Genomic DNA, 112,305 nt, shown 5'->3' on the forward strand with positions numbered 1-112,305 from the left:
CCGAAACCTCCTTGAGGTACCGGCCTGTGCCGGTGATGGTGCCGCCCGTGCCGGCGCCGATGACGCAGTGGGTGACCTTGCCGTCGGTGTCCCGCCAGATCTCCGGACCGGTGGTCTTGTAGTGGCTGCCGGGCGCGGCAGGGTTGGAGAACTGGTCCGGCTTGAAGGCGCCCGGGGTCTCGCGGGTAATCCGGTCCGAGACGCCGTAGTAGCTCTGCGGGCTGTCCGGCGGCACGGAGGTGGGCGTGACCACCACTTCCGCACCGTAGGCCTGGAGCACGGCACGCTTGTCCTCGCCCACCTTGTCCGGGACCACGAAGACGCACTTGTAGCCCTTCTGCTGCGCCACCAGGGCAAGGCCCACCCCGGTGTTGCCTGAGGTCGGCTCCACGATGGTGCCGCCGGGCTTCAGTTTGCCCTCGCGTTCGGCGTCCTCGATCATCTGCGCCGCGATCCGGTCCTTGATGGACCCCCCGGGGTTCAGGTACTCCAGTTTGACCAGGACGGTGGCCTTGATGCCCTCAGTCACGTGGTTGAGTTTGATGAGCGGGGTGTTGCCGATGAGGTCCAGGATGGACTGGGCGTACTTCATAGGTACAAAGCTACCGCTTCCTGCGCTGCCTCCCCCGCCCGGGGTGCGAGGATAGCCCGGTGAAGCAGTTCGCATGGCTGAGAGCCGCCCGAAGTTACCTGCTGCCCGGCGCAACCCTGGCAGCGGGCGTGGCCACCCTGGCATCCGGGGTGCTGCCCTTTCCCGCCTTCGGGGAGCTGGCGTCCCGGACCATTCCCATCCTGGCCTTCGTGCTGGCCATGTCCCTGGTCACCGAACTGGTGGACGAGGCAGGGCTGTTCCGGGTGGTGACGGACCGCCTGGCCGCCCTGGGCCGGGGCCGCGTCTTCCTGCTGTGGCTCCTGGTGGTGGCAGTGGCTGCGGTGTCCACGGTGTTCCTGTCCCTGGACACGACGGCGGTGCTGGTCACACCCGTGGTGGTCCTGCTGGCCGTCCACGCCCGGATTCCGCCGCTGCCGTTCGCGTTGACCAGCATCTGGCTGGCCAATACCGCCTCCCTGCTGCTGCCGGTGTCCAACCTGACCAACCTCCTGGCGCAGGACCGGCTGGGCCTGAGCCCTTGGCGCTTCGCCGGGCTGGTGTGGGCCCCGGCCCTGGTTGGCCTGCTGGTCCCCCTTGCCCTGCTGTGGCTGGCGTTCCGGCGGGACCTGCGCGGAACGTACAGACCGCAACCTGCGCATCCTGTCCGCGACCGGACCCTGCTGAAAGCCGCGGGGATCACGCTGGTGGTCCTGCTGCCCGCGCTGGTATCCGGACTGCCGGTCCAGTACCCGGCACTGGCCGCCGCCGCCGTCCTGGTGGCGGTCTTCCTCCGGCGCCGGCCCTCTGCTCTGCGGTGGTCCATGGTGCCCTGGCGGCCGCTGATGCTGACGGTGGGGCTGTTCATGCTGATGGAGGCCCTGCACGCGCACGGCCTCACCACCCTGCTGGCGGGTGTGGCCGGGACCGGGGACAGCCTGCCTGCCCTCCTGCAGCTGGCCGGCCTCGGCGCCGGCGCGGCCAATGCTGCCAACAACCTCCCCGCCTACCTGGCGCTGGAGCCGGTGGCCGGTTCCCCGGCACGGCTCGCAGCACTCCTCATCGGGGTGAACCTCGGCCCGCTGGTGACCCCGTGGGCCTCGCTGGCCACGCTGCTGTGGCACGAACGGCTCCGGGTGCTGAACGTGCCCATCAGGTGGGGCGGGTTCGCAGCGGCGGGGCTGGTGGCGGCGGCCCTGACCGTGCCGCTGGCCGTCCTGGCTCTGTGGGCCGTGTCCGGAATGCCCTGAGCAACGGCACGCCTTACCCCACGAACATCAGCCAAAGGATTACGGCAGGGAGGAACGCCTGGCCAATGCCGCTGATCCACAGCCGGGGTTCACTGATGATCAGCACGACGCCGAGGATGGCGTGGGCAATGGACATCATGGCCACGATGGTCCGGCCCACCGTGACCTGGCCGGCATTGGCGAGGACCACCCCGGATATCCCGAACAAACCCCAGACGATGTTGTAGAACCCCACGTTGATGGTCCAAAGGCGCACCGCGGAAGTATCTTCCGGCCTGATCAGGAAGATGGGATGGAGGCGCTGGTCCGTGTACCGGAAAGCTTCCAGCAGGCCCACAGTGATAAGGGTTATCCCGGTGATGACTGCAAGCACCTGGATGACCGTACTCATGGGCGCGTCCTGCTGCCCCGGTGCAGGCGCATGCTATGCGCCGGCGGTCCCGGCGGGGAGGTTCTCCCAGAGGCCCATGACGTTGCCTTCGGAGTCCTTGAAGTAGGCCGTGTACCCCATGCCGGGAACTTCGTTTTTGGGTATGAGCACGGAACCGCCGGATTCCTCTACGGACTTCAGGGTTGAGTTGATATCCGGCACATCGATGGTGATGACCGGGCTGGTGATCTGTCCTTCGCGGGCCATCATCCCGCCGTTGATGGCCCCTGGAGTTGTTGATTGCCCGGCGTCGTCCATGTCCGTGGTGATGACCATGTTGTAGTCCATGCCGGGCACCGGTTCGATCCGCCAGCCCAGGGCGTTCCGGTAGAATTTCCTGGCCCGTTCCTGGTCGTCCGCCGGGATCTCGAAATGCACTACGCCGCCCATGGTTGCCCTCCGTGTTCCTGTGCTTGTCTGCTGGTTGGGTGCCTTGCCGCGCAGGCGCCCGGGTGCCACACGCGGCGATCCTAATCCGGGGCCGCAGTGCGCGTAAGGGCCGATGGTCCCGCCGCTGTCAGTGGTCCGTGGGACGATTGAAGGCATGACGATCGCAGAGGCACCTCCCCGGCTGGCAGCCGCGGCGGACGTGTCCCTGCGGTGGTATCCGGAGGCCCCCTACAGTCTTTCCCGGACCATTGGTCCGCTCCTGCGCGGCAACAGCGATCCCTCCTTCTGCGTGCAGGGGGACGTCGTCTGGAATGCCTTTACGACGCCGGACGGTGCGGCCACCATGCGGCTCGCCCCCTCGGGTGGCGGCGATGTGGGCGCGCCGTTGGTGGATATCCAGGCGTGGGGCCCCGGCGCCGCAGCTGCCGTGCAGTCGGCGCCCCGCCTGTTGGGAGCCGACGACGACTGGCAGGGTTTCGATGAACCGGCCTTCCATGCCACGCTGCCGCGCATGGTGCGGGAGGCCCGGCGCCGCAGCGTGGCGGTCCGGCTGCCTTCAAGCGGCCGCATGGTGGACCAGCTGGTGCCGATCATCCTGGAGCAGAAGGTGACGGTGATCGAGGCGCGGCGTGCCTACCGCTACCTGGTGCACCGCTACGGAACTCCGGCGCCCCTGGCAGGGACGTCCACGCCGGGCGGTTTGCTCGTGGCACCGACGGCCTCCCAGTGGCTGCAGGTTCCCAGCTGGGAGTGGCACAAGGCCGGAGTGGGACCCCAGCGCTCCGCCACCGTCATGCGCGCCCTGCGCTCCGCCGCCGCGCTTGAACGCCTCGCGGCGCTCCCCGCGCTGGAGGCAGCGGAGAAGATGCAGGCCATCCCGGGGATTGGGGTGTGGACCGCGGCCGAGGTGGTGCAGCGCACCCACGGCTGCCCGGACTCGATCTCGGTGGGCGACTACCACCTCGCGGCCTACGTGGGGGCCGCACTGACCGGACGCCGGACCGACGACGCCGGGATGCTCCGCCTGCTGGAGCCCTGGCGGGGGCACCGCCAGCGCGTGGTCAGGATGATCCAGGCCACCGGCTTCCGCAAACCCACCTTTGGCCCGCGGATGACCATCCAGGACCACCGGGGGCACTGACCTGCACGGCACTTCCGGCCGCCTGGAAACGCTTGATCTCCGTGCCAGAGGGTACGGAGCCGGTATGGGGTGCCCCGCGGGGTGCCACACCCGTCCGGCTGGACGGCACCAGGCTGGCAGGCAACCTCGACCGAAAGGATCCCATGAGCTCCGAAACAGGCAGCACCAACCCAAACGCCGAGGCTGTGCCCGGGACGTCCCAGGATCCCGCGGTCCTGGATCCGGACGCCCAAGACCCGGACGCGGAGCAGAAGCTCAAGCTGCAGCTGGCCATCTTCGACGTGTCGCGCGACGCCGGAGGCAGGAGCCTCGAGGAAATCCGGGACATGCTGCATACAGCCTTTGCCGCGCGCGGCGTCGCCCCGCCTCCCGGCACCTGGGTGGAGTCCGTGGCGTCGTCGGCGTTTCACGGTGAGCCCTACATCATCGACTACCCCACGGCCATCGCCGCGGACAACCTGGAACCGGCCCCGAACCCGGAGGTCCGCGAGCGGCTCGCCGCCCGGCGGGAACTGCGCGAGGTGCAGCTCCCACCCGGAATCTTCCCCTCCCAGGAGGAGTGGAATATCCCGGCCAACGAAGTCACCAGCGCGGACCGGGGACGCGGCGGGCGAGGTGCCCTCCGAGCCCTGACGGCACCTGAAGGCCCCTCCCGGCAACTCTTGGCAGCGGTAGGGCTGGCAGGAGTCGTGCTGGCTGCCCTTGCGGTTATCCAGGTATCACGCCGCACCTCCAGGGGCTCCTTGGAGGGCTAGGGCAGTTCTCCCCATCCCGCCTTTGTCCGCCGTCCCATAGGCTGTGTTGGAGGCTGGGACTGATTTGGGGGAAAGACGTGGCAGTAATTCATAGGACCCGCGAGGCCTGCACTGCGGTGGTGCGGTGATGGCCGCTCCTGCCATCGCGACAAGTTCACGCCGACTGTGGGGCTGGCTGGCACGAAGGCCGCTGCCTCCCCTGCAACTGCCGACTTGTCCATGGCGGCAGATGCTCCTGATCCCACTCCGGCCTACTTCAATGGCCTGCAGCCCGGCTCCGAAGCTTCCCATAACGGCTACACCATCAAGATCACCTCGATCTGCGACGGCGAAGTCCGCTTCGATCTGGTGCAGCAGCCCGATGGACAATCCTGAGGCCGGTCGGCTCATGGCGCGAAATTCGGAGGCGTGGGGCTGGCTCCTTGTCCTGGCAGCCCTGTCCTCGGCCCTGACCCTCGCCGGCTGTGCCCAGACCGAAACAACGGTTGATTCGAAGCCGCAGGCAGTAGCCACGAAAGGCCAAGGGCGCGCTTCCAGTCCAAGCTGCACCAGCACTGGAAACTACAAGGTGGTCCCATCAGCCAACGGCTCATTCCCGCTGCTTCCAGCAACCTCCACAGCGGAGCCACCCCTGGTCCGGCTTTCCAGTACGCACCTGAAGAATGACCCGGTGACCGCGGACTTGTCGGTTGCCCTCCTTTCCGGTGGCAGCCCCGCGTCAAGAGAGTTCCGCGGGCTCGCTCTCGGCCAGCAGGCATCCTTCGACGGCTACACGGTCCGGATCACCTCCATCTGCGAGGGCGAAGTCCGCTTCGACCTGGTGCAGCAGCCCGGGTAGTCAGAGGCCCAGCCGGGCCACGGCCTCCTCGCGCATCTGGACTTTGCGGATCTTGCCCGAGACCGTCATGGGGAAGCTCTCCCGAACTTCCACATAGCGGGGAATCTTGTAGTGGGCCAGCCGCCCGCGGCAGAACTCTGCGAGGGCCCCGGCGTCGAGGGGCCCGGCCCCCGGCTTGAGGATAATGCAGGCCATGAGTTCCTCGCCATACCGCTGATCCGGGACCCCGATGACCTGGACGTCCTGGATGTCCGGGTGGGTGTAGAGGAATTCCTCGATTTCGCGGGGGTAGATGTTTTCGCCGCCGCGGATCACCATGTCCTTGATGCGGCCCTCCACCACCACATAGCCGTCATCGTCCATGCGGGCCAGGTCCCCGGTGTGCATCCAGCCCTCTGCGTCGATGGCCTCGGCGGTCTTGTCCGGCTGGTTCCAGTATCCGGCCATGACGGCGTAGCCGCGGGTGCAGAGTTCGCCGATCTGCCCGCGTTCCAGGTCCTCCCCGGTGGCAGGATCCACGATCTTGCTTTCCAGCTGCGGCATGGTGCGGCCCACGGTCTCGGTGCGCTGCTGCAGGGTGTCGCCCTTGCGGGTCATGGTGGACACCGGCGAGGTCTCGGTCATGCCGTAGCAGATGGCCACGTCCACCATGTTCATTTCCGAGATGACCCGGTTCATCACCTCGATGGGACACAGCGAACCCGCCATGACCCCTGTGCGGAGCGTGGACAGATCGTAGGAACCGAAGTCGGGCAGTGCGAGCTCGGCGATGAACATGGTGGGCACGCCGTACAGGGAGGTGCCGTGGAAGTCCTGGACGGCCTCGAGCGCGGCGGCGGGTGAGAAGCCCCGGCCCGGGATGATGGTGGCGGCGCCGTGGCTGAGGGCGTTGAGGTTGCCGATCACCATGCCGAAGCAGTGGTAGAACGGCACGGGGATCACCACGCGGTCATGCTCGGTGTAGCCCAGCAGCTCGCCGATCGCAAAACCGTTGTTCAGGATGTTGTGGTGCGTCAGCGTGGCCCCCTTGGGGAAGCCGGTGGTTCCGGAGGTGTACTGCAGGTTGATGGGATCGTGCGGGCTGAGTTCGGCCATACGGGCCACCAGGTGCGAATGCGCGACGGCGTCAGCGCGCTTGAGCAGCTCGGCGTACGTGAGTTCGGCGTCGCTTTGGGGGCTGCCGGCTTTCAGCGCGTCCAGGCCATGGTCCGGCAGGAAGACGAGTTCGCGCAGGTCCGGGCAGGTAAGGAGGGCCTGGCGGCCCATGGCCACGTAGTCGCTGTTGGCGTCCGACGGCGCCGTGACCAGCATGCGCATGCCGTTCTGCTTGACCACGAACTCCAGTTCGTGGCTGCGGTACGCGGGGTTGACGTTGACCAGGATGGCACCCATCTTGGCGGTGGCGTACTGCAGCAGCGTCCACTCGGCGCAGTTGGGGCTCCAGATGCCCACCCTCTCCCCCTTGGCGACGCCCAGGGCGAGGAGCGCGCGGGCCAGCCGGTCGACGTCGTCGTTCATCTTGGTGTAGCTCCAGCGGCGGGCGTCAGCGCCCGGCACGGGTGCGGCCTCGATGAGGGCGTCGTGGAGGGGAAACTGCGCGGCGACGCGCTCGAAGTTCGCGCCGATGGTTTCCTCCAGGAGCGGGACGTCAGTGTCCCCGGCTGTGTAAGCACGCATGATGGCACGCTACCAACAGGATCCCGGCAGGAGAAGCATGCCGGCACCGCAACACTGCCGGTTCGTTCCCGGACGCCCGGTATTGTGAAATCCATGAGTGCACCCATTGACCTGATAGCAACGTTCATCCCCAACGACGGCGAGTTCCACCGCGTCAAGCTGGCCCTGGAAATCGCCATCGACGAGGTGGTGAAGGAGCCAGGCTGCATCCAGTACGAACTGACCGAAGCCACTGAAGAGAAGCTGGTCCTGACCGAGCAGTGGGCCTCCGAAGAGGACCTGGACAGGCACTCCAAGGGCATCGCCGTGCAGGACCTGAACGAATCGCTGAGCGCGCTGCTGGCCGAACCGGTCAAGGTGGAACGCGTCTAGCGCAGCCGTTAAACGCAGAATGCGGGACCTCCGGTGGGAGGTCCCGCATTCTGCGTTTATTGGGTTTTAGAAGTCGGGGATCTGCGTGCCGTCCTGGGGACCGTTCTGGCCGGCAGGCTTGCCGGCGGCGGCTGCTGCTTCCTCGCGCTGCTTGGCCACATGGGCGTGAACCTCGTCCATGTCCAGCGCCTTCACGGCGTCCACCACCTGTTCCAGCTGCTGGGCATTGAGGGCGCCGGGCTGGGAGAACACCAGCACCTTTTCACGGAAGGCCATCAGCGTGGGAATGGAGGTTATGCCTGCCTCCGCGGCGAGCTGCTGCTCCGCTTCGGTGTCCACCTTGGTGAAGAGGACGTCCGGGTGCTTCTCGGAGACTGACGAGTAAGTGGGGCCGAACTGCTTGCAGGGGCCGCACCATTCTGCCCAGAAATCGACCAGGACAATGTCGTTTCCTTCAATCGTCGATGCGAACTGTTCACCTGTGATGTCAAGGGTAGCCATGTGTCCACGGTACGCGTCCGGCCGGGGACTGTCGCGGTTGTTCGCTCCCCGCGTCATTGGGAATACCGGGAAGGACGACGGCGGCCGCCGGGTTCAGGCGGTGGCATGCCAGAGATGCGGGGCCGGGGTGCGGCTGCCGGGCAGGGCACTTGAGGCCCGCCATTCGTGGATCCATTCGGGAAGGACCAGGTCCGCCGGCGGGGCGCCGAACTCCTCAAGGATGTCTTCCTGGCTGACCGGGCCCGTCCTGGTGACCAGCCGGGTGGCGATATAGGCACGCGCGTAGATTTCGCCGTCGGACACCATGCGCTGCTCGAAGAAGATCGCCTTGGTGTCCAGCCCGATGATGCGGGTCTCGATGGCGTACTCCTGCCACAGCTGCAGGGATTTGCGGAAGGAAATGGTCTCCGCGGACACCACCGGGCTCCAGCCGCGGCGGCGCATCCGCTTCCAGACGCCGCTGCGCACCATCAGGTCGAACCGGCCCAGGTCCATCAGGGACAGGTACATGCCGTTGTTGACGTGCATGGCGATGTCGATGTCCGTGGGCAGGACGCGCAGGGGCAGGGACGACGGGTCCCACACCGCCAACGGCGGACGGCGGCCGGAGCGGAAGAGCATAAGGAGGGTTCTCAGGAGCAGGTGCATGCCTCAATGTTACCCGCCGGTAACATTTTGCGGGAGGGCGGGCCGTACCCCCGCCCCGTAGGATTTCCTGCATGACGCAGCAACGCTACCGGGCCCTGGCGGAGTGGCCTTTGATGGCTACCGCCCTGGTGTTCCTGGCCGCGTACGCCTGGCAGGTGATCGGCCGGATCGAAGGCACAGGAGCGGACTGGCTCGAGGGCGCCATGTGGGTCACCTGGTGCGTCTTTGTCCTGGACTACGCGGCAAACCTGTGGCTGGCGGAAAACCGCAGGCAGTGGTTCGTCCGGAACCTGCACGAGCTGGTGATCGTGGCCCTGCCGTTCTTCCGCCCCCTGCGGCTGCTGCGCCTGGTGACGCTGTTGTCCGTGCTGCACCGGACCGTGGGCGAAACGCTGCGCGGCCGGGTGGTCACCTACGTGGCGGCGTCCGCGGCATTGCTGGTTTTCGTGGGGGCCCTGGCCGTGCTGGACGTGGAACAGTGGGCACCCGACGCCAAGATCACCACATTCGGTGACGCCCTGTGGTGGGCCACCGCCACCATCACCACCGTGGGCTACGGGGACATGTACCCCGTGACGCCCATCGGCCGCCTGGTGGCCACAGCTCTCATGATGAGCGGGATCGCGGTCCTCGGTGTGGTGACGGCGTCCATCGCCTCCTGGCTGGTCCAAAGGGTGGAAGACACAGCCGAAACGGTGGCCGAGGCCGTGGAGGAACCGGTGCGGGCCGAGGTGGCCGAGCTGGTCAGCGAGATCGCCCTGCTGCGGCGGGAGATCGCGGAACTGCGGGAACGCCGGCCCCTTTAACGGCAAGTATCCAACGTTCCAGCGTCGAGTAGCGACCCCGTTCCGGGCGAGTAGCGGGCCAGCAAAATCGGGTAACCCCTACTGGTGCCCCTGCGTTGCCCCATTCCTAGACTCGGGATTCCTAGGACCAACACGCACTGGCAGGTCCCCCGGGTGGCTTCCGGGAGCTCCTGCCGTCACGCGGAGCCCCGCATTTTCTGGGTATGCGGATGCCTCCAACCTGCGCCGCTTCCGACTCCGGCCCCCGCCGGAGCCGGCGGCGCAATAACATCTCGCTTCGTCCAGCGTCCTGGTGTGCACGCAGCGCCCCGGCGGGACCGAACACTGATGGGCAACCCATGAACCAGCCTTCCCTCCCCTCCCCCGACGGCACCAGCAGAAGCTTCGCCACCGACGAACCCCGCACCGACCTCACCACCGGCCGGCCGGTCATCAGCAACAAACTATGGGCCGGCATGGCCACGGCAGCGGTGGTGGCGGCTGTGGGCGTCGGCGCCATGGCGGCGCCCCCCGCGTCCCTCAACGGGAGCACGACGGCGGCGGCGCAGGTAGCAGAGGCACCCGCGCCGCCGTCGGCAAGCAGCGCCGACCCAACACCTCCTGCAGCCGCTCCCGGCGCGGCGGAAGCAGTGGCAGCGCAGGCGGCCGCTCCGGCCGCCGAAGCGCCGGCCCCACCGGCCGACCCGGCTCCGGCTCCGCCACCCGCAGCACCTGAGCCTGCGCCCGCACCGGTCCCCGAACCTGCCGGCGACCCCAACCTGTACACGGTGGTCCCGGGCGACACCGTCGGGGCGATCGCGGCCAGCCATGGCGTGGACATGAATGCCATGCTCGCGGCCAACGGATTGAGTGCCTACAGCTTCATCTACCCGGGCGAAACGCTCCTGTTGACGGGCCCGCCGATCGCAGTTGCCGAGCCTGCTCCTGCTCCGGCTGCCGCGCCCGCCCCCGCAGCGGCACCGGTTGCTGCGCAGGCATCCGCTCCGGCCGCCGTTGCGCCGGCGGCTCCTGCCGTCCGGACCATCTACGTGGCCGGTTCGGGTGGCCAGTCCATGGTGGACGCCTGCATCGGGCCCATCCACTACACCCCCAATGACGGCTACTCCCTGTTCATCACCGAACACGATTTCTGCGGTGGCTGGGCCCGGTTCTCAGGAATCGGCGTGGGTGAGACCGTGAGCATCCCGGGTTACGGAACGTACACGGTGACCGGGCGCGGCACAGTGCCAAATCCCGGAACCACCAATGACGTCATCTCGGTGTTCGGCGGCTTTCCCCGGGCGATCCTGCAGACCTGCATTCCGGGGACCAGCACCATGCTCCTGGTCGCGCTGAACTGAAATTCCGGGATTCATAAGCTTGTCCGCGGATCCGGGCCTTCAAGGGCCGGATCCGCGGACAAGCCAATGATGCGCCAGTGGCACGCTACACGCCGTGGCGTTCTGAAATGTGTTCCACCAGTTCGCCCACGCGCTGTTCGGAGTAGTTGCGGGCAATATCGCCCTGGCTGATGATGCCTACCAGTTTGTGGTCCGAGATCACCGGAAGCCTGCGGACCTGGTGCTGCTCCATCATGTCGATGGCTGCATCAACGTTGGCGTCGGCGTCGATGCAGAACGGCTTGCCGGCAGCGAGCTCGCGGGCCATCATCTGGCTGGGGTCGCGGCCGGCGGCAACGCACTTGAGCACGATGTCACGGTCAGTGATCATGCCCTTCAGCTTGCCGTCGTCACCGCAAATGGGAAGCGCTCCGCAGTCGAGGTCCATCATCATGCGGGCCGCGTCCGTCAGTGACTCTGTTTCCCTGACGCACCGCGCGTCAGTGGTCATGAATTCACGTACAGCACTCATTGAATCCTCCTTCATCGATGGATTATCGACGCAGGGCATCGGAGCACATGCGCCGATGCTGCCAGATTACGCCCGCACCAACATGGTGTCGACGGCGGATGGAGCGTTGCCGCCACTTCCCTTCCAACGCCCCATCACCTCCCGCCGCTTCCCTTCCAACGCCCCATCACTTCCCGGCGCTTCCGCGCCGATGCCCCAGCAGATTTGGTGAAGCGCGCCGACATACTGCCGCGGCCACGTGCCCTGCGGACTGCGGGATACGCGGGAAGTGATGGCGCGTCCCCGGATCCGGGACCGGACGTGATCGCGCGTCCCCTGGGATTGGGACGGGAAGTGATCGCGGGTCCCCGGATCCGGGACGGGAAGTGATCGCGCGTCCCCGGATCCGGGACGGGACGTGATCGCGCGCCCCCGGGATTGGGACGGGACGTGATCGCGCGTCCCCGGGATTGGGACGGGACGTGATCGCGCGTCCCCGGATCCGGGACCGGACGTGATGGCGCGTTCGGGGCGGGAACGAAAAAGCCTCCGGAACCTGATGGTTCCGGAGGCTTCTCCTTGGGTGGCAGATGAGGGATTCGAACCCCCGTAGGCGTTGCCAGCTGATTTACAGTCAGCCCCCTTTGGCCGCTCGGGTAATCTGCCGAACTTCAAAAGAAGTACCCGCCGATGCAGTGGGCGGAAGGGTCCGTTTCCGGTCCTTCCCGCTTCAGTAACCGCGGGCAAGACAACTTTACAGAACTTCCGGCGAAGAATCGAATCGGGCCCTCCATGGCCGCAAAACCAGCAAAACGGCGGGGTATTTCGGCCCTTAGGCCTCCCCCAGGATCCGTCCAGCCAGCTTGGCTTCGAAGCTGAGCGCCTGCTCCTCGGTGATCTGGTTGAGCTGCACAGCCCGCTGGAGGTCGGCACGGACCCCGTCCATCCGGGCAGAGGCATCCGCCACGGGACTGAAGACAATTGAGGCCGCCACTGCAGCCGCCGCCACCGAGGACGCTGCGGCAGCCACCGCCCCTGCTGCCGTACTGGTGCTCCGGGTAACGTAACGGGCGGCTTTGCGGTGCATGGTGTTCCCTTCAACTGCGGTCCAACTGCTCCAACTCTCGCCAGCCCTCCTTCGTTCCCCCGGTGCGTCCGCTGAGAGGGAACTGTGAATGGGCCGCCCCCACCGGCCCGGCCATCCGTATTAGGCTGGATGCCAGTGATCCAGGCCCTGTATCCGCACGGGGCTCCCATCAACAAAGGAGAGTCATGGCAGGCGAGTCAACGTTCGACGTCGTAAGCAAAGTGGACAAGCAGGAAGTGGCCAACGCGCTCAACCAGTCCCAGAAGGAAATCGCCCAGCGCTATGACTTCAAGGGCGTGGGCGCCGAGATCGACTTCAGCGGCGAGAAGATCCTCATGAAGGCCAACTCGGAAGAGCGCGTCAAAGCCGTCCTGGACGTTTTCCAGTCCAAGCTGATCAAGCGCGGCATCTCGCTGAAGTCCCTGGACGAGGGGGAACCCTACGCCTCGGGCAAGGAGTACCGCCTGGAGGCCTCCATCAAGGAAGGCATTGCCCAGGACCTGGCCAAGAAGATCAACAAGCTCATCCGCGATGAAGCACCCAAGTCGGTCAAGTCGCAGATCCAGGGCGACGAACTGCGCGTTTCCTCCAAGTCGCGTGACGACCTGCAGGCCACCATGGCGCTGCTGAAGGACTTCGAGGAAGCAGACCTGCAGTTTGTGAACTTCCGCAGCTAGTGACCCGCCGCCGTCGTTTTCGACACGGAGAAAGTTACACGCCACGCCTAGAGGCCGGTGCACCCCGCATTCCGGGTGCGCCGGCCTTTTGCATGTCGCCCCCGCTTTACGCGGCGCGGAGCTGCCAGGGCGCTTGGGGCCCGGAGTTTGGGGCCCGGGGGGGTAACCTGGGGACAATTACGGCACGTTTAGTTTGCGTAATCGACGGCGCCGGGTAATCTCTTCCTTAGGCCTGCCTAAGTAAGGGCAGCCTGAGCGAAAGAACACTCCATGACTGCCAACTTCCTGATCGGCCTGCGCGAAGGACTCGAAGCCACCCTGGTGGTGGTCCTCCTCATGGCCTACCTGGCCAAAACGGACCGCCGCCATCTCATTCCCCGGTTGTGGGTGGGCGTGGCAGCGGCCGTTGCAGTGTCCGTTGCCTTCGGCGCCCTGCTGACCTTCGGCCCCAAAGGCCTCACCTTCGAAGCGCAGGAGGCCATCGGCGGCACCCTGTCCATCGCCGCCGTCGGCCTGGTGACGTGGATGGTCTTCTGGATGGCACGCACCGCACGAACCCTGGGCAGCGACCTGAAATCCCGCGTGGACAGGTCCGCGGGCGGAGCAGGTTGGGGGCTGGCCGTCGTGGCCGCCATCGCGGTGGGACGCGAGGGCCTGGAAACAGCCCTCTTCCTCTGGGCAGCAGCCAAGGCCACGGGCGAATCCACCCAGCCGCTCATCGGCGCCCTCCTGGGCCTGGCCGCCGCGGCCGGCTTCGGCTACCTGCTGCACCGGGGCGTCCTGAAAGTGAACCTCTCGCGTTTCTTCACCTGGACCGGCGCGGCCCTGATCATCATCGCCGGCGGCGTGCTGTCCTACGGGATCCATGACCTCCAGGAAGCCGGACTGCTCCCGGGCCTGCACTCCCTGGCCTTTGACATCAGCGGCGCCGTCCCGCCGTCGTCCTGGTACGGCACCCTGCTCAAGGGCACCCTCAACTTCTCCCCCGCCACCACCTGGCTGGAGGCCGGAGCCTGGCTGCTCTACGTGCTGCCCGTGCTGTTCCTGTACCTCCGGATCAACCGCAAAGCACCGCCCGGCCCTGCCGGCTCCCACAACACTGCCGTCAAGGCCGTAGCCGCCGCCTAAATCCCCCTCACCCGCACCAAAGGAATCCCCATGCCTGGCTTCACCCTGCCCAAAAACGCCCGCGTCCCCGGGACGAAGATCGCTTCCCTGGCCGCCGCCGTCGTCGCCGTGCCGTTGATCCTCACGGGCTGCACGGACAACACCAAGGCCCCGGACACTGCCGGGGGCGCCATTGACGTCGTCAGCTCGAACAGCGAATGCAAGGTCTCCGCCACCAGCGTGCCCAGCGGCAACCTCACGTTCTCGGTCAAGAATGAGGGTACCGAAGTCACGGAGTTCTACCTGCTGGCCGCGGACGGGCTGCGCATCCTTGGCGAGGTGGAGAACATCGGCCCGGGCCTGAGCCGCAACCTGGTGGTGACCGCACCCGCCGGCACCTACACCACCGCGTGCAAGCCCGGCATGGAAGGCGACGGGATCAGGGCTGCGCTGGAGGTCACCCCGTCCGGCAACCAGCGGCCGGCGGACGCGGATTTCCAGCACCTCCTCGACACCGCCACCACGCAGTACGCGTCCTACGTCAAGGACCAGGGCGAACAGCTGCTCACCGGGACCGAGCAGTTCGCCGCGGCCTTCGCTGCCGGTGACGCGGCGACGGCGCGCGGGCTGTACGCCGCAACGCGCCAGCACTGGGAGCGGATTGAGCCCGTCGCCGAGTCCTTCGGGGACCTGGACCCGCAGCTTGACGCCCGCGAGGCCGATCTCGAGCCGGGCCAGGAGTGGACCGGGTGGCACCGCGCCGAGAAGGACCTGTTCCCGCCCGCCGGCTACACGGCGTTGACCGCCGCCGAGCGCTCAGCCATCGCCGACCGCATGGTGGCCGACACCAAGGACCTCGTTGAGCGCACCCGCACGCTGGAGATCTCCGCGGACATGCTGGGCAACGGCGCCAAGGAGCTCCTGGATGAAGTTGCCACCGGAAAAGTGACAGGTGAAGAGGAAATCTGGTCGCACACGGACCTTTGGGACTTCCAGGCGAACGTGGACGGTGCCCGCATCGCGTTCGAAAACCTCAAGCCGGCCCTGCAGCAGAAGGACGCCGCCCTGGCCGCGTCGCTGGATGAGAAGTTCGCCGCGCTGCAGGCCGAACTCGCCACCCATGCCCAGGGTGCCGCCTTCACCTCCTACGACAAGCTGACGCCGGAACAGGTCCAGCGGCTGGCCTCCCTGGTGGACGCCCTTGGGGAGCCCCTGTCCCGGCTGACGGCGGCGGTGGTCCTGTGACCGGCTGCCCGTTCAGCGGCCGGGCGCCGGAGGCATCGGAGCCAACCACCGGGCCCGCTTCCGCCCAGGCACCGTTGGACCCCGCCGTAGGGGAACGGCCGACGGCGGGCGCACGTCTGAGCAGGCGCGGACTGTTTGGCATCGCCGGACTGGGCGGGGCTGCGGCAGGACTGGCGGCCGGCTTCCTTGGCCACGACGCGGTGGCGGCCTCCGCGGCACCTCCCGCCGCCGACAGTCCGGTGGTCCCCTTCCACGGGGACCACCAGGCCGGCATCACCACCCCCGCCCAGGACCGCCTGCACATGGCCGCGTTCGACGTCACCACCACCAAACGCGACGAGCTCATCCAGCTGCTCAAGGACTGGACACGCGCGGCCGAAGCCCTGACCGAAGGCCGCCCTGCCGGCGCAACCGGCGCGGTGGATGGCCCCTACGGCGCTCCGCCCGAGGACACCGGCGAGGCCCTGGACCTCAACGCGGGCAAGCTGACCCTGACCTTCGGCTTCGGCGCCGGCCTGTTCGAGAAGGACGGCGTGCCCCGGTTTGGCCTGGACGGCCGGCGGCCCGAGGCCCTGATCGACCTGCCGCACTTCCCCGGCGACGACCTGGACCCCGCCCGCAGCGGCGGCGACCTGGTGGTCCAGGCCTGCGCCGACGACCCCCAGGTTGCCGTCCACGCCATCCGGAACCTGGCCAGGATCGGGTTCGGAAAGGTCCGGGTGCGGTGGTCCCAGCTGGGATTCGGCCGGACCTCATCCACCACCCGTGCCCAGCAGACCCCTCGGAACCTCTTCGGCTTCAAGGACGGCACCAACAACCTCAAGGTCGAGGACGACCAACTGCTGGACCAGCACGTGTGGGCCACGGCCGGCCGGCCTGAAGATGCCTGGCTGGCGGGCGGCAGCTACCTGGTGGCGCGGCGGATCCGGATGCACATCGAGACCTGGGACCGGACGTCGCTGGGCGAGCAGGAGGGCCTGATCGGCAGGACCAAGGGCACGGGCGCACCCCTGTCCGGCGGCGAGGAATTCACCGAGCCCGACTTCACCCGGCAAGGCAAAGGCGGCAAACCCCTGATTCCGCTCGATTCCCACATGCGGATGGCCCACCCCAGCCAGAACAGCGGCGTCCGGATGCTGCGCCGGGGCTATAACTACACGGACGGTTCCGACGGCGTAGGCCACCTCGATGCCGGCCTGTTCTTCATCGCCTTCGTCACCGATCCCCGGAGCCACTACGTCCCCATGCAGATGGCAATGGCCAAGGGCGACACCCTGGCCGTGGAGTACCTGAAGCACACGGGGTCGGGGCTGTTCGCCGTTCCCGGCGGGGTGAAGCCCGGCGGATTCATCGGGGACGGGCTGTTCGCATAGCCGCTCGGGTGTCCGACGGCGGGGTCCCGGCTACTGCTGCCGGCCCGCCATCCGCTCCAGCCGGGCGATCCGGTCCCGCATGGGCGGGTGGGTGGCGAACAGCTTGTTCATGCCGCCGCCGCGGAACGGGTTGGCGATCATCAGGTGCGAGGCGTTGACCAGCCGCTGGTCCTGCGGCAAGGGCGCAAGGCTGACGCCGCGCTCAATCTTGGCCAGGGCTGAGGCGAGCGCCAGCGGATCGCCGGTGAGCTGCGAACCGTCCTCGTCGGCGTCGTACTCCCTGGTGCGGGAGATGGCCATCTGGATCAGCGACGCCGCGAAAGGCGCCAGCAGTGCCATGGCGATCATGGCCAGCGGGTTGGCGTTGCGCCGGTCTCCGCCCCCGAAGAACAGCAGCATCTGCCCCACCGAGGTGATCACGCCGGCGACCGCTGCGGCCACGGACGAGGTGAGGATGTCGCGGTTGTAGACGTGCATGAGCTCGTGGCCCAGGACTCCGCGGAGTTCGCGCGGGTCCAGCAGCTGCAGGATGCCCTCGGTGCAGCAGACGGCGGCGTTTTGCGGGTTGCGGCCGGTGGCGAAGGCGTTGGGGTTCATGGTGGGCGAGACGTAGATCCGCGGCATGGGCTGGTTGGCGCGCATGGAGAGCTCGCGGACAATCTGGTACAGCTGCGGCGCCTGGGCTTCGGTCACCGGGAAGGCCTGCATGGAGCGGATGGCGATCTTATCGCTGTTCCAGTACCCGTAGAACGTGGTGCCGACGCCGATCAGGGCCATGATCCAGATGGGCGCCGAACTGCGGGTGCCGACGCCGATGATCGCACCGAGGCCCAGCAGGACTGCCCACAGCACCCCGAAAAGCGCCGCGGTCTTCAGACCGTTGTGATGGTTGTGCACGTTTCCTCCTTGCTTAAGGAACGGCTTGCTAGGGCACCGGGTTCCGGGCGTCGTACTTCCGGAAACCGGGCTGCAGTTTCGCCGCCAGCCACGCCCCCGCGATGCACAGCGCACCGCCAACCAGCAGGACCCAGCCCTCATTCAAAAGCTTAGTCGCGCCGCCGGCCAGCAGGTCCCCGATCCGGGGGCCGCCGGCCACCACCACGATGAACACCCCCTGCAGGCGTCCACGCAGGTGGTCCGGGGCCGCGGCCTGAAGGATGGTGTTGCGGAAGACGCTGCTGATGGAGTCGGCGATCCCGGCCAGCGCGCAGCAGGCGGCGGCAGGCAGCAGCCACAGGGTGACGGCACCGTCCGGCGCGGGCCCGGCGAGCAGCACCACCAGGCCGAAGGCGCCAATGGACGCACCCCAGCCCATGACGGAAACCACGACGGCGGTCCCCTGGCGGCGCACGCTGCCCAGCGGACCGGAGAACAGCCCGGCCAGGAAGGCCCCGACGGCGGTGCAGGCCAGCAGGATGCCCACGGTCGCCTCGCCGCCGCCGATCATGAGGGCAGCGACGGCGGGGAGCAGCGCCCGCGGCTGGGCAAGGACCATGGCCACGAGGTCGATGATGAAGGTCATCCGGAGGTTGGGGCGCGTTCCCAGGAAGCGGAAACCCTCAACCACGGAACGAAGTCCCACTTTGCTGCGGGTTCCGGCTGGTGGCATGGGCGGAAGCCGGTAGACGGCCCAGAGGACGAACGCGAAGCTGGCGAAGTCGATGGTGTATGTCCAGCCGAACCCCAGCCACGCCACCAGGACGCCGGCCAGCAGCGGCCCGGCGGTCATGGCCAGGCCCAGGGACAGCATGCTCAGGGCGTTGGCCGCCGGCAGGAGTTCCTTGCGGATGAGCATCGGGATGATGGCACTGCGGGCCGGCTGGTTGATGGCCTGGGCCCCGCTTTGCAGCGCCACCAGCAGGTACAGCACCCACACGTTGCCCAGCTGCAGCCAGGCCTGCAGCGCGATCAGGCCGGTGGTCAGCCAGAGGACCGTGGAGGCCAGCAGGGCGATGCGCCGGCGGTCGTGCGCGTCCGCGATGGAGCCGCCCATCAGGCCGCCCACCACCAGGGGAACCAGCGCGAAGATGCCCAGCAGGCCAACGTAGAAGCTGTCCTGGGTCAGCCGGTACACCTCAAGGCTCACCGCCACCAGGGTGAGTTGGCTGCCGACGGCGGACACTGCCGATCCCAGCCACAGCCGGCGGAATGCGGGGCTTTCCTTGAGCGGCGTGACATCGGCAAGTATTTTCCCCACCCCGCAACACTAGCGGGCGACACGGAAAGGTAAGCCGAGCCTTATTGTGAGTTATTAATAATAAGTGTTTCAATGGAGCCATGACGGAGCACTTTGATGGCCAGGAAGCATGGGCTGCAGCCCTGCGCGCCCATGGCCGCAGGGTGACCAAGCAGCGGCTCGCTGTACTCGCCGCCGTCGAACGCCACCCCCACTCCCCTGCCGAAAGCATCCTCGCCGCCGCCCGGACGGAACTGCCGGAACTCACGGCGCAGTCCGTCTACGTGGTCCTCGGCGACCTGACGGACCTGCACATGCTGCGCCGGTTCGAGCCGCCGCACTCCCCCGCACTGTATGAAACGCGGGTGGGCGACAACCACCACCACGCCATCTGCATCAGTTGCGGCCGCGTGGAAGACGTGGACTGCGCCGTCGGCCACGCCCCCTGCCTTACACCGCACTGGAACCCGGACGCCAAGCCGATGACCATCCAGATTGCGGACGTCATGTACCAGGGCATCTGCCAGGAATGCCAGCAGGCCCAACAGCTACCTCCCCCCAGTCCCTCGCAAGAAAAAGAGAAATAGGAGAACAATGACTGCCGTTTCCACAACCCAGTCAGGTGCACCGGTTACGTCCGACGCACACTCGAAGTCAGTTGGTGCCGATGGTGCTATCATCCTGACTGACCACTACCTGGTGGAGAAGCTCGCCCAGTTCAACCGTGAGCGGGTTCCGGAGCGCGTAGTGCACGCCAAGGGCGGCGGCGCATTCGGTACGTTCAAGGCCACCGAGGACATCTCCAAGTACACCAAGGCAGCGTTCCTGCAGCCTGGCGTCGAGACCGAGATGCTGATCCGCTTCTCCTCCGTGGCCGGCGAGAACGGCTCCCCGGACACCTGGCGCGACCCCCGCGGTTTCGCCGTGAAGTTCTACACCACCGAGGGCAACTACGACCTCGTGGGCAACAACACCCCCGTCTTCTTCATCCGCGACGGCATCAAGTTCCCGGACTTCATCCACTCCCAGAAGCGCCTGCCCGGCACGCACCTGCGCGACGCCGACATGCAGTGGGACTTCTGGACCCTGTCCCCCGAGTCCGCCCACCAGGTCACCTGGCTGATGGGCGACCGCGGCCTGCCCGCCTCCTGGCGCGAGATGCAGGGCTACGGCTCGCACACCTACCAGTGGATCAACGCCGAGGGCGAGCGTTTCTGGGTCAAGTACCACTTCAAGTCCAACCAGGGCGTGAACTCCATGACCTCCGAGCAGGCCGAACAGCTTGCCGGCTCCGACGCGGACTTCTACATCCGCGACCTGTCCGAGAACATCGAAGCCGGCAACTTCCCGTCCTGGGACCTGCACGTGCAGGTCATGCCGTACGAGGATGCCAAGACCTACCGCTTCAACCCGTTCGACCTCACCAAGGTGTGGCCGCACGCGGACTACCCGCTGATCAAGGTGGGCACCATGGAGCTGAACAAGAACCCGGAGAACTACTTCGCGCAGATCGAGCAGGCCACCTTCGCGCCGTCGAACTTCGTGCCCGGCATCGCCGCTTCCCCGGACAAGATGCTGCAGGCCCGCATCTTCTCCTACGCGGACGCACACCGCTACCGCGTGGGCACCAACCACGCCCAGATCCCGGTGAACCAGCCCAAGAACCAGGTCAACAACTACAGCCAGGACGGCCAGGGACGTTTCCTCTTCAACGCCCCCTCCGTTCCGGTCTATGCGCCGAATACCTTTGGCGGCCCGGCTGCCGTTGAGCCGCAGAACCCGGCCGGCGGCTGGGAGAACGACGGCGAGCTGACCCTCGCCGCGCACTCCCTCCACGCCGAGGATGGCGACTTCGTTCAGGCCGGCGCGCTGTACCGCGAGGTCTACAACGAAGGTGAAAAGGCCCGTTTCCTGGAGACCATCACCGGTGCTGTGGGCGGCGTGAAGCGCTCCGACATCAAGGAACGTGCCATCCAGTACTGGACCAACGTCGACGCCGAGCTGGGCGCCAAGCTCCGCGCCAACCTCGGCGCCGGTGCCGCCCCGTCGGCTCCGGCTTCGGACGCTGAGTCCGCCAACAAGATCGGCTAGTCAGGCCTCCTGCCGGCTGAATTAAAGAACACCCCGTCACGGTCTTCCGTGGCGGGGTGTTCTGCTGTCCGGCTCCGGTTGTGCACATACGGCGCCGGGGATCTGGCCGGTTGGGGACGGCGGCCCTAGGCTCCGTAGATGAACACTTTCGCAGGCATTCCCCCGGAAGCCTTCCGCTTCTACGCGCAGCTGGAGGACAACAACAACCGCGACTGGTGGCTGGAACACAAAGCCACGTACGACGAATCAGTCAAGGAGCCCCTCACCCTCCTGCTCTCCGAGCTGGAGCCCGAGTTCGGACCTGCCAAGCTCTTCCGCCCCAACCGGGACATCCGATTCTCGCTGGACAAATCACCGTACAAGACCGCCCAGGGAGCCTTCGCCGCACGCCAGGAAGGCGTGGGTTTCTACCTTCAAATCAACGCAGACGGGCTGTTGATCGGCGGCGGCTACCACTCCCACACTCCCGCGCAGCTGGCCCGGTTCCGCGCGGCCGCTGACGCTTCCGCCAGCGGCGCAGCCCTGCAGGACATTGTGGATGCCGTGGCCGGGGCCGGTTTTGCCATCGAGGGTGAGAAGCTGAAAACCGTCCCGCGGGGTTTCGACAAGGACCATCCCCGCGCCGAACTGCTCAAGCACAAATCGCTGTCCGCGGGTGTCGAGGTGGGCCAGCCGGAGTGGGTGTCCACACCGGCCGCGAAGGAGCAGATCGCGGAACGCTGGCGGCAGCTGCGGCCGCTCGTGGAATGGGTGGGACGGTACGCGGCGCCGTGACCGGCCGGGAGCGCTGAACCGGGCTGTGCGGCAGCCGGAAATGCGGACCGCCCGGAAACGCGGCTGCCCGCCCGGCGCAGGCCGGGCGGGCAGGTCAACAGCGGGGGTTGCGGGCCGTCAGGTCCGGCTCAGTTCGTCCTCGTCTTCAGGCTCCGCGGCTTTCCGGGGAGCCGCGCCGGACGCGCCATTGACGCTCGCGTTGGCCTCGGCGAAACGCTCATTGAGCCGCGAGTGGCGCTGGCCGTAGGCGAAGTAGATGGCCAGGCCCAGCACCAGCCAGAAGGCGAAGAAGATCCAGGTCTCCACAGCGAGGTTGGTCATCAGGTAGAGGCACAGCACCGCAGAGACGATGGGCAGCACCTTGCCGAACGGAACCCGGAAGGCCGGCTTCAGGTCCGGGCGCTTCTTGCGGAGCACCAGGATGCCCAGGCTGACCACCACGAACGCGGACAGCGTACCGATGTTGATCATTTCCTCGAGCAGATCCACGTTGGTGAGGCCTGCAACCAGCGCCACCGCGGCACCGCAGATGACCTGGAGGCGCACGGGAGTGGACCGCTTGTCGCTGGTCTTGGACAGCGCCCGGGGCAGCAGGCCGTCGCGGCTCATGGCCAGCACCACGCGGGACAGGCCCATGAGGAGCACCATGATCACGGTGGTCAGGCCCACCAGGGAACCGAAGGCGATGACCTTGGCCGCGGAGGTGTCTCCCACTGCCTCGAAGGCCGTGGTGAGGGTGGGGCTCTTGGCTTCGGCAAGCTGGGTGTAGGACACCATGCCGGTCAGGGCCAGGGACACGAGGATGTAGAGCAGCGTGACCAGGGCCAGGCCGCCGAAGATGCCGCGGGGCAGCGTCTTCTGCGGGTTCTTCACTTCCTCTGCGGAGGTGGCCACCACGTCGAAGCCGATGAAGGCGAAGAACACCAGGGCGGCACCGGCGAAGATGCCCATGGTGCCGTACTGGGCAGGCGCAGCTCCGGTCAGGAAGCCAAAGAAGGACTGCTTCAGGACGTCCGCAGCGCCGGTGCCGCCCGTGGGCTCAGCTGCCGGAACGAAGGGGGTGTAGTTCTCGAACTTCACGTAGGTGAAGCCCACCACGATCACGAACAGCACCACCGCGATCTTGATCAGGGTGAAGACGTTGCCTACACGGGCGGAGAGCTTGGTGCCCAGCACCAGCAGCACGGTAAAGATGGCCACGATCAGGAATGCGCCCCAGTAGAGGTCCACGCCCCCCAGCGGGATGGCCGGCGGGATGTCCAGGCCGGTGAGGGCGAACACCTTGCTGAGGTAGATGCCCCAGTACTTGGCGATCACGGCGGCGGCGGTGAACAGTTCCAGGATCAGGTTCCAGCCGATGATCCAGGCAAGGAGCTCACCCATGGTGGCGTACGTGAAGACGTAAGCGGATCCCGCTACGGGAATGGCCGTGGCGAACTCGGCGTAGCACATGATGGCCAGCGCGCACGTGACGGCCGCAATCGCGAAGGACAGCGTAACGGCGGGACCTGCAAAGTTGGCGGCGGCCTTTGCGCCGACCGAGAAGATGCCGGCGCCGACAGCAACGGCGACGCCCATAATCATGAGGTCCCAGGTGCTGAGGGAACGCTTGAGCTTGCGTCCGGGCTCATCGGCGTCGGCAATCGACTGCTCGATGGATTTTGTCCGCAGAAGGTTCATTGGGGGTCACAATCCTGGTTTGTGAGGGAAACAGACCTATCAACGATACTGTCCATCCACTGGACGGTCCCAATCGTCCCGAATAGTGAGACGGTCCCGATGCCGAATATTCTTCCGCCAATGCACTCGGGGCCCTCCGAATGGAGAGCCCCGAGTGGCATTTGGTCGAACTTCCTAGGACGGCCAGTCCATCAGCGTTGACCGGATCAGGAAGCGTTTACCTTCAGGCGCTTCAACGGAAAAGCCGCTCCCTCTTCCCGGTACGACGTCGATGGTCAGATGGGTGTGGCTCCAGTAGTTGAACTGCTCCCGGGACATCCAAAACTCCAGCGGCAGGGGCTGCAGACCGTCCGAAAGGTCGAACAGCCCCAGCAGGACATCCGCGTCCCCCGTGATGAAGTCCCCGGCCGGATAGCACATGGGCGAGGACCCGTCGCAGCAGCCGCCGGACTGGTGGAACATGAGCGGGCCATGCTTGTCCCAAAGCATCCGGAGCAGATCCACGGCAGCCGGCGTGAGCGCGACCCGGGAGAAATCTTCCCCGGGCAGCGTCACGGCGGCAGCGAGCCCTTCAGCCGGCATCAGAACCTCAGCACCACGCGGCCGTCGATCTTGGCGTGCTTCATCTCATCGAGCACGGCATTGACCTCCGACAGCTCCCGCACGGACACCGTGGGGTGGATCTTCCCGCGGGCATAGAAGTCAAGGGCTTCCTCCATGTCCTGCCGGGTGCCGACGATCGAGCCGCGCACAGTCAGTCCCTTGAGCACAATCTCGAAGATCGGCGCCGGGAAATCCCCCGGCGGCAGTCCGTTGAACACGATGGTGCCGCCGCGGCGGGCCATCCCAATGGCCTGTCCGAACGCTGACGGGTGCACCGCAGTGACCAGGACTCCATGGCAGCCTCCTGTCTCCCGCTGGATTACTTCCACCGGGTCCTCATGCAGGGCGTTGACCGTGAGTTCAGCGCCGTGGGCCTTGGCCAGGGCCAGCTTGTCGTCGGCGATGTCCACGGCCGCAACCCGGAGTCCCATGGCCACGGCGTACTGGACCGCGATGTGCCCCAGGCCGCCGATGCCGGAAATGGTGACCCACTGGCCCGGCCGGGTCTCGGTCATCTTCAGCCCCTTGTAGACGGTGACGCCGGCGCAAAGCACCGGCGCCACCTCGACGGGGTCGGATCCCGCCGGTATGCGCGCCGCGAACCGGGAGTCCACCAGCATGTACTCCCCGAAGGAGCCGTCCACGCTGTACCCGCCATTCTGCTGCGCCTCGCACAGTGTTTCCCACCCCGTACGGCAGTACTGGCAGTCGCCGCAGGCTGACCACAGCCATGCGTTGCCCACCAGGTCACCGACGGCGAGGTCGGAAACTCCGTCGCCGAGGGCAACCACCTCGCCCACGCCTTCATGGCCGGGAACGAACGGAGGCGAGGGCTTGACCGGCCAGTCGCCTTCCGCTGCATGGAGGTCGGTGTGGCAGACGCCCGTGGTCAGGACCTTGACCAAGGCCTGTCCCGGCCCCGGCGTGGGAACGGCGATGTCCTTGACCGACAGGTCGGCGCCGAATTCGGTTACTACTGCTGCTTGCATTGTCGTCGTCATTGGCGAAATCCTTGCGTCGTTGTAGTGGTGCGGGCCTAGGCTTAGAAGAAGCCCAGCTTGTTTTCGTCGTAGCTGACCAGGAGGTTCTTGGTCTGCTGGTAGTGGTCCAGCATCATGGCGTGGTTCTCGCGCCCGATGCCTGAGGACTTGTAGCCGCCGAAGGCGGCGCCTGCCGGGTAGGCGTGGTAGTTGTTCACCCAGACGCGTCCGGCCTGGATCTCGCGGCCGGCGCGGTAGGCCACATTGCCGTTGCGGGACCAGACGCCGGCGCCCAGGCCGTACAGGGTGTCGTTGGCGATGCCCATGGCGTCGTTGTAGTCACTGAACCGGGTCACCGCCACCACGGGGCCGAAGATCTCCTCCTGGAAGATCCGCATCCGGTTGTGGCCCTCGAACACGGTTGGCTGGACGTAGAAGCCGCCGGCGAGGTCGCCCGGGAGTTCGGCACGGGCTCCGCCGGTGAGCACCTTGGCGCCTTCCTGCTTTCCGATGTCGATGTAGGACAGGATCTTCTCCAGCTGGTCGTTGGAGGCCTGCGCACCAACCTGAGTTTCGGTATCCAGCGGGTTGCCCTGGATCATCTTCTCCACCCGGGCCACGGCGTCGGCCATGAAGGACTCGTAGATGTCCTCCTGCACGAGGGCACGCGAGGGGCAGGTGCAGACTTCGCCCTGGTTGAAGGCGAACAGGGCAAAGCCCTCCTGGGCCTTGTCGTAGAAGGCGTCGTTTTCCTGGGCAACGTCGTTGAAGAAGATGTTGGGGCTCTTGCCGCCCAGTTCCAGGGTGACGGGGATGAGGTTCTGGCTGGCGTACTGGCTGATGAGCCGGCCCGTCGTGGTTTCACCGGTGAAGGCGACCTTCCGGATCCGGGAGCTGGAGGCCAGCGGCTTGCCGGCCTCGACGCCGAAGCCGTTGACCACGTTGATCACGCCGGCGGGCAGCAGGTCCCCGATGAGTTCCATCAGCACCAGGATGGATGACGGCGTCTGCTCGGCGGGCTTGAGCACCACGGTGTTGCCGGCAGCGAGCGCGGGGGCAAGCTTCCAGACGGCCATCAGGATGGGGAAGTTCCAGGGAATGATCTGGCCCACCACGCCGAGCGGTTCGTGAAAGTGGTAGGCGGTGGTGTTGTCATCGAGCTGGGACAGGCTGCCCTCCTGGGCGCGGACCGCGGAGGCGAAGTAGCGGAAGTGGTCCGAGGCCAGCGGCAGGTCGGCGTTGAGGGTTTCCCGCACGGGCTTGCCGTTGTCCCAGGTTTCGGCCACGGCGAGCATCTCGAGGTTCTCATCGATGCGGTCGGCGATCTTGTTCAGGATGGCGGCGCGTTCCGCCACGGAGGTCTTGCCCCAGGAGGGTGCGGCCTTGTGTGCCGCGTCCAGGGCGAGCTCGATGTCCTCGGCGGTGCCTCGGGCCACCTGGCAGAACGCCTTGCCCGTCACCGGGGTGATGTTCTCGAAGTACTGGCCCTTCACCGGGGCCACCCATTCGCCGCCAATCCAGTTCTCGTAGCGGTCCTTGAAGGTGACCTTCGAACCTTCGGTTCCCGGCTGCGCGTAAACGGTCATGTGCTTGGCTCCTTTGCTGTGCAGAAGGCTGGCCCATAGGGGCGCTCGCCGATGAAGCCAGCGTAGGAGCGGGGAGGTTGCAGCAAGGTTGCAACGATGCGACGCAGGTCACAACGGGCGCCGGCGGGGCCGGGTTTCAGGCGCGGAGTTCGGCTTCCAGCCGTTCCAGGTCGGCGACGACGGCGGCCCGCTTGGGTGAGCGCGGCGGCAGGAGGCGGAGCGCGGCGCGGCGGATGACGACGTCGTCCCTTGCCTCCGGGAGCGCAGCGTACTTGAGCAGGGACTCGGCGCTGCCGTCCGTGAGGACCGCTTCCCGGAGCAGGGAGGACACCCTGCTCCTGAGGTCGAGAATGCCTGGCGCTTCCGAGCGCGGAAGCACCTCACCCCGGTAGATCTCGAGGGCGATGCGGTGCGCACCGCGCTGCAGGCAGCTGAGCACCTGGCCGGTATCCGGCACCAGATCCAGCGGGAGCCGGTACGGGCGGGAGCCGGGGACAGCGTCGGGACTCAGCTGCTGAATGACCTTGCGCAGCCGGACCATCTCGGCCCGGAGCGTGATGGTGGAGCCCTCCCCCGGGTACAACAGCAAGCCCAGTTCCTCGGCGCTGAGCCCTTCCGGATGCGCGCTCAGCAGGGCCAGGATCTCGCTGTGCCGCGCGGACAGGGAAACGGTCCTGCCGCCCAGGCTCAGCAAGGCCTGGTCGCGGCCCAGCAACTGCAGGCTGTTCCGGTAGAGGCTGCCTTCGACGCCGCCCTGCCCTTGCCTGGCGGCTGCGGCCGGGGACCGTCGTCGTACAGGTTTCCTGGCGAGCTCCGCCGCAAGCTGCAGGCGCTCCACCCGCAGCTGCGCCTGGGCGGCAGCAACGGTGGCCTCCACCAGCGACAGCGTGTGAGGCGCCACCGCGGTGGCCGTCCCGGTGATGTCCACGACGCCGAGCACGGCAGCTGAGTCGGGGTCATGGAAGGGGACGGCGGTGCAGCTCCAGGGGTGGACTGCCCGCTGGTAGTGCTCGGCGCCGGCGATCTGGATGCCCCTGCCCAGGGCAAGGGCGGTGCCCGGAGCGCTGGTGCCGACGCTGGCCTCGGACCAGTCGGCGCCGGGGACGAACATCATGCCTTCGGCCCGGCGTTGGAGGGTAGGGTCGCCATCCACCCACAGCAGCCTGCCCACCTCGTCACCCACCGCAACCAGGAGCCCGCTGTCATGGCTGGGCTGGACCAGGAGTTTGTTGATGACCGGCATGATCGCGGCCAGGGGATGCTGCCGCCGGTAGTCCTCCAGCTGCTCCCAGTCGAAAGCCAGCGGCGCGGCCGCGTTGTCCGGGTTGGCCTTGAAGCTTGCCGACCGCTGCCAGGACTCCTTGATGAGGTTGCGCAGCCCGGGGATCTCGGGGGTGAGGTTGCCGGGGTCCGAGCCCAGGCGCTCGTGGCCGGCCAGCGCGGCACGCTGGCGCGGTTCAGGGTGGAGCAGGTTCGTCATCGAACTCCCGTTCCGGAGTCTTGTCCGGCTGTGCAGGGCTGGAGGGTGGCCAAGTCAGCATAGCTGGACAACAACCCTCTGTCACCGGCCTGCCCGGACCAGCTCTTCCAGGGCGTCCGCGCCCGCCGCTGCTCCCCCGGCGGCCGCGTAGCCCTCCGCCACCCGTCGCGCCCCCGGCGCCTTGCCCAGGGCCTGGTGGACGGCTTCCCGGAGCCGCTCCGGAGTGAGGCGCTTCCGGCTGAGCCGCACGCCGGCGTCGGCCGCCACTACCCTTGCGGCTACCTCGTGCTGGTCGCGGCCGAACGGGACCACCACCACGGGCACTCCCTTTGAGAGGGCCTTCTGCGTTGCCCCCATGCCGCCATGGGTGATGGCAACGGCGGCGCGGTCGAGGACAGGGCCGTGCGGCACGAAATGTTCCAGCCGGGCATTGGACGGAACGGGCTGGAAGCGGTCCAGGCCGGACGCCCTGGCGGCACCCGCAGAGCCGGCCTGGGCAGCAGGCAACGTGGCGACGACGGTATAGGGCTCCCCGGCCAGGGCTGCCAGGGCGGTCCGGACAATGGCGTCATCGGCCTGGTACTCGGAGGACGTGGTCACCAGGACGACCGGGGCGGTGGCCTCCCCGAGCCAGGTAGGATTTTCGGCCGGCGGCTCCCAGTCCAGGGCGCCGATCATGCGCACATCCGGAGCCCAGTCCGGGTGCGGATATTCGAACGGCCCGGCGGTGGCCACCAGCATCAGCGGGGCGGTGCGGAACATGGAGTCGGCGCCGGTGACCGGGGGAAGCATGCCGCCGGAGATGTCGTCCCGCAGGGCGTTGATCCGGGGCAGCATCAGCTTTTCGACGGCGCCAATCACCAGGCGCCGCACCACCGCATCCCGGGCCATGCCGAGCGGCCCCGGCAAAGGAGCCAGTCCCGGCCCGAACGGGGGCGTACCCCTTGACGGCAGCGGCGGGGTGTAGGGGCTGAAGGTTGCCCACGGCAGCCCCGAGTGTTCTGCAAATATTCGGGCACCCCAGGCGTTGATGTCGATCAGCAGCAGGTCCGGCCTGATCCCGGCAATGGCCCGTTGCAGGTCCGGGGCATCGAACCGGGCACGGGCCGCGAAGGTCTCAACACTGGAGGCCAGGGCAGCCTTGGCGTTTGTGGCGCGGTAGTCCGTGGCCTCGATCGCAAGAATTCTGCCGTCCACCGGCCCGGCGTGGAACCCTGACTCCGTGAGCTGGGGAACCTGCCGTGGCAGGGTGCGGATGTGGACATCATGGCCTCGGGCCTTGAGTTCCTCGAGCAGCGGAACCATGGGGAAGAGGTGTCCGATGGCGGGCGAGGTGTAGGCAAGGACGGTGGACATCAGGGCCTCCGCGTGAAGGTTTCCAGCATTTCGAGCAGGGAGCGGGCCACCTGGCCGCGGCTGAGCCCGGCGTCCAGGCGCAGGAGCTTCCAGGTGTAGACGTCGCAGAGGGCGACGAACTGGGCCAGCCGGCGGTCGTGGTCGGGGCTGCCCTTCAGGGGGTCGAGGAAGGGGGCGAAAACGCGGCGGCACCATTCGCGGTGCAGGCGGCGCGCTCCCCCGGTGATTTCCGCCAGGACGGGGGAGGTTTGTTCCTCGGCGAGCAGCTTCAGGGCCAGCGCGCCGGTGGTTTCGTAGTGTTCCAGGAGGTTGTCGACGGCGGCGGGCACGTCGCCGGGAGGAACGGCGCTGCGCTGGTTGTCCACCCGGGCCGTGGCCGCCTTGGCGCTGGCGTCGATGAGGCCGGCGCGGTCCCCGAACCTGCGGATGATGGTCTGGACGGTGACGCCGGCGCGGGCAGCCACCGCGCCCAGGGTGACGTCGGCGAGCGGCCCCTCCATGAACAGGTCTTCGGTGGCCTGCAGGATCCGCCGCCCGGTTTCCTGCGCGGAGGTGGCCCGTTTTGGGGAGCTGTAGGGACGGGTTCCGGCCCCGGCCATATTCATGTTAATGAGACTAACTCGAATACTCCGCCAGGGGTAGGGGTCAGCCGCGGGAAATGCGGATCATCTCCTCGCGCGGCACCACCTTGATGCGCTCGCGGACCACGTGGTCCAGGCCCTCAGGTCCGGTCCAGGCGGCACCCAGTCCCGCCTCGTGGGCGTCGAGCTTGTTCCACCCTTCCCAGGTGGTGTATTCGATGCCGCGCTCTTCCAGCAGGTCGATGATGGCCTGGGGATCCGGGTTCCTGGCCGCCGGGAGGGTGAGCCGGTCCTCCAGCAGGAAGCCGATGGTCTCCAGCGCATCGCCCTTGGTGTGGCCGATCAGGCCCACAGGTCCGCGCTTGATCCAGCCCGTGGTGTAGATGCCCGGAACGGGGTTGCCGTCGGCGTCGAGGACCCGGCCGCCTTCGTTCGGGATGACGCCCCGCTTGGCGTCGTACTCCAGTTCGTCCAGCGCGGAGCCGTGGTAGCCGATGGCCCGGTAGACAGCCTGGACAGGGTATTCAACGTACTCCCCGGTGCCCTTGGCGTTGCCGGTCCCGTCCAGCTGCATGCGCTCGAACTTGATGCCGCCCACCTTGCCCGTGCCGTCGTCGAGCACTTCAACGGGGCTGTGCAGGAAGTGCAGGTGCAGCCTGCGGGACGAGGGGTTCTCCGACTCCGCATGCTCCTCCACCAGCCAGTTGGTGAGGGTGTTCACCATGGTCTTGACCTGGTTGTTGGTGCGGATTGCCTCGTCCGAGGCGTCGTCGAATTCAAAATCCTCGGGGTAGAGGACGATGTCGACGTCGTCCATGTGGCTCAGTTCCCGCAGTTCCAGCGGGGTGAACTTGACCTGGGCGGGGCCGCGGCGGCCGAAGACGTGGACATCCGTCACCGGGGACGCCTTCAGGCCGGCGTAGACGTTGTCCGGGATCTCGGTGGTGAGCAGTTCCTCGGGGTGCTTGACCAGCATGCGGGCCACGTCCAGGGCCACGTTGCCGTTGCCGATGACCGCGATTTCCTTTGCCTCCAGCGGCCACTCGCGGGGCACGTCCGGGTGGCCGTCATACCAGGACACAAAGTCGGCACCGCCGAAGGAGCCGCGCAGATTGATGCCCGGAATGTCCAGGTCAGCGTCCTTGATGGCGCCCGTGGAGAAGATCACGGCGTCGTAGAAGGCCCGGAAATCGTGCAGCGTGAGGTCCCGGCCGTAGGTGACGTTGCCCAGGAACCGGATGTCGCCCCGGTCCAGGACCTTGTGCAGGGCGTTGACGATGCCCTTGATCCGGGGATGGTCCGGGGCCACGCCGTACCTGATCAGGCCGTAGGGTGCCGGGTAGGCCTCGAAGAGGTCGATGCTGACCTGGAAGTCGCCGTCCTTGACCCCGCTGGACTTGGTGAGGATGTCCGCAGCATAGACTCCTGCCGGTCCCGCGCCGATAATGGCGACGCGGAGGGGACGGTTGGCGGCGGTTTCGCTGTGATTGGACACCGGGAACCCTTCTGAACTGGTCCTGCTCATGTTTCATGAGGGTGCGCCGCATGGTGCAGCGCACAGTCCCCCATTCTAGTTGGCGGCCAGGGCCACTACCTTGCCCTCGCGGTACAACAGCGCCCTGAGCTCAGCTTCCGCCGAGTCCAGCCGTTTCGGATCGATGGTTTCGCCGTCATGGTAGTGGTCCACCACCCGCGGGTCCACGTAGCTCTTGCGCGCAATGGAGGGCGTGTTTCCCAGCGTCTCCGCCGCGTCGTACATGGCGCGGCTGATGGCCCGCTTCCGCTTGGCCGCCGTCCGCTGGACTCCGGTCCGCGCCAGGCTTTCCGCAGCTGCCACGGTCCCGCGCAGGGTCCGGAAGTCCTTGGCGGTGAAGTCTGAGCCGGTCCGCTCCTTCACGTAGGCGTTGATATCCGCACTGGTGACCGGACGCCAGGACCTGCCCTCCTTGTACGCCAACAGCCGGGCGTTCGGCCCCCTCCGCTTGAGCAGGCGCAGGAGGGCGGCGAGGTCGGCGTCGCGGATTTCCGATTCCCAGTCCTTGCCGCTCTTCGCCGGGAAGCGCAGGGAGATCCGGTCCTTGCGCACCTGGACGTGGGCGCACAGCAGCGTGGCCAGCCCACGGCTTCCGTTCTCGTTGGTGTACCTCTCCGAGCCCACCCGCAGGGATCCGCTGTCCAGCATCCGGAACGCCCCCGCCAGGACGCGGTCGCGGGTGAAGCCCTCGCTGCGCAGGTCCATGGTGACCAGCCGCCGGGCTGCGGGCAGCGATTCGGCAAGCTGGAGGGACCGGTCAAACTTCACCCGGTCCTTCCGCTCGCGCCACTCCGGATGGTAGATGTACTGGCGGCGGCCCACGGCATCCACGCCGGTGGCCTGGATGTGGCCGTTATCGAACGGGGCGATCCAGACGTCGGTCCAGGCCGGCGGGATGCCGATGCTTTCCAGGCGGTTTCGGATGGGGCCAGGCGGCAGGGTGGAGCCGTCCAGGTCCCGGTAACTGAAGCCCTTGCCGGCGGCCACCCTGCGGTAGCCGCGGCCCGAGGCGTTGCTGCGCCGGAGCCTCATGGGGTGGGTTCCGGGAAAGGCGTACATGTCATGAAAGCAAGCCTACTGATTATTTTCCGGAATACCGCCTGCCTGCTGGAATACCTGCCCACCGGATGCTGTTATGGACTTCGTGCCCACGCCAGAAGGAACCTCCCCAGCCACGCCCGCTGTTGCCACCACCGCAGCACCCGCGCCGCCTGCGCCGGAGGGCCCCCGGCCCGTCGCCAAGGACTCGACGGCAGGCATGCTGTTCGGCATCGGCGCGTACGTTTTGTGGGGGCTGCTCCCCCTGTACTTCTTCATCCTGATGCCGGCGGGCGCCGTCGAAATCGTGGCCAACCGGGTGGTGTGGTCACTGCTGTTCTGTGCTCTCCTGATCACGGTGACCAGGGCGTGGGGCGTGCTCGCGGTGGCGCTGAAGGACCGCCGGGTCTTTGGTTCCCTGGCGCTGGCGGCGTTCCTGATCGCCATCAACTGGCTGACCTACACGTACGGCGTCACCACGGGGCAGGCCGTGGAAACGTCCCTGGGCTACTTCATCAACCCGCTCGTCTCTGTGCTGCTGGGTGTGCTGGTCCTGAAGGAAAGGCTGCGGCCGCTCCAGTGGGCCGCCGTCGGCGTCGGCTTCGTGGCGGTGGGCGTGCTCACCTACTCCTACGGGAAGCTGCCATGGATTGCCCTGACCCTGGCGTTCAGCTTCGGCCTGTACGGCTTCGTCAAGAACCGGGTGGGATCGAGGGTGGACGCCATCACCAGCCTCAGCGTGGAGACCATGGTGCTGGCCCCGTTGGCCGCCGTGGCCATGGTGGTCCTGGCCGCAGGCGGCAGCTCCACGTTGACCTCCCAGGGAGCGGGACACTTCTGGCTGCTGCTGGCATCGGGCGTGATCACCGCCGTCCCGCTGCTTTTCTTCGGTGCGTCCGCACGGCGGCTGCCCATGACCACCATCGGACTGCTCCAGTACTTCGCCCCCGTCCTGCAGTTCCTGGTGGCGCTGCTGGTTTTCCGGGAGGCCATGACCGTTGAGCGCTGGATCGGTTTCGGGGTGGTGTGGCTGGCCCTGCTGCTGCTGACCCTGGACATGCTCCGGACGGCGCGCAGGAACTCGCTCGCCCGCAGGGCAGCGGTCCGCCAAGGCGCCTGAGCCCGGGCCTTCGCGCCCAGGGTCAACCGCCCAGAGCGCGCTTCACGGCATCGTACGCCGGTGTGGGTTTCCCGTCGTTGAACAGGTGGTCGTGGCCCTGCCGCAGGCTCCCGCCGTCGTCGATCCACCAGTCGTAGCGGTCATCCACTCCCCACGTGGTGTAGGAGACGCAGGTGCGCGAGCGCAGGCAGGTGGCCAGTACCGTGGCGTACTGCTTCGCCTGGGCGTCCGTCCCCTGGCCGTCCGTGACGTCGTTTTCGGAAATGCGGACGTGGAGCCCGGCGTCCCCAAAACGCTTGAGCGTCCGGGTGAGGTCGTCAGCGGAGATGGCGTCGGTCTTGAGGTCGTAGACGTGGGCCTGGAGGCCTGCCCCGTAGATATGGCCGCCCTGCGCGTTCGTGTCCAGGATGAGCTTGAGCAGTGCGTCCTGGCGGCGGCCCGGCACGTCGGCGCCGTTCTCGTTGATGTACTGCTTGACGTCCGGATCGGCCGCATAGACGGCCTTGGAGACCACGGCCGGATAGCCCGGCCCGAAGACGCGGTACCAGATGTTCTGCTGCATGCCGGTCCCCTGGTCCACGTCGAACGGCTCGTTGACCACGTCAAGGGAAGCCAGCTGTCCTTTGAAGTGCCCCACCACTGCGGAGATGTAGTCGAGCAGTGCTGCGCCGCTGGTCCGGCGCTCCGCGTCCGAGCCTGCGGGGAGTTCCTGCATCCAGCGGGGCATGGCCTCCGTGAAAGCGATGGTGTGGCCGTGCACCGCCATGCCCTTGCTCCGGGCAATCGCCAGGATCGCATCAGCCTCTTCGAAGGTGTACACGCCCCGCTGCGGGGAGAGGAACTGCGGCTTCATCGCGTTTTCCGGCGTGAGCGCGCCGAAGTTTTCGACGAACTCCCGGGCATAGTCCGTGTCCCCGGTGAGGGGCCCCAGTGCCACGGCCGCGCCCACCAGGAAGTCCGGACGGGTCCTCGCAGCGAGTGCCTGCAGGCCGTCCTTTGACGGCTGGACGCCGGCTGCCGCGGCCCCTGAGGTGCGCAGGCCGGCGCTTCCCGGCGCTACCGCCGTGAGCGAGGTGATCTCGAAGTCGCCGGAATCGCTGGAAAACCCCAGCCACAGTTCCCCGGACGAGAACACCTTGCCCAGGGGGAGGGAAGAAAGGGTGTCGTTGCCGCTGGCGACGGCCAACGTATCGCCGGAGCGGCGCACGGTGAAGGGCGCCCCCGGGTCCTTTACCGTGACGTGTTCATCATGCACCGGCACCGGCTGGGTCACGTCTTTCTTCTGCGTCCCGTCGAAGACGGCGATCTTCAGGTCGTTTCCCTGAAGGGTAAGCCGCAGGCCCGCCGGCTCCACACGGAACTCATCGGCGATGACGGGCGGCCGGTCGTACAGCGCCCAGGACGCGTCCGCGGTAACGTCCGCGAATGTTGCGCTGAGCGAAAAGTCTCCGCCGACCACCAGGTGCGTGCCGGCGAGGTTGAGCGGGGGGTTCGGCTGGCCTCCCTCCCCGCTCTGCTCCACGATGCGCCTGGCGGTGGGCGTCACCTGGAGTGCGCCGTTCCCGGCCCGGACGCCCGGAACGTCCTGCCAGTCCCCGTGCAGGAGGTCCAGCGTCACGTCGGGCTTGGGCGGGGAGCATGAGGCGAGGACGGCGAGGAGGGCGGACACCAGCACCACCGTCAGTGCGTGCGGGCGCCCGGCCATCCTTCGTCCTCTCCCCTGCTGCCAGGACCTGGTACAGCTAGGACTTGGTCCAGCGGACGTCGTCGAAGTACGCCTGCAGTCCGGAATTGCCCTGGACAATCACCTGAAGGCTCGCCTTCGCTACCGCGGTGCTGCTCGGCGAGTACGTCAGATCCACATTGGTCACGCCGCCGGCCGAGATCCCGAGCTTCCACTGCCCGGAGATCCACTGCCCGGCGGAGTTGTATTCGTCAATGTAGAAGCCCATCTCGCCGCTGGTCCGCGCCGTGATGTTGAGGTAGCTGGCGATCTTGTAGCTGCCGGCTGCCACCGCCACCTGCGGGGAGAACAGGTGTTTGTTGGCCGTGGTGGCCGTCATCTTGACCGAGTTCACCGGGTTGGCCGGGCTCCCGTGGTTGGCTGCGTCAGCCAGGATGGTTGATGCGGAGTCTGTCCGCCATCCCGAGCCGATGCCGGCATCAAACGTGCCGTTCGCCACGAGGTTGGGCGACGGCGTGGTGGAACCGCTCCCGAGCGTCATCATCTGCATGTTGTCCAGGTACGCAGTGATGCCGGTGCCGGTCACATAGACCTGCAGGCTGGCGGATGCCACGCTGGTGGAGCTCGGAGTGTAGGTGAAGTTCATCGACTCCACCCAGCGGCTGTTTTCCCGTTTGCGGAACTGCCCGGAAATCCACTGGCCGGCCGCGTTGTACTCGTCCACATAGAAGCCCACTTCTCCAGTGGAGATTGCCGCCACGTTGAGGAAGGCCTTGTACAGGTAGCTGTTGGCCGCCGACACCGGAACCTTCGGCGAGAACAGGTGGCCCGCAGCGGAACCCGACACCAGCTTCACGGACTTGGCAGGATCAGGGTAGCTCCCGTTGGTCCCGGCGTCCGCGGTGATCGTGGCCGGGGCGTCCGTGCGCCAACCGTCGGCGATGCCGTTATTGAACGTCGCGTTCGGCAGGAGGTTGGGGCTGCCGGTTACCAGGCCCTTGCTGACATTGACGTTCCGGATCTGCCCGGCCGCCACTTTGGTCTGCACATACGCTGCCAGCTGGTCCAGCTCAGCCGTACCGTACTGGTAGTCATCCGGGTTCTGGCTCGGCGATGTCCTGACGTCGTGGAACGTGAAGATGGCCCACGTCCTGTTGGCGATGGCCTCGTCAACTTTAGCCTTCAGCGTGGAGACCGGAGTGGTGGCTTCCTGCACCGGCGTGTTGTGGAGCAGCAGGTCGCCGAGCGGCCAGATGTTGTTGCCCACGTCCGCAAAACCGCGCATCGAGGTGTAGTACTTTGCGATCCGGGCGAGCGCCGACATGTCGTAGTCGCCGTAGGGCGTGGCCAGGGCAGTGGCATTGAACCCGTGGGCCGACAAAGCGGCCCTGCTGTTGGCCAGTTCGGCGTCCACCTGGGCGGCCGTCAGCTTGGTGGCCTGGCAGTCGTTGCCCACGCTGACAAGGCACTGGTGGTCAACGGTGTGTGAGCCGATCTCCCAGCCGTAGGTGTTCTGCAACTGGGTGACCTGGTCCCACGTCATATAGGGAACGTCGGTGTTGGCGCGGCAGGTGTTCGGCACGGATGTCATCCCCACGCAGTTGGTGATGACGTAACTGGTGCCGGTGAGCCCGTACTTCTTGAGGGTGGGGGCAGCCTGCGTTAAGGCACTTTGCATGCCGTCGTCGAAGGTGAAGGACACGAGCGGAGTTGGGGCAGGGTTGTCCACGGCGGCGTTCGCGGCCGCAGGGGTCAGCAGCGCGGCGGCCATGGCCCACACGGCTACCCCAAGGGTCAGGAGCCCGGCGCGGCCTCGCGCCAGGCTGGATCTGGATTTGATCATGACTTTCTCCTTCTTTCGGGTGTCGAAGGCGCCGCGTTTCACCGCCTGGTGGTGGTCACGGGCCCTGCAACTGCTCGAACGCCTGGGCGACCGGTTTCACTTGGATGCCGCTTTCGTCGATGAGCTGCAGCTGGGTTGCGAGGACGTCGCTGGTGATAGTGCTCTTGTCCGCCGCAATAGTGTTCTTCTGGGTCCCCGACGCGTCGGGGGCAGCGATCTGGTGATAGACCAGGATGAGCCAGCCGTTGGACCGGGAGGTCTCGGCGAGCGCTTCCTTCAGGGTTTCCGGCGTGGTTGCGTCGGTCACGTACAGGACCTTCAGGTCATGCGGGTTGAGGTTTTGCCTCGTGTTGATGCCGTCATCCGTCCCCCGCATGATCTTGAAGTACTTGGCCGCATACCAGTCCACTTGCGGGTCGGAGCGTCCGTACGGCGGTGCCAGGTCATCGGTGGGAAGGCCGGCCGCGGCCAGCGCTTCCTCGCTCTTGCGCAGCTCCTCATCCAGGCGCTCCGCCCCCACGGAGGTGAGGTCGACGTGCTGGTAGGCATGGGCTGCAATTTCATGTCCCGCCTGGTGCAACTGCTGGACCTCGGCGCCCGTGATGAAGTTCGGCGTCTCAATCGAGCTGGCGTTGACGTACTGGGTGGACTTGAACCCATGCTTGTCCAGCAGGGGCAGCGCGCGGTCGTACACGGACTGCCACCCGTCGTCGAACGTGATCGAGACCAGGGACTGGTTCCACCGCAGCGGCCCGGGCCTGGTGATGTCCGTCAGCGAATAGTCGCGGACCGCGGTGGTCCCGTTCCCATGCGCAACCAGGGTGACCATTGCGTTGGCCGCGCCATCGGGGACCTGGAATGCCTCGCTGATGGTGGTCCACTCCCCTGCCGGCGGCACGGACTCCAGGTTCTTGAAGGTGCGTCCGCCGCCCGCAAGCTCGAACTCGGCCACCACATCCACCTCGCGGTCCGCCTTGTAGGCCGCGCCGAACCTGAAGTAGCGGTCCGGGGTCACCGCGATGGGCTGGTACTGCCACTTCGCCTCCCCGTTCACGTAGTTTCCGATGCGGGTCCAGAGGAAGCTTCCGCGCCCGTCCTCGCCGCGCCCGGACTCCACTGTTGACGTCCCGGAGGAATAGGGGGACCAGAAGGCCGGCTGGTTCGGCTGGGTACCGGCGAATCCCGGGTTGGGGATCACGTTCGGGCCCACCGCTGCGGGTGCCGGAGGCTGGACGTCGTCCGCTGCCTCGAGGTAGGCGCCTTCCACGCGCGCGGTACCCACTGAGGCGAAGCGGAAGACGTACTCCACTGCCGCGACGGTGTCGCCGCTGTTGAACGCGTCACTCACCGTGAACGCGGTGGTCCCCGGCCGCTCCACCGGGTTCCTCAGCTGCTCCAGGCTGGTGCTGCCATCCCTGTGGTATTTCCGCACCAGCAGCCGGAAATCCGCTTCCGTGGTGGCGAACACCTTGAAGAAGTAGGTCTTGCCGGGAACCACGTCCACGCGCGGGCTGGTGAGGGTGACATCGCCCGAGGCGTACTGCGGGATGTTGAGCTTCAGCGCCTGGGCGCCCATCTGCCCGGGCACCAGTTCCAGGGAGGTCTTCGCATCCCCACTGTGGGCCGCGGTCCAGCCGCCTTCCGGAGCCACCGAAGTACCGGCCGACGGCGACGGGCCCGGTGCCGCCGTCGGTCCGGCAACGCCGGGAAAGAGCGCCGGGAGCAGGTTGGCTCCGGGCCGCGCCTGGGCGAAGGTTCCGATCCTGCCCGTATACATGAACCACCCGGCGGTGATCAGGAGAACCAGGACCGCGATGACCACGAGCGGATTCAGCAGGACCTGGCGGACCCGCCGGCGCCTAGGCGGCACGGCTTATCACCGCCACGCTGCCGGCCCGCTGCGGAGATTTCCACGTGTTGATCTCGGGGCGCCGCACCAGCCCTGGCGAACGGACGATGCACCGGACCGCTGCCGCGAGCTGGACCAGGTCCATGATGTAGAACAGGAAATAGGCGGTGGGCGCGTACATGCACAGCCTGGTGCGTTCCCGCGGTGAGAGGTTTTCATCCATCAGGACCGTCAGCAGCGTGTAGGCGGTGATGGTGGCGTAGGACCCGATGATCAGCGCCGGAGTGTAGGTGGCCAGCGACCAATAGACCGCGTACGTCCAGGCCAGGGGTGAGACGAGCAGCGTGAACTCGCTCAGCACGGCCGTGGGCATCCGGTAGTACGCCAGGGTGCGGCTGTACCGGCGGCTGGGGTTCAGGGTCATGCTGCGGTACTTGATGAGGTTCTGGATGCTTCCGTACTTCCAGCGGTAGCGCTGCTTGGCCAGGGCACGGAAGGTGAGCACCCCCTCGGTCTTTGCCACCACGTCCGCACCGTAAACCATGCGGAAACGCCGGTTGCCCAGGTGGGTGATTTTCGCACTTAGGCCGATGTCCTCGGTCACGGTGTCCGTATCGTAGAAGTCCACCTTGCGCAGCACGCGCATCCGGTAGGTGGAGGCCACACCACCCACCACGAACTCGCAGTTCAACAGCGAGTAGAGCTTCTTGGAGCGGTAGCCGATCATGTGCTCAAACCGTTGCAGGATACCGAGCGCCGTGGTCTCCTCCATGATCTGGACGTTCGCCGCCACGCCGGCCACGTACGGGTCGTCGAAGTAGGACAGCGCCCGGGTGATGGCGTCCGGCTGGATGACCGAGTCGGCGTCGAGCGTCATGACGAACTGGCCGCGCGCGAACCTGCGGAGCACCGAGTTGAGCGCCGCGCCCTTGCCCACGTTCCGGTGCATCCGCACGATCCGCAGGCCCATCGCGGGGTGCCGCAACTGGTAATCGCGGACCAGCCGGCCGGTGAGGTCACCGGAGGCGTCATCTGCGACGAAGACCTCAAAGAACGGGTAGGTGCTGCGCCGGATGGAGTCCAGGGTCCGGACGATCACGGCTTCCTCGTTGTGGGCCGCAATGACAATGGAGACCAGCCCGGGTACCTCGGGGACCGCCCGCCGGGTCCAGGTAGCCGTCGCCGCGCACTCGGGCTGGTAGGGGGTGGGAAGCCGGATCCCGCTGAGTCCCTTGCGCCGCTGTTGCCATATGTCGTAGAAGTTGGCACCCGCCAGGTAGAGGCCGAAGTGCACAACGTACAGGATGCTGACGCCCGCGAAGAGCCAAAAGACCAAGAGCGCGATATCCATCGCTCATCTGTCCACGGAGTTGGTTGCCAGCACGTTCGTGAAGGCTTCTGGAAGCGGGACGTTGGCCGGCTGGAGCAGGTCGATGCCGGCCGCGATGGCTGGAACAACGGCGATGGCCGGCTTGACCGCGGCAACGGCGGCCTGCGCGGCGGCGGCCCCGGCCGCCCGGGCAGTCCTGGCGGCGTCAGGAAGGGCCGTACCCGTAGTAGCGGCGGCGGGGGCGTCGATGCTCGCCACTGCGATGGCTGGAACGGCGGTGCCGGCTGCCGCCACCTTGGCCATGGCCCGGCGCGCGGCACGGCGGTAGAACCGGATGCCGATGAAGCGGATGACCACTGTGAGCGTGACCAAGCCCCACAGAACCAGGCTCATCTGGGCCACGAAAGCGAGCAGGCTCTCGAACATGGCCCCGTCCCGGCCGAAGGTGGTCGCTGCAGGCACGGCGAAGGTTCCCAGGTTCGTCACCACAGGCCCTCCCCCGTTCCCCTTGAAGCTTGCGTCATTGCTGAAGGCTGCGTCATTGCCTTCCCCCTGTCTTGAGCAAGATGTCCGTCTTTGGGCTGTGGGGTGTCGCCGCCTGGGGTGCCCATGCACCAGGCGTTGGTGGAAGTTCCTGTCGTCAGCGTCATGGGAGGGCAGCGTCATTACCCTGCGGCTGACTTAATCGGGAGCGCATATGCGCTCCGCATTTTGGGGGTGGCAGGTGGCGCCTCAGGCAATCGGCGTCGCGCACAGCCCGCCCGTTTATAGGTCAAAATTACGTATTCCTGCGCAGGCCCGACACGAGTAACGGGTACTCTATAAAGATTTTTGGGGCTACTTACCGAAAGGGTTTTGGGGGGACCGCCGCCTGCCCGCCGGTCCGGGCGGAATATTAGGTAGTTTGCGCAGTCCGGTGCGGGGGCCTAGGTATCCCCCCATGGCGGGATTTCCCGGGCAACGGAAAAGGCAGCACCCCGGCGGGGTGCTGCCTTTTCCGTGGACCGGCTTTGCGGCTCTTAGGCGTTGGCCTTGATGGCTGCGGCGAGGACTCCCAGGCCGTCTGCGAGCAGTTCATCGGTGATGACCAGCGGGGGCAGCAGGCGGATGACGTTGCCGTAGGTGCCGCAGGTGAGGATGATGACGCCTTCCTTCAGGCAGGCGGCGGCCACAGCCTTGGTCAGCTCCGGGTTGGGTTCCTTGGTTCCGGCCTGGACGAGCTCGATGGCGAGCATCGCACCACGGCCGCGGACGTCGCCGATGACCGCGGTCCCGGCGTTGGCCAGATCGGACTGCAGTTCACGCAGGCGCGCCGTGGCGATGGACTCGATGTGGCGGGCACGGCCGTTCAGGTCGTACTCCTCCATGGATCCGATCGAGGCCAGGGCTGCTGCACAGGCCACGGGGTTGCCGCCGTAGGTGCCGCCCAGGCCGCCGGGGTGCACGGCGTCCAGGAGGTCGGCGCGGCCGGTAATGGCGGACAGCGGCATGCCGCCGGCGATGCCCTTGGCCATGGTGATGATGTCCGGGACGACGCCTTCGTGGTTGACGGCGAACCATTCGCCCGTGCGGCAGAAGCCGGACTGGACCTCGTCGGCGATGAAGACGATGCCCTTCTCCTTGGCCCAGTCAGCCAGCGCGGGCAGGAAGCCCTCGGCCGGGACGATGAAGCCGCCCTCACCCTGGATGGGCTCGATGATGATCGCGGCAACCTGGTCGCCGCCGATCTGCTTCTCGATCATGGTGATGGCGCGCTTTGCTGCCTCGGCGCCGGTGATCGAGGGGTTTTCCTCGCGGTACGGGTAGCTCATGGGCATGCGGTAGACCTCGGGCGCGAACGGGCCGAAGTTGGTCTTGTACGGCATGGCCTTGGCGGTGAGCGCCATGGTGAGGTTGGTCCGGCCGTGGTAGGCGTGGTCGAAAGCCACGACGGCGTCCCGGCCGGTTGCCAGGCGGGCCACCTTGACGGCGTTCTCCACTGCCTCGGCACCGGAGTTGAAGAGTACGGTGCGCTTCTCGTGGTCGCCCGGGGTGAGGCGGTTCAGCTGCTCGGCGACGGCCACGTAGCCCTCGTAGGGGGTGACCATGAAGCATGTGTGGGTGAAATGCTCCACGGCTTCCTTGACGGCGCCCACGACGGCGGGGTCGGAGGCACCCACGCTGGTCACGGCGATGCCTGAGCCCAGGTCAATGAAGGAGTTGCCGTCGACGTCGTGGATGATGCCGCCGTCGGCGTCTGCAACGTAGACCGGGACACTGGAGGCGACGCCGGCAGCCACCACGGACTTACGGCGTTCGGTCAGTGCCACGGACTTGGGGCCCGGGAAGTCGGCCTGGACGTTGCGCTTCTGCTCCAGGCGGTAGGTGATGTCTGCTGCGGTGGTGGTCATGGTTCTTTTCTTTCTACGATTCCGGGTTTCGGCAAGCTCAACCAGCGGGGAATGGTCAGGCGTCGAGGGCGGACATCACGTGCTTGATGCGCGTGTAGTCCTCCACGCCGTACATGGAGAGGTCCTTGCCGTAGCCGGACTGCTTGAAGCCGCCATGCGGCATTTCGGCGGTAAGGAGGATGTGGGTGTTGATCCAGACGGCGCCGAAGTCCAGGTCCCGGCTCAACCGCATGGCCGTGCCGTGGTTGGTGGTCCAGACGCTGGAGGCCAGCGCGTAGTCCACGTCGTTGGCCAGGGCAACGGCTTCTTCCTCGGTGCTGAACTTCTGGACGGTGATGACGGGGCCGAACGTTTCCTTCTGCACCACGTCGTCGGTCTGCTTGGCGCCGGTGATGATGGTGGGTTCGAAGAAGTAGCCCTTCTCCCCTGCCCGGTGTCCGCCGGTTTCGATCCGGCAGTTGGCCGGCAGGTTCTCCACCACGGAGGTCACGGCGTTGAAGTGGTTCACGTTGTTCAGCGGGCCGAAGTAGTTGTCTTCGTCGTTCTGCGAGCCGGTGTGCAGGGTCCGGGTGTGTTCCACCATGGCTGCAACGACGTCGTCGTGCACGGAATCCTGCACCAGCACCCTGGTGATGGCCGTGCAGTCCTGGCCGGCGTTGAAGAACGCGAATTCGGCGATCGCCGCCGCGCTCTTCTTGATGTCCGCGTCCGCGAAGACGATGGCCGGGGCCTTTCCGCCGAGCTCCAGGTGGGCGCGCTTGAGACCCTTGGCGGCGCCGGAAGCCACCGCGATTCCCGCGCGGACAGATCCCGTGATGGACACCAGGCCGGGGACCTTGTGCTCCACCATCATGGCACCGGTTTCGCCGGTGCCCAGGACCACGTTCAGGACGCCCGCGGGCAGGATGTCGCCGGCCAGGCGGGCCAGGACCAGCGTGGACTCGGGGGTGGTGTCGGAGGGCTTCAGGACCACGGTGTTGCCGGCAGCGAGCGCGGGACCGATCTTCCAGATGGCCATCAGGAAGGGGTAGTTCCAGGGGGCCACCTGGGCCACCACGCCGATGGGTTCGCGGCGGACGTAGGAGGTGTGGCCCTCGAAGTACTCGCCGGCGGACTTGCCCTCCAGGATGCGGGCGGCACCGGCGAAGAAGCGCAGCTGGTCGGCGCCGGCAGCCACTTCCTCGGAGGCGATGAGGGAGCGGACCTGGCCGGTGTTGCGGTGCTGGGCTTCGACGAGTTCGTCGCTGTTGGCCTCGATGGCGTCGGCAAGCTTGAGCAGCATCAGCTGGCGCTGGCCCGGGGTGACGTGCTTCCAGGTCCTGAAGGCGTCCTTGGCTGCCGTCATGGCCGCATCCACATCCGCCTGCACGGAAACGGGGGCCTGCGCCACCACTTCCCCGTTGGTGGGGTTGACCACGTCCAGCAGGGTGGTGCCGGCGGGGGTGACGAACTTCCCGTTGATGAAGTTCTGCAAGGTTTGGACCACGGTGTGCAACCTCTTTCGTAAGGGCCATCGGCGGCCGGGCGGAGACCAGGACGGATGGATGGAACTGCCTTGAGCCTATGCCAGCGCCCAAGCGGGGTGAATAGCCACCTGCACACCCTTGCCAAAGGGGTTTAGTGCGGTTGCCCAGCTCACGTTTATCCTTGCTTCATGGCCATTTCCCTTGCTGCCCTGGTGGGCGTGACCTCCTTGAAGCTGTCCAAGGCGGGCGTGGCGGAGACCACCTGGAACCAGGACATCAACTGGGTGGCTGTGACGGAACTGGAGGATCCGCAGCGGTTCCTCAACGGCGGGGAACTGGTGCTCACCACGGGCCTGCGGCTGCGGTCCGCGCCGGAGCAGCGGCGCTTCGTGCGGCAGGTGCAGCGTGCCGGTGCGGTGGGCATCGGATTCGGCGTGGGGTTGTCCCATGAGGCGGTGCCCCCGGCCCTCCTGGCGGAGGCCAACCGGTGGGGCCTGCCGGTGGTGGAAGTGCCCTACGAGACCCCGTTCATCGCCATCACCAAGCTGGTGGCGGACGCCCAGTCGGCCGACCACTACGCCAAACTGGAACGGCTCATCGCCGGGCACCAGGTGCTGGCCCGGGCGCTGCTGACCGGCGGCGGGCTGGCAGAGCTGCTGAAGAACCTGGGCGGCATGCTGCGCACCGACGTGGCGCTGACCCAGTTCACGGCGCAGCTGTACAACAGCGGCAGCACCCACCCGTCGGCCGATACGTGGTCCAGCTACCCGGTGCCCACGGGCCGGCGGGACGCCTGCACGCTGTGGGTCCGCCAGCCGTTCGAGGACACCGGCATCATCGGTTACGCGCAGAACCTGATCAGCGTGGAGCTGAACAACATGGTCAAGCAGCGGCAGGCCCAGCGCGCCCTGTGCGGCCAAGTATTGGAGGACGTGATCCACGGGGCGCTGGAGACCAGCGAGGCCCAGCGCCGCCTGGCCGGCGTGGGCGTGAACAGCACCCGCAAGAACGTGGTGCTGCTGGCCGTGTCGGCCGCCCACGGGAAGGCGTTGGGGAGCACCTCGGTGCCGCAGGAACTGGAGAAGGCGGTCGCTGCCGTCGTGGGCAAGGACCTGGTGCTGGTGGTCAATGACGACGGCGGGACGGCGCCGGCGCTGGCACGGAAGCTGAGCGACCACCTCGCCGAAGCCGGGATCCATGCCACGATCGGCATCGGCGGGGCGTACACCAAGCCCAACGGCCTGCGCTGGAGCTATTTCGAAGCCCGGGACGCCGCCAGCCATGGGCTGCCGGTCAACGAACCGGAACGGCTCAGCCTGACATCGCTGCTGCTGGCCAGCGAGGACGTCCCGCTGGCGGACATGGCGCACGAGTCCTTGAACCCGCTGCGGGCGTTCGATGCCGCGCACGGCTCGGAGCTGATGTCCACGCTGGAGAGCTACCTGAACAACAACGGCTCGGTGGCTGCGGTGGCGGAAGAGCTCACGCTGCACCGGAACACGGTCCGGTACCGGCTGGCGCAGATCACCGAGCTCACCGGGTATGACCCCTCCGTCACTGCGGACCGGGTGCAGCTGTGGCTGGCCCTGGCCGTGGCCCGGTTGTCCGCCCGGCAGGGCAAGTAGGCCGGAAACTGCCCGGCAGGCCTCAGAGGACGCCGCGGCCCAACAGGTCGCGCGACTTCTTCCTGGCCTTCCGGTACCCGGCACGGGCCTCCAGCATCCGCTCTTCCTGCTGGTTGAGCAGCTCCGCGTAGATGCCTGCCGTGGCGGGCTCGCTGTGTTCCGCGGCGATGGCTGCCAGCAGGTCGCGGGCCACCACGGCGTCCTGGAACTGGCCCAGGATCTTCTGCTGCCGGCGGGCGGCCTTGGCTACCTTGCCCGCACGCTTGCCGTGCACCAGGGCCGCTGATTCAGCCACGTGGCGCAGCCGCTTGGCGTCTTTGCGGACCCGGTGGAGGGCAAGTTCCTGGTCCCTGCCGCGCCGCGCGCGCTTGGCCGCTTTGCGGGAGCGCTCCAGCCGCCTGGCGGCCTTGTCCACGGCTTTCGCGGCCGCCCGACGTCCCGGCGCTACCGCGTCGGCGCGCACCGGCGGGTTGTCACGGAAATCCTCAAGCTTGTCCAGGAGCCTGAAGTAGCGGCCCGACCCCAGGGCTTCCAGCAGGAGCCGGTACGCGGCGTCATAATCCCCGCCCGTGCGCTGCTCCACCCTTGCCGTGGCCCCGGCTGTGCCATCCCCGGGCTGCAGCGCGCCCAACTGGTCACGGAGCCGGGCCCGCAGGACCTCGGCGTCGCGCGGCTGGCCGAGCAGCTGGCCCAGCCACTTCAGCTCGCTCCGCAGTTTGCGCACCGGTGACGCCCGGTAGAGCTTGGCGTACGCGGCCAGGACCGAGCGGATCCGGCGCGTGGCGGACCGCATGGTGTGGATGGCCTCGGGTTCCTCCTCCCGGACGGCGGCGTCGCTGGCGAGGATCTGGTCGATCTGCGCGGCCACATAAACGGTGACGACGGCGGCAGCCGGCGCACGCTTCCCGGCCAGCAGGGCAGGGGCGCCTTCGGTTCCGGAAGCACCGGTGGGCGCCTCGCCGGCGGCGGCACGCTTGCCCGCTTTGGTGTCAGCGCCCAGGGCCCGGACCAGCTTCGAGGCATGGCCGGCGGGCCGGGCGCCGGCGGCTGCGAGCAGCTCCTCCACCGGGCCAAAGAGGTCCGGCCCCCCGTGGACCAGCTCCAGTTCCCATTCGCGCCACTCCTGCCTTGTGGCGTTGTCCCCGTCCCCCAGGCGTTCGGCAGTGACCTGGTCGTCCGCGAGGTCGGCGAGATGGGCGCCGTCGGCCCCGTACAGGGGGTAGGTGGTGCGGCGGGTGTCCAGGCGCACCACCGGCACGGGGACAGCACCCCTGAGGTAGGCGTAAAGGTGGGTAAGCAGGGCGTCCGGTACGACGTCGGGACGGCCCAGGGGTGCATGCAGTTCCGTCCGCTCCTGCGGGCCTTCGCTGCCGGCCGCCGCCTGGGGCGGCAGCTTCAGATGCCACCCCGCGTCCTTCCCGCCGGTGCGGCGGCGGAGGGTGATGCGGCGGCCGGCCAGGGCATGGGTGGGGGTGTCGAAGTACACCGCCTCCAGCAGGTCGGTGTGCGGATTGCCTGTGCGGGCCACCCCTGCGGCCTGTTCCAGGGGCGGCACCACGGCGCCGGCATCGACGTCGTACTTCTTCTCAATCTCGATTCCCCTGGAAGCCTCCACAGCCGTCCTTCCGCACCGCCTGGTCCGCGCCAGGTCCTCCGACAGTCCGTTGGCAGTCTATTGCAGGCACCGAACACGTGGAGAGGTTGGCCACAAAAGCACAAACATCAAACGTCTAACCTTTAGGCTGGTTCGTATGCCCGCCACTCCCCCCGCTTCCGTTCCCACAGCCACCCAGGCGCCCGCTGCGGCTCCCGGCACCCCGGCCGGCGGCGCCACCACTCCGGCAAAGCCGCGCTCCGCCGTCGTCTTCGGCGTCATTGCGCTGGTGCTGATCGGGCTGAACCTGCGCGCGGGCATCACCGGGGCGTCCGCGCTGCTGCACGATCTGCAGGCGGTGCTGGGCTACGGGGTGCTGGTGGCGGCAATCATCCCCTCCATCCCCACCCTCTGCTTCGCCCTTGCCGGGGCCGCCACGTCCTGGCTCACCGGCAGGCTTGGCGTGGAGAAGGCCATCCTCCTGTCCCTGGCGCTGCTGGCCGGCGGGCTGCTGCTGCGCGGCGTCCCCGCCACGGGCATGCTGGTGGCCGGGAGCGTGGTGGGTATGTCCGGACTGGCCATCTGCAACGTGGCCATGCCGTCCTTCATCCGGGAGCACTTCGCGTCCCGGACGTCGCTCATGACCGCCGTCTACACCGTGACCATGACCACCGGCGGCACCCTGACCTCGGTCGCGGTGGTCCCGCTGGCACACGCGCTCGGTTCCCCGTCCGCCGCCGTCGGCGCCGTGGGCATCGCGGCCGTGGCCGCCTTCCTGGGCTTCCTGCCGGTGGCCCTGCACGCCCACCGCCATACGGTGCGGACCACGGCCGGGCATGTGTCGCCCTGGCCGCTGCTGCGGACCCGCAAGGGGCAACTCCTCACCGCGATCTTCACCCTGCAGGCCCTGCTGGCTTACGCCCTGTTGAGCTGGTTCCCCTACATGCTCACCACCATGGGCATGAGCGCCTCGGACAGCGGACTGATGTTCGGCCTCATGCAGCTGGTCTCCGTCCCCGCGGGCATGGTGCTGATTGCCATCGGCGCCAGGCCCCGGATGCTGCGTCCGGCGTTCTACCTGGTGAGTATCACCATGGCCGTGGGAATTGCGGCGCTGCTGGTCCTCCCCGTCGCCCTGGCGGCCGTCCCCGCCGTCCTGCTGGGCTTCGGCCTGGGCATCTTCCCGCTGGTGATGGTGATGATCAGCCGCAGCGGCACCAGCACCGCCGAGACCACCGCACTGTCCACCCTGGCCCAGTCCTCCGGCTACCTGCTGGCCACCGCGGGCCCGTTCGGCATGGGCCTGCTGCACAGCGCCACCGGAGGCTGGTCCCTGCCGCTGGGGCTGCTGCTGGCACTGGCCCTGGTCCAGATCGTGGTGTCGCACATGATCACCGGCCCTGCGATGTCCGGCAAGCCCGCGGAGAGGAAGTAGCCCCATGTCCCTGAGCCCTTCCGTCCGCCCGCCGCTCGCCGCCGAGGTCACCGCCAAGCTGCGGGGCATGGTCCACTCCGGCGAGTGGCCGCTGAACCAGCGCATCCCGTCCGAACCTGAGCTCATGGCCAGGCTGGGGGTTTCCCGCGGCACCCTCCGCGAAGCGGTCAAGGCCCTTGCCCACGGCGGAATGCTGGAGGTGCGGCGGGGGGACGGCACCTACGTGCGCGCCACGAGCGAAATGTCCGGCGCCGCGCGCCGCATGTACCAGGACCACACCGAGCAGCACATCCTGGAGGTCCGGCTGGGCCTGGACACCCAGGCTGCCCGGCTGGCCGCGCGCAACGCAACGGACGACGACGTCGCCGCCCTGGGCGCCCTCCTCGCCACCCGGGACCAGGCCTGGAACAACGGCGACTTCGAAGCTTGGGCGGATGCGGACTGGAGCTTCCACGAGGGCATCGCCCGGGCGTCCGGCAACCCGCTGCTGCACGAGCTGTACGCCAGCTTCGGAACCGTGTTCCACCAGGACCTGCTCACGCAGCAGCGCCGGCCGGGGTTCGACGGACTCCCCCGCGACGGCCACGAAACACTGCTCGACGCCATCGCCCAGCGGGACGAAGACGCTGCCGTGGCCAGCGTGAACCGGAACCTGAACTCATGTGCGGAGTGGCTGGCGGAGTAACGCCGCCCTGTTGGCCCCGCCCTGTTCAGCCCTTAGGCATGCCGGCGGCCCGGCACTGTGGTGCCGGGCCGTCGTCGTCCGCTCTAAGTCTGGCTGGTCGCGTTAGTCGCGGCGCAGGCCCGAAAGGACGTTCTTGGGGCGCTGCATCTCGCCGTGCTTGGCGCCGAGGATGATCACCAGGGCAGCGAAGCCGGGGATGGCCCACTGCAGTGCCTTGAGCTGCTGCTGGGCCGACTTCAGCTCATCCGAGGCTGCAGCGTGCGGCTCGGTGGCGCCCTCGGCACCCTCACCGGCCAGCTTCTCCACCTTCTTGCCCAGGATGCCCGAGTACAGGGTCACCGCAGCGCCCACCACGGTCACGGCCGTCTTGATGACGGTGTCGCGGGCCACGCCCTCCTGCTTGGCAATACGGCCCTTGTTCTCCCAGGCAATGGCCAGGTCCGCCACCAGGTGGGAGGCGAAGGCCGCGGTCTGGAACGGCGCCCACTTCATCCAGCCGGCACTGGAAAGCCGGGTGCGCTCTGCGGGGTCCTTGGCCTGGGCCGCTGCCCCGTTGAGCCCGATGGCACCCATCAGGGATCCACCGAACCATGCTGCTGCCGTCAGGTCGTGAACTGAACGGGCAATGAGATTTCCTGCCATGATGTGCATTCCTAACGTTGTGGACTGGTTCCGGGTTGCCGCTGTGCCGCGGACTTCACCTGCCGTATTCCTTCGAGGTATGGTCCGCCTATGGTAAGCACACTTACTAATATTACGAAACCCCGTCCCGGAGAGGGGCAACCGCGTAATATCGTCGCCATGGGAAACACAGGGACATTGTTCGGCTGGGCCTTCGGGGACCCCGCCCGTGGAAGTGACGGCGGCTATGTGGACGGACTCCAGCGCGAGGCGCTGGGGAACGCGCGGGAAACGGCAAAGGCCAAGGGCGTTGGCGTTGTAGCCGGCTCGGAGGTGTTCACCGTCCTCAGCGCGGACGATTCCCTGGTGGAACTGGACAACGCCCCCGGCCAGCTGGTGGTCCGCTGCACCGTGCACGTGGAGGGACCCGGCGCAGAGAAGCTGCGGGCCGAAGGCCCCATGAACGGCTAAGAGATGTCCGACGGCGAATCCACCCTCAGCCAGGCAGCGGACGCTGTCGAGGAGGCGTCCAATGCCAAAGCGCTGGACGTCCTGGCCCGTTCCGGATTCGCCGTCATGGCACTGCTCCACATCATCGTGGGGGCCATCGCCATCGCCATCGCGTTCGGCCACCCCGGTGATGCCGAGGCCACCGGCGCCATCGCCCGGCTGGCGGACAACCCGTGGGGTCCCCTCGTCATGTGGGGATGCGTGGCCGCTTGCCTGGGCCTTGCACTGTGGCAGGCCAGCGAAGCGACGCTGCGGGCCAGGAGCCTTACCCGCAAGGAACGGCTGGCCAAGCTGGTGTCCTCGGGATTCCTGGCCATCGCGTACGGCAGCGTGGGGCTGACTTTCGCGGGCTTCGCGTTGGGGCAGCGCAGCGACTCGGGCGACAATACCCGGGACTTCAGCGCCAGCCTGATGGCCAACCCCGTGGGACCGTGGGTCCTCGTCGCGCTCGGCCTGACCATCCTCGGCATCGGCATCTACTTCGTGGTCAAAGGACTCCGGCGCGGATTCAAGGAAGAGCTGTTCCACTTCGAGGGCACCCGCCGCGGCAGGCTCATCGACAGCCTGGGCGTCACCGGCCATGTGGCCAAAGGTGTTGCGCTGGACCTCACCGGGCTGCTGTTCATCATCGCCGCCGCCCGGCACCGGCCGGACGAATCCACCGGGCTGGACGGCAGCCTCAAGGCCCTGCAGGGCCACCCGTTCGGGCCCACCCTGCTCGTAGCCATCGGTGCAGGGTTCATCGCCTACGGGATCTTCGCGCTGATCCGGGCCCGCTTTGGCCGCATGTAGTTCCGGAGTTTGTGGGTAGGGAGAAAGTATGACCCAGCAGCTGCGCGCTAGTTCCGCCGTCGCCTCCAGTGCCGGCCAGGCCTTCGCCGGCCTCTTCCGGCTCCTGAAACTCGCCCGGCCGGACCGGCCTATCCATCCGCAGGGGCTGGGCCTGCACGGAACGTTGACCAGGACCGGCAACCCGTCCGGCCCCAGCGGCATTGACTGGCTGGACGCGCCCGGGACGGACCAGGTGGTGGCCCGCTTCTCCCGGTCAGTAGGGCTGCCGCAGGCGCTGCCGGACGTCCTTGGCCTGGCCCTGCGGGTTTCCCCGCCCGGCGCCGGCGGACCCGCGGACGTGCTGTTTGCCTCCACCGGCTGGGGGTTGCCGGGCCGGTTCCTGCTGGTGCCGCGGCTGGATGTTGCAGGTGCCGCCATGACCACGCTGATGCCCTACCGCGGAAGCAGGGGCCCGGTGCTGCTGGGACTGCGGACGCGGAGCCTCCCGCCCGGTCCGCTGGCGTCCGGGGCATGGGTGCTGGGACTGCACTGGGCCACACCGGGCGGACGCTGGCGGGAATGCGGCGAAGTGCGGCTGCACGCCGGTGCCAGTCCCACCGACATCCCGCTGCGTTTCGATCCCCTGGAGCACCAGCCGCCCGGGGCGCAGGCCTACAGCTGGACCCGGCGGCTGCGGAAGCCGTCCTACCGGGCCGCACGGCGGCCCGCACCTCCCGCCGTCGGACGTCCGCCTGAGTCCCCCGCGCCGCGCGGGAAAAGCACCACCGCAACCGGAAGGAACCCCATGTCCACCGTCTCGCAGCTATTCAAAACCCCCTCGGCCGACGTGTGGCGGGTCATCGCCGACGGCTGGCTGTACTCCGGCTGGGTAGTGGGCGCGTCCAGGATCAGGGACGTGGACGCCGAATGGCCAAGGGTGGGTGCCCAACTCCACCACTCGGTGGGAGCCTGGCCCCTGGTGATCGACGACAGCAGCCGCGTGACCGCCGTCGAGCCCGGCCGCTCGCTGGAGCTGGTGGCGCGCGGCTGGCCCATGGGCGAGGCCAAGGTGGAGATGACACTGGAGGACCGCGGCAACCAGTGCCTGGTGACCATCGCGGAGGACGCCATCCGCGGGCCCGGCAAGATGATGCCCAAGTTCCTGCGCGATCCCTTGATTTCCGCCCGGAACCGGGAAACCCTGCGCCGCCTTGAGCTCATGGCCATCGGGGGCGCCGGGAAATAGCGCATCAGGGTTAAAGGGTTGTTAAACGCCGGAACCGCGGGACGATTGCGTCCCGCGGTTCCCGCTTTCAGCTCCTGGAGCCGGGCGTTCTCCTAGACCTGCGCGGAGACGCCGTCGCGGGAGATGTCCACCATGTCCTCGCGCGGCACCACCTTGATGCGCTCACGCTTGACCTCCACGCCGTGCGAGCCGCCGGCTTCGGTGGCCGCTGCGCCGAGGGCCAACTCGTGGGCGTCCAGCGCCAGCCAGCCTTCCCAGCTGGTGAACTTCACGCCGCGGGCGTCCAGGAGTTCGGTGACGGCGTCCTCCTGCGGCACCGAAGCCACCGGCAGGTTTTCGCGGTCTTCGAGGAGGTAGGTGACGGTCTCCAGGGCGTCGCCCTTGGTGTGGCCGATCAGGCCCACCGGTCCGCGCTTGATCCAGCCCGTGGCGTAGAGGCCCGGCACATGTTGGCCGGACGCATCCAGGACGCGGCCGCCGTCGTTGGTGACCACGCCCTTCTTGTGGTCGAACTCCACGTCAGGCAGGGCGGACCCGAAGTAGCCGATGGCGCGGTACACGGCCTGCACCGGGTAGTCCACGTACTCGCCGGTGCCCCGGGCGTTGCCGGTGCCGTCCAGCTCGGTGCGCTCGAACTTGATGCCCGCCACCTTGCCGGGGGTCTCGGCGTCGTCGTAGATCTCCACCGGGCTGTGCAGGAAGTGCAGGTGCAGGCGGCGGGAGGCCTTGAGCTCGGAGACGTCCTCGGGCTGCTCGGCGATCCAGTTGGTGAGCGTGCCCACCATGGTCTTGGTCTGGTTGTTCGTCTGGATCTGGCGGTCAGATTCCTCGTCGAACTCGAAGTCCTCCGGGTACAGGATGATGTCCACGTCCTTGGAGTGGGACAGCTCGCGCAGCTCCAGCGGGGTGAACTTGACCTGGGCGGGGCCGCGGCGGCCGAAGACGTGCACGTCGGTGACGGGCGAGGCCTTCAGGCCGGCGTAGACGTTGTCCGGGATTTCGGTGACCAGCAGGTCATCGGCGTGCTTGGACAGGACGCGGGCCACGTCCAGGGCCACGTTGCCGTTGCCGATGACGGCGATTTCCTTGGCCTCCAGCGGCCATTCGCGCGGCACGTCCGGGTGGCCGTCGTACCAGGAGACGAAGTCCGCGCCGCCGAAGGAGCCCTCCAGCTCGACGCCGGGGATGTTCAGGTCCGCGTCCTTGATGGCGCCGGTGGCGAAGATGACGGCGTCGTAGTGCTTGCGGAGGTCCTCGATGGTGAGGTCCGTGCCGTAGTCCACGTTGCCGAAGAAGCGGATGTCGCCGCGGTCCAGCACCTTGTGCAGGGCGTTGACGATGCCCTTGATGCGTGGGTGGTCCGGGGCCACGCCGTAGCGGATCAGGCCGTAGGGTGCCGGGTAGCGGTCAAAAAGGTCGATGCTGACGGTCAGCTCGCCGCTCTTGACGGCTTCGCTCTTGGTGAGGATGTCAGCGGCGTAGACGCCGGCCGGGCCGGAGCCCACGACGGCGACGCGCAGGGGACGCGCAGCAGATCCTACGGTAGTGCTGGATGACACGGCTGTGTTCCTTTTCTTCTGCATCGATTGCTGAGTACTTGTCGTTTTCAACGTTCATAACGACAAGTACGGAGCAATCGATGGGTTTCAGGTGGTGAGGACGGTCTTGCGGGGGCTGTTCGGGGTGGTGGTGCTGTAGTCAGCGGTTTTGAAGTGCGACGGCGCGAACGGGCTCACGCGCACCACGTCACCGATGACAATCACGGCAGGATTTGCGACGCCGGCCGCCTGGGCCTGGTCGGCGATGGAACCGAGCGTGCCGATGGTGACGCGCTGGTCCGGCAAATAGCCGTTTTCCACGATACCAACAGGGGTGCCTGCGGGCAGCCCGGCTTCGCCCAGCGCGGACGCGGATTCGCGGAGCTGGCCTACGCCCATGAGCAGGATGATGGTGTGGTCTGCGCGGGCAGGAACCTCGGAGAGTTCTTCGTGGCCGGTGACCACGCTGAAGCCCTTGGCCAGGCCGCGGTGGGTGACGGGAATGCCTGCGGCTGCCGGGACGGAGATGGCGGACGTAACGCCGGAGACCACCTCAACCTCGACTCCGTGCTGGCGGCAGTATTCGGCTTCCTCGCCGCCGCGTCCCAGGACGTACGGGTCGCCGCCCTTGAGCCGGACCACGCGGTGGCCCTTGAGGGCTTCCTCCACCAGGATGCGGTTGATGTCCGCCTGCGGCACCGGGTGGTGGCCCGGTGTCTTGCCCACTTCGATGACGCGGACATCCGGCGCGAGTTCGTTCAGCAGTTCGCGGGGTCCCAGGCGGTCAGCGACCACGACGTCGGCCTGGCCCAGGAGGCGGCGGCCGCGGACGGTGATGAGGCCGGTATCGCCGGGGCCGCCACCAACGAGGGCAACGCTTCCCTGGTGGGCACGGCGGCGGCGCAGCGGAAGATCGCCGGTTTCGAGGGCGGTGGCGACGGCGTCGCGGACGGCCATGGCACGGCGCGGGTCTCCCCCGGCGTTGATGGCAATCTTGACGTCGTCCACCTCAGCGACCGCGGGGGTCCAGGCGGCGGACGCTTCATGGTTGGAGGCGTTGACGCACCACACCCGCTGCGCCTCGGCGTCGGCAGATACCTGGGCGTCCACCTCCGGGGCGCCCGTTGCGGTCTGGACGAACCAGACGCCGTCGATGTCGCTGGAAAGGTAAGGCCGCGTTTCCCAGGTGAGCAGGCCGGCGTCGGCCATCTCCTGCAGCGCGGGAGAGGCAACGGGGGCCACGACGGTGACCAGGGCACCGGCGTCGAGCAGTCCCTTGGCGCGGCGGGCCGCAACGGGGCCGCCGCCCACCACCAGCACGGGGCGGCCGAGCAGCCGCAGCGCCGTGGGGTATATGTCCTGAATTGCCATGAATCAACGGTAGGGCGGCGTCACATTGGCCCACAAAGGGTCAGCAACACCAGTTCACGTAAGGTAACGCTGCGTCACAAAGAATCTGCCGCGCTGCCGGCGAGGAAGGTGCCGCGGTCCCGGATCAGCCGCTCCAGGTACCCGGCCAGGAAGAGGCGCTCGACGGCGCGGCCCAGGACTCCCAGCGGGGCGCTGAACTCAACTCTGTCCATCATGATGCTGCCCGTGGCGGTTGGTGAGAACTCGTGGACGTGCCGGAATGACGTGAACGGCCCCTTGACCTGTTCGTCGGTGAAGCTGCGGGGGAAGTCCAGGGAGGTGATCCGGCTGGTCATGGTGAGTGGAACGCCGAAGTGTTTTGCCCGCCAGGTCACCTCCTGGCCTTCTCCGATCAGGCCCCTGGTGACGCCGCCGATCGCCCGCTCCCGTGCTTTCTGCTGGGAGTCCAGATGCAGGTCGATGCTGCGGGCCCGGTCGAAGAGCTGCTCCGCGGGCAGCGGCGACTTGGTGCGGCACTCGAAGCTGACGGTCATGGCGCCAGTCTGCCATGGAGCGATGTGGGGCACCCCCGTCGTGGGGCAACTGAGCAGTCACTCACACTTCGCAACGATGGCACCAGAATGCGTATCTTTTGGCGCCGGCAGAGACTGGCGGCCGCGCAGTTACAGGGTGGACTTCTTGTGGCGGGGCCAAAAGTGACGCAGATGCGTCAGGGAACAGCAGAGCCCGACGGCGGGAGGTCGCCGTCGGGCCCTAAAGGTGCGTTGGGGAGGGGCTGGGTCAGCGGGTGCTGCCGGCCAGGAGGCCCCGGCGCCGCAGGAGGCGCTTCTCGATGGGCCCGAAGACCAGCAGCTCGATGAGGATACCGACGCCGAGGATCAGCAGGATGGCAGCCATCACGATGGTCATGTCGGACAGGTCGCGGCCCTGGTCCAGCAGGGATCCCAGGCCGAAGCCGATGGTGCCGCCCACAGCGATGATCTCCGCCGCCATGAGGGAGCGCCAGGAGAAGGCCCACCCCTGCTTGAGGCCGCTGAGGTAGCCGGGCAGGGCAGCGGGAAGGATGACCTGCAGCGCCATCTGCAGCCGGGACGCACCCAGCACGGTCCCCACGCGCCGGTACTGCGGCGGGATCTGGTCCACGCCGGAGATGAGGCCGTTGATGATGGACGGGATCGCGCCCATGAACACCACGAAATACACGGTGGCGTCGGTGAGTCCGAACCAGATAATGGCCGCGGGAACCCACGCCACGGACGGCAGCACCTGCAGGCCGGAGATCAGCGGGCCGAAAGCGCGTCGAAGCGGGGCAACCTGGGCCAGCAGCAAACCGACGGGAGTGGCAATGGCCACCGAAATCAGGAAACCCACCACACCGCGCTGCAGCGAGGTCCAGATCGCCTCCTGGAACTTGCCGTCGCCCCACAGGACACCCATTTGCGCCACCACATCCAGCGGCCCCGGGACCAGGTCGCGCCGCTTCACGCCGAGCGAGACGTAAAACTGCCAAATGAGCACCAGGACCACCAGCGCGGCCACCGGCAGGAGGATGCGGCTCCAGTCGACGCGGTGCTTGCGGTCGGCGTCGGACTGCAGCGAGTCCAGGCCGGATTCGAGCTCCCGCAGGTCCTCGTGGCCACTCGAAGTCCGGGTCAAAGCGGCATGCACGTGCTCGCGGGTCTCGGTTACCTCGGCGAGCGGTGTCGGGTTACTTGGCATGGCGGCGAATCTCCTCACGCAGCCGGGCGGTGATGACCCCGGTCAGCTGGCCGGCGAGCCCGGCGTCGGTTCGGTGTTCCTCGGTGACGTCCCATTCCTGGACCACGCGGCCGGGGCGGGAGGAGAGCAGCAGGACGCGCTGGCCCAGCCGGACGGCCTCCCGGACGTTGTGGGTGACGAAGACGATGGTCCGCCCGGTTTCTTTCCAGATGCGTTCCAGCTCATCGTGAAGCAGGTCGCGGGTGATGGCATCCAGCGCGGCGAACGGCTCATCCATGAGCAGCAGCTGCCGGTCCTGGGCCAGGGAGCGGGCCAGGGACACGCGCTGCCGCATGCCGCCGGACAGTTCGTGCGGTCGCTTGTCCCCCGCGGATCCCAGGTGCACTAGTTCGAGGAGTTCCTGGGCCTTGGTGCGGCGTTCGGCCTTGCCCAGGCCACGCAGTTTCAGGGCCAGCTCGATGTTCTCCCTGGCAGTCAGCCAGGGGAACAGTGCGGCGTCCTGGAACATGAAGGCGGCGCCGTCGCTGGGCACTTCCAGGGCGCCCGACGTCGGTGCTTCCAGTCCCGCGATGATGTTCAGGAGGGTGGATTTGCCGCAGCCGGAGGCACCAAGGAGGGCGACGAACTCGCCCTGCTTGATGTTGGCGTTGACGTCGTCCAGTACCGGGGCGCCGTCGCCGAAGCGCTTGCCCAGGTGTTCCAGTACGACTGGCATGGTGGCGTCCTTAGGTAGTGGTGGGGGTCAGTCCTGGCCGAGGCCGGCTGCGGAGATTTTGCCGGCGGCGGTGACCTGGTTGAGCGCGGTGAGGTCGAAGAGGCCGTTGATGTTGGCCTTCTTGGTGGTTCCGGCGTCCACCCCGTCCTGCAGCAGTTTGGGGTAGCTGCCGGCCAGCGGGTCGAGGGTGAAGGTGATGTTGGCGAGGGAACGGTTCAGCACGTCGGCCGGAAGAGCGGCCCCGGCGGATTCCTGCAGGGCCTCGTTGACCAGTGCCGCCTTCTCGTCGGCGGGTGCCGAGTTGAGCCATGCCACCGACTTGGCGTGCCCGGCCAGCAGCGCCTTGACGGTGTCCGGGTGGTCGGCGGCGAATTTCTGGTTCACGATCAGGATGGTGGTGGGGAACTCCCCAGGTTTGCCGGTGGCTGAGCCGTCCCACAGGTCCTTTTCGTCCACGAGGACCTTGGCTCCGGCCTGGAGCACCAGGCGTGACGCCCAGGGCTCAGGCAGCCACGCGCCGTCGAGCTTTCCGTCCTGGAACAGCTTGAGGGTCTGGGCGTTGTCTGTGGGGTTGATGGCCACGTCACCGCTGCCATCCACCCCGGTCTTGTACCCCTGGGAGGAGAGCCAGGCGCGCAGGGCGACGTCCTGGGTCCCGCCCAGCTGCGGCGTTGCCAGGGTCTTGCCCCGCAGATCCGCCGCGGAGGTGATGCCGGGCCTGACCACCAGCTGGGCGCCGCCCGCCGCGGCTCCGGCGAGCACGCGCACGGACTGGCCCTGGCTCTTGGCGAAGGAATTGATGGCCGGGTTCGGGCCGATGTAGGCCGCGTCGATGGCGCCGGCGTTCAGGGCTTCGATGGCTGCCGGTCCCGCGTTGAAGGTCTCTGTGCTGAGCTTGGTGCCGCCCAAGGCCTCCGCGAGGAACCCTTTTTTGACCCCGACCAGGGCGGGTGCGTGCGTGACGTTGCCGAAGTAGCCCAGTTTCAGCTCTGCGGCCGGAGTGGGCTCGGCGGCCTGCGCCCCGGTGTTGCGTGAGATGTTGGAGGCAACGATGGCCCCGACCGCGATCAGCAGGACCAGCCCTATGGCCAGGGCAGCCTCGACGGCGCGCCTGCGCGTTGGGACCGCGCTTTCGCCTGCCACGATGCGGGTCATCCCGGGCTTGGAACTAGTCATTGTTTCACCATAGGGAGTGGCCCAGACCCGTTCAACGAAGCGGAAACGGAGGGTCACGCACGTTCATCCAGCGTCATATTCCGCCGCACTGCTGCCCGGTTTCGCATAATCAGTTGCCTTTGACGTTGACCAACTGCCGCAGCTTGTGCCGCACCGTCACCAGGTCCGCGGCGTCCTGCATGACCTGGTCGATCGGCTTGTACGCAGCCGGGATCTCGTCGATGAAGGCCTCCGACGCCCGGAACTCAATGCCCTTCATGGCACGCTTCAGTTCCTCCAGGGTGAAGGCCTTCCGGGCTGCGTTCCGGGAGTATTCGCGTCCGGCCCCGTGCGGGGAGGAGTTCAATGACGCCGGGTTGCCACGGCCTTCGACGACATACGACGCCGTTCCCATGGATCCGGGGATGAGTCCGGGATCGCCGTGCGCGGCTTTGATGGCACCCTTGCGGGAGACCCAGACGGGCTTGCCGTAGTGCGTTTCCTGCTGCGTGAAGTTGTGGTGGCAGTTGATCCGTTCGCGTTCCCGGACCGGCCCGCCCACCCAGCGGCTGAACTGGGCAGCCACCCGGTCCATCATTTCCTCCCGGTTCAGCAGTGCGAAGTGCTGGGCCCACCGAAGCTCGGCGATGTACCGCTCGAACTGGGGCGTGCCCTCGTCCAGGTACGCGAGGTCCGGGTCGGGCAGGTATATCTGGTTCTTCCGGCTCACCTGCCGGGCCACTCCGATGTGGTGCTGGGCGATCCTGTTGCCGATCCCGCGCGAGCCCGAATGCAGGAAGAGCCACACGCCGTCGTCCTCATCCGCGGAGATTTCGATGAAGTGGTTCCCGGAGCCCAGGGACCCCAGCTGCAGCTCCCACTTGGGAACATACTGGGCCGGGTTGAACCCGGCGTTGGCGGCCCGCCGCGTCAGCTCCGCAATCCGGGGCTCAGCTGTGGGCAGCACCTGCCTGTTGTTGTGCCCGGCCGAGAGCGGGATGGCCCGCTCGATGTCCTCGCGCAGACGCTTCCTGTCCTTCGGCAGGTCCTTCACGGAGTACTGGGTGCGCACCGCGATCATGCCGCAGCCGATGTCCACGCCCACGGCCGCCGGGATGATGGCACGCAGGGTGGGGATGACGGAGCCCACGGTGGCTCCCTTGCCCAGGTGCGCGTCGGGCATCAGCGCCAGGTGGGGGTAGATGAACGGCAGGGCCGCCGTCATCACGGCTTGCGCGCGGGTCTTGTCATCCAGGATGGACGCCCAGTTGAGAAGCTTCGGGCTGATGGTTTCCATGTCCGCCTCCCGCCGCGGTGACCAGGACTAGGGTAAGTCCTAGGCTAAACCCGCGCTTCGAATGGAGATGCAGCAATGGTCAGTGTCCAGACGGATATCCACATCGACAGGCCGCGTGAGGAAGTCGCGGGCTTTGCGGCGAACCCGGAAAATGCGCCCCGGTGGTACGTCAACATCCACAAATCGCAGCGGCTGGACAGCCGTCCCCTCGGCCCCGGCTCGAAGGTGGCGTTCACTGCGAAGTTCCTGGGCCGGGAGCTCAACTACACCTACGAGTTCGTGGAGTACGTCCCCGGCCAGAGATTGGTGATGCGCACCGCCCAGGGCCCCTTCCCCATGCAGACCACCTACACATGGACGGACGACGACGGCGGGACGCGCATGACGCTCGGCAACAGCGGGAGCCCCTCGGGTTTCTCCCGCCTGGCCGGCCTGGTTATGGAACCAATGATCCGCCGGGAGACCCGGAAGGACCTGCAGAAACTCAAGGCAATCCTTGAAGGTGACAGCCGGCGCCGGCCACGCGCGTGCGAACCCCGATAGGGAACCTAGGCGGGGGCGGTGAGGCGGTGCCGCGGCGCGCGGGCGGCGGCCCGGGCAACCACCAGGCGGCGCAGGTTGAACCAGCAGAACAGCGCGAGCCCAAGGTACAGGGAAAGTTCCATCACTTCGCCATACTCGGAGATGCCGTAGTCAGGTGAGGGCCACACCAGCAGGCGGAAGAGGCGGTAGGCCGCCGCCAGCCCGAAGGCCGGCACCACGCACAGCGGCGGAACCAGCAGGTGTGCAGACTCCAGGTGCTTCCAGCGGCCGCGGACGGTGTTCCACACCAAGGGAGCACACGCGCCGTAAAGGCTTGCCAGCAGCATGGCTGCGGGTACCAGTTCCTGCACCCCGCCGATGTTGTGCACGGTGGTCTCGCCTTGGCGGTTGATCGCTTCCATTTCTTCCGGTGTCTGCCAGCCGAAGATGCGTTGTCCCCAGGAGATCTCCTCCCCGGCCAGGAACCAGACGCCGGCGGCGACCACGCCGTAAAGCAATGCCATGATCTTGTGCCCGGTTCTGGAGAGGCGGAAGGCCAGGAGGGGCAGGAAGATGCCTGCAGCCACCAGTGAGAAGAACTGGAGCCACTCGACCAGGGAGTCCTCATCAAGGAGCCAGATGAACAGTGGCGGGTGCAGGACGGTGGCCGCGGTTGCGAGGGCGATGCCCAACGGCAGCAAAGCGATGATCAGCGCTCGGCGCGGGCGAATTCCCCACTCGCGGGCGTCGCGTGCGAAGCGGATGGCGGCTTTGGTGTTCCACCGGTGGATGGCAGGCATCGTGTCCCCCTCAACGAACAGGCCGGAACCTGGAATCGCGGCACCGGCGAAGCGATCCCTGATCTTCCCATGCCACCCGCGGCCACGAAAGGTTCGGGGGGAACCTCTGCGGGTTATTGTGCGGATTACCGCAGGCCCTCGAAATCGCCGGAAACACCGCGGGGCCGCCGTAAAAATACGGCGGCCCCGCAGGGTTTCAGCGATCTGGGCGGAACTAGATGCTGTAACGCTCGTCCTCGTGGTCGCCCGGGTGGTCCTTGACCAGCCCCGCGGCGAGGGTGTTGCCATCGAGCGGGTCGATCACCAGGAACGCGCCCGTGCGGCGGTGGTGCAGGTAGTTCTCCAGCGGCAGCGGGGCGGCCAGGCGGAGCTGCGCGTGCCCGATGTCGTTGAGCTCCAGGCTGGAGGCACCCTCAAGCTTGAAGGTAGCCAGGTCCAGCTTGCCGGAGACGCTGCGGACCATCGCCTGGACGGTGCGGGTGCCGTGCTTGACCAGGACCTTCTGGCCCTCGCGGAGCGGCTTCGGGGACAGCCAGCACAGGGCGGCGTAGAGGTCGGCGGAGGCTTCGCGGACCGTTCCGGCGGCGGCGATCGTGTCACCGCGGGCGACGTCGAACTCGTCCGCCAGGCGGATGGCCACGGACTGCGGGGCGGCGGCTTCCTGCAGGGAGGAGCCGGCGAAGTCGATACCCACCACGGCGGTGGTCCGCGGCGACTGGCCCGGCGTCAGCACGGACACCTGGTCCCCCACCTTCACCGAACCTTCGGTGATCTGGCCGGCGTACGCGCGGTAGTCGCGGTACGCTTCCACGTCCAGGCCGGCGGCCACGGCATCCGGAGCCAGGGCACCCTGCGGCCGGATGACCAGCTGCACGGGGAAGCGGAAGCTTTCCAGGTGGCTTTCCAGCTCATCGGCGGCCGGGAGGGTTTCGAGGACCTCGAGCAGGGCCGGCCCGGTGTACCAGGGGGTGCGCTCCGAGCGGTCCACCACATTGTCGCCATCGAGCGCGGACACCGGGATGACCAGCAGGTCGCTGATGCCGTCCGAGCCCAGGCCCAGTTCGCGGCCCACCTGCTGCACGTCGGCTTCGATGTCGCGAAACACGGACTCGCTGAAGTCCACCAGGTCGATCTTGTTCACGGCCACGATCACGTGCGCCACGCGCAGCAGCTGCAGCACGGACAGGTGGCGGCGGGTCTGCTCCAGCACACCCTTGCGGGCGTCAATGAGGACGACGACGGCATCCGCAGTGGACGCGCCCGTCACCGTGTTCTTGGTGTACTGCACGTGCCCGGGGCAGTCGGCCAGGATGAAGCTGCGCTGGTCGGTGGCGAAGTAGCGGTAGGCCACGTCGATGGTGATGCCCTGTTCGCGCTCGGCGCGGAGACCGTCGGTCAGCAGGGCCAGGTCGATGCCGCCCTTGTCCCCGCCGAACCCGCGGTCCGCGGAGGTGCGGGCCACGGCGTCGAGCTGGTCAGCCAGGATGGCCTTCGAATCGTGGAGGAGGCGGCCCACCAACGTGGACTTGCCGTCGTCGACCGATCCTGCCGTGGCAAAGCGGAAGAGGGTGGTGGGCAGGGCTGTTTCCAGGTCCGCCGGGAGAACTGCTTCGGTGGTCATTAGAAGTACCCGTCCTTCTTGCGGTCTTCCATGGCGGCCTCGGAGATGCGGTCATCTGCGCGGGTGGCGCCACGTTCGGTCAGGGTGGAGGCGGCAACTTCGACCACGACGTCTGCCACGGTGAAGGCGTTGGACTCCACGGCACCGGTGCAGGACATGTCCCCCACGGTGCGGTAGCGGACGGTCTTGGTGATGACTTCCTCATCGGGGCGCGGCTGGGACACTTCGCCCACTGCGCGCCACATGCCGTCACGGGCGAAGACTTCGCGTTCGTGGGCGTAGTACAGGCCGGGCAGCTCGATGTTCTCGCGCTCGATGTACCGCCAGATGTCCAGCTCGGTCCAGTTGCTGATGGGGAACGCACGGACATGCTGGCCCACGGTGTGGCGGCCGTTGTAGAGGTTCCACAGCTCGGGGCGCTGGTTGCGCGGGTCCCACTGGCCGAACTCGTCGCGGAGGCTCAGGATGCGCTCCTTGGCGCGGGCCTTGTCTTCATCGCGGCGGCCGCCGCCGAACACGGCGTCGAACTTGTTCTGCTGGATGGCGTCCAGCAGCGGGACGGTCTGCAGTGGGTTGCGGGTGCCGTCGGCGCGCTCGGCGAGTTCGCCGCGGTCGATGAACTCCTGCACGGAGCCCACCACCAGCTTCAGGCCCAACCGCTCCACGGTCCGGTCACGGAAGTCGATGACCTCGGGGAAGTTGTGGCCGGTGTCCACGTGCAGCACGGGGAAGGGGACCTTACCCGGCCAGAAGGCCTTGGTTGCCAAGTGCAGCATCACCACGGAGTCCTTGCCGCCGGAGAACAGCAGCGCGGGCTTCTCGAATTCGGCAACAACCTCGCGGATGATGTGGATCGCTTCGGATTCGAGGGTGTCCAGGCTGGACAGGCGCGTGGATACGGCGGCGTCGGTCACCTGGGTCTCCTCGGTAAGTGAAGTGCTCATACGTGTAGTCCGCATTCTGTCTTGTCGGATCCTGCCCAGCGGCCGGCGCGGGGGTCTTCGCCGGGCGCCACCTTGCGGGTGCAGGGCTGGCAGCCAATGGAGGGGTACCCCTGGGAAAGCAGCGGGTTGACGGGCAAAAGGTTGTCGTCCGAGTACTGGACCAACTGGTCGAACGTCCACGCTGCCATGGGGTTGACCTTGACCAGGCCGTTCTTCTCATCCCAAGTGACCAGCGGCGTGTTGGTGCGGGTGGGGGCTTCGTCGCGGCGGACGCCGGTGAACCACAGTTCGTAGCCGGCGAGGGTCCGCTGCAGCGGGGCCACCTTGCGGAGGGCGCAGCACTGGGCGGCGTCACGGGCGAAGAGGTCCTTGCCCAGCAGCCGGTCCTGCTGCTCCACGGTGGTCTCCGGGAGGACGTCCACCACGTTGACGCGGAGGTTCGCGGCTACCTCGTCACGGGTGGCGTAGGTTTCCGGGAAGTGGTAGCCGGTCTCCAGGAACAGGACGTCGACGCCGGGCATCTGGTCAGCGACCAGGGCGGGCAGGACGGCGTCGGCCATGGAGCAGGCCACCGCCACGGCGGGCAGGTCGAAGTTGCGCTCCACCCAGGCGATGACGTCGCGGGCGGGGGCGTCCCAGCCGAGCTCGGCGGCGCCGGCCTCGGCCAGGGCCTTCAGCTCTTCCTGGGGCCGCTTGGCCGGTGCGGGTGCGAGATGCTTTGCCATTACTGGAGTGCCTCCTCATCTGCTGCGTGGGCCCATTCGGCGAAGGTCTGGCCTTCGGCGCGGTCGGCCACGAACCGGCGGACCACGCGCTCCACGTAGTCGGGCAGGTCGTTGACGTAAACCTTCAGGCCGCGGACGGTGCGTCCCAGCCCGGCTTCCTCGCGGTCATTGTTGGCCAGCCCGCCGCCCAGGTGGACCTGGAAACCCGGGGAGGGGTCGCCGTCGGGCGTTGGCAGCATCATGCCCTTGAGGCCGATGTCCGCGGTCTGGATGCGGGCGCAGGAGTTGGGGCAGCCGTTGATGTGCAGCGACAATGCCTGCGGCAGCTGGCCCGAGCCGGAGAGGTCCGCCAGGCGTCGCTCGAGTTCGGCGACGGCGGTGGCGGCCGTGTACTTGGTCTCGACGATGGCCAGCTTGCAGTATTCGATGCCGGTGCAGGCAATGGTGCCGCGTCGGAAGACCGACGGGCGGGCGGACAGGCCCAGGCCGTCCAGTTCGGCGATGAGCGGCTCCACCTGGTCCTTCTCGACGTCCAGCACCACGATCTTCTGGTGCGGGGTGGTGCGCAGCCGGTAGGAGCCGCGGGCCTCCAGGGTGTCCGCGAGCTTGACCAGGCCGGAACCGGAAAGGCGGCCTGCGATCGGGGTGGCGCCGATGAAGAACTTGCCGTCCTTCTGCTCGTGCACGCCCACGTGGTCGCCGGGGGTGGCGGGCTTGGGCGCGGCGGGGCCGTCGGCCAGCTTGTAGCCCAAGTATTCGTCCTCGAGGATCTGGCGGAACTTCTCCGGACCCCAGTCGGCCAGCAGGAACTTCAGGCGGGCCTTGGTGCGCATGCGGCGGTAGCCGTAGTCGCGGAAGATGCTGGTCACGCCCAGCCACACGTCCGCGGCCTGGTCCGGCTTCACGAACGCACCCAGGCGCTTGCCGAGCATCGGGTTGGTGGACAGCGCGCCGCCCACCCAGAGGTCGTAGCCGGCGCCGAGCTCGGGGTGTTCAATGCCCACGAACGCGCAGTCGTTGATCTCATGGACCACGTCCTGGCTGGGGTGGCCGGTGATCGCGGTCTTGTACTTGCGGGGCAGGTTGGACAGCAGCGGGTTGCCGATGAACCGCTCCCCCAGCTCGGCGATGAGCGGGGTGGGGTCGATGATCTCGTCCTTGGCGATGCCGGCCACGGGCGAACCCAGGATGACGCGGGGCACGTCGCCGCAGGCTTCAGTGGTGGACAAGCCCACGGACTCCAAGCGGTTCCAGATCTCCGGGATGTCTTCGACCCGGATCCAGTGCAGCTGGATGTTCTGGCGGTCGGTCAGGTCGGCTGAGTCCCGTGCGAAGTCCACGGAGATCTGGCCGATGACGCGCAACTGCTCGGTGGTGAGGGCACCGCCGTCAATGCGCACGCGCAGCATGAAGTACTTGTCTTCGAGCTCGTGCGGCTCCAGGGTGGCGGTCTTGCCGCCGTCGATCCCCTGCTTGCGCTGGGTATACAGGCCCCACCAGCGGAAACGGCCGTGCAGGTCCTGGCCGGGGATGGCGTCGAAGCCTTCCTTGGCGTAGATGGTCTCGATACGCTCGCGGACGTTTAGGCCGTCGTCTTCCTGCTTCCAGGTTTCGTTGGCATTCAGCGGCGTCTTGCCGTCCACTTTCCACTGGCCATGCGGCTTCGCAGCGGGGCGGGACGGGCGGGCGGGGCGCTTGGGGGCAGCGGAGTCCGCCGACGCTCCGGCTAGAGCTGTATCAGTCATGCATCGACTGTAGGGCGGCGCCGAATACCGTCACAAAGGCCCGGAAACGCTAAGTCACCTAGGGAAATATTTCGTCACGAAACGCTGAAGGGCCTTGAAGAACCCACCCTGCTGTGCATCGGCGGGAGCCTTGTCCGGGGCTTCGGCGGGGCCCGGTACGGGTGCTTCCGTGGGCGTTTCGTTCATGGCGGCTACGGCGGCGTCGTACCTGTCGAGCGCGATCTCCGCGAGTGTCGGGGATGGCAGCAGGGGCTGGGTCACGACGTCGGCACCCGCCTTCGCCAGCTGGTCGTGGAAGAAGCCCGGCGCCAGGAGATACGAGGCAATCACCACCCGGCCTCCGACGTCGACCGCTCCGGCGGACTCCCCCGCCCCGGCACCCCCGGCGAGCTCTTCGCGGAGCATGGCGACGGCGTCGGGCACCGACGGCTGGGCGGAGGCACCGTAGGCGGCCACCATCCGGTTGGACCGCAATGCCCGCAGCTGGCCCAGCAGCTCCTCGACGCTCACTGCGGCGTTTGGGTTGGATGAACCCGCCGCCGCCAGGACAATGACGTCATTGTCGGTAGTGCCGGCCTCCCGCAGCCGCTGGTCCAGCAGGGCCGCGAGGCGCGGGTCCGGTCCAAGCGGCGCTGCGGCGGCACTGCCCGGCCGGCTCTTCACGGCCCGGGCGATGTCAACCTTCACGTGGTAGCCAACGCTCAGCAGAAGCGGCACCACCACGGCAGCCTCCCCGTCCGGCAGGCCGGCCACCACATCCACCAGATCCGGCTGCTGGACATCCACATAGGCTTCCCGGACATCAAGGCCCGGCCGCAGTTCCGCGATGGCGGCGCGCAGGGCGTTGACCTCCGCGGCCCCCTGTGTGTTGGACGTCCCATGGGCACAGGCGATCATGATGGGGCTGTTCATAGGGGCTAGCGTAACGTTGGAGCCGCCCTGTCCGCCCTCTTTGAAATACCGGGACGCCCCATGACATTCGCCTTTGACAACTCCCCGGTCTGGCTGGACCTGCTGGGCGTGTTCTTCTTCGCGGTATCGGGCTCGCTGCTGGCGGCGCGGAAGCAGATCGACATTGTGGGATCCCTGCTTCTGGCCTCCCTGGTGGGCCTGGGCGGCGGTGTGATCCGCGATGTCATCCTTGTCATCGTTCCGGCGGCGTTCACCAACCCGGCGTATCTGGCGCCGCCGCTGCTGGCCACGGTGCTGGTGTTCTTCCTGTTCTCCAGCGTCCAGCGCTACACGTCGCTGCTGGTCCTGTTCGACGCCGCCGGCCTGGCCCTCTTCTGCATGACCGGCACGCTCAAGGCGCTGGCCACCGGCCTGAACCCGGTGGCATCGGTGCTGCTGGGGGTGACGACGGCGGTGGGCGGCGGCCTGCTCCGGGACATCACGGCCAACGAGGTACCCGAACTGTTCAACCCCAAGGACATCTACGCACTGCCGGCCTTCGTGGGATCCTCGCTGACGGCGGTGCTGTGGGTTCTTGGCGTGTTCAACGTGCTGACCGCGGCCGGCATTGCCGCCCTGGTTTTCACGTTCCGCGTCCTCGCCTGGCGCCGCTCCTGGCAGGCGCCGCTTGCCGTCCGCGGCTGGCAGCGCAGGGCAAGCGATTCAGGGCTGTGACGTTCGCTTCCATGTCATTTTGGGAGCGTCGCGATTAGCTAGGATATGAGCATGACTGACATGTTCCTCGAGAAGTTCCGCGCGCTTGTTCCAAAGTATCTCGAGGACGAATGGCAGGAAGCGGATGGCCTGACGCCCGAGGAGCTGGACAAGGCCCTCGCAGAGCACCAATTCGAGATTCCCCTGGTCCTGCGCGAGTTCTACCTTGCACTGGGCGGCTGCGAGGACCTCATGGAGGCCTACCACTACTTCTGGGACCCCGAAGAGCTCGAGGTCGACGATGAAGGCTTCCTCATGTTCCTCGAAGACGAAGAGGAAGCGTTCACCTGGGGCTTCCGGGTGGGCGACCTCAGCGTCCCGGACCCCATCGTCTACCGCCGCAACAATGCCCGCGGGCAGTGGAAGTCCGAGGAAGGCACCTTCTCCGAGTTCGTCTTCGACATGTTCGAGTGGGCGTTCGAGGACGAAGAGGAAGAGTAAGCCTCCCCGTCCGCCGTTGACGTAAATGCGTCACTTATGGACCGGACCTTCAGCTGTGCCCCTGCGTTTGCAGGGGCACTCGCCGGTTAACAGCCCATAAATCACGCAAACAGGTCGCCAAGCCCGCTGTTCGTCGGCCTCCGCCACACCCGCAGCACCGCCTGAACCTCCGCGACCATGGCCTGGGGCCGGTGGACAACGTCCTCATAGTAGTAGCGCAACACCAGGTAGCCCCCAACTATGCTCCGGTTGTTGCGCCGCTGGTCCCGCTTGATGGACTTCGGCTCGAAATGCGTTGAGCCATCCGTCTCCACCACCAGGCACTCCTCGACCAGGAAATCCACCTCTCCAACTCCGGCAATGTAGACATGCCGCCGAACCCGTAATCCGGCCCGCGCGAAATGGACATTTGCGAGTACCTCCAGCACGGAGTCCGCGCGGGGAATCACCAGGTCCAGCACCGCCCTGGCGCGCCCGTTGCGGCGTCCCTGGCAGCGCGCGTAGAGGAAATCGAGCGAGATATCACCGGCGCCCACAGCCGACTGCACCATCACCAGCGCCTCCAGCTCCGGCAGGCAGTGCACGGCATGAACAAGCACATCGGCGAGCCCCAGCACGGGCAGCCAGGGATGCCGCGGATGATTGGGCCGGCCGTGGTCGACGACTCCGGACGTATGGGTGGGGTGGCTCCGGCTTAAGTGCAAGCCTGTTGGGCCGTTGAGAGTCCACAGCCGGTAGATGGGGGCGGCGGACAAACACGTGAGCCGCCCGCCGGCTGCCAGAGCCCCTGCCACCCGTCCGTCGCCGGGCAGCGCGTAGACACCGCGCCCGGTTCTGACCACAACGCCCAGCACCACAGCCTGTCCCACCCGGGTCCGCGTGAAGCCCGCCCTTTGCAGTTCAAGAGAGCGGGCTGCTCCCCCGTGCCTGGCCAGGTAGTTGCAGATGTCCATCCCTCATCGTGTCCGTGCGCAGCCCGCGACGAACCAGAGGATTCTGTCCATGTGGATAACGCCCCCAGAGTCGTTGACGCAATTGCGTGATTTCTGGGCTGCGCAGGCGGTCTGTCCCCCGTGCTGAAGGGATGCGGAGCTGCGTGGCCAGCTATAAATCACGCAATTGAGCGAGGACGCAGCCACAGCCGGCGGAGCTCCCCAAAACTCTTTGACACAAACAGTTACAGAGGACTTGCGTCTTATGACAAACCTGTCATAAGCTATTCACGGATCCGCTAAACGCCTCCGGCGGGTCTGATGCGAACGGAGAGATAGCCCCGGTTCACAGCAGCTTCGGTTGTTGAGGACCGGGGCTATCCCGTTAAGCCCGGCTGCCCCGGCCGGATCGGCACAACGAAGAAGCCCGGCACCTCCGCAGCTGGATCAACCAGAGGTCCCGGGCTCCTAACGAACAGTAATCAGCTGGCGCGGTCCACCACAGCCAGCGCGAAGTTGGACAGCGACTCCTTAACCACGCCCTCCGGCAGCGGAGCGAGGGAATCAATGGCTTCCTTGGCCCACTGCCGTGCCACCACCCAGGACTCGGCGGTGACAGGGTGCTCGCGCAGTCCGGCCACGGCGGCAGCCAGCGCCTCGTCGGAGGACAGGTCGCCGTCAATCAGCTTCAGGAGGTCGACGGCGGACTGGTCGCCATCAACGGCAGCCTTGCGCAGGAGCAGCACCGGCAGCGTGGGAACCCCTTCGCGCAGGTCCGTTCCCGGGGACTTGCCGGACTTCACCTTCACTCCGGTGACATCGATGACGTCGTCGGCGAGCTGGAAGGCTACGCCCACCTTTTCGCCGTACTCCACCAGGACGTCCTCGTACGCCTCGTCGGCGCCGGAGAAGATGGCACCGAACTGGCCGGAGGCGGCCACCAGCGAGCCGGTCTTGTCCGCGATGACGGAGAGGTAGTGCGCCACCGGGTCCTCGTCCGGCCGCGGGCCCACGGTCTCGTGCAGCTGGCCCAGGCACAGCCGTTCGAAGGTGCGCGCCTGGATGCCCAGCGCGCGGCCTCCGAGCTCGGACACCAGGATGGAGGCCCGGGCAAAAATCAGATCCCCGGTCAGGACGGCGACGGAGTTGCCCCACACTTCGTGCGCCGTGGGGGCGCCGCGGCGGAAGGGAGCCGAGTCCATGACGTCGTCGTGGTACAGGGTTGCCAGGTGCGTCAGTTCCACCACGACGGCGGCCTGCACCACGGCGGGCAGGGACGCGTCACCGAGGTGGGCACAGAGCAGGGTCAGCAGCGGACGGATCCGCTTGCCGCCGGCTTCCACCAGGTGGCGCGACGTCGCGTCAGCGAGGGGATCCGAGTTGGCGATGGCTTCGCGGAGCTTCTTCTCCACCTTGGCCAGGTTGTTGGTGATGGCCGGGCCCAGCTCGGCGTCCCCCGCGATGGCCGCAAAGCCTGCAGGGAGCTGAAGTCCCGTGGCGATGGCGGTGGTGTTGAGGCTGGGTTCGGAGTCCGGCAGGCCGTGCCCGGCGTGCGTCCAGCTATGGTCTGCGGAGTTGGTCACGGGTTAACCCTAACTTTTTGTTGCGGATACCGCTGGTTCGGAGCTGACGGGGTATTGGATGTGGCCGGAACCAGTGATTCCAGGACGCGGATCACCCGGTCCTCGAAGCCCTTCGCGGCGGGATCTGTGAGGTTGGCAAGGAGCCGGACCACGAACCGCATCAGCACCGGGATGGGCATGCCCGTGCGGAGTGCGAGCTTCATGACGGCAGGCTTCCCGATCAGCGCGGCGAAGGCCCGCCCAAGCGTGAAGTGCGAGCCCCACTGGTTCCGCACATGGTCCGCGTACCGCGCAAGGTGCCCATCGGCGTCGTACGTTCCGCCTGAAGCAGCCGTGCGTGAGGAGGCGTCGATGATGAACTCGGCGGCGAAGCGCGCGGACTCCATGGCGTAGGAGATGCCCTCGCCGTTGAAGGGCGAGACCATGCCGCCGGCGTCGCCCAGCAGGAGCAGGCCGGGCGAGTAGTGCGGGGTGCGGTTGAAGCCCATGGGGAGGGCGGCGCCGCGGATTTCGCCCACCTGGTTCTCCGGCGTGAAGCCCCAGTCGGCGGGCATCCCGGCGGTCCATTCGCGGAGGACCTGCTTGTAATCGAGCTTGCCGAATTCCTTGGAGGAGTTCAGGATGCCCAGGCCCACGTTGGAGGTCCCGTCGCCCACGCCGAACACCCAGCCGTAGCCGGGCAGCAGCTTGCCGTCGCGGCCGGGGAGTTCCAGCCAGCCTTCCATCCAGTCGTCGTCGGTGCGCGGGGAGGTGAAGTAGGTGCGGACGGCGACGCCCAGCGGGCGGTCGTCCCGCTTCTGGATCCCGAGGGACACGGCGGTGCGGGTAGAGTTGCCGTCGGCAGCGAGGACGACGTCGGCACTGAACTCGCGCGTCTCCCCCGTCTTGCGTCCGGACTCGTCCAGGAGCGCTGCGCGGACGCCCGTGACCCGGCCGGCGTCGTCCCGCAGGGCCTCGGTGACGCTGTGCCGCTCGAGGATGGTGGCCCCCGCGGCCTCCGCGTGCCGCGCCAGTTCCTCGTCGAAGCCCAGGCGCGTGCGGATCAGCCCGTACTGCGGAAAGTCTGACACCTCGGGCCAGGGCAGCTCGATGGTGCGGCCGCCGGCGATCAGGCGGAGGCCCTTGTTCCGGCGCCAGCCATCGTTCTCCGGGTGCGGCAGGCCGAGCTTCTGGATCTCCCGGACGGCACGTGGTGTCAGCCCGTCACCGCAGACCTTCTCGCGCGGGAACTGCGTCTTTTCCAGGACTGTGACGTCGAGGCCGGCCTTGGCCAGGTAGTACGCGGCGGTGGATCCGGCCGGACCGGCGCCGACAATCAGTACCTTCACAGGTCAGCGAACGGTGTTGCGGCGCAGCTTGGCCACCGGGCCCTTGTGCGCAGCGATGGCGGCAGCAGCGCCGTCGGGCGAGGAATCGGCAGGCTTGAACGCGCGGTGCACGGCCACGATGCCGCCGGTGAGGTTGCGGTAGGTGACCTTCTCCCAGCCGCTCTCCTGCAGCCATGCGGCCAAGTGGTCCTGGTCCGGCCAGGCGCGGATGGATTCGGCGAGGTAGACGTATGCGTCCGGGTTGGACGCGACCTTGACGGCGATGGCCGGCAGGGCGCGCATCAGGTATTCGGTGTACATGGTGCGCCACAGCGGAACCACCGGCTGTGAGAACTCGGCGATGACCAGGCGGCCGCCGGGCTTGGTGACGCGAAGCATCTCGGCCAGCGCCTTCTTGGGCTCGTTCACGTTCCGCAGCCCGAAGGAGATGGTGGTGGCGTCAAACGTGTTTTCGGCGAACGGCAGGTTGGTGGCGTCACCGGCAATGAAGTCGATGTCAGGGCGGCGGCGCTTGCCCACCTTGAGCATGCCCAGGGAGAAATCGCAGGCCACCACGTCTATGCCGGCGTCGGCATACGGTTCGCTGGAGGTACCGGTTCCGGCCGCGAGGTCCAGGACCCGCTGGCCCTTGGAGACTTCCATGGCATCCACCACGATCTTCCGCCAGCGGCGGGTCTGCCCCATGGAGAGGACATCGTTGACGACGTCGTATTTAGGTGCGACGTCGTCAAACATCGTGGCTACTTCGTCCGGACGCTTATCCAAGGATGCTCGGTTCACCATGACATTGTCTCAAATGTTCCTGACGGTGCTGACCAGTACGGATTCGACGTGGCCAGGGGCGGAAAGTTACTGCGAAGTACTGTGAATTACTGTCGGGGGTACTGTTGATCCATCATGACGAGCACGTTCCGCACCCTGACGGTCCCCCTGGATGGCAAAGCATTCCCCGGGGGACTGCCTTCGTTTCTGGTCCGTGACGATGTCCTCTGCTGGACCCGCCGCGAAGCCGGGCTGGCCGGTTTCGGCGAGATCGCACGCTTCACCGCCACGGGGCCGGACCGGTTCCTTGAGGCGGACATCTGGTGGCGGCACCTGGTCCTGGAAGCCGAGGTGGCGGATTCCGTGGAGTTGCCCGGCACCGGTCCCGTGGCTTTTGGTTCCTTTGCTTTCTCCAAGACGTCAGCCCACGAGTCACGGCTGATCGTGCCGGAGATCGTGGTGGGCGTGCGGGACAACCAGGCATGGCTCACCCAGCTGACGTTCGACGGCGGCCCGCTCACCGAAGAGACGGCCCTCGCCGCGCTGGACCGCTGGCTCGGCGGCGGTTCCGACGCTGCCTCCGCCACGGAAGGCACGACGCCGGCAGCGGACCCAGCCGGGGACGCGTCGGTTGGTGACGTGCCCGGCCAGGCGCGCGGCGCCGTCGTCCGCCCCCTCCCGCTGGCTGCCGGCGCAACGCTGCACACCGGCTCGCTCAGCGAGGAAGCCTGGATGGAGGCCGTGGCCGCCGGTGTTGCCGAAATCCGCACGGGCGCACTGGAAAAGCTGGTGCTGGCCCGGGACGTCGTGGCAACTATTCCTTCCGGCGTACATGCCGCAGACGTGCTCCGCGAGCTCGCCGCCAGGTACCGGGAATGCTGGACCTATGGCGTGGACGGCCTGGTAGGGGCCACGCCCGAGATGCTGATCCAGGTGGAGGGTCGGACCGCCCAGGCCCGTGTGCTGGCCGGCACCCTGGACCGCCGCGATGCGCACGGCGAGGACGGCCCGCCGATGGACTACGCCACACGCGTCCTGGCCGGCTCGGAGAAGCAACGGCATGAGCATGAGATCGCCATCCAGTCGCTGACCAAGCAGCTGGCGCCGTTCTCCGAGGCGATGAATGCCCATGACGAACCCTTCATCCTGGAGCTGCCCAACGTCTGGCACCTGGCCTCCGACGTCAAGGCCGAGCTCACCGAGGTGGAAGGCCACGTGCCCACCTGCCTGGCCCTGATCAACGCGCTGCACCCCACCGCCGCGGTCTGCGGGACGCCCACACTGGTGGCCGGTGAACTGATCCGCAAGCTGGAGCACCTGGACCGTGGGCCGTACGCCGGGCCGGTGGGCTGGCTGGACGCGGCCGGCAACGGAGAGTGGGGCATCGCCCTGCGCGGCGCGGTCATCGAGTCCCCCGAAACCGTGCGGCTGTATGCCGGCTGCGGCATTGTTGACGGCTCGCAGCCGGAGGCCGAACTTGCCGAGACCTGGGCCAAATTCCGGCCGATGCTGGAGTCCCTGGGCATCAAGAGCTGACGTTCTTTTTGCGCCCTCCTGGGTAAGGAGTCTGGGATGACAGACGACTGCTGCTCTGGAAGGCTTGATTTTGTCACCGTTACAGTTATCCAATAGTGAAACTTAGTTGCGTGTGACGTACCTCTCTTGTTGAGCGTTACACTATAAGCCGCGTTAGTACCTCATAGCCCCTGCAACAAAAGGTAAGAAATGCAGACTCCCCGTACCCTCCTGGGCACTTCCAAGCTGACCGCCGCCACTATGATCGCCATCAGCGCCCTGGCCCTCTCAGCATGCACCAACGCCTCGGAAACGGGTCCCTCCAGCGCGGCCACCTCCTCGGGCAGCGCCAGCGCCAGCTTTGATCCCACCACCGTCAAGAAGGACGACGCCCTGGCCGCCATGGTCCCGGACGCCATCAAGTCCAAGGGCACCATCACGGTCGGCTCCGACACCAGCTACGCCCCCGCCGAATTCCTCGGTACGGACGGCCAGACACCCGTCGGCTACGACGTGGACATCGCCAAGGCCATCGGCGCCACCCTGGGACTCAAGGTCCAGGTCCAGACCGCAGAGTTCACCGGCATCCTTCCGGCCCTCGGCCCCAAGTACGATCTGGGCATCTCCTCGTTCACCATCAACCCGGAGCGTTTGGGCGCAGTGAACATGGTCAGCTACTTCAACGCAGGCACCGCCTGGGCCGTGAAGAAGGGCAACCCCAACAAGTTCTCCCTGGACGACGTGTGCGGCAAGTCCATCGGTGTGCAGACCGGCACCGTCCAGGAAGATCCCGACCTGGCCGACCGCAACAAGAAGTGTGTTGCTGACGGCAAGAAGCCCATCGACATCGTCACCCTGAAGAACCAGACGGATGTCACCACCCGCCTGGTGAACGGCAGCATAGACGCCATGGCTGCCGACTCCCCCATCATCGGCTACGCCCTGACCCAGACCAACGGCCAGCTGGAGAAGCTGGGCGACGTCTACGACTCCGCTCCGCAGGGCATCGCCGTGGCCAAGGCTGACACCGCCTGGGCAGAGGTCATCCAGAAGACCGTCACCAAGCTGATGGAAGACGGCTCCTACAAGAAGATCCTGGACGGCTGGGGCAACTCTGAAGGCGCCATCACCAAGTCCGAAGTCAACCCGGCGGTCAAGTCTTGAGTTTTCGCGCTACCGACGACAAGTCAGGTGTGCACATGGACGGCCAGCATAAGGACGACGCACCGGTACTGAACAAAGCCGTGCCGGTGCGGCACCCGGGCCGATGGATCAGCGCGTTCATCATCCTGGCGCTGGTCGTTCTGTTCCTGCAGAGCCTGTTTACCAACCCCAACTTCCGCTGGGATGTGGTGGGCACCTACATCCTGGACGTCAAGGTGGTCCAGGGCGTGGGCTGGACGCTTCTGCTGACGGTCACCTCCATGGTCCTGGCCATCGTCCTGGCCATCCTGCTGGCGTTCATGCGCCAGTCTGACAACCCTGTGTTCCGCTGGTCCAGCTGGGTGTGGGTGTGGTTCTTCCGTGGAACACCCGTCTACACCCAGCTGGTGCTGTGGGGCCTGATTTCGGTTCTGTACCCCAAGATCAGCGCGGGCGTGCCGTTCGGACCCGAGCTCTTCAGCCTGGACACCGCGGCAGTCATCAACGCCACCGTGGCAGCCATCCTCGGCCTCGGCCTGAACGAATCGGCCTACCTCGCGGAAATTTTCCGCGCGGGCCTGAAGTCCGTTGACCGCGGGCAGATGGAGGCGGCCGAGGCATTGGGCATGGGCAAGACGAAGATCATGTGGCGGATCATCCTGCCGCAGGCCATGCGCGTCATTGTTCCGCCCACGGGCAACGAAACCATCGGCATGCTGAAGACCACCTCGCTGGTCCTGGCCGTGCCGTTCACCTTGGACCTCACCTTCGCCACCAACGCCCTGGCCAACCGGACCTACCTCCCGGTTCCGTTGCTGATCGTGGCCGCCATTTGGTACCTGGTGATCACCAGCATCCTGATGGTGGGACAGCACTACATTGAGGCGTACTACGGCAAGGGCGTCGACAATCTCGCGCCGGCGGGCAAGCCAGTGGCCAAGTCGGCCCGCGTGGCCCTGAGCCAGAACGGCGGACGGTCAATAGAAACGGACTTCCCCGAGGAGAGTGCACGATGACCGTCACAGCAGAGAAGCCGCTGGTCAAGATCGAGGGCCTCCACAAGTACTACGGGCACCACCATGTACTCCGGGGCATCGACATGACCGTCAACCAGGGCGAAGTGTCGGTGGTGATCGGGCCGTCGGGTTCCGGCAAGTCCACCATGCTGCGCTGCGTGAACCTTCTGGAAAGCATCAGCGCCGGCCGGATCTCCGTGGGTGGCCAGCTGATCGGCTACCGCGAGGTCAACGGCAAGCTCCACGACCTCAAGACCAAGGAAATCGCCGCCCAGCGCCGCGAAATCGGCATGGTGTTCCAGCGGTTTAACCTGTTCCCTCACAAGACCGCGCTGCAGAACGTCATGGAAGCGCCGGTGCACGTGAAGGGCCAGTCCAAGGCTGCCGCCCAGAAGCGTGCGCTGGAACTGCTGGACCGCGTAGGGCTGGCGGACCGTTCCGGCCACTACCCCTCCCAGCTCTCCGGTGGCCAGCAGCAGCGCGTAGCCATCGCCCGGGCCCTGGCCATGGACCCGGAACTCATGCTGTTCGACGAGCCCACGTCCGCCCTGGACCCGGAGCTGGTGGGCGATGTCCTGAACGTGATGAAGGACCTGGCCAAGTCCGGCATGACCATGATCGTGGTGACCCACGAGATCGGCTTCGCCCGCGAAGTGGGTGACACGCTGACCTTCATGGACGGGGGTGTGGTGGTGGAATCGGGCGATCCCCGCGAGATCATCGCCAACCCGCAGCATGCGCGCACCAAGGAGTTCCTGGGCCGCGTGCTCTGACACGGTTCCTCACTTTCGACACGCAAATGCCCTGTCGCCGCCGGTATTCCGGCAGCGGCAGGGCATTTCCGCGTCGTGGGGTAATGTGCGCGTCGGCAGCTACTGCCCGGAGAGCACTGCCTCCACGGCGGCAGAAACTGCTTCCTTGATCCGGGCGTGGAGCTCCCGCAGCGCCCGGCGGTCCGTGCGGACCTCCACGATGCTGCGCCCGTGCACAGGCCGGCCCAGCGCCTCGGCGAGTCCCGCCGTCGTACTGACCCGGGAATGTCCGACGCCGTACGCTGCGGCGAGTGCCGCGATGTCCACCGAGTGCGGGGTGCCGAAGAGGCGCTCGACGGCGTCTCCGTAGCGGCCGCCTTCCTCCACTCCCCCGTGCTCGAGCAGGCTGAAGATGGCGCCGCCGGAATCATTCAGGACCACGATCCGCAGGTCCGGCTGTTCTTCGCCGGCGCCGAGGAGGAGGCCGCCGGCGTCATGCAGGAAGGTCACGTCGCCCAGCAGGACGGTGGTCTGCTGGCGGCCGCCGAGGGCGATACCGGTGGCGGTGGAGATGGTGCCGTCGATGCCGGCCAGGCCCCGGTTGGCGTACACGATGGCGGCTGGATCCGCGGCGGGAAGGCCGGCGAGGTCAACGTCGCGGATGCCGTTGGAGGAACCGAGCAGCAGCTGGCCGCGTGAGTGCTTCCAGACCAGCGCCGCCACGGACGGTCCGTTGGCGGCGGCCTCCGCGGACACCACCCGGTCCAGCGAGTGCTGCGCGGCCGATCCGGCAAGCAACCATGTGTCCAGCCAGGTGGAGCTGCCGCGGCCGGCGAATTCGGCCAGGTCCGCCAGGTTTTCCAGCGGTAGCTCGGTGCGGCGCCCGGGCTCGTACCAGGCCACCGGAACCGGCTGGTACAGGGCGGATTCGACGTCGGCACTGGCGAGCAGCGCGGCCACCGGACGGGACAGCGTGGGCCGGCCGAACAGCACCACGCGTTCGATCGGTTGCCCGGAACCGGCCCGGAAGTGCTCCAGCAGCAGCCGGTACGGGCCCACGGCGTTGGGGCCGAACCGGGAGTTGGAGGAGGGCTCGGCCAGCAGCGGCAGGTTGTGGGCGCGGGCAAATGCTTCGGCCACGGGACCGGCGTCGTGCCCTGCCAGCACCACGGTCCGCCGCTCCGGCAGCGTGTCCGGCGCCGCCGGCAGGTTCATGACCAGGGGCTCGGATCCCACCCGGTAGCGCTGCCGCTCCACGGCGTCGGGCAGCCGGTCCCCGGGGGCCGGAACCAGCGGGTCGCGGAACGCGAGGTTGAGCTGGACCGGGCCCGGCGGAAGGTCCGGGAATGCGCCGGTGGTTGCGGAGAGTCCGGTCTGGATGGCCCGCTCGGGGTTGCTGCCGGCGGGAACATCGGCGGCGAACCGGACGTGCTCTCCAAAAAGGTCCTGCTGCACCGTGGTCTGGTTGGCCCCCGTTCCGCGCAGCTCATCGGGCCGGTCTGCTGACAGGACGATCAGCGGGACGGCGGCGTGGTTGGCTTCCATCACCGCGGGCATGAGGTTTCCGACGGCGGTTCCGGACGTGGTGAGGACGGCTGCGGGCGAGCCGCTGGACAGGGCCAGGCCCAGCGCGGTAAAGCCTGCGGAACGCTCATCGATGCGGACCAGCAGCTCCACCCGGCCCGCGGCGGAGGCTTCGGCGAGGGCGTATGCCATTGGCGCCGACCGCGAACCCGGCGATACCACCACGTGCCGCACGCCGCCGTCGAGCAGGACGTCGACGGCGATCCTCGCCGCAGCGAGCGCACTCAGCTCAGCGTCGGGGGCGTCAGGGCTGCCCAGCCCGGGGGTGTCCGGAGTTGGTTCGTTCAACGAAGTCACCAACCCAGTTTGCCACCCTCCAACGCCCCATCACCTCATGCCCCAATCCACCACACGCCCCATCACCTCCAGCCCCAATCCACCACACGCCCCATCACCTCCAGCCCCAATCCACCACACGCCCCATCACCTCCTGCCCTGATAGGCCCGAAAGGTGATGGGGCGTTCCCGAAAAGGGGGCTAAAGGTGATGGGGCGTTCCCAAAAAGGGGGCTAGAGGTGATGGGGCGTCGGGAGAGCGGAAGCTCACACGAGTTAGGTAAACTTCACCCAAGCAAGAGATCCCAGCATCCGAAGGACGACCATGAAGCGCAAGGCCACCGCCCTCGACGTCGCCAAGCTGGCGGGCGTTTCGCGCAGTGCCGTGTCGCTGGTGCTGAACGGCCGCGGCGACGGAAACGTGGCCCTGGAAAGCCAGCAGCGGATCCGGGAAGCGGCGGCAGCGCTCAACTACTCCCCCAACAAGATCGCCCTGAGCCTGCGCAACCAGCAGTCGCGGGTCATTGGCATCGTGTCCGACCAGGTGGTCACCAGCCCGTTCGACGGCAACATCATTGCCGGCGCGGATGCGGTGGCCCGGGAACACGGCTTCGTGACCGTGGTGATGGACACCGAGCTGGACGAATCCCGCGACGAGAGCGCCGTGGAAACCCTGCTGGACCGCCAGGTGGACGGCCTCATGTATGTGACCGTGGGCCTGCGGCCGCTGCACGTGCCCGCAAACATGGCCCGCGTCCCGTCGATCCTTGCCAACTGCTTCGATGACCGGCCGGAGGCAGGGCTTCCGGCCGTGATTCCTGACGAAGTGCGCGGCGGCCGGGAAGCCGCGGAGCACGTAATGTCGCTGGGCCACCGGGACATCGCATTCCTCGCCGGCGACTCCCTGACGCCCGCGGCGCCCCGCCGGATCGAGGGCTACCGGGCGGCCTTCAGCGGCGCGGGGATGCCCGTCAACGAGGACCGCGTCATCCAGGTGGGCTGGGACATCGACGCCGGCTTCCACGGCGCCATGAAACTCCTCGAAGGCGTGGAACCGGCCGCCCGGCCCACGGCCATCCTGTGCGCCAACGACCGCCTGGCCATCGGTGTGGTGCTGGCCTGCTACCGGCTGGGCCTGAGCGTCCCGCAGGACGTGTCCGTCATGGGGTACGACGACGAATTCCGCATCGCGAAGGCCATGGTCCCGGCGCTGAGCACCATGGCCCTGCCGCTCCGGGAGATGGGAGCCGCCGCCATGGCGTCGCTGCTCGCCGAGGTGGGGTCGGCACCGGAGGGAACGTCCGACGACGGCGGCCCGGCTGCCGCCGCCGTCTCCGGCACCGCGGGGGAAACGATGGTTCCCTGCCGGTTGGTGGTCAGGGAATCCACCGGCCCGGTCCCGGCCGGACGCTGACCACGCCGCGGCCGGGACCCGCCGGGCCGGTTTGGAGCGGGCTACGCGGGCCTGGCCAGGTTCCAGACGTCCGCCGTCGCCCCTGCGGGAAGGCTCAGTTGCCACTCCTCCCCCACAGCCGGGTAAGCACGCAGCGTGGTTGCCACCGACCCGGAACGGTACACCTCCACCAGGGAGGCATCCACGAACATTCGCAGCTCCTCCCCCGCGTCGACGCTGCCGCTGAAGACCACCTGCCGGCTTCCGTTCCCCACCAGGAGCAGCTCCACAGCACCGCCCATTCCTGCGGTGACCACGGCCTGGGCGAAAGCAGGCAACCGCACCGTCCCGGATGCCTGGCCGGCGAGCAGCTCTCCGCGGTAGGCATCGACCTCCGGGGCCGGGCGCACCGCCAGGGCGCCGTCCACAATCGACAGCTCGCGCGGGAAGGTCAGGACTCCGGCCCACCCGGCGGCGTCGATCTCTTCCTGGCTGCGGCCGCGGCGCCCGTCCCGCCCCGGGCCTTCGTTGGCCCATCCCCACAGCAGGGCCCGGTTTTCCAGGGACACCACCTGCGGAGCGTAGAAGTCGCGGCCCAGATCGGACTTTCCGCCGGTCCGCGGCGTGAAGACGGGCAGCCCGGTGGCGGGGTCTTCGGCCAGCGATCCGATCAGGTGGCCCACCCCGTTGGCGTGTTCGTGTGAGTCGCCGGCGAGCCAGAGGGAGAACATCATCAACCAGGTGCCCCCGCCAGGGGCATCGTTGTCGGGCACCTGCACCAGCTGCGGGCATTCCCAGATCTCGGCCGGGGTGAACGTAGCGGCAACCGGGTTCTCCGAGGTCAGCCAGATGCCCTGGTACTTCCAGTCGGCCAGGTCGTCCACGGTGTAGAGCAGCAGGGCGGCGTGCCCGTTGGCCAGTCCGGCGCCCTGCATGGCGTACCGCTTGCCGTTGAAGCGGAAAATGAACGGGTCCCGCACGGCGGTGACCTGTCCGTCGGCGGGCATGGTGGCGGCCACGTGGCCTGCCTGCTCCCAGTGGATAAGGTCCTCCGAGCCGCGGGCGATGACCACCTGTGAGTGGCCCCCGTCGCCGCGGACGCCGGAGTACGCAGCGGTGGGAACACCGTCGTCGTCCGTGACCACCCCGGTCCAGCAGCCGTACTCGTCGGGGCCGCCGTCCTGCGGGCGAAGCGCCACGGGGTGCTCCTCCCAGCGGACCAGGTCCGCCGAGCTCACATGTCCCCAGGCGATCCGGTGGTGCCGGGCCGAGTCCGGGTTGTACTGGAAGAAGACGTGGTACCGGCCATTGACGAAGCTGATGCCGTTGGGGTCGTTGATCCAGCCCTGACCGGGGCGCGGGTGGAAGCGGGGGAAGGCGGGGTCGGGGTGGGCGGCGGCAACGTCGTCGAAGGTGACGGTGCCGGGGTGGACGGCGGCGAGGTCCGGGGAGGTCATGGAACGGCCTTTCGGGCTGGAGGGAAGGAGGTTTACTTGCCGGTTCCGGCCGTGAGGCCGTCCTGCAGGGCGCGTTGGCCGAAGATGAAGACCACCAGCGCGGGGATCATGGACAGGACTACGCCCGCCAGGACCACCGAGATGCTGCCGGTGCCCAGGTTTCCCTGAAGCGACACGAGACCCAAGGGAAGCGTGAAGTTCTGTTCGGAAATGGTGAGGATGAGCGGGCGGAAGAACTCGTTCCAGTGGAAGTTGAACGCGAGGATTCCCACGATCGCCATGCCGGGCATCGCCAGCGGCGCGTACACGGAACGGAATGTCCGCCACGGGCTGGCGCCGTCGATCGAGGCGGCTTCGGCGAGTTCGGCCGGCAGCCCCATGAAGTACTGGCGCATCAGGAACGTGCCGAATGCCGTCGGGATGGCGGGGAGGATCAGGGCGAGCAGGGTGTCGGACAGGCCCATGCCGCGGATCAGCATGAAGACGGGGACGATCGTCACCTGCACGGGTACCATCATCGTGGCCAGCACGATCGAGAACAGCGCCCCGCGTCCGCGGAATTTCAGGTGCGCGAACGCGTAGCCGGCCAAGGCGGCGGAGACCATCTGGCCCACCGCGATTATTCCGGTGACCAGGGCGCTGTTGAGGACCAGCAGGAAGATATTCAGCTGCTTGAATACCTCCCCGTACGAGGTGAAGTCCGGGTTCCAGGGTATGAACGACGGCGGCAGCTTGAACGATTCCGACGGCGACCGCAGCGACGTGGACAGCGTCCAGAGCACCGGACCGAGCGTGAGGGCGGCCGCGAGCAGCAGCAGGAGGGTCCGGACGGCGAAGCTCCAGTTGAACTTCTTCCGGTTGGGCGTGGTGACGGGGAGGCCTTGGGAGAGCCGGGGTGAATGTCCGGCCAGGCCGTGGTCAGTTGTGGTTGTCATGGCTGGCCTTACTGGTAGAAGACGAATCGTTTGCTGAGCCGGAACTGTGCGGCCGTGATGGCCATGATGATCAGCGTGAGCAGCACGCCGATCGCGGACGCCTGGCCGAATTCGAGCCGCTGGAACGCCGATTCGAAAATCACCATGACGGCGGTGCGGGTGGAGTCGCCGGGACCGCCGCGGGTCAGGACGTAGGGCTGGTCGAAGACCTGCAGGGCGCTGATGATGGCCATGACGGAGGCGACGAGGGTGGTGGGGCTCAGCAGCGGCAACGTCACGTGGAGGTGCTTGCGCCAGCCGGTGGCGCCGTCGATCGCGGCAGCCTCATATGTCTCGACCGGTATGGAGGCCAGGCCGCCGATGAACAGGAGGAAGGAGAAGCCGAAGTTCTGCCAGACGTACACCAGGATCACGACGGCGGCCGATCCGCCCGGTGTGGTCAGCCAGGGTACGGCGGGGATGCCCACCAGGGACAGGAACCAGTTGACTACGCCGAACTGTTCATTGAAGAGGTACCGCATGAAGATGGACACCGAGGCGGCGGACAGGATCAGCGGGAAGAAGAACGCGGACCGGAAGAACACCCGCAGCCACGCCGGCATCTTCTCCTGCACCATGACCGCCAGTGCCAATGCCAGTCCCAGCTGGAGTGCCACGGCCACCACCACGAATACGAGGGTGTTCAGGAAGGACACCCTCACGGTGGGGTCCTGGACCACCTCCGAGAAGTTGTCGAAGCCCACAAAGCTGGGGGCCGAGATGATGTCCCAGCGGAAGAAGGCCAAGACAACCGAGGCCACGATGGGGACCAGGGTGAACAGGCCCATGCCCAGGATGGTGGGTGCCAGGAAGATCCAGGCCAGCCAGCGCTGGTTGTGCCTGGCTCCGCTGCGGCCTCCGGCGTTGTAGGCACCGCTGGTGCCGCCGACGCCGCTGGTGCGGGCCGTCGTCGTACTTGCCCGGCCGGCCGCCCGCTCGGGCCGTTCCCGGGGCGGGGTGGTGGTGCTCATGACTGCCTCCTCAGGGCAAGTTCAAGGTCGCGCTGCATGGATGCGAGGGCCTGCTTGAGCTGCTGCTCGTCCCCGCTGACGGCAAGGGATACGTTCTTCATCAGGGCCGTTTCGACGGCGGCCTGCTGGGGTGGTGCCGGGATGGGGCCTGTGGTGGGGAACCGGTCCAGGGTGTCGTAGAAGACCTTCCAGTGGGCGGGGCCCTTGCCGGCGTACAGCTGTTCGTTGACCATGGAGCGGCGCGCCGGCGTGGTGATCGGGTTGGGGAAGATCAGTTCCATTGCCTCGCGGCTGGAGCTGAACTTGATCCATTCCCAGGCGGCGTCCTTGTCCTTGGCGGTCTTCATGATCGCGTAGCCGGCGGTGCCAAACTGGTGGCGCTGGGTCTTCCAGCGCGGGAAGAACTGGACGTCGAAGTCGTTGGCGCCCATGCCGGCCTCGTGCAGCCCCTGCACCCAGTAGCCGCCGGCGGGAGTGGTTCCAATGCGGTTGGAGGCGAACAGGCCCACCAGGGAACTGCCGCCGCCTTCTTCCGGCCGGACGCCCAGTCCGTCCTTAACCAGGCCCCGGAGGTAGTCGAAGGACTCGAACACGCGGTCGTCGTTGGCGTTCGGTTCCAGCCACTGGTAACCGCCGGAGCGGAGGCTGCGGGAGGGGTCGTTGGCGTAGAAGCCGTCCCAGAGCCAGTCGCCGCCCGCGGACCTGGTCTCCTTGAGGAAGCTGGTGTCGTTGGCGTAGAGCCACGGCACCACGCCGCCGAAGAGCCTGTTGGTCCAGTAGTAGGGCGTGAAGTCAGAGGTCCGGGCCTTGCGCATCGCGGCGAGGCTGTTGCGGAAATCGATGTGGGTCCAGTCGTCCGCTGGCCGGTCCAGGCCTGCCTGCGCAAACGCGGCGGTATTGTAGTACATGTTGGCCGCGTTCCAGTCCATGGGGAGCTGGTAGAGGCTGCCCTTGTACATGAAGGCTTCCACCAGGCTGGGGTGGACATCATCGAAGAATTCGCGCATGTCCGCGGCGTCGCGGCGGATGTATTCGTCCAGCGGGTGGGCCAGCTTTTCGGCGAACAGCTGGGCGCCCTCGGTGGCTACGTACACCACGTCCGGCGGTGTGCCCGCGGCCACCATGGTGAGGATCTTGGTGAAGAAGTCTTTCCAGTCCACGGCCTGGATGGCCTGGACCTTGACCCGGATGTCCGGGTGGAGGCGGGTGAATGCGTCGATGGCGCGCTGGCGGGCGGCGGCGTCCGCGGCGGTGCCCATGATGGCGATGCTGAGGCTGTTGTCTCCGCGGCCCGGAATGTCCGTTCCGGAGAGCCGCGGCCACGACGCCACGGTTGCTCCGATGATTCCCGCGCCGAGGGCACCAAGGGCAGTACGGCGGGTGATGTCCCGCAGGTGCCCGTTTATGGCTCCGGTCATGTCATTTCCTTCCTAACACGTGTTAGGAACTGTAGATGACCGACCTAACACGTGTCAAGCATCACATGGAGCGCTTCCCCGGCAGCTGGGTAAGGCGCGCGATTAACCCCGGAACGCCCGCCCACCGTTCCGCCGGAAGGGGCAGAAGGTGAGCGGGCGTTGATGGAAAAGCGACCAAAGGTGATGGCGCGTCCCCGGAAAGCCGGCCAAAAGTGATGGCGCATCCCCGGAAAGCCGGCCAAAAGTGATGGCGCGTCCCTGGTTGGAGGGGGTTAGCCGCGGAACACCTGGACCACTGAGGGACGGGGCGCGCGCACCTGGCCGGGTGCCGGCGTCGTGCCTGCCTGGACGTAGTCCGGGAAGAACGAGTGCGGCGCCTCGAAGGTGCCTTCCTCGCCCGGGTGCTGCACGGAGACGAACACGGTGCGCTCGTCATCGTGGATGACCGGGCCGCAGGTTTCGGCGTCGCGGGGAACGGAGAGGAACTGCTCCACCTTGCCGCGCTCGGCGCCGTCCAGGGTGACCTTGAACAGGCCGTCGTTGTAGCCGATGCCGGAGGGGGCGCCGTCGGTGGAGATCCAGAGGTTGCCCACGGAGTCGAACGCCACGTTGTCCGGGCAGGAGATGGGCGAGACCTTGTCCGCCGGGTAGCCGGAGAAGTAGGTTACATCGCCCTGCGCCGGATCGCCGCAGACCATCAGGAGGGTCCAGTTGAACTTCGTGGAGGTCTGGTCGCCGGTTTCGGTGATTTCCACGATGTGGCCGTCGCGGTTCTGCGTGCGCGGGTTGACCTCCGTGGCGCCTTCCTTGGTTCCGGTGCCGCGGTCGGAGTTGTTGGTGCAGACCACGTAGACCTTGCCGGTGTGCAGGCTGGGCTGGACATCCTCGCAGCGGTCCATCTTGGTGGGGCCCACCTTGTCCGCGGCCAGGCGGGTGTACACCAGGACCTCTTCGACGGACATGCCGGGGACTGCCGACTTTCCGCCGACCACCAGGGGGAGCCATTCGCCGGTCCCGTCAAACGCGCCGTCGGACGGAAGCGCCCCGGTCCCGGTGATCTCCGCGGCGGGCGAGTTGCCGGTGAACTTGGCAACGTAGAGGTCGCCCTCGGAGAGCAGGTTCATGTTGTTCCTGCGGTCGCCTTCCACGTACCTGCCCTTGGAGACGAACTTGTAGAGGTAGTCGAACTTCTCGTCGTCGCCCATGTAGGCCACCACGTGGCCGGATTCCGCCACGATCACGTTGGCGCCCTCGTGCTTGAAGCGGCCCATGGCGGAGCGCTTCTTGGGGGTGGAGGTGGGATCGAACGGGTCGACTTCGACGATCCAGCCAAAGCGGTTGGCCTCGTTCTCGTAGCCGGCATTGCGGGTGTCGAAGCGGGGGTCATCGAGTTCCCACTTGCGTGCCGTGGGCTTGGCGGTGAGGCCGTAGCGCTTGTCGCTGGCTGAGGTGCCGCCGGCGACGAAGTAGCCGTTGAAGTTTTCCTCGCCGGAGAGGATGGTGCCCCAGGGGGTGGTGCCGCCGGAGCAGTTGCCGAACGTGCCCTTGATGGCGCGGCCGGACGGGTCGGCCACGGTCTTCACCAGCGCCGAGCCGGCAACCGGGCCGGTCAGTTCGTAGGTGGTGTCAGAAAGGTAGCGGCGGTTCAGCGGCGCGCCCTTCACGTAGCTCCACGGCTTGGTGGTGTTCTTGCGCTCCAGCTCCACCACAGCCAGGCCGTGGGCGGCGCGGCCGATGGCCCGGGTTTCCGCCGGGTCATAGCCGGCGGGCACCATGATGTTTTCGTTGGTGTACTCGTGGTTGGTGAACAGCACCGCGCGGCGGCCCTTGCTGCCCGGGATTTCCACGATGTCCGTGTAGTCGTTGTTGTAGCCGAACTGGCGAGCCTGGGCCGCGGCTGTCTGGTTGTTCAGGTCGAACTCGGGGGAATCGCTGAACAGCGGGTCGCCCCAGCGGATGATCGGCTGCCAGGTGAAGCCCTCCGGCACGGTGAAGGCATCGACGGCCTTGTCGACCGGCTTGATGGCCGTGAACTGGAGCTTGGAGTTTCCGAAGCCTTCCTTGGCGGCCTTGGACAGGCCCGCGGCGGAGGCAGGTTCAGCGGAGCTCACGGCTGAACCGAGGGCGACGGCGAGCGCACCGGCGGCGCCAAGGCCCAGGGCGGCGCGGCGGGACATGGTGGCGGAGGCGATGTCGCGGAAGTAGCTGTTGGAGCTGGTGTTGCAGACGTCGCCGGCGCAGGCGTTGTCGCACTTGAGCGCACAGGTGACGGGGCTGCGCTTGCCCTTGGTATGGCCGAGCATGGGCAGCAGGGTGAACTTGCGGGCGGTTTCAGACATGGGGAACCTTCCAAGGAATCTCTCTGGGGTGCCCGATCACCCTTCCAGCCGCTTCCTACAGGAACCCATCCAGTTGATGAAGTTAGGGTTAACCGCCCGTGACCTGCAGGAACGTTGCCAAATCCCTCATCGGCTGCTCCGCGCCGGGAAGAAGGCGCGGGCCGGCAGCAGGAGCCCGGTCAGCGAAAGGGCGATGAAGACCACCTGGTGGATGTGGTCGTCGCCCGGAGGGAGGTTCCCTATGAGATGCGCCGCCCAGAAGAACGGGTAGAACCAGAGCGCGTACCAGGCCCACCGTTCGCGCCGCCGGTAGGGCACCAGCACGATTAGCACACCGAAAAGGCCCAATCCCGCCGAAGCCAGCCCGTCCGCCCGGTACAGGCCGGCATCCCCGGCCGGCGGAAACAGGGCAACCACCACACCGAACACCAGGATCCCGGCGCTGACGGCAGCAAGGCAGAGCCAGCCCACCCGCATTGTCAGCTTCTCCCCGCGCACGGCGACACCCTACCTACGCGGCAATCGACGGGGTGAGGAGGGCGTGGACGCGGCGGAGCCGGTCCAGCCACCAGTCCCGCCGCTCAGCGGGAGCCGCAAACCGCTCCAGCAGCCCGGCGTCGGCGGCCACGTCGCGGAGGCGGATGGCGCCGTCGTCGGCCACCAAGGGGTCCAGCGTGATGTCCGATTCGAACAGCGACACCGTGCCCAGGCCGCAGGCGTACGGCAGGTCCGGCAGGGCGGCGGCCAGCGCCAGCCCGGCCCGGATGCCCACGGAGGTGTCCAGTGCGGAACTGACGACGGCGGGAAGTCCGGCCTGTGCCACGATGTCCAGGGCGCGCCGCACTCCCCCAAGCGGTGCCACCTTGACCACGATCAGGTCCGCCGCACCCGCCCGGGCCACGCGGAGGGGGTCGGTCTCCTTGCGGACACTCTCGTCCGCGGCAATCAGCACCGGGGTTCCCGCGTCACGGAGCCGGGTCCGGACCTCGGCCAGGCCCTCGATGGACGGCACCGGCTGCTCTGCGTACTCGAGCCCCACCGGCGCCAGCCGCGTCAGTGCCTCCACGGCGCCCGGAACATCCCACCCGCCGTTGGCATCCACGCGGACGGCGGCATCCGGCAAAGCGGCGCGGACGGCGTGAAGCCGCGCAACGTCGTCGTCCAGTGACTGCCCCTGCTCGGCCACCTTGACCTTGACGGCGTCCACCCGCCCGAACCGTGCCAGCACGTCCGGCACCCGGTGGGCGGCGACGGCAGGGACCGTGGCATTGACCGGAACCGACGTCCGCAGCGGGGCCGGGAAACCCTGCCACCCCGCCTCGATGGCGGCAGCCAGCCAGCGGGAGGCTTCGGCGTCGCCGTACTCCGGGAACGGGCAGAACTCGCCCCAGCCCGCGGGACCCTGGAGCAGGAGGGATTCGCGCTGCATGATCCCGCGGAACTTCACCCGCATGGGCAGGCTGACCACGCGTGCTCCGGCCAGCAGTTCCGCCAGCGGGGGAACTGCTTGGGGCGGGTTGGCAGGAGCGGGCGGGAGACCGGGGTTGGGCATGCCGTTTACTGTACGCGGCGCCCCGGCAGCGCCTTGACGCTCAGATCCATTTGTTGTGCTTGAACGCCAGGTAGAGGACCAGGCCCATGGCCACCATCAGGCCCAGCGCATACGGGTAGCCGTAGGTCCAGGCCAGCTCGGGCATGTTGGCAAAATTCATGCCGTAGATGGATGCCACCAGGGTGGGGGCGAACAGGATGGCGGCCCAGGAGGAGATGCGCTTGACCTGTTCGTTCTGTTCGAAGCTGGACTCGGTCATGCGCTGCATCTCGTCATTTTGCCGCTGCGCCACCAGGGCGGCGTTGACGGCGAGCGCGTTCTGGAGCAAGGCGCGGAACGAAGCCACCCGTTCGTTGAGCCGGATGACGTGGTCCAGGACGTCCCGATAATGGTCCCTGAGTTCGGTGGCCTGATCGCGGTCCGGGGTTCCGGCCATGAGAGCCTGCAGGATTCCCGCGAGGGGACTCGTGGCCCGCTGGAAGGTGATGACCTGGCGGGACAACTCGTAGATCCTGCGGGACACATCGGGGTCTGCGCCGAAGAGGTCGTCCTCGATTTCGTCAATGTCGTTTTCCAGGCCGGCCACCACGGGCTCGTATTCGTCCACCACCTGGTCCAGGATGCCGTACAGCACGGCATCGGGTCCCAGAGCCAGGAACTCCGGCATAGCCTCCATGCGCCGCCGGACCTTGGCCAGGTCCGGCGACTCGGCATGCCGGACGGTGACCACGTACTCATCGCCGACAAAGACGTGGATCTCGCCGAAGTCCACCTTCTCGACGTCATCCCGGTACCGGGCCGGCCGGAGGACCAGGAACAGGCACTCCCCGTAATGCTCCAGCTTGGCCCGCTGGTGGCCGGCGAGCGCGTCCTCGATGGCCAGGGCGTTGAGGTCGAATTCCTCGCCCACGGACTGCAGTTCCTCCGCGTCCGGCCGGTAGAGGCCGATCCACGCCATCCCCTCGCGCTGGCGGAGCAGGAAGTACGTCTCGTCAAGGTCTTCCGGGTCCTCGGTGCGCAGCCCGTTCACGTAGACGGCGTTGTCGATGATGGTCACCGCTCCCCCTCCCGCTCGCGCTCCCATTCGTCCAGCAGTGCCGGCATCCGTGCTTTGAGGAAGCGGTAGAACCTGGCCATCTCCGCCACCCTGGCGCGCGCCGGGGAACCCTCCGGGAGTGTTTCCGCCGTCGCATCGGTCAGTGCCGCGAGCTTCTCGTAGACGGGGCTGTTGCGCATTGACACCACGTACCACTCGTCCTCGTGCAGGGCATAGAGGTCGCGGCGGCTGCCGGGCTGTGAGATCCGGTGGACAAAGCCCACGGTCTGCAGGTACCGGACGGCGCCGGATACCGCGGCGGCGCTGGCGCCCAGCCGGTCCGCGAGTTCAGCAGCCGTGAGGCTCCCCTGTTCGGAGGACACCAGCGCCAGCAGCGTCCGGGCGGGCATCTTGGGGAACCCTGCTGCGGCGAACGCGGCTGCAGTCCGTTCGGCCGCGGCGGCGGTGGAAGCCGCGGTGGCCAGCGTGTCCCTGGCAGCCGCCACCTCGGGGCCGGCGCTCATGCCGAACCCACCTCCCGCCGCCGCATCACTGCAACGGCCAGCGCGGCGGCAATGGCGGAAATCAGCAGCATCCACCACGCTCCGCTCCAGTCCGTCGCGTCGCCGCGCGGCACTGGCGTGTGGGCGAACGGCGAAAGGTCGCGCAGGCTTTGGTCAATGCCCAGCATGGCCCCGAAGATTCCCAGCATCACCCCAAGGGCCAGCAAGGCCCAGCTGGCGGCGATGGTGGCGGCGGGCCACAGGACAAACACCAGTGCCGGAACCGACAGGTAGATCAGTGCCGCCGGCAGCTGGGCGGCGGCGGTCTGCCAGAGCGCGTCGGCAGGCATGGATTCATCGCCGGTGCCGGTGAGAGTGGCCCACGCGCCCACTCCGGCCAGGCCCACCACCAGCACCACGGCAGCCCCGCCGAGCAGCAGGTAGCCGGCCAGCCACCGGACCCGTCCCACCGGGGCGGACAGCAGGAGTTCAGCGGTCCCTGCCGCTTCCTCCTGCCGCAGCCTGATCACCGCCTGCAGGGCGCACGCGGCAGCCAGGACCCCGGCCATGGAGAACAGCACCGACACCATGAGCTGGGTGAGTGAGGTTCCCTGCGACTGGAGCATCGCGCGCAGCATCGCCGTGATGTTGGTGTCCGGGGTGTCGACGGCGGCAATCGCCTTTCCGAGCGACCCCGCCAGCAGGCCCAGGGCCAGGCCGCTGAAGCCCCAACCGATGATGGATCCCGCCTGCAGCCGCAGGGCAAGGGCCACGGGACTGCTCAGGCCCCGCCGGGCGGCTGCCCGTCCCGGCAGCGCTTCCCAGACGCTGGCCCCGCTGTCGCGCGTGCCCAGGAGGAGCCACGCCGCCGCGAGGCAGCCTGCGCCCAGCGCCACCGGCAGCAGCAACGGCCAGCCACGGTTGCCCGAGTACGCAAAGGTCTGCTGGCCCCAGCCGATGGGTGAGAACCAGCTGGCCGCCCCTTCGGTCATCGTGGTCCCGCTGGCGCCGGGCGTCCCCGTGGCGTCCCCGATCCCGCGCAGGACGTAGGCCAGGACCACCAGCGCGGCGGAGACGCCGTTCGCTCCGCGTGAGGTCCCCATGAACTGGGCCACCAGCAGCCCCACGCCCAGGAAAGCGAGGCCGACGGCGCCCGTCGCGGCGCCGGCGAGCAGGGAACCCTGGGGCTCCAGGCCCTGCGACATGAACCCGGCAAAGACTGCGAGCGCCACCAGGATGTTGGCCGTGATGCCGTGCAGCAGGGTGGCGGTGTTGGGCAGCAGCCGTCCGGCAGGTGTGGCGGCCACCATTTCCGCGCCGCCGCTTTCCTCGTCGGCCCGGGAGTGGCGTACCGCCAGGAAGGTGCTCATCAGGCCTGCCAGCAGGGCGATGAACGCGTAGATCAGGAAGAACGTGAAGGCGCCCTGGTCTGCGCCCCGGGGCAGGCCGCGCAGCATCAGGATGGCGGGCGTGGCCATGGCCACCTGCAGGATCTCGGTCCGGCTCGCCACGTTGCCGTAGGTCTGGGTGACGGCGGCGGCCGCGAACATGGCAAACGCACCGATAGCCACCACCCAGCTCAGCAGCTGCCAGCGGTCCCGGCGGATCCGCTGGCCCCAGAGGACCAGGAGGACGCCCATGTCAGCTCCGCCCCCTCGCGCCCAGCAGGTGCCGCCGGGAGCCGTGGGTGGATTCGGAAGGCGTTTCGGCCCCGGTTTCAGCGCCCAGCGAGGTATCCCCGTAGTGCCGCAGGAAGAGCTCTTCCAGGGACGGCGGGACGATCGTCAAACCTTGCACGCCCAAGGCGCCCAGGGCGGGAAGGACCTCTGCGATCCGGTCCGAGTCCGCGCTGACCCGGACCCGTCCGGCGTCGAGCGCCAGGTCATGCACCGCACCCAGCCGGGCCAGGGCCTCCGGGTCCAGCCCGTCCGCGGCGAAGGAAACTTCCGACCTGGTGAGGTGCCGCAGCGAGTCCAGCGTGCCGCCGTCGACAATCCTGCCTGCCCGGATGATGCTCACGCGTTGGCACAGCACCTCCACCTCGGAGAGGATGTGGCTGGACAGCAGCACGGTGGCCCCGCGGTCGACGGCGGCGAGCAGCTCCCGGCGGAACACTTCCTCCATGAGCGGGTCAAGGCCGCTGGTGGGCTCGTCCAGCAGGTAGAGCTCGGCTTCGGTGGCGAGGGCGGCGATCAGCGCAACCTTCTGCCGGTTGCCCTTGGAGTAGGCGCGGCCCTTCTTCGCCGGATCAAAGTCGAACACCTGGCACAGGTGGTCCTTCCGCCGGCGGTACGCGGCACCGTCCGCCGCGCCGCCGCGCAGCCGCGAGAGCAGGTCGATGGTTTCACCGCCGGAGAGGTTGGGCCAGAGCCGGACGTCGCCGGGCACGTAGGCCAGGCGGCGGTGCAGTTCCACGGCCTGGGTCCAGGGCTCGTATCCCAGGACGGTGGCAGAGCCGGAGGTTGCCCGCGCCAGGCCCAGGAGGACGCGCAGGGTGGTGGACTTTCCCGCGCCGTTCGGGCCAAGGAATCCGTGGATCTCCCCGCGCTGGACTTCCAGGTCCAACCCGTCGAGGGCCCTGACGTGGCCGAAGTGTTTGTGCAACCCCACTGTTTGGACAACGGTATTCATGGTCCAAGTCTTAGAAGTTTTCACAACTTTGTGAAGGTACTAAAGTCCCAGCTATGACCCCCGACAGATCCGTGCCAGGCGCGCAGGCCACCCGCTCGTCGACGGCACCGCTGTATGCGGCGGGCTTCGTCACGGCTTTCGGCGCCCACAGCATCGCGGCGGGGCTGGGCGCGCAGAGCGAAAACATCGGCCTGACCCTGCTGAACCTCGGTATCCTGCTGGCCCTCTACGACGTGGCGGAGGTGTTCCTCAAGCCGGTCTTCGGCGCCCTCAGCGACCGCATCGGCGCCAAACCTGTCATCGTCGGCGGCCTGTTCGCCTTCGCGGCACTGTCGCTGATTGGCCTCGGCGCCGCCGATCCGTTCATCCTGGCCCTGGCCCGGCTGGGACAGGGGGCCGCAGCGTCGGCCTTCTCGCCGTCGTCGTCCGCCATGGTGGCAAGGATGGCCCGCGGCGGAAAGGCCGGGACCTACTTTGGCCGGTACGGGTCCTGGAAGAGCCTTGGCTACATCATTGGGCCGCCGCTGGGCGCCGGCCTGATCCTGGCCGGCGGGTTCCCGCTGCTGTTCGGCACGCTGTCAGCGCTGGCGGCGCCCACGGCCGTCTGGGTGCTGGTGTCGGTGCCGCACCTGGCGCCGCTGCCGCGCAAGCGGTATACCGTGATGGACCTGGCCCGGCAGGTGGGCGAGCGTCGTTTCCTGGTCCCCACGATGGTGCTTGCCGCCTCGACAGGTGCCCTGGGTGCCGCCGTCGGCTTCCTCCCCGCGCTGGCCACCCGCCACGGCCTGGACGCCTTCGCCGGGACGGCGGCAGTGAGCGTGGTGGCACTGGGCTCGGTGCTCACCCAGCCGTGGATCGGCCGTCTGCGGGACCGGCACGCCGTCACCGACAACAAGGGCACGACGACGGGCCTGCTGCTGATTGCCGCGGGCATCGCTTTGGTGGCGGCCGCCCCGGGAGTGGTCACCATCTTCCTTGCGGCTGCACTGGTTGGCTCGGGCATCGGCGTGGCCACCCCGCTGGGGTTCGCGCACCTGGCGGACACCACGCCGCCGGAGCGGATGGGCCGGACCATGGGCTCGGCCGAGCTGGGGCGCGAACTGGGCGACGCCGGCGGACCACTGCTGGTGGGCGCCATTGCCACAGCCACCGCCCTGCCGTTCGGGCTGGGCGCGTTGGCACTGCTGGTGGCCGCCGCCGCCGTGCCGCGGCTGGACCCTGTCAAGCCCACCGCCTGAGCGGCCTTCCAGCTTTTTGTGTCACCCTTAATCGCGATGACTTCCTCACGGCAACTCTCCATCAGGACTCCGGCACGGCCTGCCCCGGGCTCGGCGTTCCTGTTTGTGCTGTCCACGGTGGCGTGCATTGCCGGGCTGGTTGCCACCTATTACTTCTTCGTCCAGACCACCACGGGCCAGTTCATCGATGAGTCCGCGCTGGTGGAAGCGGTGGAGATCCACGGGCCCGCGGGCAAGGCCGCCACCCAGTTCCTTGACTGGCTGCCCACCATCTCCCTTGTGATGGCCGCCGTCGTGGTCCTGTTTGTCACCGTGATCCGGCGGCACTGGGCGGAGGCCGGGATTGCCGTGGCCGCGTGCATTGGCGCGAACGTGGCGACCCAGGTGCTCAAGGACCTGCTGCCGCCGCGCCCGGACAAAGGCGTGCTGACCCTGGAACTGAACTCGTTGCCTTCCGGCCACACCACGCTGGCGGCGTCCGCTGCCGCCGCGGTGTTCCTCATGGCGTCCCCGCGCTGGCGACCCATGGCCGGCTTCGTTGGCGGCTCCTTCGCCATCGCGTCCGGGGTGTCCACCCTGATCAACCAGTGGCACCGGCCCGCGGACGTGGTGGCGGCGTTCCTGCTGGTGGGGGCCTTCATGATTCCGGCGGGCTGGCTGATCCTCCGGCGCGGGTCCTGGAACGAGTGGGACGGGTTCGGCGACCACCTCGGCTCGGCCCGGATCTGGCTCACGCTGCCGGTGCTGATCGGGCTGGGTTCGGCCGGGGTTGCGGTGTATTCACTCATCCGGATTGCGCCCAGCCCGTGGCAGGAAACCAGCACCACCAACTACTTCTGGGCCGGCATCTCGCTGATCGTCATCGCGGGATACCTGGCCACGGTGGCCACCACGTCGCTGTTCGCGTACGCCGCACGGCGGCAGGAAGCGCCCGGGCGGTAAACCCCTCACGCGGACGCTTCCTCCCCCACCGGTCCACTTCTCAGGTGCCCGCCCCGGGGTCGGTGGTGTCCAGCTGCGCACTGTCACGGCCGATGCTTTCCTGCATGGCGGCGGCGAGTTCCAGTTCGTCCAGGTAACGTGCGGCGGGCTGCCCCGTGGCCTGGGCCAGGCGGTCCAGCGTGGCCAGGTGCTGGCGTGCCAGCTCGATGGCCAGCTGCTCAACGATGCTGGGTCCGTTGCGCACCACGAGGTCGCTGAGGTAGGCCTGGAGGCGGCCCGCAGGAATGCCCTGGCTCCGGGCATCCGCGGCGACGAGCCGGGTGAGGGCAGCCGCGGCAAGCGCGGGTTTATCGCTGAAAAGTTCCATGTCGCCCCCTAGTGGCAAAACAGGCTCGGATGGGAAGCGCCCGCATGCGTGGCAACAATGTAGCGGTTCCGCGCACGGCCCGTAAGGGTCGTAGGGGTCAAAGCTGCTGGCGGGGATGTGCTTTTTCATTCCGCGCTCTTGTCCTTCCCTGCCCCGAAAATCGAAAGGCCAGGGGCAATTCGTCTCCGAGGCGATCGAAAGCCCTGGATGTCAGCCGTCGTGCCTCCAGATTCGATCACTGATGCCTTGGCGTAGACCAGCTTTTGATGGAATGCGTACCGCAGAAAGAACGACGCCGCCAGAGCCAGTCCCTGGGCAACGGGGCTGGCGATATGGGTCAGTTCGACCAGGCACCACAGGAAGGGCGTCCGGATGAACGACTCGGTGGTGTTGAACGTGAACGAGTGGAGGAACCGGTGACTGACCGGGTGCTGCCGCGCCGCGCCATCATTGAAAACGTACCGCTCCTGCATGACGAAGTTGGAGATGATGGTTATTTCGCTGGCAGCAATCGCAGCTCCCACATATTCCATGCCCAGATCCACCAGGGCCAGCATGATGAGCAGGTTCATCACTGCCCCCACCGCGCCAATGAGCGCGAACTTTGCCATGGGGGTCGAAGGGAAAAGGCGGGCTGTGACACTCATTGGCCCTCCCCTGCAGGTACAGGCGGAGGCGGGGTGCCCGGCTGGCCGTCATTTTCAGGTCCGACCTGCACCTGACGGATGTGCCAGGGCCCAAAGGATGCGACGATTCGTGAGTGGTCAAGAGCCTTGCCTGCATTCGTCAGGGCAAGGTTGCGGATATTGCGGGCTGTCGGAGGTCCCTCAACGATCCATTGGATCGCCCGCCATCCTTCAGGGTGATGAACCTCGAACGCGGAGTCAAGGTCCATCTTCTCCAGTGCGATCACTTTCCAGGGATCGTGCCTTCCGTCCCCGTTGATGTCCTGCCACATCGAGTAGGGGACCAAGGCCGTATCTTCCTTGGGCAGGTTGTTCCTGGACCACTCCATGGCGTTCTGCCAGTCGGCGTTGGTGTTGCTGACCAGGAGTGTCCTGTTCATGGCCATCCATTGTGGCAGCAGCAAAACCGTTGTGACGGCCAGCATGGCTCCCCCGGTAATGCCTAGGGCTGCAATGCGGGTACCCATTCCAGGATTCCGGATGCCCTGGGTGTGCCTGCCAAGCGGGACGGCCGGAAAGAGCAGCAACACGCCACGCCAGGTTAGGTCGGCAGCGACCGCGATCGCCATCACCAGGAAGGGAATAGCAGCAATAACGTACATGGCCGGGAGATAACCGCGACCGATGATCACAGGGAGCGAAAACAAGGCCAGCGCGGCAGGGATCCACCTCGTTTCCCGCCGGAGCAGGCAGACGAGTGCCGCCATAATGCCTGCGACAAGGAGATATTTATCGTAGTAGACCCAGCCCATTACCAGCTCTGTGCGTCCTGAATGGCCGTCAAAAAGGCTCCCGGAACCGGGCCGGGAGATGAACTGGTAAGCGAAGGCGTCCTGTAGCGAGACGTGCCCCGGTCCGGCGACCAGCTCACCTTGGAGCAGCGCCAGCAACGGGTAGAACCCGAGTACCAGCCCACCTATGGACATGAATCCTACGAGCGAAAAGAGCCGCGTCTTCCAACTGGGGCGGTGCAGCAGGGCCAGCAACAGCGCGGGGCCGAAGATCGCCAGCGTTTCTTTTGACAGCACGGCGACTGCAAAACATACTCCAGCGCCGATATGGTGCCAAAGTTTCAACTGGGGTGACAGCATCAGGTAGAACGCGACCAAAAGCCATGGCACGCCGACGTTATCGATGAACACCTGGCGGCCCAGGACCAGGGAAAGGGGAGACAGACAGAAGAGCGCGGCCGCCGTTACAGCGAAGACTTGCCGGAGTTCAAGCCTCCGGGCGATGAGATAGACCAGCACTGTACTGGCGACAAAGAAGACGGCGACGACGTACCGCATCTGTCCCACGGCGCTCTGGCCTCCCTGCCCCAGAAGGGGAGGTATCCATGAGAGCAGCGAAAGTTGCACCCAACCCAGCGGCGGATGATCGTACCAGTAGGTGTAAGGGGCCAAACTGCCGTTAAGGACGGACAGCGCCTGGGCGGTGTACGTCCCTTCATCATCCTGGTATTCCGGGGCGTTGGTCAGGTTCCAGCCGGCGAGGACAGCCGCGGATAGGGCGACCAGAGTTGCCGCGCGTTGATCCGGGCTCAGCCTGCGGACGAGGCCGGCGAATGTGGACACAACCCACCCCGGCGATGCGACGGCTCGACCAGGGACAGCGCTTTTTCCGGGCGCGAGAAGAGTATTCATGAGCGGGCCGCCACGTAATCCAGGTGTGCTCCGGAGTGCATGGTTTTTTCCCATCTAAAGTCACTGCGCCGGAACTTGATAAGCGCCCGAAGCGCGGAAAAGGCAAGCAGTATCTGATAGAAAGGCGTCGCAAGGACCAAACGCATGTAGTCATAGACCCTGATGTGGAAGCGGTGGTCCTGCCCGAACTCCCTCAGCATGCAGATGTCGAAAGCCACCGTGGCCATGGCCGGGACCAGGGGCGCAAAGGTCAGAAGGGTGACAGGCAGCGGGAATTTTCCTACCAGGGCTGTGACGATCGAGACCGGCAGGCATAATCCGGTGAACGCCATGAAGTGCTGCTGCATGAGGGTCCACCACGCCATGCATCTCTGCCTCAGGATCGGCAAAGTCCTCCAATCCCCTTTGGCATAGACCTGCATGAAGCCCAGGGACCACCGTGTCCGCTGCTTGACCAGTGCCCGGATCGAATCGGGGGTTTCCTCTTTCGTGACCAGGCGCGGGGAATAGGCAATCACTATTTTTCGGTGCAGAACCGAAAGCCGGACACCCAGATCGCAGTCCTCAGCCAAGCAACGGGAATCCCAGCCATTGATTGCACTGAGCACCTCGCGACGCACGAAGACGGTGTTCCCGCCCAAAGGAATGAAGCCCTGCTTTGCATATGCGTGCAGCCTGGAGCGGAACCACATGAAGTACTCCAGGCAGTTCCGGAGTGAGTACCAGGTGTCCCGGTAGTTAACCAGTTGCACTGCGCCCTGGACGACGTCGGCGCCCTTTGCCCGGAAACAGCTGTCCACGTGCAGCAGAAGGTCAGGCGCTGCTATGGACTCGGCGTCGAATATTCCTACGACGTCGTTGTGACACATGGCAAGGGCTGTGTTCAACTGCTGGGGCTTGCTCTTGACCTGCCCCGAGTCCACACTGACCCGGACCCTTCCGGGACGCTCCGCGGCCAGCTTGCGGGCAGTCTTTACCGTATCCGGGTCATCATGTCCCACGGAGATGATCACTTCAAAGTTGGGGTACTCCTGGCTGCATAAATGTTCAAGGGTGGAGGCCATGACACGTTCGCTCTCGTGCCGGCAGGGCACGATGAGTGAGAAGGACAGCGCAGGCGCGGGCAGAAGCTCTGTGTAGGAAGTGGAATCCTGGGTCAGGGGGTCCCACCACGCGTGGGTACTCATATACACGGTGGATAGCGCTATGACGAACAGCGCAAGGGACATGAAAGCAATGGAGAACTCAACAGCGAAATATATGGCGTTCGAGAACATAGTGGACCTGTCCGTGTGGCAGTGAGCGGCGCGCTTGAAGGCAGCAACGCCTGAGGGCATGCGGCAGCCAACTAGGGTTCGGGCGGCCGCGTTTATAGGAGGCGCAGGAAGGAAGACGCCGGCGTCAGTCGCCGGGTCCGCAGGCCTTTCCGTCGCCATTGGTATCCAGGTGTTGGGGGTCGATTCCCCGCTGGCGCACTGCTACACCATTCTGGAAGTAATGACGGAGCTCGGTGCAGGACCACCTGTGCTCCATTCCGGCGGTGTTGGCGCCGGCGTTCCTCATGTCTTGGAGATGCTGGGCGAGGCTCGGTGGTACGGCCGGCACGCACTGGCCGTTCTCGCCGTATTCCTTCAGGCAGCCGCCGGCATTTTGGGCTCCGCGTTCAAAAACCTGGGAAGGAAGGACCGGTCCCCGGGCAACTGGAGGGGGCCCCTGCGGCGCGGGGCGGGGGCCGGCACCCGCCGGAGCATGTTCTTTGCTGGCTACTTCCTTGAGGGAAGTTTGCGGGCGATTGGCAGGATCGGCGGGATCCTCAGGCCCGGGAAGTGCCGGTGTTGCAGTCGCTGCGGCTGCGCCTGCGGAAGGCAAGGGTGTAGCCGGTTGGGAACCCGCGGGGATCGGCACGGCTTCCTGCGCACTGGCGAGCGCGGCACTTGAGTGTGCCGCATGCAGGCCGGATAGATTCGATACCGTTTCAGGGGCTGTTGCCGAATGGTAGGAGAGGGCTGCCAATCCGGCCAGGCCGAGGGAAATAATGCCCGCGCGTGCCGTCCGGGCAAAACTCCGGCTGCGTGGCTGTGTCTGATGGTTCACGATATCCACACCCATTTCGCAATGCTTGGAAGGTTGTTGGCGTCCAACACGGTCAGCATGTACGGGCCGGGAGGAAGCATGTTGGGGTTGTTGGGGATGGTGGCGTTGACTGTGCCGCCGCTGATGGTCATGGGCAGATCTACCAGGCGGGCGTTGGTGTCCGTTTGATGCGTCGCGGACATCGGTGACATCAGTTGGGCAGCTTTTATGGTCCCCGTTGTCTGCAGGCTGATCTGCTGACCGTAGGTAGCAGAACCGGGGGCGGCTGTGACTGTGGGTCGTGTGCCGTTGAACATATACGGCGGGGAGTAGACGGAAATCCTGAAGTCGAAAGAGTTATCCAGTGGGTTCGTGCCCAGAACTGCTACGCGCCCGTCCGGGAGGAGGATGGCGGAAGAGTGGTAATTGCGGCCTACAGGATCCGGACCAATACTCAGCCAACTGTTGGTGGAAGGCTGGTATATGGCTGCAGTCAGGACGTTGTCAGAACGGTTGTGCTGCGCCCCATCGGCAGCAAGCACTGTACGGTCAGGCAGGTTCAGCACATTTACGTACGCCTTGCCGGGACCGGGCAAGTCGGGCCCGGGAACATAGACGGGGTTGGCCTGTTTCAGGTCGATGATGTCCACAAGGCTGATTGCGTCGGCGTTGGTCTCGGTATTGCCCCCGCCAACGATCATCACCCGTTGATCCTGTGCCGGGCCGACCAGAACAGATCCGGCCTGGTCGCGCAGGTCTTTCTGCCTCAGGCCAGAGACATCCCATATCTGGGCAGACTTCCAGTCATAAAGGGAGGCACCAGTACCGGGCAGGCCGTTGCCGAACGTGTGTGCCCCCGCATAGAACATACGGCCATCAGAAAGCAGATACATGTGCGGGTACGTTCCCCAGAAACTCCAGGTCTGCGGCACGTTTCCAGAAGGCAGCCAACTCATGCTGGAGCTCTGGAACATCTCCGTCAGGACAGTGCCTTCAGCGTTCTCGTTCAGGCCACCGGCCGACCAGATATCACCGTTGCCGAGCTTTGTCATTGTCGGGTACCAGTGCGCCCCGGCCATGTCCGCCAACTGGTGGAAGTTGTTGTCCTTGGGATCAAAGTAATAGCTCGCCTTGGACCCTTTGAAGGTGGTGGGACCTGAGTCGGCGGTCGGGAACGCTGCCGTACCGCCGCCGATGAGAACTTTTCCGTCGCGAAGGGTGACATGGCCGGCGCAGAACATGTCATAAGGAACCGGGACATCGGTGAAGGTTCCTGCGGTGGGGTCCCATACCGAAGCTTTGAAGGTGCCTGCCGCAAAGGCCGCTCCATCATTGCCTGAGCCGGCGATGAGCAGGAGCCTCCCGTCGCTGAGGAGCGTCGAATGTATCGACCTCAGCGGCATCGGTGCATTGAGGACCTGCCACGACCCTATTTGCGCCGGCGTACCCGTAGGAGGCGGTGGCTGGGTGCTTGCGGCTTCCTTCATTGAGTAGTTGGTGGTGGTCAGCGTGCCGTTCGCGGAAACGGACAACCCAAAGGACAGGGCATCTACGCCGTCAGGAATAGCAGGTGTGGTAGCTGAGGCAACGGCCCACGCGTCGGTAGCCGCCGGTTGGGCCAGATCAGTCCAGTAGCCCCACCCGGCCGCCGTGTGGCTGAACACGGTGACAGAGTTTTTGGCCGAGCTGGACTTGTAATCAATGGAGATGGTGTACTTCGAACCCGCTTTCACGGCCGGGGCGCACCCCGGAGTTTCAGCCTCGAGGAGTTTGGCGTCACCGTTGGAGTAATTGGAAACGGTCATTGCATAGGAGCGTGCTCCGGCGGGTGCAGTGGCTGGAACGTCTGCGGTAAGGGACCCCGTCACCGTCCGGGTGCCCCACCCTGCGGAGATGAAGCAGTCAGGCACTGGGCTTCCGGTGGTCAGGTTCCCATTCACCACCAACTCTCCCGTCGGAGGGGGCGCAGGTGTGGTGGTTGCAAACAGCGAGTAATCATCTGTTGTCAGACTTCCCGAGGCAGCAATGGAGAGTCCAAAGGAGATCTGGTCTGTCCCCGCCGGGATGGCCGGTGTAGCGGCTTTCGCTTCCGCCCAGGTGCCGGAAGCCGGCACTGATCCAAGATCGCCCCAGTAAGACCACCCGCTCGATGTGTGGCGGAAGGTGGTGATGGCAACACTGACGGTTGACTGGTACCAAACCCCCAGGTTGTAGACCTGGCCTGGGGTGACCGCAGGAGCGCAGCCACTCGACTCCTTCTGCAGTGCCTTTCGGTCCCCCGAGGCATAGGACGTCACTGTGACGGTCAGTGAACGTCCCCCCACGCGCCCAGGCGTGAAAGTCCATGTGCCCGGCGTGCCATAGCCGGAGGCCTGGAAACAATCAGGAAAGTTCGTGCCGGTCTCCAGTGACGGGTTCTGCACGAGATTAGGCCCGGTACTGTCGGCAGCCACCACGGGATCTGATGCCGGGAGGGCGAAGATGGTCAGCACGCATGCCATGAAGATCGCTGCGACTGATCGCAACCAGGGACGCAGTCCAATCTCTCCGCCGCTTGAACCAGGCGGAACTTGCGGGAGAAGGAGGCGGCGCAGTTTGGGCGCCGGCGAAGTTTGCCTCTTCACGGTGTACCTGCTTTTGAAAGGAAGGAGATGATTCGCAACCAGGTTTGGAAGTACGGTCCAAGCTAGGCCAGCGTTTCGCACCGGCAATGGGGAAGGCACAGAGGCATGTGGGTTTCCGCGTCACCCCTGCGGATCCTGCGGTCTTCGCGGAGGCGCCACCAGGGCCGGGATGTGGAAAGAACCACCCGAAACCCTGAAATCATGGGGTCTTCGACCCATCTTGGAGGAATTTTCTACTCACGCCGGTGGTGCGTTATCGGTCTGTAACCTTACTAATAACCACCCAAATCTGCGGATTATGTGTGGACACTGCGGTTGACCGGCCTGAGAGAATATGCCGTTCGAACGGCTTGATGGTTTCTTGAGCTTACGGGGAGCTCTAACTTGAGAGTGGGTCGGCATAGTGGAACTGCGGGCGAACCCGTTGAGTATCTCGGATTTTCCGCCTGTGTTGCGGACATCAAACTCCTGGCGGCGTCTTGAAGTGGGCGCCGCCAGGGATTTTCCTCAAGATACTTTTAATTTGCGGAGTTAGCAGCCGGGGAACCGCAATTGCGGCTTTTCCCGCCCAAAACGCTCCTTCGACTGACGGGCAGAGCGCCTTGCTTGCTCATCCACTGCTTAGTGATCCTTTTTGGTAACGATTTCGGGATCGAGGCGCTTCCGCAGGAGGCAGAATTCGTTTCCTTCGGGGTCCTGCAGGACGTGCCACTGTTCGTCCCCGGTCTGCCCCACGTCGGCCGGCCGGGCACCAAGGGCCAGCAGCCGTTCCAGTTCGGCGTCCTGGTCCCGGTCCACCGGGTTGACGTCGATGTGCAGGGGAAGCCGCCCCACCCGCGGGTTGCTGCTGGCGCTCAAGATGATCGTGGGCTGCAGGCCGCCGAACCCGGCGTTAGCCGGCCCGATCTCAATCATCCCGTCCTCCCTGTCCAGCTCGACATAACCAAGGACGTCACTCCAGAACCGCGCAAGCAGTTCCGGGTCGTCGCAGTTCAGGACCAGTTCACTGATTCGGCATGACATGGTGCCAGTGTACGGATCGCCTCACGCCACCGGCCGTACGGACACGAGGGAAGGCACAACGGCGGCACACACCTTCCGCTGGCCCCCGGCCCGACGTCCGTCCCCGGCGCACCCGGTCCCCTCGACGCGGAGATGCATCCGCGACCCGCACCCTCCCCAAACACGCAAAATGCCAGCTCGGCAGGAGACGGTGCCACTGCATGGGGGGATGCAGCGGCACCTTCTTCCGCCGAACTGGCGGGTGGAAAGCTCAGGCACAGTAGATCTTCTTGTTTCCCGTGCCGATCTCCAGGCTCACCTTCACGTATGCGGTGGCCTGGGCACCGCCTGCGAACGTGGCCACGATTCTGACAGTCGCCGGGGTGGTGGTGATTTGGGTGAAGATCGCGGAGTCTCCAAAGAGCGATACGTTCCCGGAAGTACCGAACGGGCCAGCCAGGTCCGAAGTTGCCCCGTAGACCCCGTTGGTCCCGGCTGCCGAGAAGGTGAGTTTCGTTGGAGCCTCGGAGAATCCCGAGTAGGCCAGGGATACGTACTTGTTCGCGTTGTCTACGTTGCTGCAGACGGGGGTGTTGAACACGGGTGGCGGCCAGGTTCCGGAGGCAGTAACCGTCATCGTCGCCGTCGCGCCCTGTTGCCAGAGTGCCGACGCCGAGGCGCCGCCAACACCCAGCAGCACCGTGAGCACGAAGGCCCCGACGGCGGGCGCCGCGCCTGGGAGGTCCCGGAACCGTGCCATTTACCCAGCCTCGGCAGTCGGGGTACCGCGCTTGCGGGTCTTGCGGACGGACTTGTAGACCGTGATGGCTCCGTAGCCGATGAGGGCGACGGCGGCGATGACGGTCCACGTCCCCCGGTCGGAGTTCCCCAGGAAGTTGGCCACGAAACCCACGTACGGGACGGCATAGAACAGCTTGCCTTTGACTTGGATGGCACGAACCGGATTGGGATCGTTGGCGCCGTTGTTGTCACCCCTGGTAATCAGCGTCTTCTCGCCCTGTTGGGTGGAACCGAAGCCCACAATCCGGTGTGTTTCCACGTCCGGCCGGCCCGAGTACAGCTGGAACGTGATGACGTCGCCGTACTTGAGCTCTTCAAACGGCACCGGCTTCATCACCATGAAGGTGCCTGGCGGATACTTCTGCGCCATGGACTTGGTGAGGATCGTGTAGGTCTGCGAACCCGTCGCCACCGGCACCACAATCAGGACCAGGGCGGCGAACAGCGCCACCAGCATGGCGGCCATGCTCAAGAAGCGTCCGACGGCGGCCCAGACGGCTTTGCGTTTGCTTCCTCTTGCTGGCGTGGTTGCCGCAGTCCCGGTCCACTGCTTTGAGGGTTCGGCTGCGCCGCCAAGCAGGCGTTCGGTCAGGTCAGCAGCCACTGGGTACCCCGCAGAGCTGACGTGCGGTGAGCGTGGTTTGGATTGTCACTGCTTGTCCTTTCACTGTTGATGGGGTGCCGGACATGAGGCTGACCTGGAAACAGAAGAGGGTTGACCCTGCCTTGGCGACTGTGGGCGAGACGAGACCGGCCGCACCAATCGCCGTGTAGCCGGTGGCGGTGCTGCATTCGGTGGGTGACGCTGCCACCTTTGCGTTGACGATGATGTAGGCGGCAAGGGCTCCCCCGTTGAGGTTCGCCACGCTCGGTTGGCTTGCGGTGATGGCGGCGTTGAATTGGCCGCCGGCATTGGTGTTGTTGGTGACCACCACGCCGCCGTAAACCGATGTGCCCGGCCCCAAGGTTCCCGCGGGAGACAAGGTCAGGTTTGCCGAGGTCTTCCCGTCCGCAAGCGTCATGTTGGTCGTCGCACCTGTGTTGACCGCCTGGAGGGCCATATCGAACGATGCGGACGTGATGGTCCCCGGGGAGGCCGACGCCGCCGCACTCCACAGTGCATAGGTTCCCTGCACCGTGAACAGGCCCAGGACCACTGCCAGGGCGGTCAGTGCCGCCGCCTGCAGCCTGCGCTTGGTGCGCATGGTCCCTCCTGGTTATGGTCCTGTCGCCTAATCATTCAGGCGGGTGGTGGCTTTTCACCGGCCACCCGCCTGCATGGGACTACGGCTGGGGGGTGGGGTCAGCCAGTCCGGGGGCCGACACGACCTGGGTCAGCGTGTAGCTAACATCTCCCAGGTTGTAGCTGGTGTTGACATCGTTTCGATCCGAGGTGGTCGCCTTGAATTCGAAGGTCGTAGTAGCCGTGACAGTCCTGGTTGAGGTTCCGCTGATGGCTGTCAGGGGATTTGCGACAGCCGCACCCCCGACTTTGAGGGCAGGACCGGTAATTGTCACATTGGCCGGGGTGAAGTTGTTAGCGGCATTAGCACCGCTGACCACAATGTTTGCGGCCATCTTGTCACCGATGAGCGTCACCGTCAGGTCCTGCGTGTAAGTCAGTTTGTCGCCCGGAACCACACGGTAGGCACCGATGTTGTTGATAACGTTGCCCGTACGATCAGTCCATTGTCCAGTGCTTGCTTTGACGTTCAAGTCGCCGGAGCTGATCGTCCCGGGAGCCGCGGCGTCGGCCGCGTTCCAGTTGGCCAGGGTTCCGCCGCCGCCCAGCAGCAGTGCTGCGCCCACGGCGATGGCAGCGGTGCCCTTGATCAGAGTGCTGTTCTTCATGATGTGTCCCCTCAGACTTGGTTGGCGTGCGGTGGTCTAACTGAGGACCACTTTGCCGGGCCAACCTCAGGAAGCGAGGAGGGAAAACGTCAACAAAGGCTCAAGGTATTTGAAAGTTCAACCGAGGTCTGACCTGCGCTTCTATCGCAAATGGCCATCTTGGCACCTCGCCTTCCGGGGCACCGCGGCAGCTACTGTTGCCGGCCCATCTCGGCGTCAAGAATGTCCAGGGCGTTGGCACGCATGGCACTGAACGCCTGGTCCGGCCGGAGACCCGCCACATCCCGCAGCCAGACGTAGGGTTCAATTCCGGCAACCGCACGGAGCCGCACGGCAAGGGCGGCGATGTCGATCCCGGATCCGGCGGCTTCCAGCGGAGACAGGGCGTCGCGGTACCAGCCCACAGCGCGGCCTCCGCGAAGAGTGGGTCGGGCGGTCCCCGGGGTAAGGGACAGCCGCAGCGATGCCCGCAACTGCGGTTCCCAGGCCCGGATGAACTCGAAGTGCGCGTCCAGGGTGCGCACCAGGCGGGCACGGACGTCCGACGGCGGCTCCTCGCCAAGCAGCGACGCCAACCCAGTCTCTGGGAGGGCCGCGTGCAGGAGGGCTTCCTTGTCCGGGAAGTACCGGTAGGCAGTCGTCCGCGAAATCCCGGCGATGGCGGCGACTTCGGCAACCGACGGATCCTGCCCGTCCTTCAAGAGGTCCCGGAGCGAGGACACCAGTTCTTCCCGGGTGCGCGACTTCTGCCGGGTCCTGCCGGTCTCCAGATATTTTTCATTGTGGCGTACGGACACAGGACTTATGATACAGACGTACCGTTATGGTATGGATGTCCCACAAAAAACTCACCTAGGGGTTCCCGTGGCCGATCCCATTGCAGTGAATCCGCAGCACTACCGACTCGTCTTCGAAAACGACCGGGTCCGCGTCCTCGAGTACAGCGACGGTCCTGGAGACACCACCGGCACCCATTCCCACCCGGACAGCGTGATGGTCACACTCAGTTCCTTCGCCCGCCGCCTCCGGTCAGGGGACCGTGAAGCGGACGTCGAGCTGCAGGCGGGGCAGGCACGCTGGCTGGACGCGCAGGAACATTCTGGCACGAACACCGGCTCTTCCCCGACCCACTGCCTCTTTATCGAACTGAAGGAACCCCGTCGGGAGAACCCAGGCGTGGATGAGCAGGCCGCCCACACAGGCCGCCTTGGTCCTGCTGAATCCTAGTCGTCGGGCAGCCCCCTAGGACCGGTCCCCTGCCAGCAGCAGCCTGCACCAGGCATCGGCCAGCCACTCAGCGAACTGCCGGGGACCCCACCCCCGCTGGTCCACCAGGAGCACCCAGTACTCGGGCCCGTTCATGCTCCAGACCGCATCGGCGAGTTCGGCCGCGGGGCGGTCCGTTCGCAACTCCCCGGTGGCGGCGAGGTCCCTAACAAACAGCCGCATGTTTGCGGCACGGCGGTCGGAAATCTCGGTCCACAGCGCAGCGCAGTCGGGATCAGTGCCGGCGGCGTCGCGCAGCGCCAAATAGACCGGCGCCAGGCGGGGCTGGATGCCGGCCAGCGCGTGGGCGTAGATCGAGATTTTCTCGGACGCTGCCTTCGCCTCCCGCAGGCGGACCACGTAGTCCCGTTGTTCAGCGGGCACGGCCTGGCCGGTGCCCGAGATGGCCGCTTCCACCACCTCCCGCAGCAGGTCCGGCTTCCGACCGATGGTCGCATAGATGGTGTCGACGGCGACTCCGGCCCTCCGCGCAATGCCCGCCACCGTAGTGGCCCGGTACCCCTCCCCCACGAAGAGCTCGCGGGCGGCGGCCAGCACGGCGTCGCGGGTGGCGGCCGCCTGCTCCTTCCGCAAGGGCGAGTGGTAGCGGCGTGCGGGGGCATTGACTTCACTCATCGCCGGGCCTAGCCTTAATTAGTCCGAATACTATTCGGATGAATTGTAGCAGGAAGCCCCGGACAGCAACGTACGGCGTCAACGCAGCGGAACAGGGGCGGAAGGGCAGGGCATCATGTCAGAGCACTTCGACACCGTGGTGATCGGCGGCGGCCAGGCAGGCCTGGCCATGGGCCACCACTTGTCCCGCGCCAAGCGTTCGTTCGTCATCCTCGATGAGAACCCGCGGACCGGAGACAGCTGGCGCACCCGCTGGGATTCCCTCAGGCTCTTCACCCCTGCCCGGTACGATGCCCTTCCCGGAACCCGCTACCCTGCCCCGCCCTGGTCTTACCCGTCGCGTGAAGAGTTTGCTGAGTACCTCAGCAGCTACGCGGAGAAGTTCGGGCTGCCGGTCCGGAACAACGTTCTGGTCAACCGCCTCAGCCACAACGGAAACAGCTTCGCCATCGAAGCGGGCGGCCTATACCTGGAAGCCGACAACGTGGTGGTGGCACCCGGCTGGGACAGAACACCCAACGTGCCGGCCTTCGCACGGCAGCTCACCCCGGACATCAAGCAACTCACGGCAGGAAGCTACAAGAACCCGAAGGACCTCGCGCCAGGACCCGTCCTGGTGGTGGGGGCCGGCAACTCCGGCGCGGACATCGCCCTGGAGCTTGCCGCCGGCCGCACGACCTACCTCTCCGGCCGGCACCCCGGCGAGATCCCCTGGCCCATCGACGCCGTGGCGGCCCGGCCCCTCACCCTCGCTGTTTTCTTCGCGTTCTCCCACGTCCTCAACCTCAACACTCCCGCCGGCCGGAAGGCCCGCCCGCAGATCCTTGCCCACAGCGGGCCACTGGTCAGGGTGAAGAACCGGGACCTGGTGCGTGCCGGCGTCGAACGCGTCCCCAGGACGGAAGGCGTCCGGGACGGCCGGCCGCTGCTGGCTGACGGACGGACACCCGATATCGCCAACGTCATCTGGTGCACCGGCTTCCGGCCGGACCTGGCGTGGATTGACCTGCCGGTGTTCGGCCCGGACGGGGAGCCGGACCAGGACCGCGGGGTGGCCAAAGCCCAGGCGGGACTGTACTTCCTGGGAGCCACGTTCCAGCAGTCGCTGGCATCCTCCATGGTGCACGGCGTGGGCAGGGACGCAGCCTTCATAGCCCGGTGCATCGCCGCCAAAGCGCCAAGCGGATCAGGGACAACGCAACTGCCCGGGGACGTCAGGCCGGAAGGTTCAACTGCTCCACAATGATGCGGGCGGTCGCGGGGTCGCCGAGGATGCGGAAATGCCCGGCCACCGGCAGCTCGATGTTGGTGGCCCCGGGCAGGACGCTCCCCTCCGGAATGTGCGGATCGAACGGTCCGTAGAGCGACGTGATGCGGCTGTTGATGGCCAACTCGCGGGACATCTGAAGGGTCAGGGCGTTCCGCGGCGAGAAGATCCGGAGGCTGGGCAGCAGCATGTACCGGGCGTAACGCGAGCCGGAAAAGGGCGAGCACACAGCGATCATCCGGTCGATCCGGTGCTCGGGATCCAGGGACAGCATGGTGTACTTGCCGATCAGGCCGCCCTTGCTGTGCGCCACCAGGATGGCATCGCGCAGCCCCGCCTCCTCCAGGTGCTGTGCCACCAGTTTGGCGGCGTCCGGCACCTTCAGTTTGTTGCGTTGGAGCACCGTGACCACATGCACCGGATGCCCGGCGTCGTGGATGGCCTGGATGAGCGGCATCATGAACTGCCAGTTTTCGTACACGCCGGGAATGATCACCACAGGCGGGCGGGTGCCGTTGCGGAAGGACGCCGGCTGCACGCGCGAGAGGAACCCGCGGACCTGCCAGCCCGCGGCGTACACATAGTCCTGCGCCCACCACACAGCCTTCTGCAGCGGACTGATGCGGGCAGCGGCGCCGGGATCACTCATGAGTCGAGAATAACCTCGGCGGGGCGCCTACCCACCAACCGGGCCCGCAAACACGCCTCAGTAGTTGCGGCGGTGCTTCAGGCGGGGAATCACGACGGCGAACACGGCCGCCGCGGCGAAGCCCAGGACGCCCGTGGCGGCGATCCCCGGACCCAGGGAGGCGAGGGCCGTCACCCCGGAGAGGAGCACCGGTCCCCCGGTGGAGCCAGCGTCCGCCATGAACCGCCAGAGGCCCAGGAACTGTCCCCGGCCGCGGTCCGGTGAGAAATCGGCGCCCAGGGTCATCACCAGCCCGGAACTGATGCCATTGCCAAACCCGATCAGCAGCGCGGCCAGCAGCAGCCCCACAAAGGACCCGGTCAGCGGAATGAGGAGCAGCGCGGTCCCCATGAGCAGCGTGGACGGAACCGCCACCCACTGCCGGCCCTTGCGGTCCATGAGTTTTCCCGCCGGGTAGAACACCAGCATGTCGATGGCGCCGGACAGCCCGTAGATCAGGGACGCTGAGGTGGCATCCATGCCAAGGTGGTCGGACCAGAGCGGGATCACCACCTGCCGGGAGGACCGCAAGGCGCTGAGCAGCAGGATGCCCATCCCCAGCGAAAGGAACACGCCGGCATGGGATACCGCGACGCTGCGGAGCGTGGGCTGGGGGCCCGCGTCCACACCCAAGCGGACCTCCGGCGTCGTAAGGTCCGGGATGGTCAGGGACAGCAGCGCGGCGGCCGCCATGGCCACCACCCCCACCCAGTAGGCGCCGGCGATGCCGAAGAACTGCATCACCGCCGCCCCCGCGAACGGCCCAATGAACACCCCGATCCGGTTCACGCCACCCAGCGTGGACAGCGCGCGGGCACGGAACGCCACGGGCACGGCCTCGGTGAGGTATTTTTGCCGCGCCAGGCCAAACACTGCCCCAGACATCCCGACGACGGTCATCGCCACGGCGAGGAGCCATAGTCCGTTCGGGGCGAGGGAGGACGTGGCGGCGGCGGCCAGGGCCAGGCCGGCTGCGACGGCGGCGCCCACGATGGACCAGCGTTCGCCGAAGCGCAGGGTCACCAGGGACGCAGG

105 protein-coding genes and 1 tRNA gene (2 of these 106 only partly in view) are annotated in these 112,305 nt (G+C 67.0%); 34 read left to right on the forward strand and 72 right to left on the reverse strand.

The genetic code is table 11. From position 1 onward, the window contains the following. Positions 1-592, reverse strand: the 5' portion of a protein-coding gene (locus LDO22_RS08285) for a cystathionine beta-synthase (protein ID WP_159631265.1). The gene continues 794 nt to the left of window position 1, outside the view; 592 of the gene's 1,386 nt are visible here — the first part of the coding sequence; its start codon is at positions 590-592; the stop codon falls past the left edge of the window. Positions 593-651: 59 nt separating this feature from the next. On the opposite strand from LDO22_RS08285, the gene LDO22_RS08290 reads away from it, so the two are divergent. Next, positions 652-1,839, forward strand: a complete 1,188-nt coding sequence (locus LDO22_RS08290; RefSeq protein WP_224026709.1) for an SLC13 family permease — start codon at positions 652-654, stop codon at positions 1,837-1,839. Positions 1,840-1,852: 13 nt separating this feature from the next. Here the strand turns inward: LDO22_RS08290 and LDO22_RS08295 are convergent, their stop codons facing one another. Together LDO22_RS08295 and LDO22_RS08300 are read right to left on the reverse strand one after the other, a co-directional pair. Beyond that, positions 1,853-2,230, reverse strand: coding sequence for a DUF1304 family protein (locus tag LDO22_RS08295; RefSeq protein ID WP_141159697.1), 378 nt, complete (start codon positions 2,228-2,230; stop codon positions 1,853-1,855). A 33-nt stretch (positions 2,231-2,263) separates the two neighbouring features. Next, positions 2,264-2,659: a VOC family protein gene (locus tag LDO22_RS08300; RefSeq protein WP_224027197.1), complete on the reverse strand. Its 396-nt coding sequence runs from the start codon at positions 2,657-2,659 to the stop codon at positions 2,264-2,266. A 154-nt stretch (positions 2,660-2,813) separates the two neighbouring features. Between LDO22_RS08300 and LDO22_RS08305 the strand changes: the two genes are divergently transcribed. The 4 genes from LDO22_RS08305 (at position 2,814) to LDO22_RS08320 (ending at position 5,393) form a co-directional block, all read left to right on the forward strand. Continuing rightward, on the forward strand, positions 2,814-3,800 hold the full coding sequence (locus LDO22_RS08305; protein ID WP_224026710.1) for a 3-methyladenine DNA glycosylase: 987 nt from the start codon (positions 2,814-2,816) through the stop codon (positions 3,798-3,800). 143 nt (positions 3,801-3,943) lie between these two features. Then, the gene (locus LDO22_RS08310) at positions 3,944-4,555 is read left to right on the forward strand and encodes a hypothetical protein (RefSeq protein ID WP_224026711.1); all 612 of its coding nucleotides are present in this window, start codon (positions 3,944-3,946) and stop codon (positions 4,553-4,555) included. Between the two features lie 219 nt (positions 4,556-4,774). Further along, positions 4,775-4,930 (forward strand): hypothetical protein, encoded by a 156-nt coding sequence (locus LDO22_RS08315; RefSeq protein WP_224026712.1) that lies wholly within the window; start codon positions 4,775-4,777, stop codon positions 4,928-4,930. A 13-nt stretch (positions 4,931-4,943) separates the two neighbouring features. Beyond that, on the forward strand, positions 4,944-5,393 hold the full coding sequence (locus LDO22_RS08320; RefSeq protein WP_224026713.1) for a hypothetical protein: 450 nt from the start codon (positions 4,944-4,946) through the stop codon (positions 5,391-5,393). Here the strand turns inward: LDO22_RS08320 and LDO22_RS08325 are convergent, their stop codons facing one another. Next, positions 5,394-7,070, reverse strand: a complete 1,677-nt coding sequence (locus tag LDO22_RS08325) for an AMP-binding protein (RefSeq protein ID WP_159631255.1) — start codon at positions 7,068-7,070, stop codon at positions 5,394-5,396. It abuts the gene before it with no gap. Between the two features lie 93 nt (positions 7,071-7,163). On the opposite strand from LDO22_RS08325, the gene LDO22_RS08330 reads away from it, so the two are divergent. Next, entirely contained in the window at positions 7,164-7,442 is a 279-nt protein-coding gene (locus LDO22_RS08330) for an antibiotic biosynthesis monooxygenase (protein WP_159631253.1), read from the forward strand. A 66-nt stretch (positions 7,443-7,508) separates the two neighbouring features. Here the strand turns inward: LDO22_RS08330 and LDO22_RS08335 are convergent, their stop codons facing one another. Then, positions 7,509-7,943: a thioredoxin family protein gene (locus tag LDO22_RS08335; RefSeq protein WP_159631251.1), complete on the reverse strand. Its 435-nt coding sequence runs from the start codon at positions 7,941-7,943 to the stop codon at positions 7,509-7,511. A gap of 93 nt (positions 7,944-8,036) precedes the next feature. Then, a complete protein-coding gene (locus tag LDO22_RS08340; protein WP_224026714.1) occupies positions 8,037-8,591 on the reverse strand; it encodes an acyl-CoA thioesterase in 555 nt (184 codons plus the stop codon). Between the two features lie 71 nt (positions 8,592-8,662). Here LDO22_RS08340 and LDO22_RS08345 point away from each other — a divergent pair, with 71 nt between their 5' ends. Beyond that, entirely contained in the window at positions 8,663-9,397 is a 735-nt protein-coding gene (locus tag LDO22_RS08345) for a potassium channel family protein (RefSeq protein WP_224026715.1), read from the forward strand. 338 nt (positions 9,398-9,735) lie between these two features. After that, positions 9,736-10,737 carry a LysM peptidoglycan-binding domain-containing protein gene (locus LDO22_RS08350; protein ID WP_224026716.1) on the forward strand — a complete coding sequence of 334 codons (1,002 nt, stop codon included), beginning with the start codon at positions 9,736-9,738 and terminating at the stop codon, positions 10,735-10,737. 85 nt (positions 10,738-10,822) lie between these two features. Here the strand turns inward: LDO22_RS08350 and LDO22_RS08355 are convergent, their stop codons facing one another. From LDO22_RS08355 to LDO22_RS08365, 3 genes are all read right to left on the reverse strand, one after another. Beyond that, entirely contained in the window at positions 10,823-11,248 is a 426-nt protein-coding gene (locus LDO22_RS08355; RefSeq protein WP_224026717.1) for a CBS domain-containing protein, read from the reverse strand. A 563-nt stretch (positions 11,249-11,811) separates the two neighbouring features. Next, positions 11,812-11,893 (reverse strand) — tRNA-Tyr (locus LDO22_RS08360). Between the two features lie 166 nt (positions 11,894-12,059). Beyond that, the gene (locus LDO22_RS08365) at positions 12,060-12,314 is read right to left on the reverse strand and encodes a hypothetical protein (protein ID WP_224026718.1); all 255 of its coding nucleotides are present in this window, start codon (positions 12,312-12,314) and stop codon (positions 12,060-12,062) included. Between the two features lie 185 nt (positions 12,315-12,499). Here LDO22_RS08365 and LDO22_RS08370 point away from each other — a divergent pair, with 185 nt between their 5' ends. The 4 genes from LDO22_RS08370 (at position 12,500) to efeB (ending at position 16,716) form a co-directional block, all read left to right on the forward strand. After that, complete coding sequence (locus tag LDO22_RS08370; RefSeq protein ID WP_159631240.1) at positions 12,500-12,991, forward strand: YajQ family cyclic di-GMP-binding protein; 492 nt, start codon at positions 12,500-12,502, stop codon at positions 12,989-12,991. Between the two features lie 270 nt (positions 12,992-13,261). Continuing rightward, a complete protein-coding gene (efeU, locus tag LDO22_RS08375; protein WP_224026719.1) occupies positions 13,262-14,119 on the forward strand; it encodes an iron uptake transporter permease EfeU in 858 nt (285 codons plus the stop codon). Between the two features lie 30 nt (positions 14,120-14,149). After that, a complete protein-coding gene (gene efeO / locus LDO22_RS08380; protein ID WP_224026720.1) occupies positions 14,150-15,343 on the forward strand; it encodes an iron uptake system protein EfeO in 1,194 nt (397 codons plus the stop codon). Positions 15,344-15,417: 74 nt separating this feature from the next. Next, positions 15,418-16,716 carry an iron uptake transporter deferrochelatase/peroxidase subunit gene (gene efeB / locus LDO22_RS08385; protein ID WP_224027198.1) on the forward strand — a complete coding sequence of 433 codons (1,299 nt, stop codon included), beginning with the start codon at positions 15,418-15,420 and terminating at the stop codon, positions 16,714-16,716. Positions 16,717-16,746: 30 nt separating this feature from the next. On the opposite strand, the gene htpX is transcribed toward efeB, so the two are convergent. Further along, positions 16,747-17,613, reverse strand: a complete 867-nt coding sequence (gene htpX / locus LDO22_RS08390; RefSeq protein ID WP_159631232.1) for a zinc metalloprotease HtpX — start codon at positions 17,611-17,613, stop codon at positions 16,747-16,749. Positions 17,614-17,641: 28 nt separating this feature from the next. Continuing rightward, positions 17,642-18,913 carry an MFS transporter gene (locus tag LDO22_RS08395; RefSeq protein WP_224026721.1) on the reverse strand — a complete coding sequence of 424 codons (1,272 nt, stop codon included), beginning with the start codon at positions 18,911-18,913 and terminating at the stop codon, positions 17,642-17,644. 80 nt (positions 18,914-18,993) lie between these two features. Here LDO22_RS08395 and LDO22_RS08400 point away from each other — a divergent pair, with 80 nt between their 5' ends. The 3 genes from LDO22_RS08400 (at position 18,994) to LDO22_RS08410 (ending at position 21,757) form a co-directional block, all read left to right on the forward strand. Then, a complete protein-coding gene (locus LDO22_RS08400) occupies positions 18,994-19,479 on the forward strand; it encodes a Fur family transcriptional regulator (RefSeq protein ID WP_224026722.1) in 486 nt (161 codons plus the stop codon). Positions 19,480-19,486: 7 nt separating this feature from the next. Beyond that, a complete protein-coding gene (locus LDO22_RS08405; RefSeq protein ID WP_224026723.1) occupies positions 19,487-20,983 on the forward strand; it encodes a catalase in 1,497 nt (498 codons plus the stop codon). Between the two features lie 138 nt (positions 20,984-21,121). After that, entirely contained in the window at positions 21,122-21,757 is a 636-nt protein-coding gene (locus LDO22_RS08410; protein ID WP_224026724.1) for a DUF2461 domain-containing protein, read from the forward strand. Positions 21,758-21,874: 117 nt separating this feature from the next. On the opposite strand, the gene LDO22_RS08415 is transcribed toward LDO22_RS08410, so the two are convergent. The 9 genes from LDO22_RS08415 to LDO22_RS08455 all read right to left on the reverse strand — a co-directional run bounded on the left by LDO22_RS08415 (position 21,875) and on the right by LDO22_RS08455 (position 32,589). Then, positions 21,875-23,437: an amino acid permease gene (locus tag LDO22_RS08415; RefSeq protein ID WP_224026725.1), complete on the reverse strand. Its 1,563-nt coding sequence runs from the start codon at positions 23,435-23,437 to the stop codon at positions 21,875-21,877. A 174-nt stretch (positions 23,438-23,611) separates the two neighbouring features. Continuing rightward, positions 23,612-24,019 (reverse strand): DUF779 domain-containing protein, encoded by a 408-nt coding sequence (locus tag LDO22_RS08420; RefSeq protein WP_159631220.1) that lies wholly within the window; start codon positions 24,017-24,019, stop codon positions 23,612-23,614. Continuing rightward, the gene (adhP, locus tag LDO22_RS08425; protein ID WP_224026726.1) at positions 24,019-25,041 is read right to left on the reverse strand and encodes an alcohol dehydrogenase AdhP; all 1,023 of its coding nucleotides are present in this window, start codon (positions 25,039-25,041) and stop codon (positions 24,019-24,021) included. Before adhP ends, LDO22_RS08420 begins: the two co-directional genes overlap by 1 nt. A gap of 41 nt (positions 25,042-25,082) precedes the next feature. Further along, complete coding sequence (locus LDO22_RS08430) at positions 25,083-26,606, reverse strand: aldehyde dehydrogenase family protein (protein WP_224026727.1); 1,524 nt, start codon at positions 26,604-26,606, stop codon at positions 25,083-25,085. 136 nt (positions 26,607-26,742) lie between these two features. Then, entirely contained in the window at positions 26,743-28,086 is a 1,344-nt protein-coding gene (locus LDO22_RS08435; protein ID WP_224026728.1) for a helix-turn-helix domain-containing protein, read from the reverse strand. Between the two features lie 81 nt (positions 28,087-28,167). Next, the gene (locus LDO22_RS08440) at positions 28,168-29,442 is read right to left on the reverse strand and encodes a nucleotide disphospho-sugar-binding domain-containing protein (RefSeq protein WP_224026729.1); all 1,275 of its coding nucleotides are present in this window, start codon (positions 29,440-29,442) and stop codon (positions 28,168-28,170) included. Beyond that, positions 29,442-30,047 carry a TetR/AcrR family transcriptional regulator gene (locus LDO22_RS08445; protein ID WP_224026730.1) on the reverse strand — a complete coding sequence of 202 codons (606 nt, stop codon included), beginning with the start codon at positions 30,045-30,047 and terminating at the stop codon, positions 29,442-29,444. The genes LDO22_RS08440 and LDO22_RS08445 overlap by 1 nt, the downstream gene beginning before the upstream one ends. Positions 30,048-30,087: 40 nt before the next feature. Then, a complete protein-coding gene (locus LDO22_RS08450; RefSeq protein ID WP_224026731.1) occupies positions 30,088-31,518 on the reverse strand; it encodes an FAD-dependent oxidoreductase in 1,431 nt (476 codons plus the stop codon). 75 nt (positions 31,519-31,593) lie between these two features. After that, positions 31,594-32,589: a DNA topoisomerase IB gene (locus tag LDO22_RS08455; protein WP_224027199.1), complete on the reverse strand. Its 996-nt coding sequence runs from the start codon at positions 32,587-32,589 to the stop codon at positions 31,594-31,596. A gap of 103 nt (positions 32,590-32,692) precedes the next feature. Between LDO22_RS08455 and rarD the strand changes: the two genes are divergently transcribed. Beyond that, on the forward strand, positions 32,693-33,715 hold the full coding sequence (gene rarD, locus LDO22_RS08460; RefSeq protein ID WP_159631206.1) for an EamA family transporter RarD: 1,023 nt from the start codon (positions 32,693-32,695) through the stop codon (positions 33,713-33,715). Between the two features lie 22 nt (positions 33,716-33,737). Here rarD and LDO22_RS08465 read toward each other — a convergent pair whose 3' ends face one another. The 7 genes from LDO22_RS08465 to LDO22_RS08495 form a co-directional block, all read right to left on the reverse strand. Then, positions 33,738-35,420 carry an endo-1,4-beta-xylanase gene (locus LDO22_RS08465; RefSeq protein WP_224026732.1) on the reverse strand — a complete coding sequence of 561 codons (1,683 nt, stop codon included), beginning with the start codon at positions 35,418-35,420 and terminating at the stop codon, positions 33,738-33,740. Between the two features lie 37 nt (positions 35,421-35,457). After that, positions 35,458-37,242 (reverse strand): polysaccharide deacetylase family protein, encoded by a 1,785-nt coding sequence (locus LDO22_RS08470; protein ID WP_224026733.1) that lies wholly within the window; start codon positions 37,240-37,242, stop codon positions 35,458-35,460. 55 nt (positions 37,243-37,297) lie between these two features. Beyond that, positions 37,298-39,112 carry a polysaccharide deacetylase family protein gene (locus LDO22_RS08475; RefSeq protein WP_224026734.1) on the reverse strand — a complete coding sequence of 605 codons (1,815 nt, stop codon included), beginning with the start codon at positions 39,110-39,112 and terminating at the stop codon, positions 37,298-37,300. Beyond that, a complete protein-coding gene (locus LDO22_RS08480; RefSeq protein WP_224026735.1) occupies positions 39,102-40,442 on the reverse strand; it encodes a glycosyltransferase family 2 protein in 1,341 nt (446 codons plus the stop codon). The genes LDO22_RS08475 and LDO22_RS08480 overlap by 11 nt, the downstream gene beginning before the upstream one ends. Positions 40,443-40,445: 3 nt before the next feature. Beyond that, a complete protein-coding gene (locus LDO22_RS08485; protein ID WP_224026736.1) occupies positions 40,446-40,910 on the reverse strand; it encodes a hypothetical protein in 465 nt (154 codons plus the stop codon). A gap of 530 nt (positions 40,911-41,440) precedes the next feature. Beyond that, positions 41,441-42,811 carry a 4-aminobutyrate--2-oxoglutarate transaminase gene (gene gabT, locus LDO22_RS08490; protein ID WP_224026737.1) on the reverse strand — a complete coding sequence of 457 codons (1,371 nt, stop codon included), beginning with the start codon at positions 42,809-42,811 and terminating at the stop codon, positions 41,441-41,443. A 55-nt stretch (positions 42,812-42,866) separates the two neighbouring features. Beyond that, entirely contained in the window at positions 42,867-44,297 is a 1,431-nt protein-coding gene (locus LDO22_RS08495; RefSeq protein ID WP_224026738.1) for a gamma-aminobutyraldehyde dehydrogenase, read from the reverse strand. Between the two features lie 168 nt (positions 44,298-44,465). Between LDO22_RS08495 and LDO22_RS08500 the strand changes: the two genes are divergently transcribed. Further along, positions 44,466-45,902, forward strand: a complete 1,437-nt coding sequence (locus LDO22_RS08500) for a PucR family transcriptional regulator (protein ID WP_159631190.1) — start codon at positions 44,466-44,468, stop codon at positions 45,900-45,902. A 22-nt stretch (positions 45,903-45,924) separates the two neighbouring features. Here LDO22_RS08500 and LDO22_RS08505 read toward each other — a convergent pair whose 3' ends face one another. Further along, the gene (locus LDO22_RS08505) at positions 45,925-47,517 is read right to left on the reverse strand and encodes a CYTH and CHAD domain-containing protein (protein WP_224026739.1); all 1,593 of its coding nucleotides are present in this window, start codon (positions 47,515-47,517) and stop codon (positions 45,925-45,927) included. A gap of 136 nt (positions 47,518-47,653) precedes the next feature. Here LDO22_RS08505 and LDO22_RS08510 point away from each other — a divergent pair, with 136 nt between their 5' ends. Both LDO22_RS08510 and LDO22_RS08515 read left to right on the forward strand, forming a co-directional pair. After that, complete coding sequence (locus tag LDO22_RS08510) at positions 47,654-48,931, forward strand: MFS transporter (RefSeq protein ID WP_224026740.1); 1,278 nt, start codon at positions 47,654-47,656, stop codon at positions 48,929-48,931. Between the two features lie 4 nt (positions 48,932-48,935). Then, complete coding sequence (locus LDO22_RS08515) at positions 48,936-49,616, forward strand: FadR/GntR family transcriptional regulator (RefSeq protein WP_224026741.1); 681 nt, start codon at positions 48,936-48,938, stop codon at positions 49,614-49,616. A 102-nt stretch (positions 49,617-49,718) separates the two neighbouring features. On the opposite strand, the gene LDO22_RS08520 is transcribed toward LDO22_RS08515, so the two are convergent. Next, positions 49,719-50,258 (reverse strand): hypothetical protein, encoded by a 540-nt coding sequence (locus LDO22_RS08520; RefSeq protein ID WP_159631182.1) that lies wholly within the window; start codon positions 50,256-50,258, stop codon positions 49,719-49,721. Between the two features lie 159 nt (positions 50,259-50,417). On the opposite strand from LDO22_RS08520, the gene LDO22_RS08525 reads away from it, so the two are divergent. From LDO22_RS08525 to LDO22_RS08535, 3 genes are read left to right on the forward strand one after another with little or no spacing between them, the layout of a single operon-like run. Continuing rightward, positions 50,418-50,708 (forward strand): hypothetical protein, encoded by a 291-nt coding sequence (locus tag LDO22_RS08525; protein ID WP_159631180.1) that lies wholly within the window; start codon positions 50,418-50,420, stop codon positions 50,706-50,708. 3 nt (positions 50,709-50,711) lie between these two features. Further along, positions 50,712-51,539 carry a DUF1206 domain-containing protein gene (locus LDO22_RS08530; RefSeq protein WP_224026742.1) on the forward strand — a complete coding sequence of 276 codons (828 nt, stop codon included), beginning with the start codon at positions 50,712-50,714 and terminating at the stop codon, positions 51,537-51,539. 28 nt (positions 51,540-51,567) lie between these two features. Next, positions 51,568-52,764, forward strand: coding sequence for an SRPBCC family protein (locus LDO22_RS08535; protein WP_224026743.1), 1,197 nt, complete (start codon positions 51,568-51,570; stop codon positions 52,762-52,764). 92 nt (positions 52,765-52,856) lie between these two features. On the opposite strand, the gene LDO22_RS08540 is transcribed toward LDO22_RS08535, so the two are convergent. The 7 genes from LDO22_RS08540 to LDO22_RS08570 all read right to left on the reverse strand — a co-directional run bounded on the left by LDO22_RS08540 (position 52,857) and on the right by LDO22_RS08570 (position 60,559). Next, positions 52,857-54,323: an FAD-dependent oxidoreductase gene (locus LDO22_RS08540; protein ID WP_224026744.1), complete on the reverse strand. Its 1,467-nt coding sequence runs from the start codon at positions 54,321-54,323 to the stop codon at positions 52,857-52,859. Between the two features lie 87 nt (positions 54,324-54,410). Next, positions 54,411-55,673 (reverse strand): uroporphyrinogen-III C-methyltransferase, encoded by a 1,263-nt coding sequence (cobA, locus tag LDO22_RS08545; protein ID WP_224026745.1) that lies wholly within the window; start codon positions 55,671-55,673, stop codon positions 54,411-54,413. 74 nt (positions 55,674-55,747) lie between these two features. Continuing rightward, positions 55,748-56,206 carry an SRPBCC family protein gene (locus LDO22_RS08550; protein WP_224026746.1) on the reverse strand — a complete coding sequence of 153 codons (459 nt, stop codon included), beginning with the start codon at positions 56,204-56,206 and terminating at the stop codon, positions 55,748-55,750. Between the two features lie 247 nt (positions 56,207-56,453). Beyond that, positions 56,454-57,392 carry an ABC transporter permease gene (locus tag LDO22_RS08555; RefSeq protein WP_224026747.1) on the reverse strand — a complete coding sequence of 313 codons (939 nt, stop codon included), beginning with the start codon at positions 57,390-57,392 and terminating at the stop codon, positions 56,454-56,456. Beyond that, positions 57,382-58,107: an ABC transporter ATP-binding protein gene (locus LDO22_RS08560; RefSeq protein WP_224026748.1), complete on the reverse strand. Its 726-nt coding sequence runs from the start codon at positions 58,105-58,107 to the stop codon at positions 57,382-57,384. The genes LDO22_RS08555 and LDO22_RS08560 overlap by 11 nt, the downstream gene beginning before the upstream one ends. A 27-nt stretch (positions 58,108-58,134) precedes the next feature. Next, entirely contained in the window at positions 58,135-59,262 is a 1,128-nt protein-coding gene (locus LDO22_RS08565) for an ABC transporter substrate-binding protein (protein WP_224027200.1), read from the reverse strand. A 130-nt stretch (positions 59,263-59,392) separates the two neighbouring features. After that, positions 59,393-60,559: an RtcB family protein gene (locus LDO22_RS08570; RefSeq protein WP_224026749.1), complete on the reverse strand. Its 1,167-nt coding sequence runs from the start codon at positions 60,557-60,559 to the stop codon at positions 59,393-59,395. A gap of 75 nt (positions 60,560-60,634) precedes the next feature. Between LDO22_RS08570 and LDO22_RS08575 the strand changes: the two genes are divergently transcribed. Continuing rightward, a complete protein-coding gene (locus LDO22_RS08575; protein WP_224026750.1) occupies positions 60,635-61,102 on the forward strand; it encodes an SRPBCC family protein in 468 nt (155 codons plus the stop codon). 5 nt (positions 61,103-61,107) lie between these two features. Here LDO22_RS08575 and LDO22_RS08580 read toward each other — a convergent pair whose 3' ends face one another. The 6 genes from LDO22_RS08580 to LDO22_RS08605 form a co-directional block, all read right to left on the reverse strand. Next, on the reverse strand, positions 61,108-61,881 hold the full coding sequence (locus LDO22_RS08580) for a hypothetical protein (protein WP_224026751.1): 774 nt from the start codon (positions 61,879-61,881) through the stop codon (positions 61,108-61,110). 214 nt (positions 61,882-62,095) lie between these two features. Then, on the reverse strand, positions 62,096-63,502 hold the full coding sequence (locus LDO22_RS08585) for a GTP-binding protein (RefSeq protein WP_159631160.1): 1,407 nt from the start codon (positions 63,500-63,502) through the stop codon (positions 62,096-62,098). Continuing rightward, positions 63,502-64,446, reverse strand: a complete 945-nt coding sequence (gene cysD, locus LDO22_RS08590) for a sulfate adenylyltransferase subunit CysD (RefSeq protein WP_224026752.1) — start codon at positions 64,444-64,446, stop codon at positions 63,502-63,504. Before cysD ends, LDO22_RS08585 begins: the two co-directional genes overlap by 1 nt. Further along, complete coding sequence (locus tag LDO22_RS08595) at positions 64,443-65,171, reverse strand: phosphoadenylyl-sulfate reductase (protein WP_224026753.1); 729 nt, start codon at positions 65,169-65,171, stop codon at positions 64,443-64,445. Before LDO22_RS08595 ends, cysD begins: the two co-directional genes overlap by 4 nt. After that, positions 65,171-66,916, reverse strand: a complete 1,746-nt coding sequence (locus tag LDO22_RS08600) for a nitrite/sulfite reductase (protein ID WP_224026754.1) — start codon at positions 66,914-66,916, stop codon at positions 65,171-65,173. The genes LDO22_RS08595 and LDO22_RS08600 overlap by 1 nt, the downstream gene beginning before the upstream one ends. A 54-nt stretch (positions 66,917-66,970) precedes the next feature. Further along, entirely contained in the window at positions 66,971-67,828 is an 858-nt protein-coding gene (locus LDO22_RS08605) for a CbiX/SirB N-terminal domain-containing protein (RefSeq protein ID WP_224026755.1), read from the reverse strand. A gap of 60 nt (positions 67,829-67,888) precedes the next feature. Here LDO22_RS08605 and LDO22_RS08610 point away from each other — a divergent pair, with 60 nt between their 5' ends. Continuing rightward, positions 67,889-68,542 carry a trimeric intracellular cation channel family protein gene (locus tag LDO22_RS08610; protein WP_224026756.1) on the forward strand — a complete coding sequence of 218 codons (654 nt, stop codon included), beginning with the start codon at positions 67,889-67,891 and terminating at the stop codon, positions 68,540-68,542. 51 nt (positions 68,543-68,593) lie between these two features. Next, complete coding sequence (locus LDO22_RS08615; RefSeq protein WP_159631150.1) at positions 68,594-69,022, forward strand: hypothetical protein; 429 nt, start codon at positions 68,594-68,596, stop codon at positions 69,020-69,022. Between the two features lie 101 nt (positions 69,023-69,123). Here the strand turns inward: LDO22_RS08615 and LDO22_RS08620 are convergent, their stop codons facing one another. From LDO22_RS08620 to LDO22_RS08635, 4 genes are all read right to left on the reverse strand, one after another. After that, positions 69,124-69,975: a DUF559 domain-containing protein gene (locus tag LDO22_RS08620; RefSeq protein ID WP_224026757.1), complete on the reverse strand. Its 852-nt coding sequence runs from the start codon at positions 69,973-69,975 to the stop codon at positions 69,124-69,126. 461 nt (positions 69,976-70,436) lie between these two features. Continuing rightward, positions 70,437-71,537 carry a polyprenyl synthetase family protein gene (locus LDO22_RS08625; protein WP_224026758.1) on the reverse strand — a complete coding sequence of 367 codons (1,101 nt, stop codon included), beginning with the start codon at positions 71,535-71,537 and terminating at the stop codon, positions 70,437-70,439. Further along, the gene (locus tag LDO22_RS08630) at positions 71,534-72,865 is read right to left on the reverse strand and encodes a geranylgeranyl reductase family protein (RefSeq protein WP_224026759.1); all 1,332 of its coding nucleotides are present in this window, start codon (positions 72,863-72,865) and stop codon (positions 71,534-71,536) included. Before LDO22_RS08630 ends, LDO22_RS08625 begins: the two co-directional genes overlap by 4 nt. 3 nt (positions 72,866-72,868) lie before the next feature. After that, positions 72,869-73,645 (reverse strand): demethylmenaquinone methyltransferase, encoded by a 777-nt coding sequence (locus tag LDO22_RS08635; RefSeq protein WP_224026760.1) that lies wholly within the window; start codon positions 73,643-73,645, stop codon positions 72,869-72,871. A 117-nt stretch (positions 73,646-73,762) separates the two neighbouring features. Here LDO22_RS08635 and LDO22_RS08640 point away from each other — a divergent pair, with 117 nt between their 5' ends. The 4 genes from LDO22_RS08640 (at position 73,763) to LDO22_RS08655 (ending at position 78,074) form a co-directional block, all read left to right on the forward strand. Continuing rightward, positions 73,763-75,163, forward strand: a complete 1,401-nt coding sequence (locus LDO22_RS08640; RefSeq protein WP_224026761.1) for an isochorismate synthase — start codon at positions 73,763-73,765, stop codon at positions 75,161-75,163. A 189-nt stretch (positions 75,164-75,352) separates the two neighbouring features. Beyond that, positions 75,353-76,306, forward strand: coding sequence for an ABC transporter substrate-binding protein (locus LDO22_RS08645; protein ID WP_159631138.1), 954 nt, complete (start codon positions 75,353-75,355; stop codon positions 76,304-76,306). Between the two features lie 35 nt (positions 76,307-76,341). After that, positions 76,342-77,301, forward strand: a complete 960-nt coding sequence (locus tag LDO22_RS08650; protein WP_224026762.1) for an amino acid ABC transporter permease — start codon at positions 76,342-76,344, stop codon at positions 77,299-77,301. Next, positions 77,298-78,074: an amino acid ABC transporter ATP-binding protein gene (locus LDO22_RS08655; protein WP_141182203.1), complete on the forward strand. Its 777-nt coding sequence runs from the start codon at positions 77,298-77,300 to the stop codon at positions 78,072-78,074. The genes LDO22_RS08650 and LDO22_RS08655 overlap by 4 nt, the downstream gene beginning before the upstream one ends. A gap of 99 nt (positions 78,075-78,173) precedes the next feature. On the opposite strand, the gene menD is transcribed toward LDO22_RS08655, so the two are convergent. Next, positions 78,174-79,925: a 2-succinyl-5-enolpyruvyl-6-hydroxy-3-cyclohexene-1-carboxylic-acid synthase gene (menD, locus tag LDO22_RS08660; RefSeq protein WP_224027201.1), complete on the reverse strand. Its 1,752-nt coding sequence runs from the start codon at positions 79,923-79,925 to the stop codon at positions 78,174-78,176. A 312-nt stretch (positions 79,926-80,237) separates the two neighbouring features. On the opposite strand from menD, the gene LDO22_RS08665 reads away from it, so the two are divergent. Continuing rightward, positions 80,238-81,326 (forward strand): LacI family DNA-binding transcriptional regulator, encoded by a 1,089-nt coding sequence (locus LDO22_RS08665; protein WP_224026763.1) that lies wholly within the window; start codon positions 80,238-80,240, stop codon positions 81,324-81,326. 41 nt (positions 81,327-81,367) lie between these two features. Here the strand turns inward: LDO22_RS08665 and LDO22_RS08670 are convergent, their stop codons facing one another. The 11 genes from LDO22_RS08670 to LDO22_RS08720 form a co-directional block, all read right to left on the reverse strand. Next, positions 81,368-82,762 carry a glycoside hydrolase family 32 protein gene (locus LDO22_RS08670; RefSeq protein ID WP_224026764.1) on the reverse strand — a complete coding sequence of 465 codons (1,395 nt, stop codon included), beginning with the start codon at positions 82,760-82,762 and terminating at the stop codon, positions 81,368-81,370. Between the two features lie 32 nt (positions 82,763-82,794). Next, positions 82,795-83,697 (reverse strand): carbohydrate ABC transporter permease, encoded by a 903-nt coding sequence (locus LDO22_RS08675; RefSeq protein ID WP_159631128.1) that lies wholly within the window; start codon positions 83,695-83,697, stop codon positions 82,795-82,797. 8 nt (positions 83,698-83,705) lie between these two features. After that, positions 83,706-84,707 (reverse strand): sugar ABC transporter permease, encoded by a 1,002-nt coding sequence (locus LDO22_RS08680; protein ID WP_224026765.1) that lies wholly within the window; start codon positions 84,705-84,707, stop codon positions 83,706-83,708. Beyond that, on the reverse strand, positions 84,704-86,125 hold the full coding sequence (locus LDO22_RS08685) for an extracellular solute-binding protein (RefSeq protein WP_224026766.1): 1,422 nt from the start codon (positions 86,123-86,125) through the stop codon (positions 84,704-84,706). The genes LDO22_RS08680 and LDO22_RS08685 overlap by 4 nt, the downstream gene beginning before the upstream one ends. A 272-nt stretch (positions 86,126-86,397) precedes the next feature. Beyond that, a complete protein-coding gene (locus tag LDO22_RS08690) occupies positions 86,398-88,464 on the reverse strand; it encodes a PhoX family phosphatase (RefSeq protein ID WP_224026767.1) in 2,067 nt (688 codons plus the stop codon). Between the two features lie 126 nt (positions 88,465-88,590). Further along, the gene (locus tag LDO22_RS08695) at positions 88,591-88,962 is read right to left on the reverse strand and encodes a hypothetical protein (protein WP_224026768.1); all 372 of its coding nucleotides are present in this window, start codon (positions 88,960-88,962) and stop codon (positions 88,591-88,593) included. A 13-nt stretch (positions 88,963-88,975) separates the two neighbouring features. Beyond that, positions 88,976-90,016, reverse strand: coding sequence for an o-succinylbenzoate synthase (locus LDO22_RS08700; RefSeq protein ID WP_224026769.1), 1,041 nt, complete (start codon positions 90,014-90,016; stop codon positions 88,976-88,978). A gap of 40 nt (positions 90,017-90,056) precedes the next feature. Continuing rightward, a complete protein-coding gene (corA, locus tag LDO22_RS08705) occupies positions 90,057-91,073 on the reverse strand; it encodes a magnesium/cobalt transporter CorA (RefSeq protein ID WP_159636203.1) in 1,017 nt (338 codons plus the stop codon). Then, positions 91,070-91,576 (reverse strand): MarR family transcriptional regulator, encoded by a 507-nt coding sequence (locus LDO22_RS08710; protein ID WP_224026770.1) that lies wholly within the window; start codon positions 91,574-91,576, stop codon positions 91,070-91,072. The genes corA and LDO22_RS08710 overlap by 4 nt, the downstream gene beginning before the upstream one ends. Next, positions 91,573-93,195, reverse strand: coding sequence for a hypothetical protein (locus LDO22_RS08715; protein WP_224026771.1), 1,623 nt, complete (start codon positions 93,193-93,195; stop codon positions 91,573-91,575). Before LDO22_RS08715 ends, LDO22_RS08710 begins: the two co-directional genes overlap by 4 nt. 1 nt (position 93,196) lies before the next feature. After that, complete coding sequence (locus LDO22_RS08720) at positions 93,197-94,186, reverse strand: ABC transporter ATP-binding protein (RefSeq protein ID WP_224026772.1); 990 nt, start codon at positions 94,184-94,186, stop codon at positions 93,197-93,199. Between the two features lie 53 nt (positions 94,187-94,239). Here LDO22_RS08720 and LDO22_RS08725 point away from each other — a divergent pair, with 53 nt between their 5' ends. Continuing rightward, on the forward strand, positions 94,240-95,424 hold the full coding sequence (locus LDO22_RS08725; protein ID WP_224026773.1) for an MFS transporter: 1,185 nt from the start codon (positions 94,240-94,242) through the stop codon (positions 95,422-95,424). A 36-nt stretch (positions 95,425-95,460) separates the two neighbouring features. Then, positions 95,461-96,366: a phosphatase PAP2 family protein gene (locus LDO22_RS08730; RefSeq protein WP_224026774.1), complete on the forward strand. Its 906-nt coding sequence runs from the start codon at positions 95,461-95,463 to the stop codon at positions 96,364-96,366. 40 nt (positions 96,367-96,406) lie between these two features. On the opposite strand, the gene LDO22_RS08735 is transcribed toward LDO22_RS08730, so the two are convergent. The 11 genes from LDO22_RS08735 to LDO22_RS08785 form a co-directional block, all read right to left on the reverse strand. After that, positions 96,407-96,733, reverse strand: a complete 327-nt coding sequence (locus LDO22_RS08735) for a hypothetical protein (protein ID WP_224026775.1) — start codon at positions 96,731-96,733, stop codon at positions 96,407-96,409. Positions 96,734-96,858: 125 nt separating this feature from the next. Then, entirely contained in the window at positions 96,859-97,380 is a 522-nt protein-coding gene (locus LDO22_RS08740) for a GtrA family protein (RefSeq protein WP_224026776.1), read from the reverse strand. After that, on the reverse strand, positions 97,377-98,993 hold the full coding sequence (locus LDO22_RS08745; protein ID WP_224026777.1) for a glycosyltransferase family 39 protein: 1,617 nt from the start codon (positions 98,991-98,993) through the stop codon (positions 97,377-97,379). Before LDO22_RS08745 ends, LDO22_RS08740 begins: the two co-directional genes overlap by 4 nt. A 65-nt stretch (positions 98,994-99,058) precedes the next feature. Next, positions 99,059-100,339 (reverse strand): glycosyltransferase family 2 protein, encoded by a 1,281-nt coding sequence (locus LDO22_RS08750; protein WP_224026778.1) that lies wholly within the window; start codon positions 100,337-100,339, stop codon positions 99,059-99,061. An 813-nt stretch (positions 100,340-101,152) separates the two neighbouring features. Continuing rightward, positions 101,153-103,636 (reverse strand): galactose oxidase early set domain-containing protein, encoded by a 2,484-nt coding sequence (locus tag LDO22_RS08755; protein WP_224027202.1) that lies wholly within the window; start codon positions 103,634-103,636, stop codon positions 101,153-101,155. A 744-nt stretch (positions 103,637-104,380) separates the two neighbouring features. Beyond that, positions 104,381-104,782: a VOC family protein gene (locus tag LDO22_RS08760; protein ID WP_224026779.1), complete on the reverse strand. Its 402-nt coding sequence runs from the start codon at positions 104,780-104,782 to the stop codon at positions 104,381-104,383. Positions 104,783-105,032: 250 nt separating this feature from the next. Further along, positions 105,033-105,521, reverse strand: a complete 489-nt coding sequence (locus LDO22_RS08765) for a hypothetical protein (protein WP_224026780.1) — start codon at positions 105,519-105,521, stop codon at positions 105,033-105,035. Beyond that, positions 105,522-106,166, reverse strand: a complete 645-nt coding sequence (locus LDO22_RS08770) for a signal peptidase I (protein ID WP_224026781.1) — start codon at positions 106,164-106,166, stop codon at positions 105,522-105,524. Then, entirely contained in the window at positions 106,156-106,767 is a 612-nt protein-coding gene (locus tag LDO22_RS08775) for a hypothetical protein (RefSeq protein WP_224026782.1), read from the reverse strand. Before LDO22_RS08775 ends, LDO22_RS08770 begins: the two co-directional genes overlap by 11 nt. A gap of 79 nt (positions 106,768-106,846) precedes the next feature. Continuing rightward, positions 106,847-107,413, reverse strand: a complete 567-nt coding sequence (locus LDO22_RS08780; RefSeq protein WP_224026783.1) for an alternate-type signal peptide domain-containing protein — start codon at positions 107,411-107,413, stop codon at positions 106,847-106,849. Between the two features lie 191 nt (positions 107,414-107,604). Continuing rightward, positions 107,605-108,210 (reverse strand): TetR/AcrR family transcriptional regulator, encoded by a 606-nt coding sequence (locus tag LDO22_RS08785; protein WP_224026784.1) that lies wholly within the window; start codon positions 108,208-108,210, stop codon positions 107,605-107,607. A 67-nt stretch (positions 108,211-108,277) separates the two neighbouring features. On the opposite strand from LDO22_RS08785, the gene LDO22_RS08790 reads away from it, so the two are divergent. Continuing rightward, on the forward strand, positions 108,278-108,640 hold the full coding sequence (locus LDO22_RS08790) for a cytoplasmic protein (protein WP_159636239.1): 363 nt from the start codon (positions 108,278-108,280) through the stop codon (positions 108,638-108,640). Between the two features lie 15 nt (positions 108,641-108,655). On the opposite strand, the gene LDO22_RS08795 is transcribed toward LDO22_RS08790, so the two are convergent. Then, a complete protein-coding gene (locus LDO22_RS08795) occupies positions 108,656-109,315 on the reverse strand; it encodes a TetR/AcrR family transcriptional regulator (RefSeq protein ID WP_224026785.1) in 660 nt (219 codons plus the stop codon). 115 nt (positions 109,316-109,430) lie between these two features. Here LDO22_RS08795 and LDO22_RS08800 point away from each other — a divergent pair, with 115 nt between their 5' ends. Continuing rightward, positions 109,431-110,561 (forward strand): NAD(P)-binding domain-containing protein, encoded by a 1,131-nt coding sequence (locus LDO22_RS08800; protein ID WP_224026786.1) that lies wholly within the window; start codon positions 109,431-109,433, stop codon positions 110,559-110,561. Here LDO22_RS08800 and LDO22_RS08805 read toward each other — a convergent pair. Next, complete coding sequence (locus LDO22_RS08805; RefSeq protein WP_224026787.1) at positions 110,530-111,231, reverse strand: alpha/beta hydrolase; 702 nt, start codon at positions 111,229-111,231, stop codon at positions 110,530-110,532. The two genes, LDO22_RS08800 and LDO22_RS08805, sit on opposite strands and share 32 nt — an antisense overlap. 57 nt (positions 111,232-111,288) lie before the next feature. Continuing rightward, positions 111,289-112,305 carry the 3' portion of an MFS transporter gene (locus LDO22_RS08810; protein ID WP_224026788.1) on the reverse strand. Its footprint extends 201 nt past the window's final position, so the window shows 1,017 of its 1,218 coding nt (coding positions 202-1,218); its start codon lies beyond the right edge, outside the window; the stop codon is at positions 111,289-111,291.

Origin of the sequence: Arthrobacter sp. NicSoilC5 (assembly GCF_019977395.1) — a bacterium.
Lineage (GTDB): Bacteria > Actinomycetota > Actinomycetes > Actinomycetales > Micrococcaceae > Arthrobacter.

Bases quoted from the DNA above. Each gene is read 5' to 3' on its own strand.
- LDO22_RS08295 (WP_141159697.1), bottom strand. From the start codon at position 2,230: ATGAGTACGGTCATCCAGGTGCTTGCAGTCATCACCGGGATAACCCTT.
- LDO22_RS08300 (WP_224027197.1), bottom strand. From the start codon at position 2,659: ATGGGCGGCGTAGTGCATTTCGAGATCCCGGCGGACGACCAGGAACGG.
- LDO22_RS08305 (WP_224026710.1), top strand. From the start codon at position 2,814: ATGACGATCGCAGAGGCACCTCCCCGGCTGGCAGCCGCGGCGGACGTG.
- LDO22_RS08310 (WP_224026711.1), top strand. From the start codon at position 3,944: ATGAGCTCCGAAACAGGCAGCACCAACCCAAACGCCGAGGCTGTGCCC.
- LDO22_RS08315 (WP_224026712.1), top strand. From the start codon at position 4,775: ATGGCGGCAGATGCTCCTGATCCCACTCCGGCCTACTTCAATGGCCTG.
- LDO22_RS08320 (WP_224026713.1), top strand. From the start codon at position 4,944: ATGGCGCGAAATTCGGAGGCGTGGGGCTGGCTCCTTGTCCTGGCAGCC.
- LDO22_RS08325 (WP_159631255.1), bottom strand. From the start codon at position 7,070: ATGCGTGCTTACACAGCCGGGGACACTGACGTCCCGCTCCTGGAGGAA.
- LDO22_RS08330 (WP_159631253.1), top strand. From the start codon at position 7,164: ATGAGTGCACCCATTGACCTGATAGCAACGTTCATCCCCAACGACGGC.
- LDO22_RS08335 (WP_159631251.1), bottom strand. From the start codon at position 7,943: ATGGCTACCCTTGACATCACAGGTGAACAGTTCGCATCGACGATTGAA.
- LDO22_RS08340 (WP_224026714.1), bottom strand. From the start codon at position 8,591: ATGCACCTGCTCCTGAGAACCCTCCTTATGCTCTTCCGCTCCGGCCGC.
- LDO22_RS08345 (WP_224026715.1), top strand. From the start codon at position 8,663: ATGACGCAGCAACGCTACCGGGCCCTGGCGGAGTGGCCTTTGATGGCT.
- LDO22_RS08350 (WP_224026716.1), top strand. From the start codon at position 9,736: ATGAACCAGCCTTCCCTCCCCTCCCCCGACGGCACCAGCAGAAGCTTC.
- LDO22_RS08355 (WP_224026717.1), bottom strand. From the start codon at position 11,248: ATGAGTGCTGTACGTGAATTCATGACCACTGACGCGCGGTGCGTCAGG.
- LDO22_RS08365 (WP_224026718.1), bottom strand. From the start codon at position 12,314: ATGCACCGCAAAGCCGCCCGTTACGTTACCCGGAGCACCAGTACGGCA.
- LDO22_RS08370 (WP_159631240.1), top strand. From the start codon at position 12,500: ATGGCAGGCGAGTCAACGTTCGACGTCGTAAGCAAAGTGGACAAGCAG.
- efeU (WP_224026719.1), top strand. From the start codon at position 13,262: ATGACTGCCAACTTCCTGATCGGCCTGCGCGAAGGACTCGAAGCCACC.
- efeO (WP_224026720.1), top strand. From the start codon at position 14,150: ATGCCTGGCTTCACCCTGCCCAAAAACGCCCGCGTCCCCGGGACGAAG.
- LDO22_RS08400 (WP_224026722.1), top strand. From the start codon at position 18,994: ATGACGGAGCACTTTGATGGCCAGGAAGCATGGGCTGCAGCCCTGCGC.
- LDO22_RS08405 (WP_224026723.1), top strand. From the start codon at position 19,487: ATGACTGCCGTTTCCACAACCCAGTCAGGTGCACCGGTTACGTCCGAC.
- LDO22_RS08410 (WP_224026724.1), top strand. From the start codon at position 21,122: ATGAACACTTTCGCAGGCATTCCCCCGGAAGCCTTCCGCTTCTACGCG.
- LDO22_RS08415 (WP_224026725.1), bottom strand. From the start codon at position 23,437: ATGAACCTTCTGCGGACAAAATCCATCGAGCAGTCGATTGCCGACGCC.
- LDO22_RS08420 (WP_159631220.1), bottom strand. From the start codon at position 24,019: ATGCCGGCTGAAGGGCTCGCTGCCGCCGTGACGCTGCCCGGGGAAGAT.
- adhP (WP_224026726.1), bottom strand. From the start codon at position 25,041: ATGACGACGACAATGCAAGCAGCAGTAGTAACCGAATTCGGCGCCGAC.
- LDO22_RS08430 (WP_224026727.1), bottom strand. From the start codon at position 26,606: ATGACCGTTTACGCGCAGCCGGGAACCGAAGGTTCGAAGGTCACCTTC.
- LDO22_RS08435 (WP_224026728.1), bottom strand. From the start codon at position 28,086: ATGACGAACCTGCTCCACCCTGAACCGCGCCAGCGTGCCGCGCTGGCC.
- LDO22_RS08440 (WP_224026729.1), bottom strand. From the start codon at position 29,442: ATGTCCACCGTCCTTGCCTACACCTCGCCCGCCATCGGACACCTCTTC.
- LDO22_RS08445 (WP_224026730.1), bottom strand. From the start codon at position 30,047: ATGAATATGGCCGGGGCCGGAACCCGTCCCTACAGCTCCCCAAAACGG.
- LDO22_RS08455 (WP_224027199.1), bottom strand. From the start codon at position 32,589: ATGAGGCTCCGGCGCAGCAACGCCTCGGGCCGCGGCTACCGCAGGGTG.
- rarD (WP_159631206.1), top strand. From the start codon at position 32,693: ATGGACTTCGTGCCCACGCCAGAAGGAACCTCCCCAGCCACGCCCGCT.
- LDO22_RS08465 (WP_224026732.1), bottom strand. From the start codon at position 35,420: ATGGCCGGGCGCCCGCACGCACTGACGGTGGTGCTGGTGTCCGCCCTC.
- LDO22_RS08470 (WP_224026733.1), bottom strand. From the start codon at position 37,242: ATGATCAAATCCAGATCCAGCCTGGCGCGAGGCCGCGCCGGGCTCCTG.
- LDO22_RS08480 (WP_224026735.1), bottom strand. From the start codon at position 40,442: ATGGATATCGCGCTCTTGGTCTTTTGGCTCTTCGCGGGCGTCAGCATC.
- gabT (WP_224026737.1), bottom strand. From the start codon at position 42,811: ATGACCACCACCGCAGCAGACATCACCTACCGCCTGGAGCAGAAGCGC.
- LDO22_RS08500 (WP_159631190.1), top strand. From the start codon at position 44,466: ATGGCCATTTCCCTTGCTGCCCTGGTGGGCGTGACCTCCTTGAAGCTG.
- LDO22_RS08510 (WP_224026740.1), top strand. From the start codon at position 47,654: ATGCCCGCCACTCCCCCCGCTTCCGTTCCCACAGCCACCCAGGCGCCC.
- LDO22_RS08515 (WP_224026741.1), top strand. From the start codon at position 48,936: ATGTCCCTGAGCCCTTCCGTCCGCCCGCCGCTCGCCGCCGAGGTCACC.
- LDO22_RS08520 (WP_159631182.1), bottom strand. From the start codon at position 50,258: ATGGCAGGAAATCTCATTGCCCGTTCAGTTCACGACCTGACGGCAGCA.
- LDO22_RS08525 (WP_159631180.1), top strand. From the start codon at position 50,418: ATGGGAAACACAGGGACATTGTTCGGCTGGGCCTTCGGGGACCCCGCC.
- LDO22_RS08530 (WP_224026742.1), top strand. From the start codon at position 50,712: ATGTCCGACGGCGAATCCACCCTCAGCCAGGCAGCGGACGCTGTCGAG.
- LDO22_RS08535 (WP_224026743.1), top strand. From the start codon at position 51,568: ATGACCCAGCAGCTGCGCGCTAGTTCCGCCGTCGCCTCCAGTGCCGGC.
- cobA (WP_224026745.1), bottom strand. From the start codon at position 55,673: ATGGCAATTCAGGACATATACCCCACGGCGCTGCGGCTGCTCGGCCGC.
- LDO22_RS08550 (WP_224026746.1), bottom strand. From the start codon at position 56,206: ATGACCGTCAGCTTCGAGTGCCGCACCAAGTCGCCGCTGCCCGCGGAG.
- LDO22_RS08555 (WP_224026747.1), bottom strand. From the start codon at position 57,392: ATGCCAAGTAACCCGACACCGCTCGCCGAGGTAACCGAGACCCGCGAG.
- LDO22_RS08560 (WP_224026748.1), bottom strand. From the start codon at position 58,107: ATGCCAGTCGTACTGGAACACCTGGGCAAGCGCTTCGGCGACGGCGCC.
- LDO22_RS08565 (WP_224027200.1), bottom strand. From the start codon at position 59,262: ATGACCCGCATCGTGGCAGGCGAAAGCGCGGTCCCAACGCGCAGGCGC.
- LDO22_RS08570 (WP_224026749.1), bottom strand. From the start codon at position 60,559: ATGGAAACCATCAGCCCGAAGCTTCTCAACTGGGCGTCCATCCTGGAT.
- LDO22_RS08575 (WP_224026750.1), top strand. From the start codon at position 60,635: ATGGTCAGTGTCCAGACGGATATCCACATCGACAGGCCGCGTGAGGAA.
- LDO22_RS08580 (WP_224026751.1), bottom strand. From the start codon at position 61,881: ATGCCTGCCATCCACCGGTGGAACACCAAAGCCGCCATCCGCTTCGCA.
- LDO22_RS08585 (WP_159631160.1), bottom strand. From the start codon at position 63,502: ATGACCACCGAAGCAGTTCTCCCGGCGGACCTGGAAACAGCCCTGCCC.
- cysD (WP_224026752.1), bottom strand. From the start codon at position 64,446: ATGAGCACTTCACTTACCGAGGAGACCCAGGTGACCGACGCCGCCGTA.
- LDO22_RS08595 (WP_224026753.1), bottom strand. From the start codon at position 65,171: ATGGCAAAGCATCTCGCACCCGCACCGGCCAAGCGGCCCCAGGAAGAG.
- LDO22_RS08600 (WP_224026754.1), bottom strand. From the start codon at position 66,916: ATGACTGATACAGCTCTAGCCGGAGCGTCGGCGGACTCCGCTGCCCCC.
- LDO22_RS08605 (WP_224026755.1), bottom strand. From the start codon at position 67,828: ATGAACAGCCCCATCATGATCGCCTGTGCCCATGGGACGTCCAACACA.
- LDO22_RS08610 (WP_224026756.1), top strand. From the start codon at position 67,889: ATGACATTCGCCTTTGACAACTCCCCGGTCTGGCTGGACCTGCTGGGC.
- LDO22_RS08615 (WP_159631150.1), top strand. From the start codon at position 68,594: ATGACTGACATGTTCCTCGAGAAGTTCCGCGCGCTTGTTCCAAAGTAT.
- LDO22_RS08620 (WP_224026757.1), bottom strand. From the start codon at position 69,975: ATGGACATCTGCAACTACCTGGCCAGGCACGGGGGAGCAGCCCGCTCT.
- LDO22_RS08640 (WP_224026761.1), top strand. From the start codon at position 73,763: ATGACGAGCACGTTCCGCACCCTGACGGTCCCCCTGGATGGCAAAGCA.
- LDO22_RS08645 (WP_159631138.1), top strand. From the start codon at position 75,353: ATGCAGACTCCCCGTACCCTCCTGGGCACTTCCAAGCTGACCGCCGCC.
- LDO22_RS08650 (WP_224026762.1), top strand. From the start codon at position 76,342: ATGGACGGCCAGCATAAGGACGACGCACCGGTACTGAACAAAGCCGTG.
- LDO22_RS08655 (WP_141182203.1), top strand. From the start codon at position 77,298: ATGACCGTCACAGCAGAGAAGCCGCTGGTCAAGATCGAGGGCCTCCAC.
- LDO22_RS08665 (WP_224026763.1), top strand. From the start codon at position 80,238: ATGAAGCGCAAGGCCACCGCCCTCGACGTCGCCAAGCTGGCGGGCGTT.
- LDO22_RS08670 (WP_224026764.1), bottom strand. From the start codon at position 82,762: ATGACCTCCCCGGACCTCGCCGCCGTCCACCCCGGCACCGTCACCTTC.
- LDO22_RS08675 (WP_159631128.1), bottom strand. From the start codon at position 83,697: ATGACAACCACAACTGACCACGGCCTGGCCGGACATTCACCCCGGCTC.
- LDO22_RS08680 (WP_224026765.1), bottom strand. From the start codon at position 84,707: ATGAGCACCACCACCCCGCCCCGGGAACGGCCCGAGCGGGCGGCCGGC.
- LDO22_RS08685 (WP_224026766.1), bottom strand. From the start codon at position 86,125: ATGACCGGAGCCATAAACGGGCACCTGCGGGACATCACCCGCCGTACT.
- LDO22_RS08690 (WP_224026767.1), bottom strand. From the start codon at position 88,464: ATGTCTGAAACCGCCCGCAAGTTCACCCTGCTGCCCATGCTCGGCCAT.
- LDO22_RS08700 (WP_224026769.1), bottom strand. From the start codon at position 90,016: ATGCCCAACCCCGGTCTCCCGCCCGCTCCTGCCAACCCGCCCCAAGCA.
- LDO22_RS08710 (WP_224026770.1), bottom strand. From the start codon at position 91,576: ATGAGCGCCGGCCCCGAGGTGGCGGCTGCCAGGGACACGCTGGCCACC.
- LDO22_RS08715 (WP_224026771.1), bottom strand. From the start codon at position 93,195: ATGGGCGTCCTCCTGGTCCTCTGGGGCCAGCGGATCCGCCGGGACCGC.
- LDO22_RS08720 (WP_224026772.1), bottom strand. From the start codon at position 94,186: ATGAATACCGTTGTCCAAACAGTGGGGTTGCACAAACACTTCGGCCAC.
- LDO22_RS08725 (WP_224026773.1), top strand. From the start codon at position 94,240: ATGACCCCCGACAGATCCGTGCCAGGCGCGCAGGCCACCCGCTCGTCG.
- LDO22_RS08730 (WP_224026774.1), top strand. From the start codon at position 95,461: ATGACTTCCTCACGGCAACTCTCCATCAGGACTCCGGCACGGCCTGCC.
- LDO22_RS08735 (WP_224026775.1), bottom strand. From the start codon at position 96,733: ATGGAACTTTTCAGCGATAAACCCGCGCTTGCCGCGGCTGCCCTCACC.
- LDO22_RS08740 (WP_224026776.1), bottom strand. From the start codon at position 97,380: ATGAGTGTCACAGCCCGCCTTTTCCCTTCGACCCCCATGGCAAAGTTC.
- LDO22_RS08750 (WP_224026778.1), bottom strand. From the start codon at position 100,339: ATGTTCTCGAACGCCATATATTTCGCTGTTGAGTTCTCCATTGCTTTC.
- LDO22_RS08755 (WP_224027202.1), bottom strand. From the start codon at position 103,636: ATGGCATGCGTGCTGACCATCTTCGCCCTCCCGGCATCAGATCCCGTG.
- LDO22_RS08760 (WP_224026779.1), bottom strand. From the start codon at position 104,782: ATGTCATGCCGAATCAGTGAACTGGTCCTGAACTGCGACGACCCGGAA.
- LDO22_RS08765 (WP_224026780.1), bottom strand. From the start codon at position 105,521: ATGGCACGGTTCCGGGACCTCCCAGGCGCGGCGCCCGCCGTCGGGGCC.
- LDO22_RS08775 (WP_224026782.1), bottom strand. From the start codon at position 106,767: ATGCGCACCAAGCGCAGGCTGCAGGCGGCGGCACTGACCGCCCTGGCA.
- LDO22_RS08780 (WP_224026783.1), bottom strand. From the start codon at position 107,413: ATGAAGAACAGCACTCTGATCAAGGGCACCGCTGCCATCGCCGTGGGC.
- LDO22_RS08795 (WP_224026785.1), bottom strand. From the start codon at position 109,315: ATGAGTGAAGTCAATGCCCCCGCACGCCGCTACCACTCGCCCTTGCGG.
- LDO22_RS08800 (WP_224026786.1), top strand. From the start codon at position 109,431: ATGTCAGAGCACTTCGACACCGTGGTGATCGGCGGCGGCCAGGCAGGC.
- LDO22_RS08805 (WP_224026787.1), bottom strand. From the start codon at position 111,231: ATGAGTGATCCCGGCGCCGCTGCCCGCATCAGTCCGCTGCAGAAGGCT.